Origin of the sequence: Paenibacillus durus (assembly GCF_000756615.1) — a bacterium.
GTDB lineage: Bacteria > Bacillota > Bacilli > Paenibacillales > Paenibacillaceae > Paenibacillus_AQ > Paenibacillus_AQ durus.
This window is the reverse complement of record NZ_CP009288.1, coordinates 346,029-461,371: the sequence shown is the minus strand read 5'-3', so window position 1 is coordinate 461,371 and position 115,343 is coordinate 346,029. Positions and strand designations below refer to the sequence as shown.

The 115,343-nt window shown below is 53.0% G+C and carries 104 protein-coding genes, 1 tRNA gene, 4 pseudogenes and 4 riboswitches (1 of these 113 only partly in view); of the genes and pseudogenes, 41 read left to right on the top strand and 68 right to left on the bottom strand.

From position 1 onward, the window contains the following. The 18 genes from PDUR_RS02160 to PDUR_RS02085 form a co-directional block, all read right to left on the bottom strand. Positions 1-697: the 5' end (the start) of a radical SAM protein gene (locus tag PDUR_RS02160; protein WP_042204890.1), read on the bottom strand. Its footprint begins 806 nt before the window's first position; the window shows 697 of its 1,503 coding nt (coding positions 1-697); it begins with the start codon at positions 695-697; the stop codon falls past the left edge of the window. Positions 698-806: 109 nt separating this feature from the next. Continuing rightward, positions 807-938: a hypothetical protein gene (locus PDUR_RS30030; RefSeq protein ID WP_269079199.1), complete on the bottom strand. Its 132-nt coding sequence runs from the start codon at positions 936-938 to the stop codon at positions 807-809. Positions 939-1,867: 929 nt separating this feature from the next. Beyond that, a complete protein-coding gene (locus PDUR_RS02155) occupies positions 1,868-2,749 on the bottom strand; it encodes a UbiA-like polyprenyltransferase (protein ID WP_042204888.1) in 882 nt (293 codons plus the stop codon). Between the two features lie 41 nt (positions 2,750-2,790). Continuing rightward, on the bottom strand, positions 2,791-4,056 hold the full coding sequence (locus PDUR_RS02150) for an aspartate aminotransferase family protein (RefSeq protein WP_042208977.1): 1,266 nt from the start codon (positions 4,054-4,056) through the stop codon (positions 2,791-2,793). A 50-nt stretch (positions 4,057-4,106) separates the two neighbouring features. Then, entirely contained in the window at positions 4,107-6,038 is a 1,932-nt protein-coding gene (locus tag PDUR_RS02145; RefSeq protein ID WP_042204887.1) for a peptidase U32 family protein, read from the bottom strand. A 42-nt stretch (positions 6,039-6,080) separates the two neighbouring features. Further along, a complete protein-coding gene (locus PDUR_RS02140) occupies positions 6,081-6,872 on the bottom strand; it encodes an energy-coupling factor transporter transmembrane component T family protein (RefSeq protein ID WP_042204886.1) in 792 nt (263 codons plus the stop codon). Further along, the gene (locus PDUR_RS02135) at positions 6,865-7,761 is read right to left on the bottom strand and encodes an ATP-binding cassette domain-containing protein (protein WP_042204885.1); all 897 of its coding nucleotides are present in this window, start codon (positions 7,759-7,761) and stop codon (positions 6,865-6,867) included. Before PDUR_RS02135 ends, PDUR_RS02140 begins: the two co-directional genes overlap by 8 nt. Further along, the gene (locus tag PDUR_RS02130; RefSeq protein ID WP_042204884.1) at positions 7,737-8,603 is read right to left on the bottom strand and encodes an ATP-binding cassette domain-containing protein; all 867 of its coding nucleotides are present in this window, start codon (positions 8,601-8,603) and stop codon (positions 7,737-7,739) included. The genes PDUR_RS02135 and PDUR_RS02130 overlap by 25 nt, the downstream gene beginning before the upstream one ends. 33 nt (positions 8,604-8,636) lie before the next feature. Then, positions 8,637-9,188 (bottom strand): Gx transporter family protein, encoded by a 552-nt coding sequence (locus PDUR_RS02125; RefSeq protein ID WP_042204883.1) that lies wholly within the window; start codon positions 9,186-9,188, stop codon positions 8,637-8,639. Next, positions 9,172-9,561: a NusG domain II-containing protein gene (locus PDUR_RS02120; protein WP_042204882.1), complete on the bottom strand. Its 390-nt coding sequence runs from the start codon at positions 9,559-9,561 to the stop codon at positions 9,172-9,174. The genes PDUR_RS02125 and PDUR_RS02120 overlap by 17 nt, the downstream gene beginning before the upstream one ends. Positions 9,562-10,840: 1,279 nt before the next feature. After that, positions 10,841-11,977: a GGDEF domain-containing protein gene (locus tag PDUR_RS02115; protein ID WP_042204881.1), complete on the bottom strand. Its 1,137-nt coding sequence runs from the start codon at positions 11,975-11,977 to the stop codon at positions 10,841-10,843. Between the two features lie 236 nt (positions 11,978-12,213). Continuing rightward, a complete protein-coding gene (locus tag PDUR_RS02110; protein ID WP_042204880.1) occupies positions 12,214-12,717 on the bottom strand; it encodes a PTS sugar transporter subunit IIA in 504 nt (167 codons plus the stop codon). A gap of 205 nt (positions 12,718-12,922) precedes the next feature. Beyond that, on the bottom strand, positions 12,923-13,807 hold the full coding sequence (locus tag PDUR_RS02105; RefSeq protein WP_042204879.1) for a hypothetical protein: 885 nt from the start codon (positions 13,805-13,807) through the stop codon (positions 12,923-12,925). Positions 13,808-14,019: 212 nt separating this feature from the next. After that, entirely contained in the window at positions 14,020-14,214 is a 195-nt protein-coding gene (locus PDUR_RS02100) for a hypothetical protein (RefSeq protein WP_042208976.1), read from the bottom strand. Positions 14,215-14,346: 132 nt separating this feature from the next. Then, on the bottom strand, positions 14,347-15,123 hold the full coding sequence (locus PDUR_RS02095) for an Ig-like domain-containing protein (RefSeq protein WP_156130245.1): 777 nt from the start codon (positions 15,121-15,123) through the stop codon (positions 14,347-14,349). 174 nt (positions 15,124-15,297) lie between these two features. Then, positions 15,298-15,369: transfer RNA gene (locus tag PDUR_RS02090), tRNA-Thr, on the bottom strand. A gap of 157 nt (positions 15,370-15,526) precedes the next feature. Further along, the gene (locus tag PDUR_RS28490) at positions 15,527-15,730 is read right to left on the bottom strand and encodes a hypothetical protein (protein ID WP_156130244.1); all 204 of its coding nucleotides are present in this window, start codon (positions 15,728-15,730) and stop codon (positions 15,527-15,529) included. Between the two features lie 26 nt (positions 15,731-15,756). Continuing rightward, complete coding sequence (locus tag PDUR_RS02085) at positions 15,757-16,065, bottom strand: MTH1187 family thiamine-binding protein (RefSeq protein WP_042204877.1); 309 nt, start codon at positions 16,063-16,065, stop codon at positions 15,757-15,759. A 328-nt stretch (positions 16,066-16,393) separates the two neighbouring features. After that, positions 16,394-16,624: riboswitch (cobalamin riboswitch) on the top strand. 201 nt (positions 16,625-16,825) lie between these two features. On the opposite strand from PDUR_RS02085, the gene PDUR_RS02075 reads away from it, so the two are divergent. From PDUR_RS02075 to PDUR_RS02060, 4 genes are all read left to right on the top strand, one after another. Beyond that, on the top strand, positions 16,826-18,811 hold the full coding sequence (locus PDUR_RS02075) for an anaerobic ribonucleoside triphosphate reductase (RefSeq protein WP_042204875.1): 1,986 nt from the start codon (positions 16,826-16,828) through the stop codon (positions 18,809-18,811). After that, on the top strand, positions 18,808-19,326 hold the full coding sequence (gene nrdG, locus PDUR_RS02070; RefSeq protein WP_042204874.1) for an anaerobic ribonucleoside-triphosphate reductase activating protein: 519 nt from the start codon (positions 18,808-18,810) through the stop codon (positions 19,324-19,326). The genes PDUR_RS02075 and nrdG overlap by 4 nt, the downstream gene beginning before the upstream one ends. 704 nt (positions 19,327-20,030) lie before the next feature. After that, positions 20,031-22,364, top strand: coding sequence for a ribonucleoside-diphosphate reductase subunit alpha (locus PDUR_RS02065; protein ID WP_042204873.1), 2,334 nt, complete (start codon positions 20,031-20,033; stop codon positions 22,362-22,364). A gap of 267 nt (positions 22,365-22,631) precedes the next feature. Continuing rightward, complete coding sequence (locus tag PDUR_RS02060; protein WP_042204872.1) at positions 22,632-23,663, top strand: ribonucleotide-diphosphate reductase subunit beta; 1,032 nt, start codon at positions 22,632-22,634, stop codon at positions 23,661-23,663. Between the two features lie 136 nt (positions 23,664-23,799). Here the strand turns inward: PDUR_RS02060 and PDUR_RS28485 are convergent, their stop codons facing one another. Continuing rightward, positions 23,800-23,940 (bottom strand): winged helix-turn-helix transcriptional regulator, encoded by a 141-nt coding sequence (locus PDUR_RS28485; protein ID WP_156130243.1) that lies wholly within the window; start codon positions 23,938-23,940, stop codon positions 23,800-23,802. Between the two features lie 202 nt (positions 23,941-24,142). Between PDUR_RS28485 and PDUR_RS02055 the strand changes: the two genes are divergently transcribed. Beyond that, on the top strand, positions 24,143-25,261 hold the full coding sequence (locus PDUR_RS02055; protein WP_042204871.1) for a Gfo/Idh/MocA family protein: 1,119 nt from the start codon (positions 24,143-24,145) through the stop codon (positions 25,259-25,261). Between the two features lie 125 nt (positions 25,262-25,386). Here the strand turns inward: PDUR_RS02055 and PDUR_RS27000 are convergent, their stop codons facing one another. Continuing rightward, positions 25,387-27,534, bottom strand: a complete 2,148-nt coding sequence (locus PDUR_RS27000) for a methyl-accepting chemotaxis protein (RefSeq protein ID WP_081949344.1) — start codon at positions 27,532-27,534, stop codon at positions 25,387-25,389. Positions 27,535-27,754: 220 nt separating this feature from the next. Beyond that, positions 27,755-28,309: an NADPH-dependent FMN reductase gene (gene ssuE, locus PDUR_RS02045; protein WP_042204870.1), complete on the bottom strand. Its 555-nt coding sequence runs from the start codon at positions 28,307-28,309 to the stop codon at positions 27,755-27,757. Positions 28,310-29,311: 1,002 nt separating this feature from the next. Between ssuE and serS the strand changes: the two genes are divergently transcribed. Together serS and PDUR_RS26995 are read left to right on the top strand one after the other, a co-directional pair. Beyond that, entirely contained in the window at positions 29,312-30,613 is a 1,302-nt protein-coding gene (gene serS, locus PDUR_RS02040; RefSeq protein WP_042204869.1) for a serine--tRNA ligase, read from the top strand. Between the two features lie 192 nt (positions 30,614-30,805). Then, positions 30,806-33,853 carry an S-layer homology domain-containing protein gene (locus PDUR_RS26995; protein WP_052409932.1) on the top strand — a complete coding sequence of 1,016 codons (3,048 nt, stop codon included), beginning with the start codon at positions 30,806-30,808 and terminating at the stop codon, positions 33,851-33,853. A 105-nt stretch (positions 33,854-33,958) separates the two neighbouring features. Here PDUR_RS26995 and PDUR_RS02030 read toward each other — a convergent pair whose 3' ends face one another. Then, positions 33,959-34,759 (bottom strand): AAC(3) family N-acetyltransferase, encoded by an 801-nt coding sequence (locus tag PDUR_RS02030; RefSeq protein ID WP_042204868.1) that lies wholly within the window; start codon positions 34,757-34,759, stop codon positions 33,959-33,961. Positions 34,760-34,811: 52 nt separating this feature from the next. Then, positions 34,812-35,408 (bottom strand): hypothetical protein, encoded by a 597-nt coding sequence (locus PDUR_RS02025; protein WP_179945177.1) that lies wholly within the window; start codon positions 35,406-35,408, stop codon positions 34,812-34,814. A 300-nt stretch (positions 35,409-35,708) separates the two neighbouring features. On the opposite strand from PDUR_RS02025, the gene PDUR_RS29615 reads away from it, so the two are divergent. Then, positions 35,709-36,710: an HNH endonuclease gene (locus PDUR_RS29615; RefSeq protein WP_042208972.1), complete on the top strand. Its 1,002-nt coding sequence runs from the start codon at positions 35,709-35,711 to the stop codon at positions 36,708-36,710. A gap of 12 nt (positions 36,711-36,722) precedes the next feature. Here PDUR_RS29615 and PDUR_RS28480 read toward each other — a convergent pair whose 3' ends face one another. Further along, positions 36,723-36,947 (bottom strand): hypothetical protein, encoded by a 225-nt coding sequence (locus PDUR_RS28480; protein ID WP_156130242.1) that lies wholly within the window; start codon positions 36,945-36,947, stop codon positions 36,723-36,725. Position 36,948: 1 nt separating this feature from the next. Next, entirely contained in the window at positions 36,949-37,146 is a 198-nt protein-coding gene (locus PDUR_RS02015) for a YwbE family protein (RefSeq protein WP_042204867.1), read from the bottom strand. Positions 37,147-37,198: 52 nt separating this feature from the next. Here PDUR_RS02015 and PDUR_RS02010 point away from each other — a divergent pair, with 52 nt between their 5' ends. Then, positions 37,199-37,501 (top strand): hypothetical protein, encoded by a 303-nt coding sequence (locus tag PDUR_RS02010; RefSeq protein WP_042204866.1) that lies wholly within the window; start codon positions 37,199-37,201, stop codon positions 37,499-37,501. Positions 37,502-37,508: 7 nt separating this feature from the next. On the opposite strand, the gene sdaAA is transcribed toward PDUR_RS02010, so the two are convergent. The 6 genes from sdaAA to PDUR_RS01985 all read right to left on the bottom strand — a co-directional run bounded on the left by sdaAA (position 37,509) and on the right by PDUR_RS01985 (position 40,925). Continuing rightward, complete coding sequence (sdaAA, locus tag PDUR_RS02005; RefSeq protein WP_042204865.1) at positions 37,509-38,384, bottom strand: L-serine ammonia-lyase, iron-sulfur-dependent, subunit alpha; 876 nt, start codon at positions 38,382-38,384, stop codon at positions 37,509-37,511. Then, positions 38,381-38,557, bottom strand: coding sequence for an ACT domain-containing protein (locus PDUR_RS30170; protein WP_330217237.1), 177 nt, complete (start codon positions 38,555-38,557; stop codon positions 38,381-38,383). Before PDUR_RS30170 ends, sdaAA begins: the two co-directional genes overlap by 4 nt. After that, entirely contained in the window at positions 38,518-39,084 is a 567-nt protein-coding gene (sdaAB, locus tag PDUR_RS02000) for an L-serine ammonia-lyase, iron-sulfur-dependent subunit beta (RefSeq protein ID WP_330217236.1), read from the bottom strand. The genes PDUR_RS30170 and sdaAB overlap by 40 nt, the downstream gene beginning before the upstream one ends. 219 nt (positions 39,085-39,303) lie before the next feature. Further along, the gene (locus PDUR_RS01995; protein ID WP_042204864.1) at positions 39,304-39,720 is read right to left on the bottom strand and encodes a GNAT family N-acetyltransferase; all 417 of its coding nucleotides are present in this window, start codon (positions 39,718-39,720) and stop codon (positions 39,304-39,306) included. Between the two features lie 31 nt (positions 39,721-39,751). Continuing rightward, entirely contained in the window at positions 39,752-40,270 is a 519-nt protein-coding gene (locus tag PDUR_RS01990) for a GNAT family N-acetyltransferase (RefSeq protein WP_156130241.1), read from the bottom strand. Then, complete coding sequence (locus tag PDUR_RS01985) at positions 40,200-40,925, bottom strand: DUF4269 domain-containing protein (protein ID WP_081949343.1); 726 nt, start codon at positions 40,923-40,925, stop codon at positions 40,200-40,202. The genes PDUR_RS01990 and PDUR_RS01985 overlap by 71 nt, the downstream gene beginning before the upstream one ends. Before the next feature lie 227 nt (positions 40,926-41,152). Here PDUR_RS01985 and PDUR_RS01980 point away from each other — a divergent pair, with 227 nt between their 5' ends. After that, positions 41,153-41,596 carry a hypothetical protein gene (locus tag PDUR_RS01980; protein WP_042204861.1) on the top strand — a complete coding sequence of 148 codons (444 nt, stop codon included), beginning with the start codon at positions 41,153-41,155 and terminating at the stop codon, positions 41,594-41,596. 2 nt (positions 41,597-41,598) lie between these two features. On the opposite strand, the gene PDUR_RS01975 is transcribed toward PDUR_RS01980, so the two are convergent. The 3 genes and pseudogenes from PDUR_RS01975 to PDUR_RS28475 all read right to left on the bottom strand — a co-directional run. Beyond that, positions 41,599-43,362: a bifunctional ADP-dependent NAD(P)H-hydrate dehydratase/NAD(P)H-hydrate epimerase gene (locus tag PDUR_RS01975; RefSeq protein ID WP_042204860.1), complete on the bottom strand. Its 1,764-nt coding sequence runs from the start codon at positions 43,360-43,362 to the stop codon at positions 41,599-41,601. 34 nt (positions 43,363-43,396) lie between these two features. Further along, complete coding sequence (locus PDUR_RS01970) at positions 43,397-44,029, bottom strand: NAD(P)-dependent oxidoreductase (RefSeq protein WP_042204858.1); 633 nt, start codon at positions 44,027-44,029, stop codon at positions 43,397-43,399. A 19-nt stretch (positions 44,030-44,048) separates the two neighbouring features. Next, positions 44,049-44,251: pseudogene (locus tag PDUR_RS28475) on the bottom strand (transposase); the annotation flags it as partial. 874 nt (positions 44,252-45,125) lie between these two features. Between PDUR_RS28475 and PDUR_RS26985 the strand changes: the two are divergent. After that, positions 45,126-46,844 carry a lysyl oxidase family protein gene (locus PDUR_RS26985; RefSeq protein WP_052409931.1) on the top strand — a complete coding sequence of 573 codons (1,719 nt, stop codon included), beginning with the start codon at positions 45,126-45,128 and terminating at the stop codon, positions 46,842-46,844. 248 nt (positions 46,845-47,092) lie between these two features. Here the strand turns inward: PDUR_RS26985 and PDUR_RS29610 are convergent, their stop codons facing one another. Further along, a complete protein-coding gene (locus PDUR_RS29610) occupies positions 47,093-47,350 on the bottom strand; it encodes a DUF421 domain-containing protein (RefSeq protein WP_233277462.1) in 258 nt (85 codons plus the stop codon). A gap of 153 nt (positions 47,351-47,503) precedes the next feature. Between PDUR_RS29610 and PDUR_RS01950 the strand changes: the two genes are divergently transcribed. After that, positions 47,504-47,812 (top strand): hypothetical protein, encoded by a 309-nt coding sequence (locus PDUR_RS01950; RefSeq protein WP_042208968.1) that lies wholly within the window; start codon positions 47,504-47,506, stop codon positions 47,810-47,812. Between the two features lie 127 nt (positions 47,813-47,939). On the opposite strand, the gene PDUR_RS01945 is transcribed toward PDUR_RS01950, so the two are convergent. The 4 genes from PDUR_RS01945 to PDUR_RS01930 all read right to left on the bottom strand — a co-directional run bounded on the left by PDUR_RS01945 (position 47,940) and on the right by PDUR_RS01930 (position 51,185). Beyond that, on the bottom strand, positions 47,940-48,149 hold the full coding sequence (locus PDUR_RS01945) for a YezD family protein (protein WP_042204855.1): 210 nt from the start codon (positions 48,147-48,149) through the stop codon (positions 47,940-47,942). A gap of 106 nt (positions 48,150-48,255) precedes the next feature. After that, positions 48,256-49,119, bottom strand: a complete 864-nt coding sequence (cysW, locus tag PDUR_RS01940; protein WP_042204854.1) for a sulfate ABC transporter permease subunit CysW — start codon at positions 49,117-49,119, stop codon at positions 48,256-48,258. Between the two features lie 34 nt (positions 49,120-49,153). Continuing rightward, on the bottom strand, positions 49,154-49,990 hold the full coding sequence (cysT, locus tag PDUR_RS01935; protein WP_042204853.1) for a sulfate ABC transporter permease subunit CysT: 837 nt from the start codon (positions 49,988-49,990) through the stop codon (positions 49,154-49,156). An 82-nt stretch (positions 49,991-50,072) separates the two neighbouring features. Further along, positions 50,073-51,185 carry a sulfate ABC transporter substrate-binding protein gene (locus PDUR_RS01930; protein ID WP_042204851.1) on the bottom strand — a complete coding sequence of 371 codons (1,113 nt, stop codon included), beginning with the start codon at positions 51,183-51,185 and terminating at the stop codon, positions 50,073-50,075. 402 nt (positions 51,186-51,587) lie between these two features. Between PDUR_RS01930 and PDUR_RS01925 the strand changes: the two genes are divergently transcribed. Beyond that, complete coding sequence (locus PDUR_RS01925; protein WP_042204850.1) at positions 51,588-53,891, top strand: alpha/beta hydrolase; 2,304 nt, start codon at positions 51,588-51,590, stop codon at positions 53,889-53,891. 31 nt (positions 53,892-53,922) lie between these two features. On the opposite strand, the gene comX is transcribed toward PDUR_RS01925, so the two are convergent. The 3 genes from comX to PDUR_RS01910 form a co-directional block, all read right to left on the bottom strand. Then, entirely contained in the window at positions 53,923-54,120 is a 198-nt protein-coding gene (gene comX / locus PDUR_RS01920) for a competence pheromone ComX (RefSeq protein WP_042204849.1), read from the bottom strand. 34 nt (positions 54,121-54,154) lie between these two features. Beyond that, positions 54,155-55,069 (bottom strand): polyprenyl synthetase family protein, encoded by a 915-nt coding sequence (locus PDUR_RS01915; protein WP_042204848.1) that lies wholly within the window; start codon positions 55,067-55,069, stop codon positions 54,155-54,157. A 126-nt stretch (positions 55,070-55,195) separates the two neighbouring features. Then, a complete protein-coding gene (locus PDUR_RS01910; RefSeq protein ID WP_042204847.1) occupies positions 55,196-56,248 on the bottom strand; it encodes a lactonase family protein in 1,053 nt (350 codons plus the stop codon). 131 nt (positions 56,249-56,379) lie between these two features. On the opposite strand from PDUR_RS01910, the gene PDUR_RS01905 reads away from it, so the two are divergent. From PDUR_RS01905 to PDUR_RS01895, 3 genes are all read left to right on the top strand, one after another. After that, entirely contained in the window at positions 56,380-56,640 is a 261-nt protein-coding gene (locus tag PDUR_RS01905; protein WP_042204846.1) for a GlsB/YeaQ/YmgE family stress response membrane protein, read from the top strand. Positions 56,641-56,835: 195 nt separating this feature from the next. Beyond that, positions 56,836-57,333, top strand: a complete 498-nt coding sequence (locus PDUR_RS01900) for a CcdC family protein (RefSeq protein WP_042204845.1) — start codon at positions 56,836-56,838, stop codon at positions 57,331-57,333. 305 nt (positions 57,334-57,638) lie between these two features. Continuing rightward, on the top strand, positions 57,639-58,592 hold the full coding sequence (locus PDUR_RS01895; protein ID WP_042204844.1) for an L-lactate dehydrogenase: 954 nt from the start codon (positions 57,639-57,641) through the stop codon (positions 58,590-58,592). Between the two features lie 123 nt (positions 58,593-58,715). On the opposite strand, the gene PDUR_RS01890 is transcribed toward PDUR_RS01895, so the two are convergent. From PDUR_RS01890 to PDUR_RS28470, 9 genes are all read right to left on the bottom strand, one after another. Further along, positions 58,716-61,013, bottom strand: coding sequence for a heavy metal translocating P-type ATPase (locus tag PDUR_RS01890; RefSeq protein WP_042204843.1), 2,298 nt, complete (start codon positions 61,011-61,013; stop codon positions 58,716-58,718). Positions 61,014-61,309: 296 nt separating this feature from the next. After that, a complete protein-coding gene (locus tag PDUR_RS01885; RefSeq protein WP_036594420.1) occupies positions 61,310-61,675 on the bottom strand; it encodes an ArsR/SmtB family transcription factor in 366 nt (121 codons plus the stop codon). A 195-nt stretch (positions 61,676-61,870) separates the two neighbouring features. Beyond that, complete coding sequence (locus tag PDUR_RS01880) at positions 61,871-62,608, bottom strand: ABC transporter permease (RefSeq protein WP_042204842.1); 738 nt, start codon at positions 62,606-62,608, stop codon at positions 61,871-61,873. 4 nt (positions 62,609-62,612) lie between these two features. Then, a complete protein-coding gene (locus PDUR_RS01875) occupies positions 62,613-63,326 on the bottom strand; it encodes an ABC transporter permease (protein WP_330217235.1) in 714 nt (237 codons plus the stop codon). Further along, positions 63,326-64,234, bottom strand: coding sequence for an ABC transporter ATP-binding protein (locus PDUR_RS01870; RefSeq protein ID WP_042204840.1), 909 nt, complete (start codon positions 64,232-64,234; stop codon positions 63,326-63,328). The genes PDUR_RS01875 and PDUR_RS01870 overlap by 1 nt, the downstream gene beginning before the upstream one ends. 63 nt (positions 64,235-64,297) lie before the next feature. Continuing rightward, a complete protein-coding gene (locus tag PDUR_RS01865; RefSeq protein WP_233277461.1) occupies positions 64,298-65,707 on the bottom strand; it encodes a HAMP domain-containing sensor histidine kinase in 1,410 nt (469 codons plus the stop codon). A gap of 50 nt (positions 65,708-65,757) precedes the next feature. Then, positions 65,758-66,432, bottom strand: coding sequence for a response regulator transcription factor (locus PDUR_RS01860; RefSeq protein WP_042204838.1), 675 nt, complete (start codon positions 66,430-66,432; stop codon positions 65,758-65,760). Positions 66,433-66,512: 80 nt separating this feature from the next. After that, positions 66,513-67,556 carry an EAL domain-containing protein gene (locus PDUR_RS01855; RefSeq protein ID WP_042204837.1) on the bottom strand — a complete coding sequence of 348 codons (1,044 nt, stop codon included), beginning with the start codon at positions 67,554-67,556 and terminating at the stop codon, positions 66,513-66,515. Between the two features lie 45 nt (positions 67,557-67,601). Beyond that, on the bottom strand, positions 67,602-67,757 hold the full coding sequence (locus tag PDUR_RS28470; RefSeq protein ID WP_156130240.1) for a hypothetical protein: 156 nt from the start codon (positions 67,755-67,757) through the stop codon (positions 67,602-67,604). A 126-nt stretch (positions 67,758-67,883) separates the two neighbouring features. Beyond that, positions 67,884-67,996, top strand: a riboswitch (TPP riboswitch). A 199-nt stretch (positions 67,997-68,195) separates the two neighbouring features. Here PDUR_RS28470 and PDUR_RS01850 point away from each other — a divergent pair. The 6 genes from PDUR_RS01850 (at position 68,196) to PDUR_RS26980 (ending at position 73,419) form a co-directional block, all read left to right on the top strand. Continuing rightward, complete coding sequence (locus PDUR_RS01850; protein WP_042204836.1) at positions 68,196-69,263, top strand: ABC transporter substrate-binding protein; 1,068 nt, start codon at positions 68,196-68,198, stop codon at positions 69,261-69,263. A gap of 65 nt (positions 69,264-69,328) precedes the next feature. Next, positions 69,329-69,622 carry a thiamine-binding protein gene (locus tag PDUR_RS01845; protein ID WP_025332850.1) on the top strand — a complete coding sequence of 98 codons (294 nt, stop codon included), beginning with the start codon at positions 69,329-69,331 and terminating at the stop codon, positions 69,620-69,622. Then, positions 69,619-70,380, top strand: a complete 762-nt coding sequence (locus tag PDUR_RS01840) for an ABC transporter permease (protein ID WP_042204835.1) — start codon at positions 69,619-69,621, stop codon at positions 70,378-70,380. The genes PDUR_RS01845 and PDUR_RS01840 overlap by 4 nt, the downstream gene beginning before the upstream one ends. A gap of 187 nt (positions 70,381-70,567) precedes the next feature. Then, a complete protein-coding gene (locus PDUR_RS01835; protein WP_042208966.1) occupies positions 70,568-71,338 on the top strand; it encodes an ABC transporter ATP-binding protein in 771 nt (256 codons plus the stop codon). A 397-nt stretch (positions 71,339-71,735) separates the two neighbouring features. Further along, a complete protein-coding gene (locus PDUR_RS01830) occupies positions 71,736-72,551 on the top strand; it encodes a HipA family kinase (RefSeq protein WP_042204834.1) in 816 nt (271 codons plus the stop codon). A 1-nt stretch (position 72,552) separates the two neighbouring features. Continuing rightward, positions 72,553-73,419, top strand: a complete 867-nt coding sequence (locus tag PDUR_RS26980) for a DUF3037 domain-containing protein (protein WP_052409928.1) — start codon at positions 72,553-72,555, stop codon at positions 73,417-73,419. 86 nt (positions 73,420-73,505) lie between these two features. Here the strand turns inward: PDUR_RS26980 and PDUR_RS01820 are convergent, their stop codons facing one another. The 3 genes from PDUR_RS01820 to PDUR_RS01810 all read right to left on the bottom strand — a co-directional run bounded on the left by PDUR_RS01820 (position 73,506) and on the right by PDUR_RS01810 (position 76,658). Then, entirely contained in the window at positions 73,506-75,962 is a 2,457-nt protein-coding gene (locus tag PDUR_RS01820; protein ID WP_042204832.1) for a heavy metal translocating P-type ATPase, read from the bottom strand. A 124-nt stretch (positions 75,963-76,086) separates the two neighbouring features. Beyond that, positions 76,087-76,290, bottom strand: a complete 204-nt coding sequence (locus PDUR_RS01815; RefSeq protein ID WP_042204831.1) for a copper ion binding protein — start codon at positions 76,288-76,290, stop codon at positions 76,087-76,089. A 14-nt stretch (positions 76,291-76,304) separates the two neighbouring features. Continuing rightward, a complete protein-coding gene (locus PDUR_RS01810) occupies positions 76,305-76,658 on the bottom strand; it encodes a metal-sensitive transcriptional regulator (protein WP_042204830.1) in 354 nt (117 codons plus the stop codon). Between the two features lie 213 nt (positions 76,659-76,871). Here PDUR_RS01810 and PDUR_RS01805 point away from each other — a divergent pair, with 213 nt between their 5' ends. The 6 genes and pseudogenes from PDUR_RS01805 to PDUR_RS01780 all read left to right on the top strand — a co-directional run bounded on the left by PDUR_RS01805 (position 76,872) and on the right by PDUR_RS01780 (position 83,297). After that, entirely contained in the window at positions 76,872-77,465 is a 594-nt protein-coding gene (locus tag PDUR_RS01805) for a DUF5317 domain-containing protein (protein ID WP_042204829.1), read from the top strand. Positions 77,466-77,838: 373 nt separating this feature from the next. Next, positions 77,839-79,677: a bifunctional diguanylate cyclase/phosphohydrolase gene (locus tag PDUR_RS01800; protein ID WP_042204828.1), complete on the top strand. Its 1,839-nt coding sequence runs from the start codon at positions 77,839-77,841 to the stop codon at positions 79,675-79,677. Between the two features lie 22 nt (positions 79,678-79,699). After that, positions 79,700-81,127: pseudogene (locus tag PDUR_RS01795) on the top strand (MDR family MFS transporter); the annotation flags it as partial. A 7-nt stretch (positions 81,128-81,134) separates the two neighbouring features. Beyond that, positions 81,135-81,701, top strand: a complete 567-nt coding sequence (locus PDUR_RS01790) for a PadR family transcriptional regulator (protein ID WP_042204827.1) — start codon at positions 81,135-81,137, stop codon at positions 81,699-81,701. Between the two features lie 112 nt (positions 81,702-81,813). Further along, entirely contained in the window at positions 81,814-82,788 is a 975-nt protein-coding gene (locus tag PDUR_RS01785; RefSeq protein ID WP_042204826.1) for an aldo/keto reductase, read from the top strand. 164 nt (positions 82,789-82,952) lie between these two features. Then, positions 82,953-83,297, top strand: a complete 345-nt coding sequence (locus PDUR_RS01780; RefSeq protein WP_042204825.1) for a helix-turn-helix domain-containing protein — start codon at positions 82,953-82,955, stop codon at positions 83,295-83,297. A 95-nt stretch (positions 83,298-83,392) separates the two neighbouring features. Here PDUR_RS01780 and PDUR_RS29605 read toward each other — a convergent pair whose 3' ends face one another. After that, the gene (locus PDUR_RS29605) at positions 83,393-83,545 is read right to left on the bottom strand and encodes an anti-repressor SinI family protein (protein WP_081949338.1); all 153 of its coding nucleotides are present in this window, start codon (positions 83,543-83,545) and stop codon (positions 83,393-83,395) included. Positions 83,546-83,571: 26 nt separating this feature from the next. Then, a riboswitch (cyclic di-GMP riboswitch) is annotated at positions 83,572-83,661 on the bottom strand. 482 nt (positions 83,662-84,143) lie between these two features. Between PDUR_RS29605 and PDUR_RS01775 the strand changes: the two genes are divergently transcribed. After that, a complete protein-coding gene (locus PDUR_RS01775) occupies positions 84,144-87,029 on the top strand; it encodes a 2-oxoglutarate dehydrogenase E1 component (protein ID WP_042204824.1) in 2,886 nt (961 codons plus the stop codon). Positions 87,030-87,060: 31 nt separating this feature from the next. Further along, on the top strand, positions 87,061-88,368 hold the full coding sequence (gene odhB, locus PDUR_RS01770; protein WP_042204823.1) for a 2-oxoglutarate dehydrogenase complex dihydrolipoyllysine-residue succinyltransferase: 1,308 nt from the start codon (positions 87,061-87,063) through the stop codon (positions 88,366-88,368). A 738-nt stretch (positions 88,369-89,106) separates the two neighbouring features. Here the strand turns inward: odhB and PDUR_RS01765 are convergent. Next, positions 89,107-90,477: an aldehyde dehydrogenase gene (locus tag PDUR_RS01765; protein WP_042204822.1), complete on the bottom strand. Its 1,371-nt coding sequence runs from the start codon at positions 90,475-90,477 to the stop codon at positions 89,107-89,109. A gap of 179 nt (positions 90,478-90,656) precedes the next feature. After that, positions 90,657-91,766: a Gfo/Idh/MocA family protein gene (locus PDUR_RS01760; protein WP_042204821.1), complete on the bottom strand. Its 1,110-nt coding sequence runs from the start codon at positions 91,764-91,766 to the stop codon at positions 90,657-90,659. A gap of 129 nt (positions 91,767-91,895) precedes the next feature. Between PDUR_RS01760 and PDUR_RS01755 the strand changes: the two genes are divergently transcribed. Then, positions 91,896-92,741: a LysR family transcriptional regulator gene (locus tag PDUR_RS01755; protein ID WP_042204820.1), complete on the top strand. Its 846-nt coding sequence runs from the start codon at positions 91,896-91,898 to the stop codon at positions 92,739-92,741. 76 nt (positions 92,742-92,817) lie between these two features. On the opposite strand, the gene PDUR_RS01750 is transcribed toward PDUR_RS01755, so the two are convergent. Both PDUR_RS01750 and PDUR_RS30245 read right to left on the bottom strand, forming a co-directional pair. Then, complete coding sequence (locus tag PDUR_RS01750; protein WP_042204819.1) at positions 92,818-93,639, bottom strand: alpha/beta fold hydrolase; 822 nt, start codon at positions 93,637-93,639, stop codon at positions 92,818-92,820. Between the two features lie 164 nt (positions 93,640-93,803). After that, positions 93,804-94,815: pseudogene (locus PDUR_RS30245) on the bottom strand (IS4 family transposase); the annotation flags it as partial. Between the two features lie 250 nt (positions 94,816-95,065). On the opposite strand from PDUR_RS30245, the gene PDUR_RS01740 reads away from it, so the two are divergent. The 5 genes from PDUR_RS01740 to PDUR_RS30020 all read left to right on the top strand — a co-directional run bounded on the left by PDUR_RS01740 (position 95,066) and on the right by PDUR_RS30020 (position 97,096). Then, positions 95,066-95,560 (top strand): hypothetical protein, encoded by a 495-nt coding sequence (locus tag PDUR_RS01740; RefSeq protein WP_052409924.1) that lies wholly within the window; start codon positions 95,066-95,068, stop codon positions 95,558-95,560. Positions 95,561-95,636: 76 nt separating this feature from the next. Beyond that, on the top strand, positions 95,637-96,080 hold the full coding sequence (locus PDUR_RS01735) for a hypothetical protein (protein ID WP_052409922.1): 444 nt from the start codon (positions 95,637-95,639) through the stop codon (positions 96,078-96,080). 29 nt (positions 96,081-96,109) lie between these two features. Further along, complete coding sequence (locus tag PDUR_RS01730; RefSeq protein ID WP_156130238.1) at positions 96,110-96,667, top strand: hypothetical protein; 558 nt, start codon at positions 96,110-96,112, stop codon at positions 96,665-96,667. Then, positions 96,642-96,887: a S8 family serine peptidase gene (locus PDUR_RS30025; protein WP_052409921.1), complete on the top strand. Its 246-nt coding sequence runs from the start codon at positions 96,642-96,644 to the stop codon at positions 96,885-96,887. The genes PDUR_RS01730 and PDUR_RS30025 overlap by 26 nt, the downstream gene beginning before the upstream one ends. Positions 96,888-96,919: 32 nt before the next feature. Beyond that, positions 96,920-97,096, top strand: coding sequence for a S8 family serine peptidase (locus PDUR_RS30020; RefSeq protein WP_169744881.1), 177 nt, complete (start codon positions 96,920-96,922; stop codon positions 97,094-97,096). A 40-nt stretch (positions 97,097-97,136) separates the two neighbouring features. On the opposite strand, the pseudogene PDUR_RS01720 reads toward PDUR_RS30020, so the two are convergent. Then, positions 97,137-97,769: pseudogene (locus PDUR_RS01720) on the bottom strand (AAA family ATPase); the annotation flags it as partial. Between the two features lie 398 nt (positions 97,770-98,167). Between PDUR_RS01720 and PDUR_RS01710 the strand changes: the two are divergent. Continuing rightward, a complete protein-coding gene (locus PDUR_RS01710) occupies positions 98,168-98,863 on the top strand; it encodes a hypothetical protein (RefSeq protein WP_042204815.1) in 696 nt (231 codons plus the stop codon). Between the two features lie 450 nt (positions 98,864-99,313). On the opposite strand, the gene PDUR_RS01705 is transcribed toward PDUR_RS01710, so the two are convergent. From PDUR_RS01705 to PDUR_RS01690, 4 genes are all read right to left on the bottom strand, one after another. Continuing rightward, positions 99,314-100,570: an L-lactate MFS transporter gene (locus tag PDUR_RS01705; RefSeq protein WP_042204813.1), complete on the bottom strand. Its 1,257-nt coding sequence runs from the start codon at positions 100,568-100,570 to the stop codon at positions 99,314-99,316. 127 nt (positions 100,571-100,697) lie between these two features. Continuing rightward, on the bottom strand, positions 100,698-101,423 hold the full coding sequence (locus PDUR_RS01700) for a LytR/AlgR family response regulator transcription factor (RefSeq protein ID WP_042204812.1): 726 nt from the start codon (positions 101,421-101,423) through the stop codon (positions 100,698-100,700). Further along, a complete protein-coding gene (locus PDUR_RS01695) occupies positions 101,420-103,084 on the bottom strand; it encodes a sensor histidine kinase (RefSeq protein WP_052409916.1) in 1,665 nt (554 codons plus the stop codon). Before PDUR_RS01695 ends, PDUR_RS01700 begins: the two co-directional genes overlap by 4 nt. A gap of 170 nt (positions 103,085-103,254) precedes the next feature. Then, a complete protein-coding gene (locus PDUR_RS01690) occupies positions 103,255-104,685 on the bottom strand; it encodes an NAD(P)/FAD-dependent oxidoreductase (RefSeq protein WP_042204811.1) in 1,431 nt (476 codons plus the stop codon). A gap of 74 nt (positions 104,686-104,759) precedes the next feature. Next, positions 104,760-104,859, bottom strand: a riboswitch (purine riboswitch). Between the two features lie 209 nt (positions 104,860-105,068). On the opposite strand from PDUR_RS01690, the gene PDUR_RS01685 reads away from it, so the two are divergent. Next, a complete protein-coding gene (locus tag PDUR_RS01685) occupies positions 105,069-106,106 on the top strand; it encodes a GGDEF domain-containing protein (RefSeq protein WP_169744879.1) in 1,038 nt (345 codons plus the stop codon). Between the two features lie 126 nt (positions 106,107-106,232). Here the strand turns inward: PDUR_RS01685 and PDUR_RS26965 are convergent, their stop codons facing one another. Further along, positions 106,233-109,349: an EAL domain-containing protein gene (locus PDUR_RS26965; RefSeq protein ID WP_052409914.1), complete on the bottom strand. Its 3,117-nt coding sequence runs from the start codon at positions 109,347-109,349 to the stop codon at positions 106,233-106,235. A 302-nt stretch (positions 109,350-109,651) separates the two neighbouring features. On the opposite strand from PDUR_RS26965, the gene PDUR_RS29075 reads away from it, so the two are divergent. Then, complete coding sequence (locus tag PDUR_RS29075) at positions 109,652-109,789, top strand: hypothetical protein (RefSeq protein WP_169733336.1); 138 nt, start codon at positions 109,652-109,654, stop codon at positions 109,787-109,789. A 125-nt stretch (positions 109,790-109,914) separates the two neighbouring features. Here PDUR_RS29075 and PDUR_RS01670 read toward each other — a convergent pair whose 3' ends face one another. After that, entirely contained in the window at positions 109,915-110,793 is an 879-nt protein-coding gene (locus PDUR_RS01670) for a LysR family transcriptional regulator (RefSeq protein ID WP_042204807.1), read from the bottom strand. A gap of 129 nt (positions 110,794-110,922) precedes the next feature. Here PDUR_RS01670 and PDUR_RS01665 point away from each other — a divergent pair, with 129 nt between their 5' ends. Next, positions 110,923-111,384 carry a rhodanese-like domain-containing protein gene (locus PDUR_RS01665; protein ID WP_042204806.1) on the top strand — a complete coding sequence of 154 codons (462 nt, stop codon included), beginning with the start codon at positions 110,923-110,925 and terminating at the stop codon, positions 111,382-111,384. 140 nt (positions 111,385-111,524) lie between these two features. Here the strand turns inward: PDUR_RS01665 and PDUR_RS01660 are convergent, their stop codons facing one another. Continuing rightward, positions 111,525-112,778: a chymotrypsin family serine protease gene (locus PDUR_RS01660; protein WP_042204805.1), complete on the bottom strand. Its 1,254-nt coding sequence runs from the start codon at positions 112,776-112,778 to the stop codon at positions 111,525-111,527. 454 nt (positions 112,779-113,232) lie between these two features. On the opposite strand from PDUR_RS01660, the gene PDUR_RS30240 reads away from it, so the two are divergent. Next, positions 113,233-113,658 carry an RNA polymerase sigma factor gene (locus PDUR_RS30240; protein WP_407944306.1) on the top strand — a complete coding sequence of 142 codons (426 nt, stop codon included), beginning with the start codon at positions 113,233-113,235 and terminating at the stop codon, positions 113,656-113,658. Between the two features lie 689 nt (positions 113,659-114,347). Here PDUR_RS30240 and PDUR_RS01650 read toward each other — a convergent pair. Next, entirely contained in the window at positions 114,348-115,136 is a 789-nt protein-coding gene (locus PDUR_RS01650) for a formate/nitrite transporter family protein (protein ID WP_042204803.1), read from the bottom strand. Between the last annotated feature and the right edge of the window lie 207 nt (positions 115,137-115,343).

Genomic DNA, 115,343 nt, shown 5'->3' with positions numbered 1-115,343 from the left:
TGCTTCCATCAAGACTGATAGCTATATTAATATTATAACGTACAATAAAATCCATAATCTCTTCATCCAATAATGATCCATTGGATGTCATATTGTAAATTAAAGGAACGGGAGAATGCTCCTCTGCATATTCAACCAATTTCTTAATCAAATCAAAATTCAGCAAAGGCTCCCCGCCATAAAAGGTTATTCCAGCCTTTTTATTAGGCACTTTTTTTAATATTTCTTTTAAATTTTGAAAATAAAAATCAATAGACTTTTTTCCAGTTGCGAAATCCATTGATCTTCCTGTTCTATTTCTAGTGAAATCATATGTTTCCGTGACATAACAGTACTTACATCGAAAATTACAGTTCTCGGTCAAATTTAACACCATGAGATAGGTATCATTAGCAAGCGCGTTTTTAATCTCATCTATATTAGCAGACGTATCTCTAACTTTACCGTTACCGCTTTCTCTATAAAAACCTTTGAAAACATTAGTCCATCTGCTTACAAATTTCACTGCACTAATTACTTCATGCAAATCGAATTCCTGAGACAACTGTTTTATTGTTTCTTGTTCATTTTCTTTTTTCAGAAGCTCTATTGCCTTTTCCATGACCTCATTTGTTGGAATTACAATACTTGTGATTCCATCATAGATATAGTTGTTTCCACTCTCTGTTGTAAATTTTTCCGCCAGCAAGATTTTCATTCTTCCACTCTCCCTTGAATACAATCGGGTATGACATATACATCTTTAATAATAAAAATGTAATGTCATACCCTTTCTTTAAAAGAAAATGATTATTAAGATCCCAACGCTATGCCTGTACCACCGCCACCGAAAGTACCGCCCAAAGCTCCAATTGCGGTTCCGGCACCGGCAGTGATAATACATCCGACCGCACAACCTCCAGCACATGAAACCGTGCATCCAACTCCACTACAATCAATTGCCATTCTCAATCTCTCCTTTAAATGGTTATTTGATAAGCTCTTATCTATTTCAGGATATATATTCCAACAAAACATGTCAATATCTTTAATTTTCAGTTATTTTTTTACATTTTTTAATTGCTTCAAAGCCCCAACCACCGGCTTAGCCAGTGGCTTCTGTTAAAATCAATTCCAGCACAGAAGTTGATTTGAAAGAGACGACCTTTTGAAAAAGTCTACCACGTTCGCTATCTCTTAGTTTAAACCTTATTGACTGAAGCGATGACCAAGTTTACACAAAGCCAACTTCTGCTCTTTTTGGCATGCGGCTTTAGGTTAGTGGACAGTTACCTTTCGGGCATTGGACAAGTGGTAACAAGCGGCTTAATCCCTGTTTGTTATTCTACTTTTTCTACCAAAGCCAGCAAGGTCCCTAAGAATCGTTCAAGTATTTGTTTCATCGACTTCCATCAAACTATAACCGGGCAAGGAAACGTCATTTGGGCATCTCTAAAATTTCAGATAAGAATGTCTATTTGTCGCGCCTACAAATTCCAGAAACTTATAATCAACAGGCGTGCTATTACTGGATTTTTGACACGCTGAAATAAGCAGTAACTCTACACGTTTGTCGATATCCACATCTAAAAAACTTTCCTTCCAACCTTTCAAAATAATTACGGAAGTATTAACGCCCTGAATGTGGCAAATGCCTTTTTACGCTGGCTTCTATTACGATCTGGCGCTTAAGTTTGCATACACTCCCTATCTAGAAACAAGTCTTGTTTCATAGCATTAAATTTGAGAGACAACTAACGTCAAAGAAAACAAACTACTGGAAGCTGTATTGTCTCCGGTAAATTCCCCTTAGATTGGAACAAAAAAGAACCACCCCTAGGTCTAAAGATTGACCTTAAGGACAGTCCTTGTCTAACTTCGAAGCAGACTAAAGCAGGAAATAATCAACCAGCGTACAAGCCAAAATAACTGTGCTAATCACCTGATTCAAATTATAAGAAGCAACCTTCATCAGCTGCCGGTTCGAAGGCTTGATGATTTTATGCTCCGTCATCAGAAGCAGCATCGCTATGCCGATGCCGGCAAGATACATCCAGCCGAGACCGCGCCACTGGTATAGAAAAAGCAGTAGCATAATCATGATGAAATGCAGCGCCGCCGCAATACGCAGCGCGTTCTGAAGCCCGAAATAGCTGGGAATGGACCACAGCCCGATGCGGCGGTCGAATTCGATATCCTGGGTGCCGTATATAATGTCGAAGCCGGCGATCCACAGCATAACGACCGTCCCGATGACAAAAGGCGTAAACGCGATTTGTCCGGTTACCGCAAACCACGCGCCGATCGGAGCCGAAGCGATGACGAATCCAAGGTACAGATGGCTGAGATAGGTGAATCGTTTCGTATACGAGTAAGATGAGATCAGCACAATCGCCACCGGCGAAAGGATCAGGCACAACAGATTCAGCATGCCCGACGCGACGATGAAAATCATATAGTTGACGACGATAAATACGGCGACTTCCTTCTCGGCCAGCAGCCGCTGCGGAAGATGCCGGTGCGCCGTGCGCGGATTCTGGCCGTCAAAGGTCCGGTCAACGAGCCGGTTGAAAGCATTGGCGCCGTTACGTGCGCCGATAAGGGCGATCAGCCCCCACAGCATAATACGGCCCGAAGGCCAGCCGCCAGCCGCCCACACCATAGATATTATGGCAAAGGGCAGCGAGAACAGCGTATGCGAGAACATGACCAGCTCGCTGAACAGTTTAAATTTATGCGCCGCGATTTTGCAGGCGTTAATAATGACCATATTTTGACTTCCCCATTCTTCTCTTGTCGCCTCACCTTATGCTACGCACCTACGAGAATATGGGCCAGCGCCCCCAGCATACCGTCGATATCTTGCTCCACAATAACAAGCGGGGGTTGAAAGGCCAGGACATTGCGGCCTACTCCGTTTTTCCCGATCAAATATCCCCGGTCTTTCATTTCCTCCAGTACATCATCCGTAAAGGCTGCGGCGTCCGCCGCATTTCCGCCGCGCAGCTCCATGCCCAGCATAAGTCCCGTTCCTCTCACATCGGCGATTCGCTCCGGATAGCGTCTCTGAAGGTCCCAAAGCCCTTCCTTCAGTCTTGCGCCCAACTGTTGTGCCCTCTCGGGAAGCCGCTCCGACTCGATGTAATCCAGCACGGCAAGCGCTGTGGCCGCCGACACCGGGTTCCCACCGAAGGTGGAAGCGGACGGCGTATTGAGCGAACTTGCAATTTCGTCCCCTGCTGCAAAAGCGGCCACCGGCACGCCGTTGCCGAGCGCCTTGGCCATCGTGATCATGTCCGGTACGACGCCGAAATGCTCCATCGCGAACATCGCGCCCGTGCGCCCGAAGCCAGTCTGGATTTCATCCGCAATCAGCAGGACGCCGAAATGCTCCAGCAGCGGCTTCACCGAGCGGAAGTACGAGAGCTCCGGCATAATCATTCCGCCATTGCCCTGAATCGGCTCAGCGATCATGGTGGCAATCGATTCGCCCTTCTCCTCCAGCACCTTTTTCAGATCCTCCAATGAACGCTCCGCCGCCTGTTCCGGCGTCAAATCCGGATCGTAGGGACGCCGGATAAAGGTTACATCCTCGTCCAGATATTTATCGGTCCGCCACATAGGCAGCCCCGTTACGCTCATCGTCAGATTGGTCCGCCCATGCAGCCCGCTCTCCAGCGCAATAAATCCTTTGCGTCCGGTATGGAGCCTTGCCAGCAGCATCGCTCCCTCGTTCGCCTCCGAGCCGCTGTTCACGAAGAAGGTGCGTCTTAAATTCCCGGGAAGCACTTTCGCCAGCCGCTCCGCCAGATCAGCGTTTGGCTGAGTCAGATACACGGTCGTCGTATGCTGCAGCTGCTGCAGCTGATGAATCGTCCGTTCTGTAATCGCCGGGTTGCAGTGGCCGCAAGCTACTACCGACACCCCGGCGAAGAAATCAGTGTATTCCTTGCCGTTCTCATCGTAGACATACTGCATCGACCCGCGAACAAGCTGCGGCGAATTCCGGTAAAAATGCTGCGTACATGGGTAGAAATACTGCTTACGCTTGGCCGTGACGGCCTCTCTTCCAATCATGTTGTTCTCGTTCACAGCCGGTCCCTCTTTTCTGAGCCGATATTTAAAATTCAATCAAATTGCAGCGACCCTAGTGTATATCCCGCATAAACGGGCTGCATGCCGGAGGTCAGATCTTGCTGCGACGTCCCTTTCATTGCCTGCTGATACGCGGTAATGATTTCACGGAGCTGGTCCGGCGTATAAGTCGATCCCTCAATCCGGAAAGCGGAGATGCCCGCCGCATTCAGCTCATCCAGCATCGGCAGATAGCACAGCTCTTTGGAGAACACCAGATGACAACGCCCATGCTGATCCCGGTACACCGGATTCTCCCCTTTGTCGGTCATCAGAACAAGCACATCGTTTCCAACATAGCGGTTATCTTCCTCCCCGATCGGCTCCATCACTTCGGCATTCTCATATAAATCATGCTCCATATACATCAGCGCAGGCGTGCCGTGCACCACCATTTCCAGCGGCAGCGAGTTGCGGGAGGCAAAGGCTGCAAAATGCTCCAGCGTCATCTCCGGCGATACGGTAATCCGCTTAAGCCCAAGCCCTGCATAGACTCCGGCGGCCAGACTGTTGTAGATATTGAGGCTGGCGTCCCCGATCATAGGGTATCCGGATGTGTTATAGCGGCGGATCGCGCCGAGATTCGTTACGAGCAGGCCGTCAATCGGCAGGCGTTCACCATGAATCAGCAGCTGGTCGTATTGGTCAAAATGCAGCTCCGTCATCATACGCGGCAATCCCAGATAGAGTTTCGTCTCTCCTTTAACCGCGCCCAGCTCCATAATGTCGCGCTTCGTGAACGGACGGTCGGGCTCATAGACGTCGCCGGACAGGTATAGATGCCCCACCTTGGCATCCAGCGCGGCCTTGGCCTGCGCCATGTTGTTGACGCGAACCGCAAGCTCCGGTCTTACCCGAGCCTCTTCGGGCCGTGCCTCCTGGGCCAGCCGTCCCTTCAGCTGCATTACACGGTCTTCGGACAGCTCACGCTCCGCCGTCGGCGTGCTGAACACCTTGCCCGTACTGTAGAACTTGCCTGTACCTTCATACCGGCGGTTAATGTTCCGCAGACCCGGCTTGCCGAACGCGTAGGCAGTCGAGAAATCGCGCTTGCGGTTATTGTACAGCAGCTTCGAATCAACCGTCCGGTCGAACCCTATCGGGTCTTCGATGTACCGGTCGATCGCCTCGCCGTAGCTGTTGACGAGCATGACCATAAAATCCTTGTCGCGCATGCGGCCTTCGATTTTGAAAGAGGTAATTCCCGATTCGATCAGCTCCGGCAAATTCTCGTACATGAACATATCCTTGACCGCGAGCGGGTAATCCGCCGGGAAGACATAGCCGTCCTTTTTAATCCGGTAATTCCACCGGCAGGGCTTCATGCATTTGCCCCGGTTGCTGCTCATTCCGAATACATGGGAGCTGTAGTAGCAGTTCGCCCCGTGAACCGAGCACATGTCGCCGTGGACAAAATACTCCAGTTCCATTCCGCTCCTTGCGCCCAGCAGCTTCGCCGTCTGCAGGTCCATCTCCCGCGAAGTGACGACGCGGCTTACGCCAAGATCGCGCAGCGCGTAGATCATCTCCAAATTATGCACATTCATCATGACCGAGGCATGGATAGGCAGGGTAAGCCCCATCTCCCGAATCAGCTCCAGCACCGCCATGTCCTGCACGATCAGCGCATCCGGACGGACGCTCTCCAGAAAATTGAGATATTCGCGGGCTTCCTCGGTCTCCTGTTCGCTGAACAGGTTGTTGACGGTAATGTACACTTTTTTGCCAAGATCATGGGCGATAGACAGCGCCTCCGCTATCTCTTCATGGGATAAATTGTAACCCTTGCGCATCATTCTCATATTGAGCACGGGTCCGCCGAAATAGACCGCATCGCAGCGGGACTCAACAATCTCTTTGAAAATCTCGAAGGTGCCGGCGGGCGCCAGCAATTCAATTTCTTTTCCATTAAAATAACGCGTCATGCGTGTTTCCTCCTTAAGTGACTCCCCTGATGACCTGACCATTTACAGGATAGCTGCGGCAACGCCCAGCAGAATGAACATAGCGATAAAAAAAGTATCGGCCCAGCCCCACCTTAGGCGGTGATACCGCGAGCGGAGGGCATCCATTTGGAAGCCGCGCGCTTCCATGGAGTAGACCAGATCCTGGGCGCGCCGAAACGCTCCGGCAATGACGGGCACAAGCAGCGTTACCAGCATCCGGCCCTTCTCTTTAAGCGGCAGCTCACTGAGATCGGCGCCCCGCGAGGCCTGAGCCTTCAGAATAATCTGCGCCTCGTCCAGAATGGTCGGTATGAACCGCAGGGCGAGGCTGACCATCAGCGTAAAACGGCCCGGAGAAAGTCCGGTGAACCTGAGCGGCGACAAGATCCCCTCCATCCCCTGGTTCAGACGGGCCGGAGTGGTCGTGAACGTCAGCAGAGCGGTAAAGGCGACCAGCAAGAACGTGCGGATGACCGCGAACGCGCCGAGCCTGAGCCCCTCCTCGTGCAGGGAGTAAGAACCTAGCGTCAGCCATACCTCCCCTTCCTTGACCGATATCAGTTGAACGATAAAAATAAACAGCATTAAATATCGCAGCGGCTTAGCCGCCTTCAAATAATACTTCAGTGGAATCCGCGTTGAAGCCGCCACCGTTACCGAGAACAGGGCCAGCAGCGCCATGGCCGGCCAGGACCGGGACAGCAAAATGGCGGCGGCGTACAGCAGCATCCCGATGAGCTTAGAACGGGGGTCCAGCTTATGTACCCAGGAGCCGGTCGCAATGGTTCTGCCGAGCAGCAAACGCTCATTCATGGCCGGCCCCCTCTTCACCAGCGCGGGCGGCACTTTTCCCGCTTCTGGAGGCAATCAGCTCCGCCAGCCCCTCTGCCGTCAGCCTTGGAGCTTCGTCATCAAGGCCAAGCCGGTACGCAACCGCCCGCCAGTAGCGCAGCGAGTCCGGCACCGCCAGACCGCAGCGCGTAAGCACGGAAGGGTCCGCAGCCAGTTCCTTCACTCCGCCCTGGAAGACGGCGCGGCCCTGGCTAAGAATCACCCACCGGTCGGCATAAGGCAGAAGCTCATCCATCCGGTGAGTGACGACAATGATGGTGCGCCCGCGCTCCCTGCACAGACGCGTAAGCAGTCCGATCAGTTCCTTGCGGCTGACCGGGTCCAGCGACGCTGTCGGTTCGTCCAGCACGACAATCTCCGGGTCTGCGGCCAGCACCGAAGCGATGGCCGCCTTGCGCATCTGTCCGCCGCTGAGGCGGAACGGATTGCGTCCAAGCAGCGCAAGGTCCAGCCCCATATCCAGCATCGCCTGGCGCGCTCGCTCCCGCGCCTCATCCGGGCTCATGCCGAAATTGAGCGGGCCGAAGCACAGATCCTTCTCCACCGTCTCCGCGAACATCTGCTGCTCCGGGAATTGGAAGACGAGCCCGACCCGCCGCCGCAGCGGCAGCAGCTTTGGCGTCTTCTCTCCGGCGCGGAGCGTAATATCCAGAACCGACACCTTCCCCTCCGTCGGCCTCAAGATTCCATTGAATAATTGAAGCAGCGTCGATTTGCCTGACCCCGTCGATCCGGCGACGCCGACTATGGACCCTTGGGGAAGGTCGAGATCGATGCCGTGCAGCGCAGCTTGCCGCCACAAGCTCTGCTGCTCATAGGTATAGCTTACTTGCTGCAGTTGTATGGCCATAGCGTATCTACAAGCTCCTTTTCACTGGCGGGAACGCCGATTGTCAGGCCCCGCGCCTCAAGCTCGCGGCTCAGCTCCCAGGCATACGGCGCGCGCAAGCGGCACTCCTCCATCAGCTCGCGGCTGCGGAACAGCTCGGCCGGCGTCATATCCCCCGCCAGTCCGCCTCCGCTCAGCGCGAGCACACGCTCTGAAGCCATAATCTCATCAGCATCATGCGTAATCATGAGAATGGTGTACCCTTCGGCATGCATGTCCCGCAAAATACTCAGCAGCCCGTTCCGGCTCTCTTCATCCAACATGGAAGAGGCCTCGTCAAAAATGACGACGCCCGGCTCCATGGCAAGAATGGATGCAATCGCGACCCGCTGCTTCTGCCCTCCGGACAGCTCTCCGGGGTGCTTGGCCAGCAGTCCGGAAACCCCGAGCTTGCCTGCGTACAGATGCAGACGCCGTTCCATCTCCTCCCGGGACAAACACAGCCCTTCCAGGCCGAACAGGATATCCTCCTCCACCGTCTCTCCGACGAACTGGTTGTCCGGATTCTGAAACACCATGCCGATCTTCCGGCGGATGCTTAGGACGCTTTCTTCACTCAGCACCTCGCCGCACACGGCAATTTCGCCGGCGCTTGCGGGAAGCAGCGCATTCAGCAGCTTCACCAGCGTCGATTTGCCCGATCCGCTCGCGCCCACCAGGCCAACCCATTGCCCCTGCGGGATGCGAAGCGAGACTCCGTGCAGGATCGGATTCTCCGGGTCATAGCCAAAAGATACATCCTTCAGCACAATGGCGTCCGGGCTGTGCTCTACGGAATTCCACTTTCCGTTCACTTCATTCATGCTGTATTCATCCTCCCCGCGGCTCGCTCAAGCTTAGCGTAAAAATTCCTCGAACAGCGATATTTGGGACAACGAGGACACCAGATAGCGGACCGCATAACCGACGGCAATCCCGGTGACAATCCCGGTCACAAGCAGGATCGGCAAATAATACATAATGCTCGTGGTCCCCATCACCATGGACGCCGCCGCCAGTTGCCCGATGTTATGAGCAATGCTTCCCGCAATACTTACCCCGATCAGGCTCAGCTGCATACGTCCTCCCTTCATCAGCAGGAACATGACGATGAAGCTGAGCAGCGAGCCAAACAGGCTGAACAGCAGACTGGAGAAGGTACCCAGGATGAATGCGGTAAGAAGCGTTTTCAGAATAACAAGCATTAAGGCGTCGCGCCCGCGCAAAAAATAGATGCAGGTCAAAATCATAATGTTGGCAAAGCCCAGCTTCGCCCCCGGCATAAGTCCCATCGCGGACAGCGGAATCTGCGCCTCTACAATGCCGAGCACCACAGCCACCGCTGAAAAAATAGCGATAATCACCGTTCTCTTCAGCGCCTGGCTTGATTCGCTATTGGACAAACCCATCAATTTCATCCTCCCCCGCCCCACTTGCGATTTCCACCAGGACCCGATGCGGCAGACAGACGATCGTCTGTTTAGGCAGGGTAATAAAACCGAAGCCGAGGCATACTTGGTCCGGGCAGTCCGCTTCGTACATCTCTACTCCGTAATCATGCACTTTAAGAATGTTATAGCCGCGTTCCGTACGGATATCGATGGTCTGTTCCTCTTTAGTGAGCTTAATGGTACGGTAATGCTTGCCATCCACCGTGACATTGGCTACCAGTTCTTTCCCTTGTCCCCCTTTGGCCTCATTGCCGGAGAAATAACGGGGCACGAGAAAAGCCAGCGCTGCAATCAATATGACGGCAATCAGCAGCATATCTGCGCGTTTCATAAAATTCTCCCTTATTTTTTAATCAAATGCCAACCAGACTTAATAATTATAACGGCCTCCTGGAAATCCTTCAATGAAAGCAAAAGTTTATTCACCGTATTTAATCGGACTTCACAAAATGTATATTAATCGCTAGAAAAAAAAGGATGGTCCGGTTTTTTTGGGATATTCCGTCCCAGGCAAGCCATAAACTGCGCCGCCGGAAGAAAACGCTGAAACCTTGTTGCATCCCGGATAATAATATGTTAAAATTTGATAATATTTGATTTTTCCGAGTTTATGGAATTCGCCAAAGAAGTTTCCACATTTTCTAGCGCGACTCTTCCTTATTTATATGAGATGATATTCAAACTGGTTTTCCGACTCACACTGGAGCGGTCATTGGAGCCGCAAGGATAAAAGAGAGGCAGGGCTTTTGTCGTTTTGGATGCAGAGCTATTATCCCCATACGGCTGCTGGAATAAAGAGGAGCATACGCCCGTTGCTCACGAACGGCGGGAAGATTAAATATACATGAACGGAAACGGCCGGCTTGTCGTACGGACACAGGCGTTTCCGCATAGCATAACTAAGCGCTCGGTAACCGCTGCATGCGGATATCGGGCGCTGTCCATTTTATAGAACATGCAGCCAGCCTGCCAGGGACATCCACAAAGGAACACTCAACATTACGCCAAAAGCCAATCCGCGACGGAAACTGCCTTCTACTTTCATCCTTCATTCCTCTTTCCCGATCTATATAACATGAACTTAGATTTTCCCATCAGATGTCAGTCGTAACTACGAGAAATGTTTGGACTTCCGGCCGCTGCCCATCCCCAGATTTCTTGATTAAACCGCTCTTCGCGGATGAAATCCGGAGACAGCTTATGCTTTCGAAGCGAGCTTTCCTTCGGAAAGCTTTCGGGCGGTCGCTATCGCTCCTCCAGTTCCAAACTTCCCCTTCGTTACTCCTATCTTGATGTCATTTTTTAAGTTCATATTATACAATAATTTTTATTACTTAAATTTAATATAAATTATTTTGTTGCATTATGTTGTGAAATAGATCACATTCTCTCTTCCTAAATCATCCTTCTCTAAAAAAAGCGGCCCTGCCTTGGGAGTCGACAGGACCGTAAAAGAATATATTACAAAACACTGGGGGGTGTTTGGTAAGTTCAATATACACCCCAAACCTGAAAAGAACCTGACCAGAACCTGAAAATAACCTTAAATTATCGTCAGAGCCCAAAAATTCCCATGCTTCACTCACGGGAAGCCGCCGATCTCATCTCATCTATAACACTGCGCTGCCTTCGTCCACAGTTTGAAGGGGCGTAACGACTTTATTTTTACCGGAGCGTTTCGCGGTATACAGCAGGGCGTCCGTATCTTCAAACAATCGTTCCTTTGTCGTTCCCCTCTCATAGCTTTTGAGGCCAATGCTTACGGTTACGGCAAGTCCGCCCAGTTCCGCATGCCGCGTCTCGGAGAACGCCGTCCGAACCTGCTCCATCAGGCAGAGCGCCTCTTCAAACGTCTGCTCAAACAGCAGTATGGCAAATTCCTCACCGCCGTAGCGGGTAGCAATATCGGTGGATGGAATATTCTCCTGAATGGTGCACGCCACTCTGGATAAGACGAGATCACCTGTCCGGTGCCCGAATTTATCGTTAATTCCCTTGAAATTGTCAATGTCGATCAGAGCCAGATGAAAGGGAACTCCCAATTCCCCGTATTCCAGCGCTTTTTCATAATATTCATGAAACGACATATGGTTGAACAATCCGGTCAGGGCATCCGTTTTGGATATCTTCAGCATCGTGGCGTTCTCGGCCATGAGACTCTGCTTGGCGGTCATTGTCGTCTCCAGATCGTACAGAAGCTCGCGTCCGTTGACGATAATAATGCCAGCCACCAGCGTGCCGACAAGAATAAAGATGGGAATGGCTATCAGATCGAACGGACCCAGAAAGGCCTTGAACCGGGAATCCCAATTGTACATAATACAGAAGGCGACAATCTGCAAGACTGCCGTATACAATGTTAAATCAAGCCGGAAGAAAATAGCCGAAGCCATAATGGGCAGCAGCATAACGGCCCCTATAATGCGAATATCCATATTCAGATGGATAATCACCATCGAAACAAATGTGCCCGCCGCAAACAAGGAGATGAAAGAGTATTTGGCCGCAAACCGGTCGACCAGTTGGGCCGCCGCGACACTTCCGCCCATCAGCAGCGTCGGCCCCAAAAGAACCTTATAATAGAAAATCCCGGCTTCGATCTCATACGGAAGATATAAGTATGCATACAACTGAGCGGCAAAATGCAGCGCAATGACGACCCAATAAGTCTCCAAAAAACGTTTGATCCATTTGGTCTGCCTATGTATGGAAGCATCGGACGAATTTACAAAGTCCTTTATTCTCATTCCTTCACCACGCCAGAATATTATTTTAGGATAAGCTGCCGCAAAGATTTCACAATAATCTTGAAAATTGTACAGAAAAATGAGGAATTAATCAATCAAAAGCCTTGCAATCCGCCAAGAGCCTTGCAATCCGCTAAGCGCGCCGGTGAATGCTGGAAAAATAAAAAACACAGTCCCCACCAGGAAAACCGCGTTGCAATGTGGATAGGCCAGGATGTTCATCCTGCCTTTTGTTTTTACAGATTCTTCAGCAAAATCCGGATAAAAGGTTTATCCTCATGGGAGGCCGTGCCACCCTTAAACTCCACGCTCTCGATCAAGTCCTGACCACCAGGTATGATAATTGGCGTGACCGGGGACAACCCCGCTTTTGCAATTGCCTCCAGGTCGAACTCCAGCAGCGTCTGGCCGGTGCTTACCTTATCGCCTGCACTCACACAGGGGTAGAAGCCTTCTCCCTTTAACGATACCGTTTCAATGCCGACATGAATCAATATCAGAATGCCGGTTTCATGTTCGAGCAGCAGCGCGTGCTTGCTCTTCTCCATGATATGAACGACCGTGCCCGGACAAGGCGCCGTTACTTTACCTTCCGAGGGCAGGATCGCTCTCCCTTTCCCTATGGTGCCGCTCGAGAATGCCGGGTCCGGCACTTCTTCCAGGGTCAGCGTCTTTCCTTTTAACGGAGCCTCAAGCTCGATAAGCCTGGCGGATTTTTTCTTTTTGGCGAATTCAAACATGTCCGGTACCTCCCGTTACGCTTAATAAAGCTATCCGGCCTAATTTCCGAAACTGCTGATATACAAATTTTAGGGATATTCCTACAATACAAGGAATTTCCGCCATGGCCGTCGGACCTGACCAAAGAACAAAAAACGCGGCCCCAAACTTCGGGAATCCGCGCATATTTGGCCTAACAAGAATACTCAGGAAGAGACGGTTTGATTAACCGCCATATTTGGTGGTGTATTCATTTATTTCTGTCTTAGCCTTGTCAAATAACGCGCGGCCCGCAGCCAACTTCTTATTGGCATTTGTAAGCTTTTTATAGTCAATTTTCGTACTGTACAACGAAGTCTTCATTATGGTAAATCCTTCGAGCTGTAGCTTGGAGCCAGAGAGAAGGTGGCTATGAATTACATTCAATTCTTCATTCAACGGCTCAATCTTTTTCAAGCCTACGACAAGCTTGGTGTAATTGGGGACGATCACGTTGTTGAACGCCAAATAAGCTTTCTTACGGTTGGACGGAGTCACTACCCGATACTTGTTGTACGCCGATAATGCTGAATTCTCATATTTCTCCAACGGTGCCATTTGGTCAACATATTCAATCAAGGCATCAAGCATCACATCATTAGCGTCATCATCCGTATAATCTTCATCTGTCCCATAGTAATCGTCCGAGGCGGTATAGTCCACGGGATCATTATTGGTACTGTCCTCGGCAGAGTTATTTACGCTATCCTGGGAATCCACCACTTTGATCGTTACCGTGTACGGTGTATACCCATGCCCTATATCAACCGTTAAAGTCGCTGTACCGGTTCCAACCGCATGAATATGTGAATAATACGTTGATACCGACTCCACCTGAAGCACCGAAGTATCGGAAGACACCGGAACAAAGTCATAATCTCCAATCTCCGACATACTTGAAACATGAATAAGCGCGCTAAAACCAGCGGTCTCACCGACAGTCAAAGTAGTATTAAAGCCGGTAAAATCCACAACCGACTCCAGCTTCTCATCAGCCGCAAACGCACTTGCAGGGAATAACAGTACTACCATCACAACCAAACACATAACAGACTTGAATAACTTATTCACTACAACCCCACCTTAACATAATTTTGAACTTATGTAACTCAACTTTCACAGCATAATTGCAGATAAAAAGCAACTATCCTATTTTTCCCTTTCTATTAATTAATCGGATATCTGTCGGAAATAGTTAATAAGAATCAGATACTTCACCATATTTTCGGGTATTGGGAATATTGTCTTGGGTATAAAATCATGGATTTATCGTTTTACGTACACTATCCTACAGCATGCCGCGTCCCCGCCGGCTGCCAGGCAAGGATGCTGCTCGCCAAAAATACGCGCGGCGCGCCGGTGGTAAGGCAGGTCGCCCGAATCCGGCCGTCGTGGATACCCTTGACCTCGATTTTCCGCTGCGTAATCTTTCCGGACCGGTCCATATATACAATTTCGATGGTTTGACCAACACTCATCTTCACATTGTTCGCCTCCAAAATAGGAACGTTTGTTTGTATTATATGCGAACATTCGTTCTTTATGCAATGTAAAAAAATCCCGCCGGGCACTAACGCCAGACAGGATTGATCCCCATTATTTAGGGCTAACTAATCTTCTATTTCATACTTTTTCTTATATAGATCGAGCATTTCACCGAACTGTGTATCATATTTCACTCCCTCACTCATTTTTTTATTAGCGACTTTAAATCCAGCGTCTGTCAGCGTTCCTCTGGATAGATGCTGCTTCATTAACATAAATGCTTCCAACTGCAACTTAACACTTTTCAAAAAGATATTATGCGCAGCTTGCAGTTCTGCATTGGGCGCTTTGATTTTTTTCGCTCCTATTACTAACTTTGTATAGGTTGGCACAATAACATTGTTAAAAACGATAAAACGCTCTTTTCTGCTCGCAGCACTAATGTCCATTCTATTCTTATTGTAAGCCTCATGAACTATCGAATCGTACTCAAATAGAGCGCTCATCTGATCTTTATAAGTCAAATAATCCTTTTCTTCCTGACTCGGATTTTTTACAGTGATCGAATATCTTTCTTCAGCCCATCCCGGCGCACTGAATATTATATCGGCTGTGCCCTCCTTTACTCCCGTGATAACATAATTAAAATAACCGTCGCTCTCCACCGTTAGCACGGATTCGTCCGATGATTTAGGCACCAGTTGCCCATATGTAAGAGTAGTGAGTTCTGCCACGATATTAACCTTCAAAGTTGCAGTTTCTCCAACACCTAACTTTTTACTAGAGAATGTGAAAGTAGCTACATCTAACATGCTTTTATCTGCGGCAAAAACATTTGTCGGTAACATTAGTCCAAAGATAACTATCCATAGTATCAAGCATGTCCCTAACCTTTTCATCATGAAACCACCCTTTCGCTCTGTAACAACCATTATATATCGGAATTGGGAAAACTCACTAAAGTCAATACAATGAACTCTTAGGTCGGAACCAGAATCCAATGATTTCGGAAGAAGAAATCAAAAAGCGCAGCTCCCGATAATCCGGGAAACCGCGCTATATCAAGTCTTATAGGATGCTGGTGAAGGGAATTGAACCCCCGGCCTACGCATTACGAGTGCGTTGCTCTACCCCTGAGCTACACCAGCATGATGTGAATTTTCCGTCACAACAGAAACTATTATACCTCGTTTGACGAAAAAAGCAACTTTTATTTCGCCCCCGCTTTGCTAAGCATCCGCATTTTACGAGCGCAAGAGATGCCTTCCCGCCGTAACCGGGAAGGCATCTCGGCGTTCGCTCCCGTCACCTGGCAGCGGTGCTTGCAGCAGCCGTCGCCCGTAACCACTGCCCTTCTGCACGCCGCAGCCCGGCTGCTTGGCCTGCCGGACCGCTGCTCCTCTCGGCTGGCAGCCCGCCATGACGAATTGCCATCGCTCGGGAGCGGCAATTATCCGCGCAGCAGCGGCACCCTGCCGTTCCGGCAGAACCGCGCCGGGCAGCAGCCATGCGTCCCAGCGCCGACTGGCCTTCCCCTACTCCTCTTTCAGCTTACGCTCCACCGACTCCAGCTTCTGCCGGCTGCTGGCCGCCTTGTCGCGGCGGTCGTCGATTTTGAGCGAGGTGGACACGCGCTGGGCGCCATTGGCGAATGGCGCTTCATGCAGGACCTGGGCAGCGGCCAGAATGCGCGGCAGCGGCCCTTCGATAATCGTACCCATGGATGTAAGCTCAAAGGTTATGCCCTCCACACCCTCCAGCGCGCGATGCATGCCTGCGACATAACTGCTGAGACTGGTGCTGCCGGTTCCGATCGGTATAACGGTAATTTCGGCAATAGCCATTTGAATACCCTCCCTTTCCATGCTGCACTTTTTGAAAATGTCAATATACAGCTTTCCTATATTGTAGCAACTGGGACGCCGGGCTACAAATAGCTTTCTTCCTTTTCATCCGGACGGCAGGCCCGGGACAGAGTTCTTGTTATCAGACTTACGGTAAATCGGAGAATCAACTGCCCCTTAGCCCCCCTCTCACCCCCACTCTAGCAGGGCATTTGTGGATGAATTTGTGGATTACCTGTGGACCGTTTGTGGATGTTCTGTGGATATCAGAATCTCAAAAAATATGTTTACAGATACAATATATTGGGTTATCTTAAATAAACGACAACAAAATATAGTGGAATCAGGTGCTTGACTCTCAGACGGAGAATCCAAGCTTAATAGGGAAGCGCGGTGCGAATCCGCTGCGGTCCCGCCACTGTAACCGGATGCCCCTCCTCAGCAGGATACGGGCGGCATCTTCCGGCATAAGGCCACTTGGAGCGCGGGAAGCGGCTCTTGGGAAGGCGCCGGAAGAACAGACGGAAGCCAGGAGACCTGCCTGTTTCCAGCGACACCATTAACTCAAAGCCCCTGCGAGGAACGGGAGCGGTGACCGCATGCAGCTTGCAACTAATGGCGGGCATTTTTGGAATGCCCCACTCGCACTCGCATACGGGCATTTCCTGCGTTCTTCATGCGGGAGATGCTTTTTTAAATTATAAAGATGCAAGATTGTTCAAATTCAGGCCTGGGATGTAATAGAGAGGAGAACTGCGCAATGACGCTGCTGGACAAACGGCATGCCGACGGGCAAAGCACGAACGAAATTCTGTTGGAGGAAGTCATCGGTCTAGGACGCGATATTATCGACAGCCGAGATATGGATCTGCTGAGGGAGAACGCCAATCTGAACGGGGAAAGCTTCTCCGGCAAGATGAGCAAATTCGGCAGCGAGTATTCCAAATGGTATGCCCGCAGCTTCACCATGCCGCCTCAGCTTGTGAAAGCCATCAAGGATAATGTCGTATATGTGCATGATCTGGACCAATATGCCATCGGAACGACGAACTGCATTTTCATCCCGTTCGACAAGCTGCTCCGGCAGGGCTTCAACACCGGCAACGGCAGCGTCCGCCCTCCGAACTCCATTATGACGGCCATGGCGCTTACGGCGATTATTTTTCAATCCCAGCAAAATGCGCAGTACGGCGGCGTATCGGGAAGCAAGCTCGATCATGATCTCGCCCCCTATGTGGCCAAGTCTTTTGCCAAGCTGTTCCGCAAGGGCCTGGATTATTTCGAAGAAAGACAAGCCGGGGAAGATCTCGGGGAAATTACAATGAGCCGAACCGATCTGAAGGAACAGTATCCAAGGACTTACCGCTACGCGATGAAGGAAACGGAGAGCGAGACGCTCCAGGCGGCCGAGAGCCTCATACATAATCTCAACACGATGTCCTCCAGAGCGGGCGGGCAAATTCCGTTCACGAGCATCAATTACGGTACCTGCACTTCACCCGAAGGACAGCTTGTGATCAACTGCCTGCTGACGGCGACGATGAAAGGACTGGGAAGCGGCGAGACGCCGGTGTTCCCGATTCAGATTTTTAAATGTAAAAAAGATGTGAACCAACAGCCGGGCGATCCCAACTACGAGCTGTTCCTGAAAGCAGCGGAATGCTCGGCGCGGCGGCTGTATCCGAACTTTGCGAATCTGGATGCTCCGCTGAACCTGATGTATTACGATCCGGCGGACCCGGATACCGAATTCGCGACGATGGGCTGCCGCACCCGGGTGCTGGGAGACCGCTTCGGACGCAATCACTGCTCCGGCAAAGGCAATCTGTCGTTCAATACGCTGAATCTCGTCCGGCTCGGCATCCAGAACGGAACGGTAACGGGCCTGCGCCAAGCAGCGGATGAGGGAGGCTTCTATGATGATCTTGATCATTATATGGAGATTGCCCTGGACGGCCTGCTCCACCGTTTCCGTATCCAGGGAACGCAAAAAGCGAAAGCATCCGACTTCATGATGCGCGAGGGCGTATGGGAAGGCGGAGAGACCCTTGGACCGGAAGAACCGGTGAGGGAACTGCTGAAGCACGGCAGCCTGTCGCTCGGCTTCATCGGAATGGCAGAATGCATGAAAGCGATGTACGGCAAGCATCACGCTGAAGACACGGAAGTGTATGGCAAGGCGCTTGCCATCGTGCGGCATATGCGCGAGTTCTGCGACCGCAAGAGCGAAGAGCTTGATCTGAACATTACCTTGTTCGCCACTCCAGCAGAAGGCCTGTCCGGCAAGTTCACCAAGATCGACCGCAAGGAATTCGGCGCAATAGAAGGCGTTACCGACCGCGAGTATTATACGAACTCGTTCCACGTTCCGGTCTATTACCAAACGGGGGCGGCGAACAAGATCAAGGTGGAAGCGCCGTTTCACGATTACTGCAACGCCGGTGCGATCTCCTATGTTGAGCTGGACGGCAATGCACGCAGCAATCCGGCGGCTTTTGTCAAAATCATCCGTTACGCCCTGGAGCAAAATATCAGCTATTTCAGCATCAACCACCCTGTCGACCGCTGCTCCGACTGCGGATACGAAGGCGTGATCGGCACGAACTGCCCTTCCTGCGGCGCTCATGAGCAGGAGGTTCACATCCGCCGCCTGCGCCGGGTTACCGGCTACTTGACCGGAGATTATCAGACCCGCTTCAATGCGGCCAAGCAAGCCGAGGTTAGGGACCGGGTCAAGCATCTATGAATATTTGCGGCTACTACCCGGAGTCGATTAACGAAGGCGAAGGCCTGCGCGCCGTCGTCTTCATCAGCGGGTGCCGCCACCGCTGCCCGGGTTGCTTCAACCCCGAAACCTGGAATTTCGGTTACGGCGAATCCTTCACGCCGGAGCGCAAGCGGCAGATCATCAGCGAAATGGCGGCCAATCCGCTGCTGGAAGGTCTGACGCTGGCGGGCGGCGATCCTTTTTTCTCCGCCGAGGAAGCGGCGGAATTCATCCGCGAGGTGCGCGCGGCGCTGCCGGAGTTCCCGGTGTGGATCTACACCGGCTACACTTATGAAGAGCTCACGGCTATGCCGGGATCGCCGGAATGGACACTGCTGTCGCTCTGCCAGGTGCTGATTGACGGACGCTTCGTGGAAGCCTTGAAGGATACCACCCTTCGGTTCCGGGGCAGCTCCAATCAACGGATTATCGACGTTCAGGCCAGCCTTGTCAGCGCGGAGACCGTGCTGTGGCAGCCAGCGGTTATGCTGTAATCCGGGGCTTCTTGAGCGGAGCGCCGAAACTTCCGGCGGGTCTGTGACGGAAGCTGAACCGACGGGACAAGCGTATAGGCCGGGGCACGAATTGAACCGGAGCTATGGATAGACCGGAAGCTCTTGATGAGCCAGAGCCTGGATTGACCAATGCCCTCTGAATAGGCCGGGCTCTGCATTGGGCCAGTCCTTCATATGAAGCAGCCCTCCGATCTCTTTGGCTGGAATTACTGTGTCATCAATTAAACCGGATTTTCGCCTTAAATCGGATTATCGGCCCTTGGACCCTTCTTGGACCCTTCCTAGACCCTTCTTGGGCAATTCTATAGCGAATATGCGGGAATTTCTCCCGTCTATTTTTAGCATATAACTGTATTCAAGTAATTAAGACGGAAATTCTCCAGCTTATTTGTCCGTTTTCCCGCCTTTTGGACGCAAACGGCAAATTATGAGGGAGGATTTCCAGTTCAACTAAATATCATGCTCGTTTCAGGCCTTTTAAGCGGGAGAAATTCCCGTTGAGCAGCCTGGATCCGGGCCCCATTATGCGCTTAAATATATCAATTTTTGATATTGAAAATTAAATATATATACTTCGGCTATCCATAGAGAGGCCGTATTCATACTTATTATGTCCCTTATTCATTCACACCCTTTACCCTTTATCCCATAAAAATTTTATGCAGTGAAAGGAAGCGATCCGAATGCCACAACTCGTAGTGAAACCCGACAACCGCCAGCTTGCCTTTGATCATATGCGCCTCTCCGTTTATGCCGACCGAGTCTTAAGCGGACTGGACAATCTGAATAAGGAAACGCTGCTGCGCGGCGTGAATGCCAAGCTGCGGCGCGATGAGGTCAGCGGCGAGGAGATCAGCAGTGCTTTTACGATGAGCGCGCTGGAACTGGTTACCAAGGAAGAGCCGGACTGGAAATTCGCTGCCGCCCGCTCCCTGCTGACCTCCCTCTACAAAAAAGCGGCGGTCAACCGCCGCTACAAAGCGTACCCGGACGAGCCATACGGCGCGCTGTATCCGCTGATTGCAGGCCTCGTCAAAAAAGGCGTCTACCGCGAGGAACTGCTGACCGCCTACACGAAAGAGCAGATCGAGGAGCTGGGAGCCTGCATCGATCCTTCTCGCGACCTGCTGTTCGATTACATCGGGCTGCTCACGTTGTCCGACCGCTATCTGGCCCGTGACTTCGACGGTCGGGTCATGGAGCTTCCGCAGGAGCGCTACATGGTCATCGCCATGTACCTGATGCATCAGGAGCCCACGGAGAAGCGCCTGGAGCTAGCGAAGGAAGCCTACTGGGCGATGAGCAACATCTATATGACCGCCGCCACCCCGACGATGTCCAATGCGGGCAAAAAAGTCGCGGGCCAGTTGTCCAGCTGCTTCATCGACACCGTCGACGACTCGCTGGAAGGCATCTTCGATTCCAATACGGACGTGGCCCGTCTCAGCAAAATGGGCGGCGGTATCGGCGTCTACCTTGGCAAGGTGCGCGCCCGCGGCTCTGACATCCGCGGCCACAAGAACACAAGCTCCGGCGTCATCCCCTGGATTCGCCAGCTGAACAACACCGCCGTCAGCGTCGACCAGCTCGGCACCCGCAAGGGAGCGATCGCCGTCTATCTCGACGTGTTCCACAAGGACATCCTCGCCTTCCTGGACCTTAAGCTCAACAACGGCGACGAGCGCATGCGCGCCCATGACGTCTTCCACGGCGTCTGCCTGCCCGACCTGTTCATGGAAGCCGTGGAAGCGCGGGGGCAGTGGAATCTGTTCTGCCCGCATGAAGTGAAGAAGGTCATGGGCTGGAAGGACGGGAAAGGCCGCGCCCTCGGCCTGGAAGACTTCTATGACGAGAAGTTCGGGCAAGGAGCCTTCCGCGAGAAATATGCCGAAGCGTCCGCTCATCCGGAGCTGACCCGCATCACCGTTCCGGCTATCGACATTATGAAGCGGATCATGAAATCACAGCTGGAGACCGGAACGCCGTACATGTTCTACCGCGACACGGTCAACCGGGCCAATCCGAACCGTCACAAGGGCATGGTGTTCTCCTCCAACCTCTGTACGGAAATTATGCAAAATCAATCCGCTACTGTGGTCGAGCAGGAGGAGCTTGTGACGAAGGACGGCCAGACCCGGATCGTCATCTCCAAAATCCCCGGTGACTTCGTTGTCTGCAACCTGAACTCGATCCATCTCGCCCGTGCAGTTCCGGCAGGGGTGCTGGAACGCCTCATTCCGATTCAGGTTCGCATGCTGGACAACGTCATCGACATTAACAATATTGAAGTACTCCAGGCGCAGTATACGAACAGCCAGTACCGCGCCGTCGGCCTCGGCACCTTCGGCCTGCATCACCTGCTCGCGCTGGAAGGCATCCGCTGGGAGTCCGAGGAAGCGGTGGAGTACAACGACCATCTGTACGAGCATATCAACTACCTGCTTGTCCGCTCCAGCATGGAGCTGGCCCGCGAGAAGGGCCGCTATCCGAAGTTCGCCGGTTCCGACTGGGAGACGGGCGCGTACTTCGAACTGCGCGGCTACACCAGCGGCGAGCGCGAAGGCAAATTCGTGACGGCCGAGCATTGGCGCGCTCTGAAGGAAGAGGTCGCCACTGACGGCGTCCGCAACGCCTGGATGTTCGCGATCGCGCCGAACGGCTCGACATCGATTATCGCCGGCTCAACGGCCAGCATCGACCCGCTCTATGATCTGCTCTCCTATGAGGAGAAGACGACATACAAAATCGCCAACCCGGCGCCCGACCTGTCCGAGAAGACGATCTGGTATTACAAGACGGCGTTCCTGATCGACCAGAACTGGTCGATCCGCATGGCTTCGGCCCGCCAGCGCCATGTCGACCAGGGCCAAAGCTTCAACCTGTACGTGCGCCCGGACATCAAGGCGACCGAGTTCCTGGATCTGCACCTGAACGCCTGGAAGGGCGGACTCAAATCGACCTATTATGTGCGCAGCCGCGCGCTGACTATCGAGGAATGCGAGTCCTGTGCAAGCTGAAAATTCAGTAAACCGTTGCAGCAAACCGTTCAAGCAAAACTCGGCACAGCTTCGCACCTACAGGGAATGCTTGAGCTTCCGATCGCTGTTATCCTCGGATTTCCTGATTTAACCGCTTAGCGGTTGAAATCCGAGGATAAAGGCGACCGCTGACGCTTCTCCAGCTTCAAGCTTCCCCTCCGGTGCCGGGTGCCGAGCATCTAATCCACTCTGCGAGCGGCCATTTTAGCTTCGCAGAAGATAAACGCATTAAAGGAGTGACCAGCCATGCAGCTGCAAAAAATATTCAACACCGAAGCCCCCAACCAATCCACCCGCATTATCGAAGGCGAATGCTCCGGCATTCTGAACTGGAACGATATCCGCATGCCGCACATGTACAAGCTGTACAAGGTGCTGCTGCTGAACCACTGGATCGCCGACGAAATTCCGATGTCCAAAGACGCTCAGCAGTTCCCGCTCTTGGATGCGGAAGAGCAGCGCGTATTCAAGATCAACATCTCCCTGCTCGCCGTGCTCGATTCGATGCAGACGATGTTCATCGGCGACGTGAAGCGGTATTTTACCGACTCTTCATTGGAGGCTATTTCAGCGATCATCGGGCAGCAGGAGGTCGTTCACAACCAGTCGTATTCCTACGTCCTCTCCTCGATCGTTTCCGAGCGGGAGCAGAAGGAGATATTCGAATACTGGAAGCATGACCCCGTCCTGCTGGAACGCAACCAGTTCATTTCGGAGATTTACCAGGAGTTCCGCGATAATCCGTCGAGACAGAGCTTTTTCCAGGCGCTGGTCGCCGACCTGATTCTCGAGGGTATTTTCTTCTACAGCACGTTCGCCTTCTTCTACAACCTGGCCCGCGACCAGAAAATGATGGCGACCAGCCAGATGATCTCCTACATCCAGCGTGACGAGAACCAGCACTGCTACTTCTTCGCTGAAGTGTTCAAACAGCTGCTTGAAGACTTCCCGGAGCTGAACACCAAGGAAAATATGGACTATGTGTACCGGACAATCGACCGGGCCGTTGCCCTTGAGACGAACTGGGCGCATTATACGCTGCAAGAGGTGCGCGGTATCGACCTTCACGAGCTGAGCGACTACATCAAATATATTGCTAACAAACGCCTCACCCTGATGGGGCTGGACAAAGCGTACCCGGGTGTGGATGTGAACTGCATGCCGTGGATCAAGCCTTTCTCCGACGAAGCGCTGAATGCGACGAAGACCGACTTCTTCGAAGCCAAGTCCCGCAACTACGGCAAGGTGGGCGACGACAACGGGTTTGACGATCTGTAAGCCGAAACCCGCTCGGCATGTATAGACTTCGATTTTGAAAAAAATGGACCCTGACAACCGCCGTCAGGGTCCTAATTTTTCATGAAACGCTCCTCGCCCCATCTTACTGCCTGGGCAGCTCCCCCACACCTGTGCCCTATACCCGATTATGTTTCCCGACATACTCCCGCCTGGATTCTTCAATCCGCGAATAATACTCATTAACCCACTGCCTCATCTGGATCATATGCGGAAGCACCGACTCCCCGATCTCGGTCAGTTCATATCGGGTAATCAAGGGCGCGGACTCGCTGACCTACCGGTTGACAAGGCCGTCCCGTTCGACAAAGCAACGATGACAAGAACCGCCCACTTGACTCGGCATTCCCGCCCGGGGAACAAAAAAGTGCCCACTTACATTAACTCAGTCCTTGTATTATCGTAACGTTATAGCCGCATTTTAAACCAACAAACATTCTATGCATAAGGAGTTGGGTGTTATGAAAGTAAACAAGCGGGGCGTCGGGGTCATTGGTGCGAATATGAACGGTTCCTGGGGAGGGCTTGCCCACCTTCCGGCATTGCTCGCGCTTCCTGAATTTCAGGCGGCCGCCGTCTGCACAACCCGTCAAGACAGCGCTGATGAAACGGCGAAGCGTTTTGGCATACCCTACGCTTTTACCGATCCCTATGAGCTTGCCATCCATCCGGATGTCGATCTGGTTACGATCGCGGTTAAAGTCCCGGAACATGAAAAGCTGGTACAAACCGCTCTGGACGCCGGAAAATCCGTCTTTTGCGAGTTTCCGCTCGGGCGAACGTCCGCTGAGGCGGCTCACTTGCTCCATGCATCCGAAGAAAAGAGCGTCCGTCATTTTACCGGATTACAGTCCCGGGCCAACCCGGCTGTCCGCTACCTGAAAGACTTGATTGCCGAGGGATATATCGGGGAAGTCCGGGCCGTACACTGCAACTACGCACTGCCGCTGTTCCCTTCGCGGTCAAAGCAGATCCCTCAATCCCGAGTCTATTTGCTGGACAAGACAAACGGAGCGAACCATCTGACCATTGCCGCCGGGCATTTGCTTGATGGAATAACATATCTGCTGGGCCCCTTCTCAGAACTGTCGGCCATTCTCGAGACGCAAGCGGACCGGATACCCATTATGGAAACAGGCGAGATTGTTAAATCCACATCGCCCGACCATGTGGTCATCACCGGAAAATTGGCGGGCGGAGCGATTATGAATACCCACATCCGCAACACCCACATTGGACATTTTTCGATTGAAATAAACGGGAAGGAAGGCGACTTGGTCCTGCAATCGAACGAGAACTTCATGTTTCAAATCGACTCTTTCACGCTGAAGGGAGCGCAGCCGGGCAAAGCCATCGGCGAACTCCCCATTCCGCCGCAGTATATTTTGCAGCCTTCGGGCCTGACAGCCGGACCCGCGTTCAATCTGGCCGGGCTGTACAGGCAGATTTACAGCGATCTGGAGGGGAACACCCGCCTGGCCCCCGATTTCCATACGGCACTGGCCGCCCATACATTGATCGACACGGTACAAAAAGCCGCCGATACCGGAACAAGGCAAACAACGGAACCCTCGGACTAAAACATGCAGCCGCAAAACGTCTCAAACCTAAAAACGAATCCATTCCCGCTAAAAGCGAAAGAATGGATTCGTTTGCTGATACTGCACGCATTTCTTTTCAGGGCGCGGCCGGAAAATAGCGGATTCTACACCCGGAAGCGGCTTACAAGCTCCTGCATCCCTTCCGCCATATGGGTTACAGCATGGAAGGAGGAAGACATCTCTTCCATCGAAGCCAGCTGCTCCTCGGCTGCGGCGGAGACCTCCTGGGTTCCGGATGCCGTGGTATGCGCTACGGCGGAAATGCCTTTAAACGCCTGCACGACATGGCCTGTACCGGCTGAAATATGCTGAGTGGCCGCCGATACTTCCTGAACCTGGCTCTTCACCTCATCGACATAATGTTCAATCTCGGTGAATAAGCTGCCCGCCGTATGGACAAGCTCCATCCCAAGCTCCACTTCCTTCGTGGCCCCCTGCATGGAATACGCTGCATTGCCGATATCGGAGCGAATGGTCTGAATGAGGCCGGCGATCTGCTCGGCTGATTGGGAGGACTGCTCGGCAAGATTTTTCACCTCCTCGGCGACTACCGAGAAGCCCCGTCCGTGCTCTCCCGCCCTGGCCGCTTCGATGGCGGCGTTAAGCGACAATAAGTGGGTCTGCTGCGACAATTGCGTAATGACCTCATTCATTTGTCCGACTTCCTGAGAAATGGATGACAGCCGGACAATTACTTTTCCTACTCTGTCAACAGAGCCGCTGATGGATTTCATCTGTTCTGATACAGTCCGGACCGCCTCTCCCCCTTTGGACGATTTGTCGGAGGCTGTGGTAGTCGTCTCCGCAACCGATAATGCGCGTTCGGAGATTTGCTGAATTTGCGCTGCGACCTCATGAATGGTATGTACGCTTTCTTCCACCTTAAGCACCTGGAGACCGGCGCCGTCGGCGATTTTCTCCGTAATTCCCGCGATATGCCCGGACGCTTTGGAGGTTTGCTGGGCGCTAAGGGACAACTGCCCGGCAGAATCCGCCAATTGACTGGAGGAGTAACCGATTTCCGTTAGAACGGATTTGAACGATTCGGCAATATGATTAAAGCTGTCGGCTACAACCCTTAGCTCGTCTTTGGTGTCGACGTGAAACCGGGCGGATAGATCCCCGCCGGCCATCTGGGAGGCCGTCTGCTTGATCTCGGTCACTACGCGGGTAATCGAGCGGTAAAGCGCCGTGAACAAATACAGCGAGAGCAGAATCGCCCCTCCTCCGATCAATTGAGTCCAGAAGACCTGCCGGCTGCCGTCCTGGACCTCCCGTACCAATCTATCGTTGACCCAGCCTATTCGTTCATTCCACTGCGCAAAAGAACTGTCCAGCGCATCCTCCGACAGCTGCAGCCATTCCTCCTGATTCATCGCCACTTTCAGCGGCATCAGCACCCCGGATTCCACTTTTTCAAGTGCAAGCCCGACACTCTCCTGCGTTTTCGCATCCGCCGCTCTCACCTTCTTGAGCGCAGGGTCTTCCTGATCGGCAGAGCCCGCAGACGGCGTATAAATACTCCCCCACCCGCTCTTCACAGAATCCCAATCCGCGGCTATCGTGTTCTTGATAACATCGTCGATCGTGGTCTGCGTTACCGCAGTCAGCGTGTCGGTTTGGAACAGTCCAAGCTGAAGCAGGAACGAAGGGAATTTACGGAGAGTTTCCTCTTTAATTAGGAACAGCCCCGGATCATTCTCCAGCAAAAGCTCCGATTTTACCCCCAGAAGGTCGATCAGATCCACGGTCTGAGTTAACAGTTTCATATGTACGTCAAGGCTTTCCAAGCGTCTTAAGTCCGGCCCTTGTGTTTTAACATTATTCCACTGGTCTTTGTAGGCGTTCCATTTCTCATGCAGTGAAGCATCGTTTGGCAATGCAGCCAGATTGGCCTCAAGGGACTTTATCGTTTGGTCGATCTCGGCTTCAACCGTCTTTAGCTCTCCGGTATCCGGTAGCCCCGCATAGGTCCCTGCCTGCAAAATGGAATGCCGCTCCAACAGCCGCAAAAGTCCGCCCGATATCTGAACAGCCTTCAACCCGTCAATCTGGCCTCTAACGACCGCGACCGAGCTTCGTGATTCAACTGCGGATTGCCCGGCCAATACAAGCACCGGAACCAGCACCGCTATCCCGATTAGAGTAAACTTTCCGAGAAAAGATAACCTGTTCAACAAAGCGATTCCCGGCTGCAGTCCCAAAAATCTCCATCTACTTCTCGCTTTAAGCGCTCTAACCAATGAACCCATGACCTTTACCCCTTTTCAATCTTCAAAAGTATACTATTCCTACTAAATTACTATGAAATTTAGCATGATTATTTTCTTATGTCAATGAAGATTCACGGTATGGCTTAGGCTGAAAGTGCAAAAGCAGTCCGTCCTCGGTGAGGATAGACTGCTTTTTTCGCCGCATAATCTTTTTTTCAGTTGTAGTTCTTTCATCCCGGAGTTCGGTTATCCTAATCGGCTAGTCCCGCGCCTTGCGGCCTGCTTTCAGCTCCGTCTCTTCCGCGAACTCACCCAGTGCGCTGTCCAGCCGCAGCCGCAGTTCTTCGGCAATCTCCACCGCTCCGGCATCATTACGCACGACCTGGGAGTCCACCGCGTACACGCCGCCAAGGATATGGCGCGCGCCCAGCACGGACAATACCGGCTTCAGCGCATAATCAATCGTAAGCAGATGCGCAAGGCTGCCGCCCATAAAGAGCGGAAGCACGATTTTTCCGGCAAGTCCTTTTTGGGGAACCAGATCCAGGAACGTCTTAAGAACCCCCGTATAGGAAGCCTTGTATACCGGACTTACAACGATCAGAGCGTCCGCTTCCGCCACGAGGCCGTTCGCTTTGACAATCGCTTCGCTCTCGAACTTCGTATGAATCAGATCTTCCGGCGGCAGCTCCGCCACATTGATCCGCTCAACCTCAAATCCTTTGCTGCCAAGCGCTTTCTCTGCATACTCAATCACCGCATTGATGCGCGATACAAGCGACGGCGTTCCATTAATCACTACAATCTTAGCCACTTTCCACCTCTTCTGTCAGTCAGGGAGCAAAGGGCCCCGAGAACCCGACAAATAACTTAAATTTAAATTATCGTAACAAAGGGAGCCTGCCCATGTCAACGCGGACGGGCCTGCGAAGGGCATAGGGAAGGCGCCTGCAAATAATGAGATCTTGGTTAGAGGCTCCCTTAAGCATCAATCACCGCACAGCTGTTCGAATTCGGCAACCCCTCTTCTGGAATCGTACTCCGCAAGAAGGAAAGAATGAATGAATGAAAGGTTTACGGCTTCAATCGGAGCGGCGGGCAAACCTACCCATGTGATACGAACTTCAATGAGACGCGGGTGAGCAGGATAGGGCAGAAAACCTGAAATAGCGCATCTTTTTTTCCATTTGAAGCAGCCACGGGGTAACACGCCTGTAAATGTGCATTTTTTGGGGCTTGGTGAACCTCAAACTCATCCCGCACAGTTGAAATTCCTGCACAATTTCAGGAACTTCCTGATAACCGACGCTTTCGATGAAAAAAACTGCACTTGAGCTGTTTTGCCAGCCAAACGGACGCTCCCAAACGGACGGTCCCAAACAAATATGCCCTAACGCGCCAGATTGAACATGGGAATCTATATTGGTCATGCGCTCATTTTAGTGTTAAACCCAAGCCATCTGTACGGACAATCCTGACGGATGAGAAAGAATTAGGACCCGCCAATACTTCGCTCTGCCAATTTCCGCTCTGTTACCTTGCCATTAGCACCTTCCTGCGCTATACTAGCGGCAACATCACATCCTGATCAGGCCCATGACCGGCATCCAACCGTGAGGCGTTTGCGACCGGGGCGGCATCAAGACCGCTCTCTAAGTTTACCGGGTTTCGCCCGTTACCGCGAAGACCAAAGAGGATCGAATACCGCCGTTTCAGGCCGGGCTTCGGTCAACCTGGGTGGCACCGCGAGCTGACGCTCCTCGTCCCATGGATGAGGGCGTTTTTTGTATTTTTTTACAAAAAGGAGCGAACGGTTATGCTGGACATGGTTTGGATCAGGGAAAATGCGGAGCTTGTCAGACAGACGGCCAAGTGGAAAAAGGTGGACTTCCCGCTAGATGAGCTGCTGGAATGGGACGACCGCCGGCGCGGCCTGCGCCAAGAGACTGAAGAGCTGCGGGCGCGGCGCAATGCGCTTACCAAGGAAATTGAGGCGCTGCTGCGGCAGGGAAATCCTGCGGAGAGCGAAGCGGTTAAGGAACAGGTCAGGGAACTGGGCGGCCGTCTGACTGAGGTGGAAGCGCGGCTCGGAGAATCCGAGACCAAATGCCGGGAGCTGATGCTGCGGGCGCCGAATCCCGTATCGGAGGATACGCCTATCGGTGAGAGCGACAAGGACAACGTGGAGGTCCGGCGCTGCGGGGAGCCGCCCGCGTTCGGCTTCGCGCTCCGGGATCATGTGGAGCTCGGCGAGCTGCATGACATTATCGACATTCCGCGCGGCGTGAAGGCGGGCGGACCGCGCAGCTACACGCTGAAGGGAACCGGACTGTATCTGCATCTCGCCGTGCAGCGGCTCGCGCTTGATGTGCTGACCGCCAGAGGGTTTACGGTCATGGACGTGCCGGCAATCGTCCGCCCGGAGACGCTGGTGCGGACCGGATTCTTCCCCAGCGGAGAGGATCAGACTTATGAACTAAGCGGCGAGAACCGCTGGCTTGCCGGAACTTCGGAAGTTCCGCTCGTCTCGCTGTACAGCGACGAGACCCTCGACTTGAAGGAGCCGATAAGGCTTGCCGGAATGTCGGCCTGCTTCCGCCGCGAGGTCGGTTCGGCGGGACGGGATGTGCGTGGGCTGTACCGGGTGCATCAGTTCTCGAAGATCGAGCAGGTCGTCCTGTGCGAGAACGACCCGGAGGTATCGGAGCGCATGCTGCAGGAGATTCTGGCGAACGCCGAGCATATTTTGCAGCTGCTGGAGCTGCCTTACCGCGTCGTGGCCGTCTGCACCGGCGACATGTCGCTGAAGACGCACAAGCAGTACGACATCGAGACCTGGATGCCGGGGCGGAACGCTTACGGGGAGACGCATTCGGCGTCGAATCTGCTCGATTTCCAGGCGCGCCGCTCGAATATCCGCTATCGCGGCGCGGACGGCAAGCTGCGGTACTGCCATACGCTGAACAATACGGCAGCCGCCACGCCGCGCATCCTTATTCCGCTGCTGGAGAACCATCAGCGGGAGGACGGCTCGATTTATATTCCGCAGGCATTGCGCAAATACATGGATGGACGGGAGGTTATTCCCGCTCCCCGTTCGGATGCCGCTCATGAGTGACGGCGGATAAGCACAGCGGCCCCGCTCTTTGCTTGTACAGCGAAGAGCGGGGCCGCTGTGCTACTTTTTTTGGCAAATCTCTCTATCAATTTGTGCTCGGCTAACAATTTTTTGCGAAAAATTGCCAACCATCCGAATTGTCCCTATTATAATTTAATATATTCTTACTATTCTACAGGAGGTTGAGATTACATGAACTTATCTTCCCAGTGTAAGAGATCACACAGTCTCCTGCTGACAGCCGCCCTGCTGCTGACCGCTCTGTTCCCAGCCGTCAATTACGGCAGCGGACAAGCCTATGCGGCTGAAGCGGCGCAGGCGGATCATTCCGCCGCTGTTCCGGATGCGGCAACCGTGCAGCTGGCCACCTACACAGACCAGGATTTCAAACTGCGCGTGCTGCACACGAATGACACGCACAGCCATCTTGAAAACGTCGCCAAACGAATTTCGGCGATTAAGAGCGAACGGACCGGCAATTCGATCCTGCTGGACGCGGGCGACGTTTTCTCAGGAACGCTCTATTTTACAAAATTCGAGGGTCTGGCTGACCTGGAGTTCATGAACTACATCGGCTACGACGCCATGACGTTCGGCAACCATGAATTCGACAAAGGACTGCCCACGTTAAAAACCTTCATGGATGGGGCCTCATTCCCGTTCGTCAGCGCCAACATCGATTTTACAACGCATAACAGCGAGCTTGCCGGGCTGTATCACAATGAAACCGGCCTGATTGATGGCCCCGGCACCCCTGCCAAGAACGGCAATATTTACCCCACTGTCATCAAGGATGTCTACGGCGAGAAAGTCGGCATTATCGGCCTGACCACGGAAGAAACCGTCGGACTCTCGTCTCCGGGCGACAAAATCACTTTCGAGAATTACAAGACAAGCGCAGAAAAGGCAGTAAGCATGCTGCAAGCGAAAGGCATTAACAAGATTATCGCCCTTTCCCACCTCGGGTATAACATTGACCAACAGCTTGCGGTGGAAGTGCCTGCAATCGACATTATCGTTGGAGGCCATACCCATACGAAGCTGGATGTTCCAGTAGAGGTTCCGCATGGAAGCACCGGAGACACCACACTCATTGTGCAGACGGGCGAATACGGACAAAATCTCGGGGAGCTCGATGTCTCTTTTAACACGGGCGGCCAGCTCACAAGCTTCTCCGGCAGGCTGCTGGACGTCGCCAAATACGCGGAAGACACCGAAGCCAAAACGATGCTTGCCCCGTATGACGCGCAGCTTGAAACCGTCCGTCAGACCGTTGTCGGCTATACCTACACGGATCTGTACACTCATCGTATGATCGACGGTAAAATGGTGCGCGTGGCGCGGCAGGAAGAAATACCGCTCGGCAACCTGATCGCCGACAGCATCAACAGCAAATCGGCGGAACTGGTCAGCAAACTGCTCACCCCGTCCGAATTGTCTTCCATTAAGGGCTTTGTAGCCATTCAAAACGGCGGCGGCATCCGGGCTCCGATTAACCAGGGCGACATTACTCTCGGCGAAGTGCTGACCACCCTTCCGTTCAACAACAGCCTTGTAGCCCTCAAGGTTACCGGCAAGGAAATCATTTCGTCTCTGGAAAACGGCGTCAGCGGCCTGGAAGCCGATCAGGGACGGTTCCCGCATGTATCCGGAATGCGGTACACTTTCGATTCAGCGAAACAACCGGAAATCGTCGATCCCGCTACCAATCAGGTTAAACAGGAAGGCAAGCGGATCGTATCGGTGGAGATCAAGCAGCCGGACGGCAGCTACGCTCCGGTCGACCCGGAAGGCTATTATATTTTGTCCACGAATTCCTTCATGGCCGGAGGCGGCGACTTCTACCGGGCGCTGGCGGGGGCCAAGGCGGATGGACGCTATTATGAACTGTACGTGCCTGACTATGAAGTGTTCGATGAATATTTGGGCAAAATCGGCCAGGTGAACATCGGCCTTGAAGGCCGGATCACCAATTTGAAAGGCGCTGAGGCTTCGCCTGCGCCCGGAAGCGGCGGCGGAACCGTAACCGCGCCAACCCCGACGCCTTCGGTTTCGCCGGCACCGGCTCAGGCTCAGGTAACGACCCTGACAGCCGAAGATTTGACGAAGCGTCTGGCAGCTCTGCTTGCAGGCATCAGCGAGCTGGTCATCCCGGTTGCCGCCTCCGCAGGCGGCGCGGAAGTCGTGCTTCCGGGCAGCGCCCTGCTCCAGCAGGCTGCCGCAACACCTGAGCTCGTACTGACCTTTGACACAGGACAGGCCTCCTACTCGCTGCCGCTGAGCGTACTTAACGGTACGGCGATAACGACTCAGCTTGGAACGGGCGACTTTACAGTTACCATCGCCATCAAGCCCGCAGATGCGGCCACAACCGCCGGAGTTAACCAGGCCGCCGCGAAGCAAGGCTCGCTCACACTGGCCGCGCCGGTCATCCAGTTCTCCATCACGGCCAAAGCCGGAAACCGCAGCGTCCCGATTAACCGTTTCGACAGCAAGTATGTGGAAAGAACGATCCAAGCTGGCCGTTCGCTGGATAGCAAGACGGCTACGGGCGTCGTGTACGATCCGGACACGGGCGTGCTTTCCTTCGTCCCTTCCGTCTTTACGGCAAATGCGGACGGCACGGCAAAAGTTACCATTAAACGAGCCAGCAACAGCTATTACACCGTCGTTGAATCTTCCAAGACCTTCGGTGACATTACGGGCCACTGGGCCAAATCGTCCATTGACCTGCTGGCCTCCAAGCTGATTGTCAACGGAAATGACACGGGAGCGTTCTCGCCGTCGAAATCTGTGACCCGCGCAGAATTCGCGGCGCTGATCACACGGGCGCTGGGTCTCGAAGCGGTAGACGGCACGGCGGACTTTAAAGATGTCAACCCGTCCAAATGGTATGCGGGAGCGATTCGGACAGCCTCGGCGGCAGGTTTGATCTCCGGTTATCCAGACGGTACCTTCCATCCGGACAGCCCAATTACCCGCCAGGAAATAGCGGCCATCCTGTCCATGGCGACGAGATTTACCGGAACGTGGTTGCCTGACGATAGGGAAGCGCTGGGAAGGTTCAAAGATCAGACAGCAATCGCGGTATGGTCCAGAAGGGCTGCAGCCGAGCTGGCCGCGGCCGGCATCATCCAGGGCACTCCGAACGGCTTCTTCGCTCCGTGGCAGACGGCAACCCGCGCGGAAGCGGCGGTCATGCTGGAGAAGACGCTCAAGGTGCTGAAATTCATTAATTAAGCTCCGCCTGGTGTAACCGTATTGGATAAACAAAGAACCTTCAGTTCCACTTGTATAGTGGTTCTGAAGGTTCTTTTGCGTGTTGATGGGATTCGCTTTACCCGCTTAGCGCCGGCGTTCCATCCAATGTACAGCATAATCGACGATGGCCCGCTGGGACATGAGCTGCGCGGGAGCCGCCGCGACAAGACCGTGCCGGATCAGCCCCTTCTCCCCTTCAAAGTCCTCGCCGATTTCACCAAAATCATCCGAATTCCATTCCAAATCCGCAAACCGCGCCCACCTTCTGACTCCGTCCTCGGAGACCGGAGCGCCGGCGGTCACTTCTTTTCTGCCGGGATAGCTTGCACGGTATTCCGCGAGGTGCATAGAGGTATTGTTCAAATGCCCCACACCCAGCAGCAGCACCATGCCGTCCAGATCATACAGGCGCCCAAGCGGCGATCCCTCGCCAAGACCGTACGACAGCTCATGTCCGGCAGTGACCGTATCGGCATGCTTGCCCCAAGCGGCGAAGGAATACAGCGGATGCTCACTGCGCCTTACTCCCTGCTGCTTGCGAAAAGCTTCCGGGATAATGCCCATCCCGCGCGTAAGCGTCAAGTCCGGGGCGTAGGGCGGCATCTGCTCCCGTATCGTGTCCCACCACTCTTTCGGAACCGGGGGATTGCACCAGCCCGAAGGGTCGGTCAGATCTGTCGTATGCGTCGGCATGATGAGCGTGCCCGCTTCGCCCAGCACTTGTTCAAGCGCCAGAATAACAGCGGCCGGCCCGCCAGCCACCCATTCGCCAAGCGATTTGAAGGAGGAGTGCAGCAGCACCGTCATGCCTTCCAGCAGGCCAAGCCGCCGAAGGTCCTCCGCCAGCGTCTCTACCGTAATCAAATTCCCCTGTATTTCTCTCATATGATGATCTCCGATCTTGTAACATACTTCAGGCAGCCAAAACCGTATCTTCTTACAGCCGCCCTGGGCTGTTTATCTTTACCTTGAGACGGCGCCCACCCTTTTCATCATCTCCCCCATGGCTCTCCGGCCCGTGAGGCAGCAGAAAGAACCGCTGGACCGAAGGCAGCAGAGTCACGATCTGAATGAGCAGCCCAAGACTCATGTAAAATACGTGAACGAAGCTGACCGCATTCATGATATAAGTTTCCACCATAATCCAGATAATTTGTCCGAATCCCACATATAATGATAATGTCCACGCGGAATGCAGCTCTTTAAAAGGATTAAGCGCGTCGGCCCATGCCCAGCGCGGTCTTTTGACCATACCATACAGCACAAAGAGCGGAAACACTCCGAATACCGCCAGCAGCAAAATACCCGGGAACAAAAAGCTGGAAAAAGGAGAACGCAGCAGCACCGTATCTGCCGACATTCCCATCATGTCTCCACTTGGATCGATAATGAGAGCTAGCCCGCCGAAGGTCGCCCACACACTCAAAAAAACCTGCAAAACGTAAAGAAACAGTACGGCGGACGGCCGTTTTCCGGCCTTTGCCGTTCCTGCTCCCGCGCTAGGCTCAATCGTTTCCTTTACTTTTTGATTCATCCATGCTTCCCCGCTTCCATTCTTGAATTAGGCGGCTCAGGAACGAGCGGTCATCGGCTGTTCTCATTATACCAAAGCCTCCCTCACCGGTATGAGACACGGATTACACCCTGTGCAAAAAGCGCCGGGAGCAGCAGACAGTGTGATTATCCGCACTTTGCGTTATACTTAAACGAAGGGTGTAAATGATTCTTGAACCCCCACATTTAATAACTTTAGCTCCGTAGACGGAATATGAATTCATATATTTCAAAAAACGAGGTGACAGAGAGCGGCGGCTTTCAGCCGTCGCTTTTGAGTATGTCCATACTATTAGTTGATCCGCATACAACCAAACAGTGCGCTTATTGTCATCAGTATAAACCGCTCTCGGAATTCCGCAGACGCACCGGCAAGCGCTCCAAGTTGGAGTCACGCCGCGGCGCCTGCCGGGAATGCCGTAAACGCCGCGAAGCCGAAGCGGCCGGTAAAGCCGTGCTTTCCGAGGCAGCGCCGCCAGGTTCCCGGGCGATGCCGCCAGAATCCAGCGCGGCGGCGCCAGCGGCGGCCCGCTCGGCAGCAGCAGTCCGGGCCGCCGAAGTGCCCGGCCGCCAAGCAGCGCCGGTTCCGGCGAGCGGCTTCGCCCCGGTGCCTGCCGGAACCGGCAGGGCCAGCCTGCGCCGCCAGGCGGAAGCGCCTGCGCGGAAGGCGCCCGCGCCGGGCGGTGCGCTCGCGCAGGCGCCTGTACCGGGCGCTGCCGCGCCAAGCGCCCCCGGAGAGGCGCGCCCGGCCGGCGAACGCAAGCGTAAGCGTTCCCGGCGCCCGGACTCTGCCGAGCGGAAGCTGTATGGCTCCAGCGCGGATGGCTCCGCCAAGCCCAAGCCACGCCCGCGCGCGGCGGAGCAGACAGCGTCACTGAATCGCCAGCGCGGGCCGAGGCCCGCTCCGGATGATGTCTCTGCGCTCATTCCCTCCAAGCGGGGAATGATTCTGATGCGGGGACACAGCGACAAAGGACGGCGCTGGCATCAGGAGATTGATCTTGATCTCGCCGTTACGCTGGTCCGGGAACAGGCCGCCGTGGTGGTCAACAAGCGGACGATCCGCCGGCTGTACAGCAACAAGGACTTTCGCCGATATATATTGACCCGGGACAACTATACATGTTATTTCTGCGGTTTGTACGGGGATACGATCGACCACCTGCTGCCCCGCGCCAAAGGCGGACATACCACGCCGATGAACTGCGTCTGCGCCTGCAATCTGTGCAACCAGGCTAAAGCGGACCAGTACGCGGATGAATTTATGGGTAATAATCCGTAAACATCTGTAAATTTACGAAACGCCCCGTCCGACGGGCAGGGTCTGGCACCCTGACGCCGTAGAACGGGGCGTTTTGCGGCAGTGACAGCGGAAGCCTCCCTGGCCCTCGCCGCGCTTGCCGATTAATTCACCCGAGCGTCCTGAGCGCCGCATCGCCCGGAATCGAAGCTGCTCTGACAGGCTAGCCGGACGCTGCCCAATTCGCAAGGAGGTCGCTTGTCCGGCAGCTTCGGACATGCTATGGCCCCAAGATATGCTTGACCCGGCCCACCTGGCCGCTCGTCAGCCTTACCTTGATGCCGTGCGGATGACGGGGCGAATTCGTCAAAATATCCTTGACCGTACCCCGGGTCAGCTTGCCCGTGGCCTGATCCTGTTTCAGCACGATATCCACTTCAAGCCCCGGGCGGATATCCGATCTGCTTTGTCCATTCATCATTTGTCCTCCTTTCATTATGACTCTACACATAGATAAGGATGAACCCGCTATGGCTTTTGGCATTAAACGCGAAGAATTAAACCGATGGAAAAAAGCGGTCTCCGAAGGGGAGATCGCCTTCCTGACCCATTTTTGGCTCGATCCGAGGTTCCCCGGCATGACGACCGTGACCAAAGTCGGCTGCAGCGACCTGCATCGCCTTGCCGACTGGTGCAGGGTTCACGGACTGCCGCCGGAGCGTATTCACAACCGGCCTCCGTTCCCCCATTTCGATCTCATCGGCCCAAGACAGCCGGAAATCCTAAGGCTGGAGGGGCAATGGGAGCAGCTCCGCCGCTTCAATTTGCTGTAATTCCGCTCTACTTGCGCCGCAAATCGTCCATGATTTTGCGGCCGGTCGGCGTCTGGGCGAGCCCTCCGCCGGCCGTCTCGCGGTGAATCTCCGGCATGGCCGAGCCCACCTCAAGCATAACCTTGATGACCTCATCGGACGGAATGACGCTGCGCACTCCCGCCAGCGCCATATCCGCCGCGGCCAGCGCTGTCACGGCGCCGAATCCGTTGCGGACGATGCAGGGAATTTCAACCAGTCCCCCGACCGGGTCACAGATCAGCCCGAGCGTATTCTTCAGCGCCAGACCCACGGCATGCACCGCCTGAGCCGGAGTACCGCCGCGCAGTTCGGTCAGCGCTCCCGCCGCCATCCCGATCGCCGAGCCGACCTCGGCCTGGCAGCCTCCTTCCGCGCCGGAGACGAAGGAGTTATTGGCGATGACATAGCCAATAGCTCCGGCGGCAAACAGACCGTACGTCATGTAATCGTCATCCCAGCCGAATCGCTCCTGGCAGCTTAGGAACACGCCGGGAATAATGCCGCAGGACCCGGCCGTCGGCGTGGCGATGATGCGCCCCATCGAGGCGTTCACCTCCGAGACGGCTAGTGCATAGGCCATCGCCTGCCCAGCGGGGCCGCCAAGGCAGGATTCACTCGCGGCGTTATAGGCGCCGACGCGCTGGGCATCGAGTCCCGTAAGTCCGCTGCGCGAGGTCGTATCCTCCTGCATTCCCCGCCGAACAGCCTCTTTCATTACCCCGTAATATTCCTTCATTTTGGCAAATTCATGTTCCATTGGCCGTCCGGATTCGGCGCTTTGCTCTTCCACCATAAGGCCGCCAATGCTTAGAGCCCGTTGTTCCGCCAGAACGGTGAGCTGGCTTAACGTCTGAAAATTCATAAGCTCCGCCCCTCCCCATTCTCATCCTTCAGGCTTTCGTCCAGGTGGATCAGCTTTACCGATTTTACCGCAGGCAGTTCTTCAAGCTCCCGCAGCAGCTCCGGAGACAGAGCTTCATCCAGCTCCAGCACGGTCAGCGCCGCTCCGCTGCGGTTCTTGCGGTCCAAAGACATATGCCCGATTTCACCTGTCCCCGGCGCATCGTATCGGTTACGCTTGCCAGCACGCCGAGATAATCCATATGATGAATCAGAACGGTCGGATACATTCCGGACAGTCTGACGCTGAATCCGTCGATATCGATAATTTCGATATTCCCGCCGCCGATGGATATGCCTGTAAGCGTCAGCCCCCCGGCGCTTCCGGTCAACTGCAGCCGCACCGTATTGGGATGAGGGAATAATCCGGTTCCCTGTCTGAACGAAATTTCCATGCCGCTGCTTTCAGCGATTTCGATGGAGTCCGGCAGCCGCAGATCGTCGGTTAAGTAACCCAGCAGCCCTCCGGCAATCGCCCGGTCCGTACCATGTCCCTGATACGTAGCCGCAAACGACCCGAAGAAGACAACCTCAGCCTTTCGCGGCATTTCTCCCAGCAGCTGTCTGGCCGCCCGACCAATGCGGGCCGCGCCCGCCGTATGGGAACTCGATGGCCCGACCATCGCCGGCCCTATAATAGAAAATACATCCTTAAACCGCATGCTTAAGCCTCCGCTTTCTTCCAAATCTCACAATGCCGCATTCGGTTTCCCGCCGCTTCGTTCATTTAAGAGCAAAGAGAATCATTGCCTAATTATTATACTTCAACATTGGAAAAACTGTGAAATTTGTCGAACAACGGATTGCAGACTATTCATCGGACCCCGGACACCACGCAATACCAAATAAGCAGTCCCATTCCTTAAAAAAGAACCGGCACATCAGGTGCTGTGCGAGTACAGCAGAATGCTGTCCCTGAGCTCCCAGCCGATTCCGCTCCAGAACCGCTGCCCGTCCGCATTGCTCTCAATGACCATCAGGTGGCATTTGGCAATTCCTTCCGCGCGCAGCCGCTCAAGGCATCGGGCGACCAGCTTGCGCCCGATGCCTTTTCCCCGGTACTGGCCGCCTACGGCCACATGGTACAAAAAGCCGCGCCGTCCATCATGCCCGCACAGCGCCGTACCGGCAATCCCGCCGTCCGGAGCGATGCATACATGGCTGAGACCGCCGTTTCTCTCCAGAAATCGGACAATCTCCTCCCGCGAATCCGCCGCACTGAGTCCCATGCCTGCGGTATTCTCCCACAGCCTATAGGCCGCGTCGTAATCTTCCTTCGTCATCTCTCTGTAAATCATTATTCTCCCCCAATTTCCCCATGCAAAATAATCAGTTCTCCGTTCCCCTTCCCCGCTTTACGAAACGGTAGCCTGTTATCTCATAGCCCAGCTCCCGGTAGAAACGATGTGCCTCTTCCCGGGCGGTTCCGCTGACAAGCCAGGTGCCCTTGCAGCCTCGTTCCGCCGCCATTTGTTCCGCAAACGCCATCAGCCTGCTGCCGACGCCCTGCCTCCGGGCAGCCTTGTCCGTCACCAGCAGTGAAATTTCCCCATAACGGGTCAGGTCCTCTATATTTTCCCTCAGCCGAAATCCCAGACAGCCAAGGAGGAGCGGCGCCCCCTTTCTTGCAGTGGCATTCGTTTCTCGTTCGGGCAAAACCGATCCCTCGCCCTCCTCCGATGACGCTGGGCTTTCGCATACAAAAAGCTCTTCAATCGGACTCATCCGAATAAAATCCAGCCGAAGCTCGAGATCCCGCACAGAATGTGATTTGCCGTCAAGCTGCTCCATCAGCCCGGCCAGGGCCGGAGCATCCTCTTGCACCGCCTTGCGGATCATCATTCCCACGTATGCCGTCACCTCCTACACTTTTATCATCATTGTCATGAATTTTCATTTCCGTTTTCATTTCTATGCACTGCCGTTTTGACCAGGACTTCCGGCACAGCGCATCAAGCGCCGGTTCATCCAGCCGTTCAAGCTGAAGCAGCGCTTCATAAGGATCGCCTTCCAGTGCCAGAAGCTGCGCGAAGGCAGGCTCCGTCTTGATCCCATCCGCTTTCAGCAGCCGCACCCGTTCCCGAAAGCCCTCGCCCAATATGTCTAGAATCCGGGCTTCGACAACCATATGAATATAGCCGTTCTGCCTGCTTACCGGTACCGGCTGTCCAAAGATCTCCACAGGCCACTTCCCTGCCGTAAAACGCGCAACGACGCGCGGCTTTCCGTTAACCTCCCGGCTGGAGCAGCGATAGTCCGCCGTCCCGCCGTAGCAGCGTTCAACGGCGCCACGAAATGTGCCAATATCATGCACTTCGCATAAAATATCGAGATCGCTGCCCTGCACCTGCAGCCCCAGCGGGACCGTCCCGGCCAGAACGGGGTCCCAATCCGCGAGGGTAGCCATCAGCTTTAAATCTTCGAGCAGGGCATGTACCTCCCGCTGGACCGCCGAGCCATTTTTTAAATATGAAAGGTCTTTCCAATAATCGAATGCCGTCATGCGGCTCCCCCTCTGTTACCGCTGGTTGCCAGGCGATCCGACGTTCAGGCGGTCACCCTTCCCTGGGCCTACGCATAGAAATATACCACCCAAGAAGAAACGGCTTCGCTGTCCTGTTAGGGACGGTACCGTTTCTCTATAAATTCTTATATTTCCAGAAGAAACCGCTGCGCCGTCTTTATATAGACGCAGACCTACAGCCTATTTCGCCAAAGGAGAGTCGGTATATGAAACCTAACCACTCCGAGAATTTCCCGTCCGTCCGCCTGACGGCGGGCATGTATGCGCTGAGCAAGCTGTCCGCTGCCGGATTGACCTTCACGCTGCTGGGCCTGATCTCACTGGCCGCGCCTGATGCTGCCGCAGGCTGGCTGGCTTCGCCGGCATACAATGTATACTCCTATGCTCTTACCGTCTCGCTGCTGGCTGACGGACTGCTTAGACTGACGGGAACCAGGTCAAGAGCCTTCCTCTTGATCATATATGTCCTTGCCGGGTTCGGCGCAGGCCTGTGGCTCGCTCACGACCAGGGAAGCGGATGGGCAGCCAACGCGTCCACCGGAATAGCGGTACTGCTCCTGTTCCGCTTGAACCAGTTAGCCGGTGAACACATTCCAGAGCTGCTTCCCATGTTCGCCCTGTTCGTTCCGCTGCTCTGCCTGCTGCTCTAAAGTCAGAGCGCCTCGATAATGTCCGAAGCGATAACCGACGCCGGATCGTCCCGGAGAAGAGCCGCCTTTTCGCCGGCCAGTCCATGCAAATAGACCCCGAACGCCGCAGCCTGGACACCCTCCAGCCCCTGCGCCAGCAGACCGGCGATGATACCGGTCAGGCAGTCGCCTGCGCCGCCGGTGGCCATCCCCGGATGTCCGGTCGTGTTGACAAAAATCCGGCCATCCGGCGAGGCAATTACCGTATGCGCTCCTTTAAGCACAAGGATCACACCGCGCTCCCGGGCATAGCTTAGCGCCAGTCCGATCCGGTCACGCTGAATTTCCATCGTGCTCACACCAGCCAGCCGGGCCATTTCGCCGGGATGCGGCGTCAGAATTACAGGCTCCCGGCGGCTCTTCCATGACCTGTAGTCACACTCCGCCAGAATGTTCAGCGCGTCGGCATCCACGACAAGCGGACATTCCGCGCCTTCCCAAATTCTTTTGAGCCATTCCTTGTCCTCTTGGAACCGCCCGATTCCCGGGCCGACGGCCAGCACATCCTTCTTCTCGGCAAGATTCAGCACCTCTTCCGCCGCCTCGGCATTCCAGGTTCCGTCCGCTTGACCGCCGGCGTCCGCCAGCATCAGTTCGGGAGCCGCGCCTACGAGAAGAGGCAGCAGCTTGCCCGGCACCGCCCAGGTCGCAAGCCCGCAGCCCGCCCGCAGCGAGGCGCGGGCTGCGATCAGACCGGCGCCGCTCATGCGCAAGGACCCGGCGGCCACCAGCACATGGCCGTAGGTGCCTTTATGCCCGTCAGGCACGCGCCGGCGCGAGACATCGACGCCCAGCACGCCTTCCAGCACAGCTGGCGTAAGCCAGTAGGCGGACAAGCCCTCTTCCCGGGCGAGTCCGGCCGGGATGCCGATCGACCGGACAACGATGCGGCCCGCTGCGCCCGAACCGGGATACTGGAGCAGGCCGCGCTTGAGAAAGGCGAGACAGACCGTAAGCGACGCCTGAATGCACGGCTCATGCGTCTCGCCTGTGTCCGCGTTCAGTCCGCTTGGAATGTCAGCGGACACGACCGGCTTGCCGCTGCCGTTCACTGCGGCAATCAGCTCCGCGTAGGCGCCGCGCGGCGCGCCCGCTGCGCCCGTTCCCAGCAGCGCATCCAGGACGCCGCTGTACCCGGCAAAGCCGGGACTGCCGCCGCCATGTACGGCGGCAGGCAGACCCATTGCTGCAGCGGCATCGCGCTGCAGGGCGGCCTCGCCGGTCAGCGACTCCGGCGGGACCGCGTACAGCAGCGAGACGGCGATGCCCGCCTCGCGCAAGTACCGGGCGGCAACCAGTCCGTCGCCGCCGTTGTTGCCCTTGCCGACGAGCACGAGCCAGTGCTCGTCTTCGGCATGCTCCGCCATCAGCGCGGCGTCCCCGCTGATGTGAAGCTTCGGCGCGCCCGCTAGCGCGCCGCCGCTGGGGTTGCCGCCGCGCAGCGCACGCCCCGCGGCGGTATTCCATGCCGCGCCTGCTCCCGGCGCGGCCGCTTCTTCGTGGGCTGCGCCCGCCGCCCACGCTCCGGCACTATGCGGCGCGCCGCCATCCCGCGCCGCCCGGGCTGGCAGCGGCGCGCGGCCCACTCCGCGCCGCCGGCACAGAGCAATAATCTCCTCCGCGATGGCGCGCCCGGCATTTTCCATCAGGGCAACCGCAGGAATGCCCAGCCGTTCAATTGTGATGCGGTCCAGCCGCCGCATTTCCTCCGCCGTAACTATATGCATCCCTTGTTCCCCTTTCTTTATTTCACGGGCCGCGTCAATATCCCACCGTGAACCGCGCCTTGATGAAGTTGCCTTCCTCCAGTTCATCAATCACCGCAGCAGCGTAATCCTCCACGCTGATCTCGCTTCTTCCGTTCTCGTCTACAACCAGCCGGTCCAATCCGATACGGAACTGTCCCGTACGCCGCCCCGGCGAGATAATCGCGGCAGGACTGGCATATGTATAATCCAGGCCGGAGTGCGCATAGATTTCATAGGCATCGGCATGAGCCGCCGCAAGCGGCTTTACCTCCTCCGGGAACTCCGGCGTATCCATCAGCCGGTCGCCCGAATCCGTCTTCAGGCTTCCCGCTCCGCCGACTATAATCAGCCGGTTAACCCCGGCAGTCTTCAGTCCTTCCACGAGCGAACGGGCAACTTCCAGCAGCTCGCCCTCCGCGCCGAACTCAGGCTCGTAAGCGCTAATAACAGCCTCGCAGCCTTTAGTTGCCTGGGCCACCTCTTCCGGTCTAAGCAGGTCGATGGGCAGCGTAAGCAGACCTCCATGCTGAATCTCTATTGCCTCCGGGTGCTGAAACTGGGCCGTCACTTCATGCCCCCGCTTCAGCGCTTCCTCCAGAATTGCGCGCCCGATCGTTCCCGATGTGCCGAACAGCACCGTTTTCATATCCTTTTCCCCTACTTTCTAGAATACCGATTTTGTAACATCGACGATTGCGTGTAAAATAGTGTCGACTTGATACGCTTTGATGCAATTATGTCGTCCTTCCACAGTTGCATTGGTCCATCGGCAGTGATGGTAGTTCACGATTTCATCTTCCCAATTGTACATCGTTTTCAACGTGCACCGCACCGCTTCATGGTTAATGCTCTCACTTTGCAGACACCAGAAGAAGTAACCATATTAAAATATACCCAAACGGAAAGTTTATAAAGAAAATATAAGCTCAAAGGTTACTCATTTATACTATTTTAACAAAAAAATAGATGAATTAAACAAAAATGGCAGCATCATCACATTTGCCAAATTAAACAATGTTGATTGTGTTATTTTTATGATGCGAAAGTGAGACGATATCCAGAATGCACTGCTCTGCCGATTGTTACAAACTCCACTAGCGTTCACCTCGGTTAGGCATTGTAAGTCTTTGCAAGATCATTAATCCACTTTATAACAGTTTTGGTTGGTTTAATAGATCCGCACAATTCGATATGCCATGTGTTGCAGCTAAAAAAGACTTCGAATTATATTTTGAAGTCTTTTTTACATGTAACCTCTTGAATTACATCTCTGTCATTCAACATATCTGCCCGTCCCGATTCGGTCTACAGCTTTATTTTCTTCGGACATTCGCATACCGCAGCTATTGGGTCGAATGGAAGAGTTGCGCGAGCTCGCGTTAGTCTAGATTACGTGCTGCTTCGTTTTGAAAAGCATACCTTTATAAACAGAAAAGACCTTCAGAATTAGCACAGTACTTTAGAACAAACACCGTGATTAGAAATTTGAGGGAATTAGTGTTACATAAATCGGTTTTTGGTCGGTGAAAATACTTGCGGAAGGAATTTTCGTTTCCAGCTCAATGAAAGTGTTAGGGTAATTACCATTTGAACCACGGTCCGAAAGACGTCTGATCAGCTACACGGCCGTTAGGCTATTACCGTGACCGATCCTTCCCTGGCTGGATTGAGACGGTTATGGGCTGCACACCAGTAGAATCAATGTTAGACAATCATTTTATTAGGCAAAAGGAGGATACAGTATGGGCGCCAATCTTGTTCCAATTGTAAGGAATTTCTCGATTCATACGGAGACATTTGCCGTGAATGATCACAGTATTCAGGACGGTTGTGTAACACCCGGAACCCACAGGGTCATGCGCTTCGACTTTCTGTCACACAACATTGGTGATGCAGACCTTGTGGTTGGAGCACCTGCGGACCACCCCGAATGGTTCGTATACTCCGGCGCTCACGGTCACTATCACCTGAAAGATTTCAACGAATTCATCCTGCTGGATCGATGGGGCAACCAGGTGACAAGCGGCTACAAACAGGCCTTCTGTTTGATCGACGTTGAGCACAGGAGTGCTTGGGGGCCAGCTCAGGCCAGGTTCAGAGACTGTAACACCAATCAGGGAATCTCAGCCGGGTGGGCGGATCTTTACAATAAATCGCTCGCCTGCCAATTCATCGTACTGGATGGAGTGCCGGATGGCGACTACACCCTGGTTAGTACGACCAATGCCCGGCGAATCATTCCGGAAGATACCTACGCAGACAACACCATCTACACCGGCTTGCGCATCAGTGGGAACTCGGTTACCGAAATCAGTCTCTCTCAGGCTGTTTGGCAACCGGCATGGAGTCCAACCGCTATTGCTCGGTCGACAGGGCACTTAGATCTTTTCGTAATGGGTAATGATGGTCGGGTCTATACCAGTTGGTGGCACGAGGGTAGTGACTGGTCCGGGATCAACGATAACTGGCGCTCGATCGGTGGGTTCTTCCCGGTGGGCGCTCCTGTAAGCACAGTGGCGCGGAGGCCAGGCATCCTCGACCTCTTCGTCGTGGGCAACGACGGTCGGGTCTACACCAGTTGGTGGGTTGAAGGCACGGACTGGTCCGGGATCAACGATAACTGGCGCTCGATCGGTGGGTTCTTCCCGGTGGGCGCTCCTGTGAGCGCGGTGGCGCGGAGGCCAGGCATCCTCGACCTCTTCGTCACGGGCAACGACGGTCGGGTCTACACCAGTTGGTGGGTTGAAGGCACGGACTGGTCCGGGATCAACGATAACTGGCGCCCGATCGGTGGGTTCTTCCCGGTGGGCGCTCCTGTGAGCGCGGTGGCGCGGAGGCCAAACATCCTCGACCTCTTCGTCACGGGCAACGACGGTCGGGTCTACACCAGTTGGTGGGTTGAGGGTGCAGACTGGTCCGGGATCAACGATAACTGGCGCTCGATCGGTGGGTTCTTCCCGGTAGGCGCTCCTGTGAGCGCGGTGGCGCGGAGGTCAGGCATCCTCGACCTCTTCGTCGTGGGCAACGACGGTCGGGTCTACACCAGTTGGTGGGTTGAAGGCACGGACTGGTCCGGGATCAACGATAACTGGCGCTCGATCGGTGGGTTCTTCCCAGTGGGCGCTCCTGTGAGCGCGGTGGCGCGGAGGTCAGGCATCCTCGACCTCTTCGTCGTGGGCAACGACGGTCGGGTCTACACCAGTTGGTGGGTTGAAGGCATGGACTGGTCCGGGATCAACGATAACTGGCGCTCGATCGGTGGGTTCTTCCCGGTGGGCGCTCCTGTGAGGGCAGTGTCGCGGAGGCCAGACATCCTCGATCTCTTCGTCGTGGGCAACGACGGTCGGGTCTACACCAGTTGGTGGGTTGAGGGCACGGACTGGTCCGGGATCAACGATAACTGGCGCCCGATCGGCGGGTTCTTCCCGGTGGGTTCTTCCCGTCGGTTGATCTCCGTGTAGAATGGGTTTGGGAACAGATAGGTGACACTCCGGTTCTATCCATCTTCATTGATGTTCAAAGAAAATAAAGTTATAGACTGTTCCAATAAACGAAACAGCGGCAGACTAAGACATAAAAATATAGTCTTATACTGCCGCTGCCTTTAATTAAACTTACGTTCCCACGAGAGTTTAACAATATCTCTGTAGCCTAGCCTGTTAACAAGGAATCATTAATCTTTGAACCGCAATTGCTGGGCCTCACGGATTTAATATTCCAGTTTCTCGTTACGCCATCGATCTACACTGTAGCTTTCAATCTGGCGCAGCATCATCCGCAGTTGGCCGAAATCAAGGCCCCGCTTCATTTCCTTCATATTGCCCACAATTTCACTCAGCATCATCGCAGAGACAAAATCGAAGGGAGTCAGCTGGGAAATCCTCTTTTTCCCGAGCAGCCGCGCCATGATCCATAAACCGACGAAACCGGTGACCCGCTTGATCGTAATTAATTTATAGTCCATCATACGTTCCTCCTGCAATCGTTAATGAGCCACAACGAATATTACCCAATCCGCAAAGCAGTTAAAAAATAGTCAGGGGACCGTTAAGGGCTTGCATACCTTGTATCACCGCACGTTCTATGGAATATTAATATTAAGGAAAGGTTGGTGAAGGAGATGTCTCCTTGGGGAAAACTGTTTAAATGGGGCACTTTTGCTTACGAGGCTTTTCTGGCGCTTCCGTTCATCGGCGGCGCATTCGTTGTGGCCAACGCTTGGCTGCCGCTCGGGGTCGCTTTTCTGCTGCATGCCATCGCTATTGCCGTGCTGTATAATGAGCGGGGGCCCGTCACCGGCAACATTATCGGAGTCGTTACTTCTATTATCGCCATCATTCCAATCGTAGGCTGGATCATGCATGCCATAACCGCCCTGGTTCTGCTGATTGAGGGTATTTCGTCCGCACGGCGGACACCCCGGTACTAAGCCGTAAGATCCGGGAAACACAGACAGCGGCCCGCCTCCGGGTTATCCCGGGAGCGGGCCGCTGTCTGCTGATCCATAAATTAATAAATGATTCCATATCCGATTCTTAGCGATAGCTTGCGGGTCATTACCGTCCCGCAGCACGAGAATCAGGACGCCGGGTTACGGCTTCTCCGCTGTGCCGTGTGGCGTTCTCGAACCGCTTGCGTTCCGTCCGCTCCATCTGCACGATCTGGCCTTCATGCACAACAATATGCAATGAGCCGAATTCCATACTGTCCAGAAGTCCCGCAATCCTCTCCAGCCAAATTTCATCCACTTTCAGCGGTTTAGCCAATTCACTAGCCCTCCTTCTCATTCCGCAGCGGGTTAACCGCCCCACTAAATACCGTAATTTCCAACCTGTATACTATGGTTTAAATTAGCATGCTGCCTATCTTCTGTCAATGACTACTTTTACGCTGCAGCCAACTTTTGATCAGCATGGTCACGAGCGCCAGCAGAAGAAGCAGGGATGCAACCGCGAAGGAAGCCGAGAACTGATACTCGTTGTAGAGAATCTCCACATGCAGCGGGAGCGTGTTGGTCTCCCCGCGAATGTGGCCCGAGACAACAGATACTGCGCCGAATTCACCCATCGCCCGCGCGTTGCATAGAATAATGCCGTACAGCAGGCCCCATTTAATATTGGGAAGCGTTACGCGGAAAAAGATCTGCCAGCCCTTTGCGCCAAGCGTTAGCGCCGCTTCCTCCTCCTGCGTTCCTTGATCTTCCATCAGCGGGATCAATTCACGAGCTACAAATGGAAAGGTTACGAACATCGTGGCGAGTACGATTCCCGGAACGGCGAACACGATTTTGATATCATGCGCGTCAAGCCACGGGCCAAACCAACCGTGCGCACCGAAGACCAGGACATACACGAGACCGCCGATAACCGGCGAGACGGCAAAGGGAAGATCAATAAGCGTAATGAGCATTCCTTTGCCGCGAAATTTGAACTTCGCTATGGCCCAGGCGGCCGCTACGCCGAATATCGTATTCAGCGGCACGCTAATGCCCGCCACCAAAAGAGTCATCCGCAGTGCGGAAGCGGCGTCGGGATCTTTCAGCGCGGCCCAGTATACATTCCAGCCCTGCTTAAGCGCCTCGGTCAGCACAATGCTCAGCGGGAGCACAATCAGCCAGAGCAGCACCAGCCCGGCAGCTCCGATAAGCAGCCATTTGACCGCGGACGATTCGTTCACAGCCGCTGCGGGTACGGCCGCCTTCGGCCGTCTGCCGCGAAGCGGGACAGTTCCAGCCATCCTTATTCCTCCTTTAGTTTAAATAGTGGGGGCCTTAGCGTGATGCCTTGCGGGTCCATCGCTGAAGCATATTGATCACAAGAAGCATCAGGAAGGAAATAAGGAGAAGCAGCAGCGCCACTGCCGTTGCTCCAGCGTAATCGTACTGCTCCAGCTTCGACATGATGAGGAGCGGAGCGATCTCTGTCCGCATGGGCATGTTGCCCGAGATGAACACAACCGAGCCGTATTCGCCGATTCCCCGGGCAAAGGCCAAGGCAAAGCCGGTGATCAGGGGCGGAATCAGCTCCGGCAGCAGCACCTTGCGGAAGATACGCCAGCGTCCTGCCCCCAGCGTGGCTGCCGCTTCCTCCGTATCCCGCTCCAAATCCTCCAGCACCGGCTGAACGGTGCGTACGACAAAAGGAATACCGATGAACATTAGCGCCAAGGAAATGCCCAGCGGCGTAAACGCCACTTTGATGCCGAGCGGCTCAAGCAGCGAGCCGATCCAGCCATTGCCGGAATACAGCGCCGTCAGCGACACGCCTGCCACCGCCGTCGGCAGCGCGAACGGCAGGTCGATCAGGGCATCGAAGATTCTTTTTCCCGGGAATCGGTAGCGTACCAGCACCCATGCCAGCAGCAGTCCCAGCAGACCGTCCACCAATGCGGCCGCCGCCGACGTGGTCAGACTGACCCGGTATGAGGCCAGAACCCGAGGGTCCGTAGCCACCGACCAGAACTTCGCAAAGGTCAGTCCCGTTGAATTGAACAGCAGCGCAGCCAGTGGAATAAGCACGACAAGACTCAAGTATAAAATGCTGTACCCCATGGTCAGACCGAATCCCGGCAGCACCCCCCGCCGCGTCGCCTTAGCAGTGACATTCATCGATTGTTCATCCTTTCTCCGCCTTCGGCACCGTTCAGCCGATCAGCCCCACCGTATTTCCTGCTTCTATCCCAAGATTTCCTTATTTGCCAGGCACATAGATCTGGTCAAAGACACCGCCGTCGTTAAAATGCTTCTGCTGCGTTTCTTGCCACGTTCCAAATTTATCAGCGAGCGTGAAGAGCTTGATATCCGGGAACTTGGACTTGTACTCTTCCTTAACGCTGTCAAGCGTCGGACGGTAGTAGTTCTCTGCAGCGATCTTTTGGCCCTCTTCGCTATACAGATATTTCAGGTAAGCATCCGCAACCTCGCGGGTTCCTTTCTTATCGACCACTTTATCGACTATAGCTACCGGAGGCTCAGCCAGAATACTTTCCGAAGGATACACAATATCGAATTTATCCTTGCCCAGCTCATTCACGGACAGGTAGGCCTCGTTCTCCCAAGCAAGCAACACATCGCCGATTCCGCGTTCCACAAAGGTTGTGGTCGCGCCGCGCGCCCCGGTATCAAGCACAGGCACATGCGTAAACAGGTTCTTGAGGAATTCCTGAGCCTTGGCCTCGTCATTATTGTTATGATCCAGCGCGTAACCCCAAGCCGCCAGGTAATTCCAGCGGGCGCCGCCCGATGTCTTCGGATTCGGGGTGATAACCTCTACGCCGTCCTTCAGCAGATCCGGCCAATCCTTGATGCCTTTCGGATTACCCTTGCGAACCAGGAACACGATGGTCGAGGTGTAAGGGGAGCTGTTATGTTCATATTTGCTCTGCCAGCCTTCATTAATCAGGCCAGCCTTTTGCAAGGCGTCAATATCGTAGCCGAGCGCCAGGGTTACGACGTCCGCTTCCAGACCATCCTGCACGGCGCGGCTTTGCTTGCCGGAACCGCCATGCGACTGTTTAATTGTCACTTTCTGTCCGGCCTCTTTCTCCCAATAAGCGGAGAAGGCTTTGTTATAGTTCTCATACAATTCACGAGTAGGATCATAGGAGACGTTCAGCAGTTCCACCGGCTCTTTCGATTGTGCGGGCGACGCCGCCGCCGTTGGCGATGCGCTGCCTGCAGCCGCAGACTCCGGCGAAGCAGAAGATCCGCTCTCTGCGCCGCTGTTACTTCCGCAAGCCGTAAGACCCGCCGTCAGCAGCAGCGCAAATCCTGTCAATAGTCCCTTTTTCAGCCTTTTTTTCATTTCAATCTCTCCCCCATTTGATGTACCTGTATTTTTTGCAAAAACAGACAGTGGAACCCCGCTGGCACTCAGACCGGCAAAGCGGCCAATGCGTTCCTAGACATGGGTTTCGCCGTCTGTACGGTAAGAAAATATTTATTATTCCTACCAAATTAGTAGGTTATGAAAATATAATAATAGGCTCCCCCACTCTTGTCAATCATTTATTTTCGAGTGGAATACAAGGATTTATCCAACAACCGGAATTCTTTCTAACGCGGACGTGATAGATTTGCAGCTCTTTAAGGAAAGCCGCTATTTTTTTCGCTCCTGCAAGTACCACTTGTCAGACATGCGGCAAAAGACTATTATTGCTACATCTTGCTGAGGAATCCGCTTAGCAGCGAAGCCGGAGGATTAAAAATGGACCTGGAACTGGGACAGCCGCCCGTGCCGGAAAGACCCGGGCGGTACAGGCGCATTGCGGAAATTTTGGTCAACCGAATCCGCGAAACATACCGCTATGATACCCGTATATGGCGCTTGGGGATTGCCGGGCCGTGGTTAGTAAGCTTTGCGGCTTGTTCAGCCCTCATGCTGGGGATTCCCACCGGCCTCGGAAGGCCGGCGGATCTGATGCTGGCCGCGGGATTTGGAACGGCCATGCTGGCTGCGGCGGGCCATCTGACAGCTGTGCTGCTCGCACTGGCATCTTTACGTCTCCCGCGGCTGTTCACGGGATGTCTAGCCGGCAGCGCCGGAATTGTCATGGTTATTCTCTATAGCGCTGATCTTACCGCTGAAGCTTCCGCCGCTGTCGCCGCAGCAGCCGCCGCGCTCGGAGCGCTTGCAGGCATTGCCATCGGACTCCTGGGGAGAGGCAAAATCGTTCCCGGTCTGCTGATCATGGCAGCGCTGCTGTCCCTTCCGTTCATTCCGGCAGGCGGATTGCAGCTTCAACAGGGAGGCGCTCCTGACAAGGCAGCGGATTCACCCCCGGCAAATAGCGCCGCTGCCGCTGGCTCTCTGACCGCGGCCAATCCGGGAATGCCGGGCGGATATGCATACCGGAGCTTCACCTATGGCAGCGGAAGCGACCGGCGCCGGGCCGAATACGGGAGCGGGGCGGCTGTCCGCTCCTCTTCCGTGAACGCTTCTTCCTATATGAAGAAATGGTCTGCGCTCCGCACACTGTTCTGGGGCTTCGACCCGGAATCGCTGCCGCTGAACGGACGGGTATGGATGCCGGAGGGAGACGGTCCTTTTCCGCTTGTGCTTATCGTACACGGCAACCATATGATGGAGGATTTTTCGGACGGAGGTTACGCTTATCTCGGTGAACTGCTTGCGAGCCGCGGGTTCATCGCCATCTCCCTGGATGAGAATTTCCTGAATTATTCGGCCTGGTCAGGCATTCCGGAGGGCGACTACAAGCTGCGCGCCTGGATCATTCTGAAGCATTTGGAGCAGCTCGCTTCCTTTTCGTATGCACCGGATAATCCTTTTTACGGCAAGATCGATTTTGCAAAAACAGCCCTGATCGGGCACAGCCGCGGCGGGCAGGCGGCCGCCATGGCGGCGGACGCGCAGCGCTGGTTTAAGGACGATCCCGTCCTTAAGCCTGCCAGCAGATTCCATATTTCGGCGGTGGCCGCGATGGCTCCCACCGACCAGACGGTCGACGGCCGGTTGGCCCAGCTTCATGATGTAAGCTATATGGCCCTCCATGGCGCGCGGGACGGTGATGTGCATGATTTCTACGGAGACCGGCAGTATATTCGCTCATTCTATTCTGCTTACACGGACGCCTTCAAGACCTCGCTGTATATCGGCGGCGCGAATCACAGCCAGTTCAACAGCGACTGGGGCCTCCTTGATCTTCCGCCGCCGGCCGGGCTGTTCCTAAACCGCAGCGGCATAATGAAAGAGGAGGAGCAGCGGCAAATTGCCAAAGTGTACATTTCGGCCTTTCTGGAACAGGCGCTGCATGGCAGCAGCGAGTATACCGGCCTGTTCCGGGATTACCGGAGCGGCCTGCAGTGGCTGCCCGCTTCGACGGCTTATTTCAACCGCTATCAGGACGGCGGATTCAGGATCATAGCGGGCTACGAAGAGGATCGGAACAGGGCGACGCCAGAAACCGGCGGCTTAATTACAGCTTCAGGAGTAAGCTGGACCGAGGAAATGGCCAAAGACCGGGAGGGAGGAGGCAAAGGGACATACGGAGCGTTGCTGGAACGCAGAGCCGGCGAAGCGGGGGAAGCATTCTACCGCATTGCGCTGGGGAACGGACCGGCTGCCGATGCCGCGCTCTACGGAGCGGACGGCCTGTCCTTCTCCATGGCCAACCTTGGTGCCGGTTCAGTCTCCGGCCTGCCGCCGCAAATAGAGGTTGAGCTGGCCGATCGCCTCGGCGTCAAGGCGCGTCTGCCGCTCTCGGCGGTCATGACGCCCCTGCCGCTGCCGCAGACGCGCTTCGCCCGGATACCCTGGCTGGAGCAGCGCATCAGCGGAGGCAAGTACGGCGATCTTACCGAAGCGGTCTTTCAGACCTATGAGCTTTCATTCGATCTGTTCCATAAGCAGAATCCTTCCTTCGATCCGGCGCATGCGGCGCAGATTACCTTCTATCTTCTCGGCGATGGAGACGCCGTCATGCTTGATGATATCGGCTTTTATTCCGGCGGGTCGCATCCTTCTCCTATACAAACAGCCTTAATCCGTTGATTCAGATTAAGGCTGTTTTTGCATCTTCAGGTTATAGTGCTGCTGCCGCTTTGACGGTGTCCCAGGCTCCCAGTTCCCCGGCTTTGGCAACCCGGTTCTTGTCATCCAGCGCTTCCAGCAGCGCTCTTCGCTCAACTTCGCTGATTCCAACAAGTTCATACTGGCCGTTCTTTAAACGATGGGCTGCTGCGGGATCTTTCATCAAGCTTTGAATGATTTCCTTTAACATGGACAATTCCCCCAATCGATTATTGTGCCAAGGTCTATTCGGCCAAGGCGGTGATACGGTTCTTCCAGTGAGCGTCGATATCCAGCTTGTCTACGATCTGCAAGTAATTATAGCAATGCATTCTCATCCGTACAGAGGTATAGAGAAAGGTTCCCGTCCGTTCGACGGCTCGTTCGAATTCCTCCCTGCGGTGGCTGATCTCCTCCATCCGGAGGCGTCCTTCAAAGTAATCGGCGATCCATTTATCCTCCTCGGCGATAAACTGAAGTAGATACAGCGTGGACAGCGTTTTTTTACGGTTCTTGAAATCCCCCCTTTCCCAATCCAGCAGATCGCGGATGTCGTTCTTGATCTGATCGGCGATTCCGAGTTCTTCGGCATAGTCTCTTACTTGACTGTTCCACTCGCCGGTAGCCAGGAACGTGCCGATCATGCAGGCGGCGACCACGAATGCAGCCGACTTTTGCTTGATCATGCGGAGGTAATCCTCCTCGGTCCTAATATCGTTCAGCAGATCCGCCGTTTGCCCGTTAATAGCCGCGAGGGTCTGGGTGTTCATAAATTGTACAGCCCCGTGAATCCGTTCCAAGGGGAATTCGCAGGTAAGCAGCATCTGCCCGGAAATGAACGTGAGCCCAAAGGCAATGTTAAGCGCAATTTCGGGGCTCATCCGGCTCCATGCCGTCAAGCTGTTGTCCTTATCCTGAAGGTCGTCGACAATATCCGCGCTTAGAATCATGAGCTCAACCGCTCCGGCAGCCCGAAATATGGAAGGACCCGCTCCTCCAAAAGCCCGGTAGTGAAGCACCGTAAGATTAGCGAACGGCAGATTCCCTCTCAGCTTCTCATCTATACAGGCAACCGCTTGCTCGTACAAGTGCGGCAAAGCGAAATAAGTCCGCACGCCTTCCTTGATTTCCTTACCCACTGATTCCGCAATATCCTCCATCCTATCCCCCATTTCGGTTAAGGAATGTGACAAAAATGCGTATCAACGATATCTATTCGAGTTTCCATTACCAATTCCTTCTATATTTTTGGAGAACTATAAATTTTATGAAAATACTGAGCTCATTCAACTCAGAATGGCAATACAGACCGGCTTCGGCACTTCCAGTTCATTGCCCGTTGGAATCAGCCTGCCGTTCTCGCTGTCGATCGTAAACGACGTAATATTGCCGCTGTTCTGATTGGCGGCAAGCAGCATTCCTCCGGCAATGGCGAAGTTGCGCGGCGTATGGCCGCCGGTGCTCTGCCAATCCATCGCCTTCAGCAAGCCGGTTCCTTTATCAACGTGGAACAGGGCGATGCTGTCATGCCCGCGGTTGGATACATACAGGAACCGGCCGCAAGGGGAGGTGTGAATATCGGCCGCCGTATCGTCGCTTCCCGCGCCGTACTGCTCCGGCAGTGTGGACAGATGCTGCCGGACTTCAAGATTCCCGGATGGCTCTCCCGCCCCAAGGACCGATACCGTACAATTCAGTTCGTTGACGCAGTACAGCCACTTTCCGCTCGGATGGAATGCCAAATGGCGCGGTCCCGAGCCGTCAGGCAGCACCACTTCGCCATACCGGGTGAGCTTGCCGTCTTCGTGACGGTAGAGCATAATCCGGTCGAGGCCGAGATCGCATACCAGTACCCGCTTCCCGCTTGCGTCTGAGATTACGGAATGCGGATGCGGCGCTTCCTGCCGGTCTTCGCGAAAGCCCTTGCCGGCATGAAGGACCTGGGAGGACATCTCCCCGAGCGAGCCGTCTTCATTAACCGGGAAAGCATTGACATTGCCTCCCGAATAGTTGGAGACAAATACATAGTCCCCCTCCGGAGAGATAGAAACGTAGCAGGGGGCTCCTCCCTCTGTCCGCCGCGCGCCCAGCATGGACAGCTTATTTGTCCCGGGATCGACGGAATAAGCGCTGACCTCCCCGGCTTCCTTCTCGCTGACGGCATACAGCACATTCCCTGCACGGTTCAGCGTTATGTAGGATGGATTCTCGATTCCCGAGGTTTGTTGAATGATTCTCATCTCTCCATTTCCTGTATTCAATCCGCAAAAATAAATGGACGGCTGCTCTTCGGGACTGTACGTTCCGATATAAAACAATACTTCATCTGAGCGTTTCATACTAAGCGTCTCCTTTAACAAAAGGTAGTAGGATTCTGATATTTCGGCAAAATATGACACCTGATTGAAACCTTCCATTTTAGGTTAATAGTTAGCATCCAATACTAATACCCTAAAGGAGCTGAAGCATGATGAGTCTCATATGGATGCTGATTGTTGGCGGTATTATTGGTTGGTTGGCAGGCCTGATCATGGGAAGAGATATTCCGGGAGGCATTATCGGCAACATTATCGCCGGTATTCTGGGCTCCTGGCTGGGCAGTTTTCTGGGTGACTGGGGTCCGCGTGTCAGTGAATTCTACGTCCTGCCGTCTTTGATCGGCGCGATCGTTCTTATTGCAATCGTCAGCTTGGTCATGCATTCGATGGGTGGACGGCGAACCCGTTCCTAATTACTTTACCCTGCAGCAGCCTATTTACAAACAATATGCTGAGCAATATAATCGCCTGGCTGGCCGCTTGGCGGTTTTTTTCGTTTACATTTGGCAGCGGTGCGAGGATCGGCTGGGCGCAGACGTTTAGGTGCCGAAGGCATTTTTTGCTATAATGTACATACTCCACTTTTAATTCAGAGAGGAACGTGAATCATGGGCAGCATCAATCCGTCGTTACTGCATATCGGCTCCACCTTGGGCGCGCTGCTGATGGCGCTGATGGTTATTTTTATCCGATTAAAAGCAAGCGACCGCCCCGTTACCCTCCGCAAAATCCTTATCCCGCCGCTGGGCATGTCGACCGGCTTCATCATGTTTGCCGTTCCCGAGGTCAGGGTTCCTCTATGGTGGGCGCTTGCCGCTTTTCTTGCGGGATGGTTTGTTTTTGCTTATCCGCTTATTAAAACGACCACCTTCCACGAAAAGGAGGGGCTGATTTACGCCAAACGCTCCAAGAGCTTCATTCTTGTTCTGCTCGGATTGCTTCTGGTCCGCACGCTGCTGCATGAATTCATCGACCGCTACATATCCATTCCGCAGTCAGGCGGTCTATTCTTTATTCTGGCATTCGGCATGATTCTGCATTGGAGGGTCTTTATGTTTCGAACCTACCGCAAGCTCGTTCCGCAAGATACGCTTGTTTCGCGGTAGCAGACCCAGGTTGTCTCCATGAGGCATTCCCGGCAACGTAGGCCAGAAAGTTCCCTTTGTCCGCAATGAGCTGTGACTGGCATCCGCCATTTACCTTCCGCATGGCTTCCATGCGGTTAATTGCGCATGTAAGCATAGTTCCTATAGAGGTCCGGTTTGCGCGCTAATGCGGCAAGAGGAGCATGTACCTTTTTTCACTCATGTCAGGTAACTTACGGGTATTTAGGGTAAAATGAAGTCATAGACCGAGTTTTTCGGATTAACGAATCTTTAGCCATCTTTTATAAGAGAGCGAGGATAGGCAGATGAAAAGAAAATCAAGAAAAGTAGCGATCGTCGGTTCCGGATTGGTCGGCTCCAGCTGCGCCTATTCCATGGTCAATCAGGCGATTTGTGATGAAATTATGATGGTCGACCGCACATATGACCGCGCAATGGCGCAGGCGCTTGATCTTTCGCATTGTACGGATTTTATGGGTACGCGGACCAAAGTATACGCCGGAACTACAAGCGATTGCGCCGGCATGGATATTGTAATCTTAACGGCAGGAGCTAATCCGAAGCCCGGGCAGACCCGGCTTGATGTGCTCGACGACGCGAAGACCATTACCCGAAGCATCGTTACGCCGATTGTGGAGAGCGGGTTCGACGGTATTTTTGTCATCGCCGCCAATCCCGTAGATATTGTGACTTATCTCGTCTGGCAAATCTCCGGCCTGCCGCGCCACAGGGTAATCGGAACAGGGACATCCATCGATTCGTCCAGACTGAAGACGCTGCTGTCCGAGGTATTCTCCATCGATCCCCGCAGTGTGAACGGCTATGCGCTCGGCGAGCATGGCGAATCACAGTTTGTGGCCTGGTCGCATGTGACCATCGGCGGCAAGCCGATCCTGCATATTCTGGATCAGCATCGCGAACGGTTCAAGCATCTGGACCTCGGTGATCTCGCCCGCAAGACCAGGGATGCCGGCTGGGAGATTTACACCCGCAAGGGCTCAACGCATTTTGGAATCGGCAGCGCGCTGGCGTATATCGCCCGCTCCATCCTGAACGACGAGCATAAAATCATCGCCGTGTCCGCCATCCTGGACGGAGAATACGGACAGAAGGGCATCTGTACCGGCGTGCCCGCCATCATTGGGGGAGAAGGCATACAAGAGTTGATCGAGCTGAATCTAAACGAGGAAGAGTCCGCCAAGTTTACCGCTTCGTGCGATATTATCCGCCGCGGCATCGACAGTCTCAGCCCTAGCTGATGACCTCGCGAAAGATAGGGCGATTCTTGGGGCATTAAGTAAAAGAACCACCGGAAATGGCATCCATATTGATAGCCATTCCGGTGGTTCTTTTAATGATTTTGATCAGTCTTAGTCTGGAACTTAACCCTGCACAGAGGGTGCGCGAAGCGCCCGCATGCTGTTGAGCACCGCAAGCACCGTCACGCCGACATCGGAGAAGACCGCTTCCCACATCGTCGCGATGCCGAACGCTCCAAGCTGCAGAAAGACCACCTTAACCCCAAGCGCGAATATAATATTCTGCCACACAATCGTCCGGGTGCGGCGGGCGATACCGATCGCCGATGCAATCTTGGACGGCTCATCGGTCATAATGACGATGTCCGCCGCCTCGATGGCGGCATCCGATCCCAGTCCCCCCATCGCGATCCCAACATCCGCTCGCGCCAGAACAGGCGTATCGTTGATGCCGTCGCCGACAAAGGCGATTTTTTCCCGGCCCGCCTTTTGGGATTCCAGGCGTTCGATCTGCTCCACCTTATGCTGGGGCAGAAGCTCGGCATGGATTTCGCCGATGCCCAGCCGCTTCCCTACATCCTCGGCCACCGCTGATGCATCGCCGGTCAACATCACTGTCTTGGCTACGCCGATTTTGCGGAGAGCGGAAATCGCCCGGGCCGCATCCTCCTTCACTTCGTCGGCGATGACAAGACTGCCGGCATATTGGCCGTCCACGGCCAAATGCACGATTGTTCCGGTTCCGGCAGGCTGCCAGAATGCGATGCCTTCCCGCTCCATAAGACGCGCGTTCCCCGCGAGGACTATGCGGCCTTCAACAGATGCCCGGATACCGTGGCCGGAAATTTCATTGTAGTCGGTAATAGTGCTTGCTTCGATGCGCTGACCGTAAGCCGCGACAATGGACTCCGCAATCGGATGGCCCGAATGGCTCTCCGCGTACGCGGCCAGCCGCAGCAGCTCGCTCTCCGTCACGCCTTCTGCCGGATGAATACCCGTCACCTTGAACTGTCCCTTGGTCAGCGTGCCCGTTTTGTCAAAGACTACGGTCTTGACATCGTTCAGCGCCTCCAGGTAGTTGCTGCCTTTAATCAGGATACCGCTGCGCGATGCCGCCCCGATGCCGCCGAAGAAGCCGAGCGGAATCGATACGACGAGGGCGCATGGGCAGGAGATTACGAGGAAGACCAGCGCCCGGTAAATCCAGTCGGAGAACGTCGCTCCGCTGAACAGAGGAGGTACCACGGCCAGCAGCGCGGCCGTAATGACGACAACAGGCGTGTAGCCCCGGGCGAACCGGGTAATGAAGTTCTCGGTCTTGGCCTTGTTATTCGACGCATTCTGTACCAGCTCCAGAATTTTGGAAACCGCCGATTCCGCAAACGTCTGAGTTACCTCCACGGTGATAACGCCGTTCTTGTTAATGAATCCGCTCAGCACCGCGCTTCCCGGTTCTGCCGACCGCGGAACCGATTCGCCGGTCAGCGCCGAGGTATCCATCATCGCGCGGCCTTCGATGACCGTTCCGTCAAGCGGAACCTTCTCGCCCGGCTGCACGACGATGATATCCCCGATATTTACCCGCTCCGGAGAGACGATTTTCGTCTCTTCCCCGGTCCGCAGGCGCGCCGTTTCGGGCCGGATATCCATCAGCGCCGTGATGGAGCGCCGGGAACGGTTGACCGCAAGGCCCTGGAACAGCTCGCCAACCTGATAGAACAGCATGACGGCGACGCCTTCCGGGTACTGGCCAATCGCGAATGCGCCGATGGTCGCCAGCGCCATCAGAAAGTTCTCGTCAAACACTTGTCCCCGTGCGATATTTCTCACGGCCTGCCATACGACATTTCCGCCTGCCGCAAGGTAAGCCAGCAGGAAGAGAGCAAGCTCCCAGTAACCTCCGAATGGAATGAGGTAACCGGCTGCGGCCAGTGCCGCCCCGACCCCGAGGCGCAGCAATGTCCGCCGCGTCTCTCCCTCGCCATGGCTGTGCGAATGTCCGTGCGTGTGGCCTTCTTCTCCGGCATGTGCGTGTTCATGTTCGTCCTCGTGTTCATGCCCATCCTCGTGTTCATGTTCATCTCCGTGTTCATGCCCATGCGCTTCGCGGTGGCTCCGAACTTGAACGTTTCCGCGAACCGTTCCGGTATAAGCGGCAGACCGGGAGACCGCTGCGGCTCTCTTCTCCAGCAGCCGCACATGCGGTTCAATCGAGACCACCGTCTGCTCAACCTGAGAAACCCCTGTCTCCGGAAAGCTGCTGTCCGTTTCCATCGTCAGCGTCTTGGTTGCAAAATTGACCGAACAGGAAGCGACCCCGTCCATCTTGCTCACCCGGTTCTCAATTTTCATCGCGCAGTTGGCGCAGTGCAGACCTTCCAATATCCATTGGCGTTTGACCGTTGGCTCTACCGTATTCACTCTCCCCAGCCCCTTCCGTAACGCTTACGATTAATATATGAGCAACTGTTCATATGTTGTTAACCTCATTATATTCCTATCCCATTTCCGGTGTCAATCGGTAACGAGCTTGACGGGGATGAAAATTTCGTGCATCCTGCTTGCGCTGAACTTGAAAAAAACGGCCATCTCACAATCGGCGGAACACAGCTTCAACTAGCTGGCACACCAGCAAAAAACGGCAGCAGACCGAAAGGGTCTCCTGCCGTTTTGCTTGCTTATTTTAGAAGGTACAATCCGCACCCTTATTCCTGTTCCTATTCGTGTCTGATATGCTCATGCGTCTGCAAAAAGATCTGCTCGACATGCGCGTCATTCAGCGAATAAAATACGGTCTTGCCTTCTTTACGCCGCTTCACGATCCGCAAGTTCCGCAAATAGCGAAGCTGGTGGGACACCGCCGACTGGCCCATGTCCAAAATAGCTGACAGATCATGCACACAAAGCTCCTGGCGGGATAATGCGTAAATCAGCCTAACCCTTGTCGGATCGCCGAGCGCCTTGAACAGTTCCGCCATCTTGTCGGTCGTCGCCCTTTCCGGCAGGGTTAACCGGATATTCTCGGGAGAAACCTCCGAGCCGTTACAGGTATTGTCGCATTCTTCGATAGCCGCCGGTTTCATCTGCTTAACCTCCTTGCAGCGAGGTCCGGTCTGGCCAGCCGCCGCTCTTAGACCATTATAAGAAAAAAAGAGGGCGAATGTCCATTAATGAGACCTGACCGGCCATAACTCCGCCCATTCTTAAAGCCTGGGAGAACGGCGGCGAATGGCAAAAGCTCCGGATTTGCCGTCATCCGGCAGACTGTTCTAACCGGTTCATACCGCCTTGCGGCGGAAAGACAGCAGACCTGCTGCGAAAAAGATGACAAAGCTGCCCAGCACGACGATTAGCAGGCTCTCAAGCGGCAGATTGAACGCTCCACGGTCCGCCTGCCCATGGGGAAGCATGGCTAGCAGCGGCTGTACCCATGGATAATAAGGGCCGTAGGTGGCCGAGTTCGCAATTAAAATATTGGGCAGCGTAAAGCTGACGTTCAGCGCAAGCGGAGCGGCGAAGCTGCTCCACGCCTGGGAAACGGTCATTTGGAGCGCCGCAAGCGGCAGGCAGGCTACAAAGCTGGCAGTAATGCTTCTGACGAGCAGTTCCCAAGGAATGGGAGCCCCGATTCCTCGGAATAATCCCGTTCCGATGACCGCGGCCATGAAGACGGCCTGGGTCGCTGCGAGCAGCAGAGCAGCCATCGTAAACTTGGCGATGTATACAGCCGTCCGCGAGACCGGCAGCGCCAGCAGCGCCTTCCAGCCGCCGTCCAGATGCTCGTGACGGCACAGCATGGCGGCGTACAGCCCGGACAGGATCGGCAGAAACAATGCAGCGTGAAGCATCGACATAACCGTAAGCAGTATCGTCCAATCCAGCTTTCCGCCCTTCGGAGAGGCGGCGAACAGCCCCATCAGCACCGCAGCGGCTGGACTGGCCAGTACAAGCAGCCATATATAGGAGCCGGACAGCTTCAGTCTTTCGGCTGACAGAATTCTTAGAAACATCTTCATACTGTCAGCTCACATCCTTCCTTGCGAAATGCGCCGCTCCCGGCAGCAGTACCAGCAGGCCCAGCGCAAGTCCCGCCCCCGCAAAATAAAGACGGTTCGGACCGCTCCACGCGAGGTACGGCCAGTTAATCGGCAGCCACTCCGATAGGGTGGTCGTAAAAGGCGACACAATAGCGCAAATCACGCCGATTGAAACCGGCAGCGCCTGGTTCCGGAAGGCCAGCGACAGCCACAGCTGAAGCGCGATAAAGGGCATAACGGCGGCGCAGGACAGAAAGCCGATGCGCAGAATGTCATAGACCGGAATTGCGGAAGCCCCAAAGCCGAAAATGAGACCGAGCGCCGTGACGAAGCCGGAGAGCAGCAGACAGGACACGGCCAGCAGCAGCAGGCATAGCAGAAGCTTGGATACGAACACCGCTATGCGCGAGACCGGCAGGGCGAGAAGCTGCTTCCACGCGCTGGTCTGGTGCTCAATATTGGACATTAGGGAACAGACCAGCGTACCGCCAAGAAAAAGCGCCACAGGTACAAACTGCACGGTGTTATCCAGCAGTCCGCCCCACAAGTCCCCGGCATATGTCTTCTTCATATAATCGAAGCGGAGTCCGAAATTGAGCGCCTGCAGCGCTGTAACGCCGAGGGGTCCCACAAGCACCAGAAGCCAGAGGCCCTTGCCCCGGATTTTCAGCCAATCGGCTGCGAGCAGCCTGCTCATCACAGCCCCTCCCTTTCCACAACCTGCAGAAAGAATTCCTCAAGAGACTGCCGCTGCTCCTCTACCCGGTATATGGCGTGCCCTTGCTCTACCAGAGCCTTGACCAGCAAGGCGACCTGCGCATCGTTCATTCCGGAGAAGCGGAGCTCGCCTGTCCGCAGCATGCCGTCATATCCTCTGCGGCAGGCTTCCTCCAAAGCGGCCTCCGGCTCCGACACGACCAGCCGCATCTCTCCCGCCGAGCGCTGGCGGAGATGGGCAATCGTGTCCTGGTAGATCATCCGGCCTTGGCGGATGATGCCGACCGTTCCAGCCATGTGCTCGATTTCGCTCAGCAGATGGCTGGACACGAGCACGGTAATGCCGTGCTCCTGTGGCAGCGACATGATCAGGCTGCGGATCTCCTGAATGCCGGACGGGTCGAGCCCGTTCGTCGGCTCATCCAGAATGAGCAGCTCGGGGCTGCCGAGCAGCGCGGCGGCGATGCCGAGCCGCTGCTTCATCCCGAGCGAGAACCCCTTGACCGGACGCTTCTCCTCTCCGGTCAGGGAGACGATATCCAGCACCTCGGCGATGCGGCGTTTCGGCGCGCCGAGAATGCGGCGGATCGCCTCCAGGTTCTCCACCGCCGACAAATGGCCGTAGTAGGAAGGTGATTCGACAAGCGAGCCAACTCTCCGCAGAATGTCCAGTCTCTCCTTGCGGAGATCCTTGCCGAAGATTTCGACGCGCCCCTCCGTCGGCGCGATCAAACCGAGCAGCATACGGATCGTCGTCGTCTTGCCCGCGCCGTTCGGCCCGAGAAATCCGTAAATTTCTCCTCTCCCGATGCTCAGATCCAGGTGATCCACCGCCGTCCGGCCGCGATATTTTTTCACCAGTTCCGTCGTTTGTATAATCGTTTCCATGTCAATTCTTCACCTCGGTAACCAGCATACCGCCCCAAGGTTAAAGAAGACTGCCCGCGAAGTTTAAGTTTCGTTTAAATTATTCCGCTCTTTCGGAAAAATGAAGACCGAGGTGCCGTCCGGAGTGCTGTCCGCCGTCCACGCAAGCCCCATGCGGGACAGCAGCATATCGACTATGGCGAGTCCGAGACCCGCTCCTTTCACCGGAGAATCTTCGCCCATGCCCCGTCCGCGGTCGCGGATGACGACAGTGCGTGTGCCGCTGCGGTCCTCGGCGGCAATCCCGACGTAACCACCGTCCTTGGCATGGCGCATGATGTTCTGATGCAGATTGTCCAGCACACGCTTGAACCAGATCTCATCGACCTCCCAGTATAAGGGTTCGTCCTCCAGTTCAATGTCTACCTCCATGCCTTCCTTGGTCCATATCGGGTACCACGCTGCGGCGTTTTCCCGCAGCAGCCTGAGAATATCCTTGCGCTCCGGCGACAGCTTCACCCTGCCGCTTGCCAGCAGATTATAACTCAGCAGGTTGTCGATCAGAACGCCAAGGTCGGCGATGCGCTCATCCATCAGATTGAGCGATTCTCTTCCCTGCAAGGACAGCGGTTCCTTGCCGACCTCGAACAAATGACTGCGCACAACCGTAAGCGGTGTGCGCAGATCATGGGACAGATCGGCGATCAGCCGCTTGCGCAGCTCCTCTTCCTCCCACTCTCTGCGCCGGCTGTCCTTAAGCTCCGCAACCATCGTATTGAACGCCTCTTCCAGCAGACCCACCTCATCGGGCTTGCCCTTGGGAATTGCTGCCGGGAGGCCGTCCCTACCGTCAAGGGTCATCGCGGTCTGCAGCCGCAGCAGCCGCCTGCGGATTCTGGCGAAGAACAGCCAGGATACCGCCGCGAACCCGATGAACAGGACGAGCAGCACCGCAACATACCCCAAAGTCGGAAAACTGCTTATGTCTCTCCGCAGCACGGACCTCGGAACCGTCATGACCATGAAGCCTTCACCGGCATCGGAACGGTCGCCGATAAAAGCGACAATAGTCAGCGGATCACGGTTGATGCTTTCTTTCATAAAAGTGATCGACGAAGAAACCGTCCATGTCTCCGGGACGGAGGTCTCCTTGTCGGAGGCGCTCCCTCGCGCCTTCTTCTGCGCAGGGAGCGACAGCCGGGTAACCCCGCTTCCGTCCACCCAGAACATAGAAGCGTACTTGTAACTCCCGCTTAGTTCCCTTATGCGCGTGTCAATCTCCCGGGGAGACTTGCCCGCCAGCAGACGAGCCGCTTCATGCCAGCTGTTCTCCAAATTGGAAGTGCTGGAGTAGAGCGCCAGCTCGGACTTTGTTCTGTCATCCATCCGTAGCTCAATCCAGTTGCTGGAAAGGGAAACAAAGATGATATTAAGAGAAATGATAACGGGCAAGAACATTACGGCGGCCGCGATAATCAGCAGATACCGTGACATTAGTGACCTGCGGAATCCAGGAAGACGCCCTCGGGTTCTGTTCTTTTTTATCATGCCTTGACCCTGTATCCGATGCCCCGGACGGTCTCAATAATTTCCGGCGCTCCCGGGTCCTTCTCCAGCTTTTCGCGCAAATAACGGATATGTACCATCAGGGTCTTGTCCCCTTCCATATAGGGCTCACCCCAGACCGCTTCATAAATTTGCTCCTTGGTCATAATCTGGCCGAGATGGCGCAAGAGGTAAAAGAAAATCTGAAACTGCTTGCCCGTCAGCGGTATTTCCTCCCCGCTCTCCGCCTGAACAATCCGGTTCTCCTCTTCATAGACGGTCAGATGCCCAAGAGTTAGCGGCGAAGATGACACACTGCCCGCACGGCGCAGCAAAACCCCGATTCTCGCGGCCAGCTCATCCGGATGAAACGGTTTGGTTAAATAGTCGTCGGCGAACCCCAGACCCTGGAGCTTGTCGTCAATGGACGTTCTCGCTGAGAGCATCAGGATGGGAATGTCAGGAAAAACCTTCTTTAGCCGCTGGCCCACGGTGAATCCGTCCAATCCCGGCAGCATGACATCCAGAATAACCAGTTGGCATCCTTCCGCCTCTTCCACGGCCCGCTCTCCCGTCTGCAGCCAACGGACGGCATAGCCGCGGTCCTTCAGGTCTCGGGCAACGGGGCCGGCAATTTGCCGATCATCCTCGATATACAGCAAAGTGCCGCTCATGGCAGCACCCCCTCCTTATGCCTCGTACCGGCCGGACTTAATCAAACGGCTCCGGCGCGGGAAGGCGTTATTATTCTATATTAACTTATCCTGGCTGCATGCAGAAAATGGATCGGCGGAGTCGGAGCTGGCTTGCCAAACAGATAGCCCTGAGCCAAATGAATACCGAGCTCCCGGCAGAACTGAAATTCCTCCCGCCGCTCGATTCCTTCGGCCAGCACTTTACCGCCAAACTCTCCGGCCCGCTCCATAATCTCCTTAACGGCCTTCTGCTTGCTTGCATCCTGATCGCAAAAGCTGATCAGCCCCCGGTCAATCTTCACATAATCCGGCTGCAGGCTGGACATCACCTCTACCGTAGAGTAGCCCGCGCCGACATCGTCAAGCGCAACAAGAATGCCATGGCTGCGGCACTCGGCAAAAATATGGGTGAGATGCGAAATATCGCCGATTTCCTCCGTTTCCACCACCTCAAGCACAAAATCCTCCGGTCTCAGGCCCTGCTGCTGAATCGCCTCAAACGTATGGGTCAGACAGTACTCGGGATCGTAAATGGAAGAGGGCAGAAAATTGATGAACCGTTTAATTCCGTGAGGCAGCAGCCTGGCGCTGGCTTCAATGGCGGAAATGCGCGCGGCCCGGTCCAGAAAGGAATGAAATCCGCTTTCTCTTGCCACCTCAAAAAGGATATGCGGCTGAAACGGAGTACCTTGCGGCAGCGGCCGCAGCAAAAACTCAAAGCCGACAATCCGCTCGGAAGAATCGACAATCGGCTGCAAATAACTGCAAAATTCTTTATTGGCGATAATATCGATGAGTGAATGATTGCTAAAGCGGACCTGAAGCTGGGAGAGCGACATCCACCGTTCCAACTCGCTTGGAGGTTCTGTTCCGATTATGGATATGGTCAGAAGCGCCGCTTCCTTCGCGGATTCGATCAGTTTCATCACATTCAGCAGCTGTTCCCGGGTGCTGTAAGAAATCTCGCATACTTCTTCCTGATAAGATTTAATTTTAAAACCGGACGCTTGAACAGCGGATGCAAGTGAGGGAGATGCGCGCCGAATTTTTAGGATTCCCTTGTCTTCAATGGGTTCAATAGGGGAACAATGAATACAGTTCATGAACACCCTCCTTTGGGCCTACAAAAATGCAGCAACCTGAGGTCATTATAGCATGTTTTTCTGGAAAAGACGGAAATTCACCCCAAATAACCGCCACATTTCGCGTAATTTTTTTCCAAATCCCGATTTTTTAATTTCCCAGATTATTTCCCGGCAAAAGCTGCGCTTTTCTCTAATCCTTCGCACCGATGCTTCTGCCATTCACTGTTCCCTGCTGCATGGACAACGGTATTATAAATGACGGCTTCAGGATGGGCCGGGGCACTGGACAACTTCAGAGCCTTGCGTCTATAATTACAGCGTAAACAGCAAAGAATACCCGAAACTTCATAAACCTTGGGGTGCTGGAATTACGGCCGGCTGAGAGTGTATCCCGCAAGATACTGACCCTTATACCTGATCTGGATAATGCCAGCGTAGGAAAGCCTTAAGCGCGTGGTCCTGAAGGACTGCCGCCGTCATGCACTCCGCCGCGTCCCGAATGTTCAGGGGCGCTTTTTTGGCTTTTTCAGATTTGCGCAAACTCCCGTGGTCCGCCAAGCGGCTTCGTGATTTGCGGGTAAGCTTTAATGAAGACGGGAACACCTGCCGTTTCCGGCATCGGGCTTCGGGGCGGCAAGACAAAGGAGAGACGATATAATGGGAGTAAAAAAATGGTTAACACTGTCCCTGACCTGCCTGTTCATACTGACGGCGGCGGGATGCGGCGGCAATAATTCGGGAGGAAATGCCGGCGGCGCTCAGGGAACCCCTGCTTCCGCATCGCCGGGGGCTTCCGCTTCCGCCGAAAGCTCGCCCAAAGCGGCGACGCCGGTAAAGGTCGCGCTCGACTGGACGCCGAACACGAATCACACCGGACTGTATGTCGCCAAAGAGCTCGGCTACTATTCGGAGGAGGGCCTTGACGTCGATATTGTGCAGCCGGGAGCGGCGGGCGCGGATACGATGGTCACTTCGGGAGAAGCCGCCTTTGGCGTCGGTGCACAGGACTCTCTGACGATGGCGCGCATTCAGGGTGTTCCGCTCGTATCCATCGCGGCGATTATCCAGCATAACACGTCCGGCTTCGCGGCTCCGGTTGACCGGGGCATCAAGTCGCCGAAGGATTTTGAAGGCAAAACATACGGCGGCTGGGGATCACCGGTCGAAGAAGCTTCCATGAAGGCCATTATGGACCCGGTCGGCGGCGACGTGAAGAAGGTCAAGCAGGTGACGATCGGGGAAGCCGATTATTTTACGGCCGTTAAGCGTGACATTGACTTTGCCTGGATTTTCTACGCCTGGACCGGTATTGAAGCGAAGCTGCGCGGCGAGCCACTGGATATGCTCTATTTGAAGGATTACGCGCCGCAGCTCGATTACTATACGCCGGTGCTGACGACGAGCGAGAAGGAAATCGCCGAGAATCCAGAGGTGGTCAAAGCCTTTTTGAAGGCGACGTCCAAGGGTTATCAATATGCGATCGACCATCCGAAAGAGGCTGCGGATATTCTGATCAAGGCGGTTCCCGATCTTGACGCGAAGCTCGTTCAGGCCAGCCAGGAATGGCTCAGCCCGAAATACAAGGACGACGCCGCACGGTGGGGCGAGCAGAAGACCGAAGTATGGAAAAATTACGCCGACTGGATGTACGGACTGAAGCTGCTGGACAAGCCGCTTGCGGCCGATAAGGCGTTCACGAATGAGTTTTTGCCGGACGGGCAGTAAGTTTAATAGAATTAAAATCTTGATTCACGGGGTTCACAATTAATGACATGAAAGGATGATAGGGAATGGCAAGTACGCTGCTGAGCATTCAGGTGATTCCGAAAACGCCGGGAGGCGAAGATGTAATTCCTTATGTGGACAAGGCGATTGAGGTCATTCAGCGCTCCGGCGTGAAGCATCAGGTCAATGCGCTGGAGACGACGATGGAGGGCGAACTCGCCGACCTGCTCGAAATTGTCCGGGAGATGCAGGAGGCGCTGATCGAAGCGGGCTGCCCGAGCGTCATCTCGCAAGTCAAGATCGCCCATAACCCGGGCGGAATCAGCATGGACAAGCTGACGGAGAAATACCGCCCGTGAGTTCCAGGTGGAGACAAATCTGGCCGCCCCTTGTGGCGGTCATCTTGTTTTTGGCGCTGTGGCAGGTGTCGGTCTCCTGGTTCCATGTGGAAAAATGGATGCTGCCCGCTCCCACGGACATTTGGCGGGAAGGCATTGCCAGCGCCTCATCCCTTAAAGGGCATACGCTGGCGACGCTGCGGCTGACGATGATCGGCTTTCCGCTCGGCGTGGCTGCGGGCCTGATCTGCGCCGTACTTCTGCATATTGTGCCCTGGACGGCGCGCGCGCTCTACCCGCTGCTGATCTTAAGCCAGAACGTGCCGGTTATCGCGCTGGGTCCGCTGCTGGTGATCTGGTTCGGCTTCGGCCAGCTGCCGAAGATTATTCTCATTGTTCTCGTGTGCTTCTTCCCCGTGGCCGTCGCGGGCATGGGCGGGCTGGCCCAGACCGACCGCATGATGCTTCAATTCATGAAGATGGCGGGCGCCACGAGGCGGCAAATCTTCACCAAGCTGGAGCTGCCCCATGCGCTGCCCTCCCTGTTCTCCGGCATTAAAATATCCGCCGCCTACGCTGTAACGGGCGCCGTGGTGGCGGAGCTGATCGGCGGAAACAACGGGCTTGGCTACTATATGCAGATACAGAAATCGGCGTACCGTACAGACCGGATGTTCGTCGCCATTATTCTAAGCGTGCTGCTGAGCCTCTTGCTATTCGCCGCCGTTGTCCTGCTGGAGAAATGGCTGGTCCGCTGGAAGCCGCGGCGGGACGCATAGAAACGGTCGCACAGAACGTGTATAGACAAGCTGTATGAAAAAGAGTTATAGAAGGAGGCTGCTGAAGTTGACGCGTAAGATCTTTTCGTCTTCAGAGGGAGACTTGGAGGAAGGGCCGTCCCCTGGAGGCGGACACCCCCCTGTTTCCGGCGCGCCATCACCGGAGCCGGACCGCGATGCACCCGCACTGGAGGTCTCCGGCATCTTCAAATCATTCTCCCGGCGCGGGCTGAGCATTCCGGTGCTGGAGCAGGTGTCGCTGACGGTGAAGCGGCAGGAGTTCGTATCCATCATTGGCCCGTCGGGCTGCGGCAAGAGCACGCTCTTCCACATCATCGGCGGACTGGTTAAGCCGGATGCGGGCGCCGTGCGCATGAACGGCGCTCCGGTTACCGGGCAGCGGGGCAGCGTGAGCTACATGCCGCAGCAGCCGGCACTGTTTCCTTGGCGCAGCATCGAGGATAACGTGATTCTTGCCCGCGAGCTGAAGGGCGCGGCGCGAAGCGAAGCTCGCGAGGAAGCGCGGCGCTGGCTCGCGAAGGCCGGACTTGGCGGATTCGAGAAGGCGTATCCGCATATGCTGTCCGGCGGCATGCAGCAGCGCGCCGCCTTCCTGCGCGCGCTGCTCGCTCCCCAGGAGCTGATGCTCCTGGACGAGCCGTTCAGCGCGCTCGACGCCCTTACCCGCAGCGAGATGCAGCGCTGGCTGCTGGAGCTGTGGGAGGAGAACCGCCGCTCCGTGCTGTTCATCACGCACAGCATTGAAGAAGCGCTGCTGCTCTCCAGCCGCATCTATGTGTTCTCGGGGCGGCCGGGCACGCTGCTGCATACGGTCGAAGTGCCTTTCCCCCGGCCGCGCCGGGAGGAAATGACGGAGCATCCCGAGTTCTTACGGCTGAAACGGCAGCTGTCCGGGTGGATGCGGGAAGAACAGGCCAAGGGCGGTAATCCGGGTTGACGCCCAATAATACTCAAGTGTAAGAAGACTCAATTCTAAAATACAAAAAACTCCCCCGCAAAGAATCTTGCTGTTCTAAAAACCATTATCTCTTTGCGGATGATTTTACCCAACCTGTGTCTCAACCAACTCCTGCTTCACTTGTGCTCTTCATTACCCCTAGAGCTTTCTCCGAACTCTCGAAATATGACCATCATCTTTTTCTGATTTCGTTGTAATCTACCAGAATGGCACCGTACTTTCTGGTATGCGAAAGCTGCTACTTTTCAATTTAAATGATTTAATTTTCCGCTTAACGTAAAGCTATTGCTGCAAAAAATTGTCTTGTAATATATTCATATATTACTAGAATAAAGAATAACGAGCTCTAAGCATACGTTAAAAGTAGGTGCCAAAATTGCAAATTGTAAATGCGGTAAGACCGATAAAACCAGTTACTAATGGGGTAACTAAGCCGTTCATCATTCTTTGTGATGATGGAAATACATATTACACAAAGTTCCAACAAAATCCTGAGGGTCCAAGGGTTTTGGCCAATGAGTATGTTTGCGCCAAAATTGCTCATCAGCTTAAACTTCCTCTGGCCTCTCCTACTTTAATAAATGTTGATAAAGACTTTCTAAATCTTTATGAGCAAATAATTGCAGATCATATTGAGTGCGAAAGGGAAATTCATCCAGGGGTTCATTTTGGAACGAAACGGATTAACAAAACCTTTCCAATAGCTAACGCTAAAATGCTTGAACGCGCCTTGAACGTGACCATAGTTCCTGAAATCATACTATTTGACCAACTTATCCGTAATAATGACAGAGACTGCAACGGCGGGAATCTCCTGTTCGATCAATCGCAAATGAAAATAGTTGTTATTGATCATTCTCATGTTTTTGAAATAGGAGCGCTTTGGGATGCACAACAACTTGACATTAGAATCGGCGCTGACTTTCAACCATTTACTCAAAACGGATACATATTCAGAAAATTAGTACCGCATGTCAGAGGGTATAACCCGTTTGATAACATAATCGGGAAAATGTCGGGAATGACAGATCGTGATTTGTGGCATATTATTAAAACTATACCAGAAGAATGGTTAATAACTGATGCTGACAAAATCGCGCTACATGCATATTTGTGTGACCGTCTGCATAGAATAAAAGATGCTTTACCAATTCTTAAACCGATCTTGCCACAATGGAAAGGAGGGGGTTAACGTGGAGAAAATTTGTAAATTTGCAGTCCTTCGCTATGTTCCGGACGAGAACAGGGAAGAATTCATAAATATTGGGGTAGTTATGCATTCTCCAGGGGACAAATACATTGACTGTTTAATTACAAGCAATCTTTCCAGAGTTTCTACTTTTGACGACGAAATTGATATACCTTTTCTAAAAATAATTTTAAGCGGTGTTAAGGAGGATTTCTCAAAAAACTCTACAGTAACCGGCCCCTCCTATGAAGATATCGCCAACTTAAATTATTTGGAAAAAGCTACTTCAATCTATGTAAATCAACTTCAGTTTTCCAAAATACAATTATTCAGATCAGCAGACTTTGAAACCGACCTGAATAATCTCTTTAAAACTTATGTGCATTTTGAAGTTCAGAAAAAATCAAGGCTCACGGAACAAGAAGTGAAGTCAATTATGAATAAAGTTATTAAGAACAAACCCACTAACGCGATCCTAGAGAAAAACTTAAAAGTAGATTTGGGAGATGAACTGATTGAATTGGATTACGCCTATGTTACAAGAAAAGAACGAGTAAAAATAGTTAAAACCTTTTCTTTTGACTACACTCAAAGAGGAAGTAAACAAGCTTCTCAAGTAGCGAAAGAATGGGCATACAATTTTAGTAAGATAAAAGAAGCATCTAAATTAGAGAAACAATTCGATACGCATAATATAGATCTTACAACTTTAATTTACGTTAAAGATTTAACTAAAAACATAAAAATTGCCCTGGACATATTAAACGAGGAAACAATAACTTTTCAAGCCAGATCGCTAACGCAAATTGAAGACTTTGCGGATCGAATGGTCAAAGAAATGAAAGTAATAGATACAAAAATAAATATGTAATAAAAGTCAAAGACTGCCTCAAATCAAAAATGATAAGGGCAGTCTTTTTGAATTCAATATACTTTATATAAAAGGATGATTATTTTCTATAACTTTACCCGCTGCAGCCGCAGCGCATTCAGCACGACCGAAACCGAACTGAACGCCATCGCCGCGCCCGCCAGCCAGGGCGCGAGGAATCCCAGCGCGGCTACCGGAATGCCGATCGTATTGTAGCCGAGCGCCCAGAACAGATTCTGCTTGATGTTGCCCATCGTCTTGCGGCTCATCTTGATGGCGTCGGCGATGGCCTTGAGATCGCCGCGCATCAGCGTAATATCCGCCGCTTCCATCGCCACGTCGGTCCCGGTGCCGACCGCCATGCCGATATCGGCGGTCGCCAGCGCCGGCGCATCGTTGATGCCGTCGCCGACCATCGCCACCTTCACGCCGTCCGCCTGAAGCTTCCGCACCACCTCGGCTTTGCCTTCGGGCAGCACTTCGGCCATCACCCGGTCAATACCGGCCTCGGCCGCGATGGCCCGTGCCGTCCGCTCATTGTCGCCGGTGATCATCACGACATCGATCCCCATGCCCCGCAGAGCCGCCACGGCTTCGCGCGAGGTCGGCTTAATCGTATCCGCGACGGCTACGACTCCTGCGCACTCGCCGTCCACCGCAACCAGCATCGCCGTCTTGCCCTGCTGCTCCAGATCATTCATGGCGTCAAGCCAGCGGGCGGCGTCGACGCCGTTCTCCTCCATCATCCGGCGCGTGCCGACGATGATCTCCCTGCCCTGGATGGCCGCCTTGATACCCCGTCCGGGTACATTGACGAAGCTTCCGGCGTCGCCTAACGCGAGCCCCTTCTCCGCCGCGCCTGCGGCTACCGCCTCGGCCAGCGGATGCTCCGACAGCTTCTCGGCGGCGGCGGCAAGCGACAGCAGAGCGTCTTCCGGAGCCAGTTCCGGCGTACCCTTAAAGTCCGGCGATACCAGCACGTCTGTAAGCACCGGCTTGCCGCTCGTCACAGTGCCCGTCTTGTCGAGCACGACGAGCTGAATGCCCTGCGCGGCTTCCAGATGCTCGCCGCCCTTGAACAGGATGCCAAGCTCCGCAGCCCTTCCGGAGCCGGCCATAATCGAGGTCGGCGTAGCCAAGCCCAGCGCGCAGGGACAGGCGATAACGAGCACGGCAATCCCTTTCTCCAAGGCTTCGGCGAACTGTCCCGGAGCCGCCCACAGATACCAGATCAGGAATGTCAGCACGGCGATGGCCACCACAATCGGCACGAAGATGCCGGAAATGACATCCGCCACCCGCTGAATCGGCGCCTTGGAACCCTGCGCTTCCTCGACCACGCGGATAATCTGGGCAAGCGCCGTATCACGTCCAACCTTGCGGGCTTTGATCTTCAGCATACCGTTCTTGTTCAACGTCGCTCCGATTACAGGGTCGCCCGGCTTCTTCTCCACCGGAATACTCTCGCCCGTAAGCATGGATTCATCTACGGATGACAAGCCTTCAGTCACTTCGCCGTCGACGGGAATCTTGGTGCCCGGCTTCACGAGTACGATATCCCCGATAACGACTTCCTCAACGGGAACGCTAATCTCCGTTCCTTCACGGATCACAAGCGCCGTCTTGGCCTGCAGGCCCATCAGGCTGCGGATGGCGTTAGAGGAGCGGCCCTTCGCCAGCGCCTCGAACCATTTGCCGACCAGAATGAGCGTGATCAGCACAGCTCCGGTCTCATAGTACATTTCAACCGTATGATTCATGCCATTCATACGCAGGGAATCGAGCGTTAGGTACAAGCTGTAAAAATAAGCGGCCGACGTGCCCAGCGCCACCAGAACATCCATATTGGCGCTTCCGTTGCGGAGCGCCTTGTAGGCGCCGACATAGAACTGCCAGCCGATTATGAACTGCACCGGGGTAGCCAGAGCAAGCTGGAACCACGGATTCATGAACATCTCCGGCACGGGAATCCAGGAAGTGAACGAGAAATGCCCGACCATCGCCCACAGAAGCGGCAGAGACAATAGCGCCGAAATCATCCATTTGGTCCGCTTGCGGCTGATTTCAAGCTCCCGCCGGTCAGCGGTTTCCTTCCGGTCTTCCTTGAGCGAGGCTTTATAACCGATCGAGTCGACCTTGGCAATGATGTCCTGGAGAGTAATCATCCCCGGGGTATATTCCACATGCGCCGTTTCAAGCGCAAGGTTAACATTGACTCCGGCAATGCCCGGCATCTTGCCGAGCACCTTCTCAATCCGGGCCGAGCAGGCGGCGCAGGTCATACCGGAAATATCGAAGTCCGCCGCTTCCTTCACCGTGTCGTAGCCGAGCGAGCGGATCTTCTCCTCAATCTTAGGCATGCTGACAACCTTCGGATCGAAGCCCACGGACGCCTGCTCCAGCGCTAGATTGACATTCGCCCGGGAGACGCCTTCCATGCGGGCAATCCCTTTCTCGATCCGCGCCGCGCAGGCGGAGCAGGTCATGCCCGTAATCTGCAAGGTCGCCTGTTCCTCTACGGGTGCCACTGCTGTTTCCTCCATAAGATCACATCCTTTTAGATACCCACAGGGGGTATGCGAATTATAAAAAAGAGAAGGCGCGGAGCGTTGTAACAGGACTTCTTGTCCCTAATACTCCATGCCTTGGTTTACTGCCTCATTCAGCTTATTGAACTACGTCATAGCCCTGCTCTTCAATCGCTTCCTTGATGGCTCCGACGCTGAGCTTGTTGTCGTCATAATCGACCGCTACCGTCTTGGATGCCAGATCCACGATTGCGGATGCTCCCAGATTGCTTACCGCTTTCTCTACCGAGCTTACGCAATGTCCGCAGGACATTCCCTCTACATTCAATACAACGTTCGCCATTATTAATCCTCTCCTTATTTCATTAATCTGCCGATTGTAACCAGCAGTTCGTCGACAACCTCATGTTCTCCGGCTTCAATTCTGTCAATGATACAGCTCTTCATATGGCCCTCAAGCAGCAGCTTCCCGACGCTTCCAAGCGCCGACTGAACCGCCGCAAGCTGGGTCAGGACATCATCGCAGTAGGTGTCGCGCTCAATCATGCCTTTAATCCCCCGGATCTGCCCTTCTATGCGGTTAAGCCGGGTATTCAGCCCGTTCTTGAATTCCTGGGTATGATGGCTTTTGCGCTCTTCGGAAGAATGGCAATCGCTGCCGCAGCAGTCATGCGGAACAACACCTTCATCATGCTTTTCATGTGCCGCCATGCATCAACCTCCTCAACATCACTATAATATACCCCACTGGGGTATGTCAACCAACAAAAATCTATTAGCGAACTTTTTAGTTTTTTCGACACATATTCTCGAAGAAATTTGAGGAATATTGTCATGGTCAGAAGGATTTCCATAATTAGGGTCGAATATTCCTGATATAAATAGCATCCCTTTTTTAATTCATAGGTATAGGAGCATTCAACCATGGTATACGACGGTATTGTGCTCGGCTTGGTTGTCGGCCTGCTCCGGGGCGGATTTCGTTACGGCTTGAGGCAGTTCGGCAGCCTGCGCATCAGAGGCGGGTTATGGTTTCCCCTGCTTTTACTGCTGCAGTTTGCCGTATTTGAACTGAATGACCGGTCGTCTGCCTTTGCGGCGTACAGCGGTATCGTTTTTGCCGGTGTGTACGCGGCAGGGCTTTACATCCTGTGGTTGAACCGGAACACTCCGGGCTTCTTGTTCATTTTTGCCGGAGTCTTTCTGAACTTTCTCGTCATGTCCGTCAATGGCGGCAAGATGCCAGTCTCTCTGGAGGCGGCGAAGGTTCTGGACCCTTATTACGTACATCTTCTGCAGTCGGGAGCCGTTGTTACGAAGCATTTTCTGATGGACTCCGCGACCAGGCTGTCGTTCCTTGGGGATATTATTCCGCTGTCCAAGCCTTATCCGCGCACTCAGGTCATCAGCATCGGCGATATTGTGATGAATGTAGGGATTTTCCTCTATCTTCAGCACATCCTTGTTCCAGACAGAAGACAGATTCAGACACAGGAGATGGAAGCCAAGCAGTCTTGACGATCCATTGCCGAAAGGGGGGAACAATTGTGAAAAAAAAATGGGACGGCATGCTGTATTCGCGCATTATCATCAATACGGTTATCGTTGCTTCCGTAGTTATGGCTTTGACCTCCGGATTCAGACTCATCGGCGGCGGCCGTTAATTGAATGAAACAGAGGGCAGGCTGACGTTCAGCCTGCTTTTTAGCATACCAAGAAGCTCCAACCCCAAAGCCTAAGCAGCCTTTTTTCTAATACTAAGCTTCACGCTTATCCTTTCTTGTATTTCTCCTTGTATTCGCGTATTTTGCCAGTCGGCATCTATGAAATTCCTTGTAATTCCCTTAAAATAAATGGGACAATCACGATACTTGCGAGAGGAGGGTGACTTTTGCCAAAGTGGAAAACGGCCGTGGCCAAGCTGAACCTGGGTCACCTTTACGCATTTGCGATTTGTCTGACGGGACTCGGTCTGTTCACGATATATAATCAGGGCGCTTTAATTCACTATACAACTTCAACTTGGGTGTGGGTGTATGCGCTATCCGGAGCGGCTGCCGTATTAACGATCTTTACATTCCAGCTTCCTCCGCAGGGCAACGGGTTATCCCTCGACTCTTCCGTTTATCTGGCCTGTATTTTCGTATTTGGCCCCTCATTCAGCTTAACCGTGCTTCTGGTCTCGTCCGCGGTTATTTTTCTGATTGAACGCAAGACTGTCTGGTGGAAGCACCTGATCAACTTTGCCATATACTCGATCATTATCGCCTCGGCTTCCTTCTCCTTTACTGCCCTGGGAGGGGTACGGGGACCGCTAATGGACGACCATCTCCTGGCGTATGCCGGAGGCATGGCCATATACTTTGTGCTGAATACGATGCTGATCGTCTTTTACTACTATGTCTTCTATAATGAGAACCTGTACGAAACGCTAAAAGGAATGCTGAAGGATACGATTATTGCCTACCTCAGCACCCTGGTGCTGGCGCTTGTGCTGGTCATCCTTTTATACCATAATCACATTTTCGGGCTGGCTCTGTTTCTCTGCCTCAGCGTTCTGCTGTCTTATGCGTTCAAGCAGATGTTCGCGATGTACCGGGACATTGAGGAACGTGCCAACCGGGACCCGCGGACAGGTCTGTTCAACCACAGCTATTTCGAGCTGACGCTGGAAGTGGAAATGCGCAAATCCCGGAGCACGGGCTCCTCCTTGTCGCTGGCCATGATCGATATCGACGATTTCAAGAAATATAATGACCACTTCGGCCATCTTAAGGGTGACGGGCTGATCGTTTTTTTGGCGGAATTGCTGAAAAAGGAATGCGGCGGCGCGGAAATGGTCGTCTCCCGCTACGGCGGGGAAGAATTCACGATCCTGATGCCCTCACATGACACCGAACAGGCTAAAAGCTTTCTCGACCGCCTGCGCAAAACGCTGAACAACTCTTATTTTGAAGGGGCTGAAATTTTCCCTCAAGGCTGCTTGTCCTTTTCTTCTGGAATTGCGGGCTATCGCAGCGACATTCACGACAAATCGGAGCTTGTCGATCAGGCCGACCAGGCATTGTACTACGCCAAGAAGCAGGGCAAGAATATGGTCCATGTCTACGGCCACCAATCGCCGCAAGAGCGGGATATCGATTTCAGCCAGGACGTACGGGATATCGAGCAGCAGCTCAACCTGTTCATGTACAAGGACCTGGAAACGTTTAAACATTCCAAACGGGTATTCCGGTACGCTATGGACGTCAGCGAGCTGCTCATGCTGGACAGCCTGTCGAAGCGCCAGTTCACGCTGGGTTCGCTAATCCATGACATCGGCAAGCTCGAAATTCCCTGGGGCATACTGAACAAGAAGGAGAAGCTCACGCCCGAGGAGTGGGAAATGGTAAAATGGCATGTAACCTGGGGGAAGCAAATGGCGCTGATGGGCGACAAGTTCAAGGATTTGGCCCCTTACATCGAGCTGCACCACGAAAGGTACGACGGCAAAGGCTACCCGCACGGCTTCAAGGGCGAGGAGATTCCGAGGCTGTGCCGGATGCTGACCATTATCGATTCCTTTGATGCCATGACGACGGAACGTCCTTATCAGCAGACCAAATCCGTGGAAGAGGCGATTGTCGAGCTCAGAGCGTGTTCGGGCAGCCAATTCGATCCGGTGCTTACGGAGTTCTTCATCAGTTATATCGAATCCAGACAGCTGCGCACCAAGGAAGCGGCGGTATAGACCTGTTGTTTTCCGCAGGGACGCTCTGGGAACCATTGTCTCCGACCTCGGAGGGATGGACAAGCTCGTATGGGTAACCTCGGCGTATATGGTTATGGTGATGGCCGGTACTCCCGTCTTCGGCAAGCTGTCCGATATGTACGGACGCAAACGCTTCTTCATGCTCGGACTGCTGCTGTTCCTGATCGGCTCGGCCCTCTGCGGCACCGCGGGCAGCATTACCCAGCTCAGCATCTACCGGGCAATCCAGGGTGTGGGCGGCGGCGCGCTGATGCCGATCGCGTTCACGATTATATTCGATATCTTTCCACCGGAGAAGCGCGGCAAGATGACAGGACTGTTCGGCGCGGTCTTCGGCATCTCAAGCGTGCTCGGTCCGCTGCTCGGCGCTTATATCACCGATTATGTCGGCTGGCGCTGGATATTCTACATCAATCTCCCTCTCGGGGTGATCGCCTTCATCATGATCGCTCTGGCCTACAAAGAATCGGTGACTCACTCCAAGCAGCGGATCGACTGGGGCGGCGCCTTTACGCTGGTCGGCGCGATTATCTGCCTCATGTTCGCTCTGGAGCTGGGCGGACAGGAATATGCCTGGGGCTCCTCAGCCATTCTAGGCTTGTTCGCGGGCTTCGCGGTGCTTCTGATCGCCTTTCTGTTCATTGAACGGCGCGTGGCTGAACCCGTGATCACCTTCAGCATGTTCCGGAACAGGCTGTTCGCGACAAGCGCTCTGGCCGCTCTCTTCTACGGCTCAGCTTTCATTGTGGCAACCGTCTACATCCCGATCTTCGTGCAGGGCGTATTCGGCGGCTCCGCTACGAATTCCGGCCTGATTCTGATGCCGATGATGATCGGTTCGGTCGCCGGCGCCCAGCTTGGCGGACAGCTGACAGCCCGGGCCAGCTTCCGGAACATCATGCTGCTGTCCACTGTCTTCTTCGTCGCAGGCGTTGCTCTGCTTGGGACCCTGTCGCCGGATACTACCCGCCTGCAGGTCAACGCCTTTATGGCTGTAACCGGATTTGGCGTCGGATTCTCCTTCTCGGTGCTCAACATGTCCTCTGTCCATCATTTTGATGTCCGCCAGCGCGGTTCGGCCACGTCGACATGCACCTTTATGCGTTCGCTTGGCATGACGCTCGGGATCACCATCTTCGGCATCATCCAGCGCAATTTGTTCACGGACCAACTAAGCGCCGCGTTCGGCGGCAGCGCCCAGTCCTCCGCCTTCGGCGATCCGCGAGCCGCGCTGACCCCGGAAGCAAGAGCTCAGATTCCGGCTCCCGTGCTTGAGAAAATCTCAGCCGCGCTGTCTTCCTCCATTGCGCATACGTTCCTGTGGGCGCTTATTCCGGCGGTGCTAGGGCTCGCGGCCGTGCTGCTCATGCCGAAGGACCGCCTCTTCACCCGCAGTAATGCTCCGCAGCCGGCGACAAGCAAGGATTAGAGCTGCCATGTCAATGAAGCTGGCTATTCTCGGACTGCTGCTGGAACGGGACATGCATCCCTATGAAATGATGCTGGTGATGAAAGACCGCGCGATCGATCAGATTACGAAGCTGCAAATGGGCTCCCTGTACTACGCCGTCGACCAGTTGGCCAAGAACGGACAGATTACGCAGGTTGAGATTATCCGCAGCAGCGACCGGCCGGACAAAACCATATACCGAATTACAGATTCGGGAAAGGCCCTGTTCGAGCAGCTCCTGCTGCAGCTGTTCAAGCAGAACGACACCCTCTATCATCCGATGTACCTCGCGCTCGCCTTCTCCCGGCATGTTGATCCGGACAAGATTGCGAAACTGCTGGAGGAGCGCATCCGAGAGACCGAGCATCAGGTCAATCTCGCTTATCAGGTCTATGAAGAGCATGTTTCCACCGTTCCCCGCGCCGCGTTGCATCTCATGTACGGCAAATATGAGCACAGCCTGACGGAACTGAAATGGCTGAAGCGCCTGTACGCTGACGTACGGGCGCACAAGCTCGGCGATATCGGGAAGCCCTTGGATCTGAAGGAGTAACCCCCTTGTATGCCGCCTGGCACCGCTTCTTAAGCGATTAAAAGTATCATACCGGCTTCCAAAGTTGTACAATATCTCTGAAATCATCTACCACTATGACGGAGGGATTGAATTGAAAACGTTACCGCTTAACAAGCGCGGAATTCCCGCAAGCCGGCTTGTCCTGGGCTGTATGGGCCTTGGCGGAGGCTGGGACCGCGAGGCGATTACTAAAGAGCAAATCAAGGAAGGACATGAGGCTGTCGAAGCGGCGCTCTCCATCGGCATCAATATGTTCGATCACGCTGATATTTATACCCGCGGCAAAGCGGAGCAAGTATTCGGCACCGTCCTTAAAGAACGGCCGGAGCTGCGTGAACGGATCATTCTTCAATCGAAGTGCGGCATTAAGCTGGCCGAACCCGGCGAAAGCTCCAACGTGTTCGATTTCTCCAAGAGCCATATCCTAAGCAGTGTGGACGGCATCCTGTCTCGTCTGGGAGTAGAATACCTGGATATTCTGCTGCTTCACCGGCCCGATCCGCTGATGGACCCTGAAGAGGTGGGCGAAGCGCTTCACCTGCTTAAGCAATCCGGCAAGGTGCGGCATTTCGGCGTCTCCAATATGAGCCAGGGGCAAATCAAGCTGCTTCAGGCATACAGCGAAGAGCCGTTTATCGTCAATCAGTTGGAGATGAGCCTTGAGAAGATCTACTGGCTCGATTCGGTCGTAAGCGTCAATCAGCAAGCCTGGAGAGAGCAAGGCATGCCCGAAGGAACGATCGAGCACTGCAGGCTGGAGAATATCCAGCTTCAGGCGTGGGGGCCGCTGGCCCAGGGCAAATACAGCGGACGCCCGCTGGACGGAGAATCCGAAACGGTCCGCAGCACCGCGCGCCTTGTCCGTACGCTGGCCGATGAGAAAGGGACGACCCCGGAAGCGATAGTCCTCTCCTGGCTGATGACGCATCCGGCCGCGATTCAGCCCGTTATCGGAACGGTAAGTCCGAAGCGCATCGCAGCCTGCGAAGGCGCGGACAAGCTTACGCTTACCCGTAAGGAATGGTATGACCTGTACGTCAGCTCCCGGGGCGTGCGGTTACCTTGACGATTCATCGGCGCGCCGCCGCAGAAATCGAAGGGATAGAATAGCGTCCAGCCGGATTATAGCTTTCGGATTCGTTAGAAATTCTGGAAAATGCCTGCTTTGCCTTGTATGCAGACCTTTGCTATACTAGTACCAAAAAAACAAGGAGGGGGGCGTAACTCATCGTGCCAGATAATATAGGACAACACATTCAGCATCTTCGTCTGGAGAAGGGCTTGTCTTTATCCGAGCTGGCCAGCAAGGCTGATGTGGCCAAATCATACTTGAGCAATGTTGAACGCAACATTCAATCCAACCCCTCTATCCAATTCATTGAAAAAATTGCCGAGGCTCTGGACGTTCCCGTTCACGTTCTTCTCTATGGAGAGAACTCCGATACGCAGGAGGAAATGCTGGATTCCGAATGGTTCAAGCTAGTGCAGGAGGCTATGGCTTCAGGCGTCAGCAAGCGCGAGTTTAAGGAGTTTCTGGATTACCAGAAATGGCGTCTTGAACAGAAGGACCAGTAATCCAGTAAAGCCCACAAACATAAAGAGGACATGACGCCGCGCCGCCATGTCCTCTTTCAAATATCAATTGATAATGCCCTTTCAGACCCCTCTTGCTACATTGCCTTAAGTGTCCTGTCATTGAAGAACCGACGAATCTCATCCACTTGAAGCCCTTGCTTCTTGGCTTTCAGAAGCAAATACACCCATTCCATATCAAGCTCTAACGTCTGCAGCTCTCCGATGTTCCCCTGGTTGGACTTGTCCAAAAAATCTCCTCCTAAGATTTTTGTCCCCAGGCAGTCCGGCCGTCGTAGTATATAAAAATAACCTTAGACCCGTGACTTTGTGCCCCTGCCTTTCAGCAGGTTTACCTTTTACTGGACCCTTGCATTCAAGGATCTGATATTGATTCTCATCACAATGAGTCTTGCAAGAATATTATACAAGAAGTTCGTCCTAAAGTGTGTCGAATTTTGGAAATAAGTAAGTATGCGCGGAGAAAAAATAGAGTTGATCAAACGGCACCCGGCAGTAGAAATAATTTGAACATATGTATGATCTTAGTAGTATGAATGAACTATATACGACAAATACCCATTTTTCAAGTCTGTTAACCAAAATTTTTTGGAAATAGCGAATCATTTGTTTGGTTATTTGGTCCTGTACATAATTATGCCTTTTTTCGAACGGATTGGACGAAAGCTTGAATTGATTACAAATGTTGAAAGGAGCACAATAGGATGAGGCATTAGCTTTATAATGGTTTGTCTTTGTTATAGAATGTAAACGTAACCACCGCAGCTCCAACAGAGGGCCTCCTTAATCAGCGCCACCTTTGGAGCTTAACCGTTAGGAGGATGTTTCATGTCAGCCAAAGAGTCCTACAACGAATCCGTCTGGAGCAAGTATTACGGTCCCAATCTGGGCTACATTCAGGAAAAGTACGAACATTTCGCCGAAGATCCTTTTTCAGTGGAAGCCCACTACCGCGAACTATTCACCATCTACGGTTCTCCTCCGCTGACATCCGAGGCTGCAAGGACTCCCGGACCGGCCTTGCCCGCCGATACCGATTGGCTTCGCAAAGCGGTTAGAGCTTCCAAGCTGATCGCAAGCATCCGCATTTTTGGCCATCTGGCAGCCGACATCGACCCGCTGGGACAGGGTCATACCTCCATGGCCAAATGGCTGGACCCCGAGACTTATGAGCTTACGCGCGAAGATTTGCTTGCCCTGCCGGCTTCGCTCATCTGGGAGAACGCTCCGCAGGATGTGCTGACCGGCTGGGACGCTTATCACCGGATGCGCCAAACCTATACCAAGACGATTGCCTACGAATTCAGCCATGTCCACGACGAACAGGAGCTTCGCTGGCTGAACAGTCAGGCCGAATCGGCCACCTCGCCCGCTCCGCTCACGCCGGCGGAACGCAAAGGGCTGCTGGGCCGGCTCATCCAGGTGGAGCAGTTCGAGACATTCCTGCATAAGACATTTGTCGGCCAGAAGCGGTTCAGTCTGGAAGGCAATGATGCGCTTGTTCCTATGCTGGACGAAATTGTCCGGGCGGCCGCGCATGACGGCGCGGAGCATATCCTGATGGGCATGGCCCACCGGGGCCGTTTGAATGTGCTCGCGCATATTTTGGGCAAACCGTACGATATTATTTTTTCCGAATTCCACCATTCTCCGAACAAGGAGCTGTTCCCGTCCGAAGGGTCCATGGGCATCAACTACGGCTGGACCGGAGATGTAAAATACCATTTGGGCGCCGACCGTGCGTTCCATGAAGGCGAGACAGTGCGCGCCCGTCTGACGCTTGCCAACAACCCGAGCCATCTTGAATTCGTCAACCCTGTAGTGGAGGGCTTTGCACGCGCGGCCCAGGAAGTCCGAAGCGCTCCGGGGCTGCCTGTGCTTGATACGAACAAAGCCATGGCCGTACTGATGCACGGAGACGCCGCTTTCCCGGGCGAAGGCATCGTGGCGGAGACGCTGAATATCGGCCAGCTTCAGGGGTACCAGAATGGCGGAACGATCCACATCATCGTCAATAACCGGATTGGCTTCACGACGGAGAGCGAGGATTCCCGTTCCACGCACTATGCGAGCGATCTTGCCAAAGGGTATGAAATTCCGATTGTCCATGTCAATGCCGACGATCCGGAGGCCTGCATTGCTGCCGTCCGCCTGGCCAGCGCTTACCGCAACCTGTTTAAAAAGGATTTCCTGATCGATCTTATCGGTTACCGCAGACACGGACACAATGAAATGGATGATCCCGAAATGACCCAGCCGATTGTCTACGGCAAGGTAAAAAATCATCCTACCGTCTTCCGGATATATGCCGAAAGGCTGGAGCGCGAGAAGGTGATTACCAAGGATGAACTGGCGAAGATGAGCGCCGAAGCGGACAATGTGCTTCAGCAGGCCTACGAGCGGATGAAAGAGGGCAAGCAAAAAAGCGGCGAAACGAAGACGGCCGTCGCCTTGCAGACGGATGAAGAAAGCTCTGCGCCTACGGCCGTGCCGCTCGGCAGGCTGCAGAGCATTAACCGCCAGCTGCTGTCCTTCCCCGAAGGCTTCAAGGTGTATCCGAAGCTGCAGCGGATTCTGCAGCGGCGCAAGGATCTGCTGAATGACGGGGAAAAGGTGGATTGGGCGCTGGCCGAAACACTGGCTTTCGCGACCATTCTACAGGACGGAACGCCCATCCGTCTGAGCGGCCAGGACGCGCAGCGCGGCACTTTCTCCCAGCGGCATCTCGTGCTTCACGACAGTGAATCGGGAGAGCTCTACTACCCGCTTCACCAGCTTGAGGATGCCAAGGCTTCCTTCGGCGTCTACAACAGCCCGCTATCGGAGGCCTCGGTGATCGGCTACGAGTACGGCTACAATGTATTTGCGCCGGAGACATTCGTGCTGTGGGAAGCGCAGTACGGCGATTTCGCCAATGCCGCGCAGGTGATTATCGACCAGTTCATTTCTGCCGGACGCGCCAAATGGACGCAGCGCAGCAACCTGGCCATCCTGCTGCCCCATGGCTACGAAGGCCAAGGGCCGGAACACTCCAGCGGCCGATTGGAACGGTATTTGCAGCTATCCGCTGAGGAAAACTGGACGGTTGCGAATCTTACCAGCGCCGCGCAGTACTTCCATCTGCTGCGCCGCCAGGCTTCTCTGGGCGGACAGGCGGACGCAAGGCCGCTCGTGATCATGACGCCGAAGAGTCTGCTCCGCAACCCGCGCAGCGCTTCTTCCGGCTTAGAGCTGGCATCCGGCCAATTTCAGCCCGTGCTCCCGGAACCGCTGCTCGGGCAGACTCCCGGCACAGTGACACGTCTGGTCGTATGCAGCGGAAAGATCGCCATTGACCTGCAAGCCGAACTGGAAGCGGCCCCGGGCCAGGACTTGTCCTGGCTGCATATCCTGCGCCTCGAACAGCTCTACCCGTTCCCGGCGCGCGAATTGGCCGTCTACCTGAACGCTTTCACTTCTCTGCAGGAGATCGTCTGGGTGCAGGAAGAACCGAAGAACATGGGCGCCTGGAGCTATATCGAACCAAGGCTTCGCGCCATTGCGCCAGGCAACACCGCTGTACGGTATATCGGCCGTCCGGAACGCTCAAGCCCGGCCAGCGGGTATGCGGACATCCACACCTTTGAACAACGCAGAATCGTCACGGAAGCACTGAACTTGAACTCGCAAACGAAAGCGGCTGTACCGTCTCCTTCCGGGACGGTGTCACGATAGCATTAATCACAATTTGGGGAGGTAGCGGCCAGTGTCCGAAATTAAAGTGCCCGATCTGGGCGAATCCATTACAGAAGGAACGATCTACAAGTGGATTGTAAAAGAAGGCGACCATGTCGGCCAGGGGGATGTGCTGGCAGAGCTTGAGACGGATAAGGTGAACCTGGAAATCAGCGCGGAGGAGAGCGGCGTCATTTCCGCCATCTTGCGCAAAGACGGAGACAACGTCGCGGTCGGCGAAGTGATCGGCTTGATCGGCGGCGGCGGTAGCGGAGTAGCCGGAGAGGCTTCGGCGGCGGACAGCGTCAAGCCTGCCGCGCCGGAAGCGCCGGAAGCGCCTGCGGCGCAGCAGCCGGCGGCGCCTCCCGCCGGTGCAGGGACCCTGGCGGCCGCCCCGGAAGGCCCGGCCGCCGAGAACGGCGCCGCGTACCTGGCTTCGCCGGGTGCGCGCAAGCTCGCGCGCGAGCGCGGCATCGACCTCGGCGAGGTCGGCGCGCGCGATCCCATCGGCCGGATTGGCCAGGCCGATGTGAAGACCTTCGGCGCAGCAGCGGTACCCGCTGCGCCGAAGCCGGCCGCGCCAACGCAGGGCGCGCCGGCCGGCAGCCCGCCGCCTGGGGCCAAGGCGGCGGACGGCAAGGAGACCGAGCGCAAGCGCATGTCGCGCAGACGGCTCACGATTGCCAGCCGCCTCGTGGAGGCGCAGCATACGGCGGCCATGCTGACCACCTTCAACGAGGTGGACATGACCGCGATCCTGGATATCCGCAAGCGGCGCAAGGATACCTTCAAGGAGAAGCATGACATCGGCCTCGGCTTCATGTCCTTCTTCACCAAAGCGGTGGTCGGCGCGCTCAAGGCGTATCCGCTGCTCAATGCCGAGATTGACGGCGAGGACCTTATTATCAAGAAATATTACGATATCGGCATCGCCGTGTCCGCCAAGGAAGGACTGGTCGTGCCGGTGGTCCGGGAGGCCGACCGGCTCAGCTTCCCGCAGATCGAGCGGCAGATCTCCGAGCTTGCCGCCAAAGCCCGCGCCAACACGCTCGCCCTCTCCGATCTTCAGGGCGGCACCTTCACGATTACTAACGGCGGCGTATTCGGTTCCCTGCTGTCGACGCCGATCCTGAATGCTCCGCAGGTCGGCATTCTGGGCATGCATAAAATCCAGCTCCGCCCGATCGCCATCGATGAAGTGACAACCGTCAACAAGCCGATGATGTACATCGCCCTGTCCTACGATCACCGGATCGTCGACGGAGCCGAAGCGGTAAGCTTTCTCGTCAAGGTCAAAGAGCTGCTGGAGGATCCTGAGGCGCTGCTGCTGGAAGGCTAAAGAAGTCCGACAAGGATGCCTTAACTCTCTTTAAGGCTATCCCAAAAGTTATTTCGGGATGCCGGGTCCCCCACTTTAAATGGAATGTCGTTACCCTAAATGACCTCATCTTCCACGTGCCCGTGGAGTTTGAGGTCATTTTTGAATCGTCCCTATCTAATTCGAATACTTTGGCACAGTCCCGCATGCTTCCGCTCTATAACCGCAGCTCAGGTCCCGGATTCACTCACCGCCGGACGGATGGCGTGAAAGCCGCACAGCACGAAGCTCCTCGCGCGTGGTGTTTGGCGTCACATGACGGTGGTCAACCACCTCGCCCGCGCTAATCGTGAGCTGAAACGGAATTCCTCCCTCTTATTTTTCAACTAGAGGGCTTATGCCTAACCTGAGAGGGAATACCTCCCTCTTATTTAGGCGTTTTTGCAGAAATACTTGAAACCCCAGCCAATAAGCCGGCGCTTTTCCCTTATATCGCCGCATAACGTCCCTTTCTCCTTAAATAAAAGGGAGGTTTTCCATTTCATACACGCGCCTGCCCGAACTCCGACTCCTCCCCCCTGTCCAGACTTTAAAGTGAACCCGTCCATGGCGGCTCATAGGTAACCCATCCTGTTCATTTTCCGGTCATCCCGTTCTTCATGCAGCCTTTACGGAGACATCCATTTTGCGGTCAACCGGATATTCACACCACTTTTGCGGAGACACCCCCGATCAGCCGGTACAACCCGGCCGCTGCCGTCATCTCAGAAACCGCTTGATCTGCTTCAGCCCATTCCTGCGGTTCGGGTACCGGAACGGGAGATCGAACCGTGTCGTCTGCTTCAGAACGCTCTTGCTGTGCGAGAACGTATCGAAGCTCGCTTGTCCGTGATACGCCCCCATCCCGCTGCTGCCTACTCCGCCAAACGGCAGGTATGGAGAAGTAATATGATACACCGTATCATTGATGCAGCCTCCGCCGAAAGAAACTTTCTTCCTCACATCCTCCTGCACACTTTTGCTTTCCGTGAACAAATACAGTGCAAGCGGCTTCGGCTGGCTGCCAATCTCTCTGATCGCCTCCGGCAGATCACCGTATTCCAGCACCGGCAGAAGCGGCCCGAATATCTCTTCCTGCATCACAGGATCTTCCCAGCCAATATCCGTTAGAACGGTCGGTTCGATCGTTAATTTCTCTTGGTCCGTTCCTCCGCCGAATACCCGTGTTCCATTGTCCAGAAACGCCTCAATCCGGTCAAAATGCTTCCTGCCGACAATCCGCGTATAGTCCGGATTCAGCAGAGGCCGTTCCCCGTACAATTCCTTTACCGCGCTCTCCAGCTCCCTAAGGAAACGCTCCTTGATGCTCTGATGGACATAGATATAATCCGGCGCTACGCAGGTTTGTCCGGCGTTCATGAACTTCCCCCAGGCGATACGCCTCGCGGCCAGCTTGAGATTGGCGTCTTCATGAACGATGCAGGGGCTTTTTCCTCCAAGCTCCAGAGTCACCGGTGTCAGATGCTTGGCGGCAGCAATCATAACAATCTTCCCGACCGGAACACTCCCGGTAAAAAAGATATAGTCGAACTTCTCCCTCAGCAGCGCCTCGCTCGTTTCAATCCCGCCCTGAATGACAGAAATATAATCTTCCTGAAAGCTCGTGCGGATGATCTCTGCGATAGTCTCCGAAGTTCTTGGGGTCAATTCCGACGGCTTCAGGACCGCGCAGTTTCCTGCCGCGATTGCGCCGATCAATGGAGCGGCGGCCAGTTGGAACGGATAATTCCAGGGAGCGAGGATCAAGGCCAAGCCGTACGGCTCGGAATAAATGTACCCTCTGGCGCCAAAATGAGTGATCGGCGTTCTTACCTTACGAGGCTTGGCCCATGTCCGCAAATGCTTCAGCGTAAAGCTGATTTCCTCAAGAACAATTCCGATTTCCGCCATGTAAGCTTCGAATTCAGATTTGTTCAGATCCGCTTTTAAGGCGTTGATCAGCTGTCTTTCGCGCTCCTGTATACCTGCTTTAAGACGGCGAAGCGCGTCGATCCGATAGCTTAATTCTTTTGTTGCCCCGCTTGCAAAAAAAGACCGTTGTCTATCCGTTAGCCATCCATAGCTCACCATTCTTCGACATCCTCCGTTGGATAATGCTCTACGAACTATCATATTACACTTGTCTGCTAAAATATCAAAAGTCCGCTAATATATTAAAAGCTTACTCCGGCTGAACAAGCCCAAAGCAAGCTTTTTTAAAATCCCATCATTCTGCATCCCGTCATTCTGCCATTCTGCGAAAACTTGGATCAGCTCAGCTTCTGCCGTTGTCCCGTTGTTGCTGCTTGCCTGATGGTATCCAACAGGCGATGGAGGCGAAGCGCATCATGAAAATTGGCTGACTGGTAGGTATGATCAAGAATGTCCCGGGCAAGTAGGATGTGAGCCTCTAGAACATTTTGCACGGGGGATCTGGTCTCCTTCTTCTCAGGGAGAACGGTCTTAAAGTCATCCATGCTGCTTGCCGCCGAGCTGCCCGGTGCATATACCGCCTGCTGGAGCTGCAAATTTCCAAACTGCACATGTCCCAAGGAATGCCGCTGACTGAGCCGGATGATCCCTTTCTCTCCCTGAATATCCATAGTGAACCCCGGATAGGCGCCTCCTTGAATATGAACGGAAACGGATGCTGCGCTGTTCAATGTGCCGTGAATCATAATCTGATCTGCTGTATTCTTGGCTGCTGGTTCTCCTGTATCCGTAAAAATGGCTTGTGAGTAGTTACTGTTCATTACTGCGGACAATTCCTTGAAATCCCCCAGCAAGTAGCACAGAACGTCCAGAGAATGGCCCCCGTTAATCGTGAGCAGCGTAGCGCCATTTTCCTCCATCAGGAGGTATGCACCCTTTCGATCCGTCACGCCGCCTTTGCCTTGAGTGGATACTTGCATGGTGCAGGATAGAATCCTGCCTATTTCGCCGCTGTCCATTCTCCGCTTTGCTTCAAGTACGGCATTGTCAAGCCGTGCCTGAAAACCGATCGCATGATGAATCCCGGCCTGATCGGCAAGCTCGGCCAATTCTTCAGCCTGACTGGCGGTAACGGCCAAAGGCCACTCACAATACACATGCTTTCCGGCCAGAATAGCGGTCTTGACCGCTTCATAATGGAAAGGAACCCGGATGCTCACTACAACCAATTCCACCTCAGAGGATTGGCTTAGCTCTTGATGTCCTGCAAAAGCAAGAGGGACATCCAAGACGTCAGCGCTCTGTAAGGCGCTCTCCATTTTGGAGGTGGCTATAGCGGTAATTTGATGCAAGGAGCTGCTGCTAAGCGCAGGAATATGTGTCTGGCTTGCCCATTGATGATTGAGCGAGCCGCCGATGATGCCCGTTCGAATACTTTCATTGCTCATGATAATTCCTCCATTTACGGGGGTGAAATGATTGTACAGAGCAAGTATACTGAACCTAAACCATTTAGAATAATGCTGATTTAGCATAGTAGTATCATTTTTTTTGATGAAAAAAGGAGAGAGAGAAGGTTGGACATTGACATTATCCGGGCTTTCGTTGCGGTAGCCGAATTAAAAAGCGTCTCTGCCGCCGCCGCCAGAATGAATCATCTTCAATCCAATATGACGGCCAAAATCAAAAAGCTGGAAGCACACTATCGGCAGCAATTATTTATACGCAGCGTAAGAGGGATGGAACTAACAGAGGAAGGAACGAAGCTGTACCGCCAGTACAAGAAGATGCTTATCCTTTGGGAAGAAACGGAGCAAGCGATGAATCGGCGAGAGGCCAAGCTTCGGCTCGGCACCATGCAATCCGTCATCAGCGGAGAGATCACTTCGGCGCTCACGAATCTATATGATAAATACCCCGATCTTTCAGTAACGCTAAAGACCGGAACAACGGAAAAAATGGAACAGGAACTGATTCAAGGCAATATCGATCTGGCTTATACCATTGGAAAGACTGCTGCCGCGCAGCTTGCTTACCGCAAAATTGGAACAGAAGAATTGGTCCTGATCGGCCGAAAGGCAGCGGAAGGCGTTAGTCTGGAGTACTGTCTGCACAAAGAAAACCGGATCATTCTGTCCGAAGACTGCTTGTACACTTCGATTCTGGAGCAAATGTATTCGGTTTATGGCTATCAGAAGGGCAATGCAATCGAGGTTGGCATGTTCGAGACACTGCTTCAATTTGCCGGATTGGGCATGGGAATTTCCGTGATTTCCAAGCGCATTGCGCAGCAGTATAAAGTTAAACATTATATGCAGCTTCCACCCGAGTACCGGTACATCGACAAATATATCGTTACCCGTCTAAACTATGAGCTGTCGCCACTGGAGAGGCAGTTTATCGAAACCAGTCATTTCTTGTAAAATGACCGGTTTCGACTTCCGCCATGCAGACTTCGAATTCGGATTTGTTGAGATCCGCACGAAAGCTCTCCGCCGGTTACTTTATCCCGTCTTCTTCCACCCTGTCCAGCCATTCCTGCATCAAGGCGTTGAACAGTTCCGGCTGCTCGATTTGCAGGTTATGGCCCGCCCGGTCCAGCACCGCAAATGAAGTCCTTGTATATTTATCCAGGATGGAAAAAGCATCGATGTAGCCCGTCATAGAATCCTGCCTTCCCGTGACAAAGAGTCCCGGTTTATGAAATTCGTCCTGATCCACCGGGAAAGAGAAGCCATACCGGGCTTTGATGGCAGCCAGAAAATCTTCGTCGGCCAACCGGATGCCGGATAATATCTCTTCGTTGTAGCGATTCCAGGTATATTCGTCAAGGACGACTCCGATTGAACGGAAATCGTCCCGCTGTTCCTTTGTAAGCTTCTCCACAAAATTGACGTCCGTATAAACAGCGGAATGTGCGGGAAGCTTCCTGTCCTCTTTTTCCGGTATAATCATCGGACAAATCAAAGCTGCGCCATCCACTTGCTCCGGTCGACCCGCAATGATTCCCCTGACGATATAACCGCCATAAGATTCCCCCGCGAGACAATAGGTCTCATCCGGAAGCACGGTATCCAGAAATGACAGCACCGTTTCGAGCATCTCGTCCGAGCTGCCGATATCCTGATAATGGCGTGACTTCCCCATTCCCGGCAGATCGATGTACAACCGTCTCCAGCCTTTTCTCTCCCTAAATACAGGCTCCATACAACCGCTCATCAGCCGATGGTCGGGACTGAAACCGTGGATCATCACTATAGGTCTGCCTTCGCCCCAATCTTCATAATATAACTCCGCTTTCCCGGTTTGACAGTATGGCATATTTCGCTCCCTCCCCTTTCCAGACCCTATTATCTTACCACTATATCCCTGATATCGAAAGTATGTTCGCATATAAAAAGAAACGGCTGCGTCATCCTCGCAGGAGTAGGGCATCCGTTTCTCGTAGAAATATAATGCCAATTATAGGCGTGAAACTTATAGACTCAACTTTCGCAGTCTAAAAGCGGCAGATAAGCCTTGATATAACTGGGCAAACCGGAGATCCAGTGCTGGAGTTGACTTCGGATCAGGGTAGAGAGCGTCTTCCCTGCCTGAGTCGCGATTTCGTTCAGCAGTTCCACGAGTTGAGTCAAGGAAACGACCCAGTCCAGGGTGCTGACTTCATCGCAAAGTAAACAATCCGCCGAGCGTGCGTTGGTTCGTACTTTGCCAATGCCGCCATACTAGCAGAATATAGCGGGAAAAGACAATCGTCGTATGGCTAATGAGCAAATCGTAGGAGCGGCTCTGGAACTCTTTTTGCAGGCGCAGCAAGGATTTGACGCATTTAAAGAAGACCTCAATGTCCCAGCGAAGGCCATAGGTTCCAATGATTTCGGCAGCGGTGAGGGTCCGGTCGGTCGAAGGATCGCGAGCCACTCCTTCTTTTTAGAGCGATTGCGGATGAACACCACCGCAATCGGAATTCCAGGAGCAAGTTCCGTGCGGATCTGGCGCAAAACATGGCGGTTTGGGCTTTCGAGTAGGCAAGCAGCGGCGTACAGTTCCTTCAGGTTTAACCGTTTGTCTTGCACGAGATACCGCTTATTGTCGTTCTTCACTATGCCAATAACTTGCAAGCCGCGCCCGAGCAAATCCTGAATGAGTGGGGCATGGGTGAACCAACTGTCCATTAAGACATATTCGGCCACGGTCCCGGAGGAAAGCGCCCGGTCCAGCTGCTCTGGGATGACGCGCGGAGCTGGAAGCAGCGCTTCCTTGCGGCGCTTATAACCGCAGGAACGTTTGTCTACGCCAATCATCCACAATGAACACGGCCCGGCGCTGATTCGAGGTCAACTTGGCCACACGCCGCACTGTATCGCTGCTGAGCGAGGACAGAAATCTCCGCCAGGCATAGCCGCTGTGATTCAGAAAACGGTAAACGGCGTCTTTTCCGGGGAACGATTCACGTTTTGCGCTTTCCAGCAAATGAGTTATTGATATTATGTGGAAATGATTTTTAATAGGAGAAAACTTGGGGGGCTATCTTTAAAAAGTCATCGCAGATGGCTTTCGTGATAGCTTTTTTTGTCTCCGTCTTTATTCGACAATCAAACGTATTTGACCTACATCAATCAACTATCAAAGTATGCAAAAAAAACAGTAAATTATTACCTTAAAATCAATTTTAAGGGGTGATATAGTGGTAGATGTTATGGGAATTTATTCCATTATACATTACTCATTTTTAGGAGGGTTCTAATTGTTCAAGAAATCACTAATGCTCGCTGCACTGACCGCTGTACTATCTTTTAGTACGGTACTACCCGCTACACAAGCTTTTGCTGCAAAACCTACCACTGCTACTGCTACCGAAACAAAAGATACTACTGAAAAGGTGGAGGCCACTGAAACAATAGTAACTGATGGACAGGTGGAGGCCTCTGGAAAATGGGGATGGTTGGTTAGAGGTGCCCTTGCTGTAATTAAGGGTGCTATTAAATATGGTGGTGAAGCACTCGAGTATGTTGTAAAATGGCTTGATGCAGATACTGCTAAGTATCTTTCTAACAACACCACCAAAATTGCTAGTGGTATCGACAATGCGATAGCCAAATTCGACGAGTTGGGGGAATATGCTACAGGAACGATCAGAACCATCGTGCTTGATGGCCTTCGCCTTGCAGGTGTTCCTGATACTTACGGCGTAGGTATTGCTGACGCAATTGCTATGACAGTTGACTGGCTTCTACTGTAATTTAAATCTAAAATTTGGGGGAAGCTATATGTTCCTCCCTCTTTATTTAAATCCTAAACTTGAAAGAGTGAATTGAATGATGGAACAACGAATTGCGGAGTTAATTGAACTAGTTAGAAAGCAAAGTAATCAAATTCTCGAGATGCAACAGAAAATAATTTCATTGGAAGACAGGGTATTACGTCTGTCTATCTGTAAAAGCTCCAATGGAAACTATCCTTACTACGACTTTATTTTGTCATACGGCATCACACCTGACCAACAAACTCGGATCAACAGATTGTTTATGGCATTATCCGAAAGGCTCGCTGGCAATACACTACCCTTTGGTCTCAAGGAAGAGAGCTATTCCACTGACTTTTTGTTTAGTGACAAACCAATCCAATTGGATGATGTAAAAAATGCTATCACAAACATCTGGCCTGTCACAGATGATGATCTGCCATTGTCTTTGGTAAAAGCAATGAAAGAGCAAGGAATACAGATTCAGATTTGTGATTACCTACTTTCCCAAGCGTAAATAGCTATTCATTTCGATATGGATTGGTTGTGACGGTTTATGAGAAAAATCGGTCTTCTCGTTTTTATATGTTTCGTGGTTACATCTTTTACTTTGACAGAGAATCTACATCAGCACAAGGGGCTAAAACAAGATACTTAATTTCATTTCAAACTTCAATTGATCACAATCTAATTAATACTTTGGAAGGTAAGATAGTAAGAGAGTATCAGTATATGCCTGTTGTAGTGGTGGAGATTTCTGAGAGCAAGGCTTTAAAATTAAACGAATATTCCCAAATAGAATTTTACGAACCCGACCTCAAAATCAAAGCTGCACCTGAAATCGAAGCTCTTGCTGAACCTAGCCTAAGCTCTGAAGGGATAGACCTCTCCCTGTTGCAATCAGAACAGGAAATTCCTTGGGGAATTGAAAAAGTAAATGCGTTGAAAGTACAGGAGAAAGGTTCTACCGGCAAAGGGATTAAGATTGGAATAGTTGATTCTGGAATTGATTATACACATGACGATCTACTGGTGTTCGGTGGTATAAGTTTCGTACAAGGAAGCCCTGATTATATTGATGACTACGGACAGCAAAACACTTAAGAAAGCTGTGAAAGAAGCTTACAAAAAAGGCCTATTACTGGTATCAGCTGCAGGAAATAGTGGATTCAACGAAGGCGATACCATTGCTTACCCAGCCGCCTATAAAGAGGTTATTGCCGTAGGAGCAATAAACAGTAGAAATGAACGAACATTTTATTCAAGCTCAGGAAAAGACCTAGAATTGATGGCCCCTGGAGCAAGTATTTATAGCAATCACTGAATAACCAATACTCGATGAGCCTAGGCACCTCAATGGCCTCATCGCATGTGGCAGGCGTAGCCGCTCTGATTTGGCAGGCTAAACCTTATCTTGAAAACAAAGACATACGTGAGATTTTGGATAAGACCGCTACTGAAATGGGTGAAGAAAAACTGTATGGACATGGGCTTGTTGATGCATTGAAGGCCTTAAATTTCATTGGGAAATAGAAAATGCAGAAATACAAAGGGACCGATAACCGTCGGTCCTTTAATCATCAAATAAATGCCTAAGTACAATCTGCTGATTCTCTAAAAACCTTCGGGTAATCTGATAATGATCTGTGTCTTCATAAGCAATCTGTGATATAGGGTTACTATCAAAATTTATGATCTGGGCGTTTGGGTAACCCATTAAAATAGGTGAATGAGTTGCTATAATAAATTGTGACGAATCGGATAGATCCTTAATTATCCGAAGCAGTGACAATTGTCTTGCCGGTGAAAGTGCTGCTTCTGGCTCATCTAACAAATATATCCCCTTGTCTTTGAATCTGTGTTTGAACAAACTTAGAAATGACTCGCCGGGAGACTGGCTGTGAAGTGAACGACCACCATACGAATTATGTCCCCCTATGTGGTCATTGTGTGTAGCGAATTCATAAAAAGACTCTGCTCTCAAAAAAAAGCCCGTAGTTATTTTAGGGAACCAGGATAATCTCACGAAATTCCCAAGCGCAGCTTCAGACGACTCTACACAATAGGTAATGTTTCTTCCCCCACCTGCTGTGTTAAACCCGCATTGATAAGCAATCGCTTCTAGTAGTGTAGATTTACCTGAACCATTTTCACCTACAAAAAAAGTAACATTAATTGAGAAATCTATGGGTTCCATCCTCTTTATTAAGCTATCGATCATCTTAGCGCTTTAATTGTTCTAATAAGGTTTCATGCGTGTACCAGTAAAAAGCAGCCTGGCAGGAAACAGGCTGCTTTTCGAGTTTAATCCTTTCGGGATTTAAATATCAAATTCGTGATTGTACCTACCACTATGCTGAAAATCAATGCATAGATCAAAAGCTTAACAATTACAGGGAAATAATCGTCAGTCTTGACTATGTTGACGGCACCTATAAGCGAAATCAAGATAAATACAATAATATAATCCATAATTCTAAATTTAAACATTCTAGTCCTCACCCCCTTTAAAAAATTTCCATTTATTTCATGGATATGGATCGTCTTCAATGATAAGATTATATATATTTTAAAAATATTTCAATTATTGGGAGGAAGATGTTTTTGAAGAAGTATCTGGTTAGTAGTATAGTCGCTGCTGCACTTATGTTTTCTCTTGGTACTTCTGCTTTTGCTGCAAATGGCAATGAGAGCGCTACAAAGAATCCAAATTTAGAACTGGGCAAAAAAGTTCAAAACGTTCAAGAACTTGAAAAGATTAAAAACCTTGACGCCAACAACTTGGAAAAGATCGCAGAAGTCTTAGATAATATTGAAGTAAGTAAAGATAACCCTGTTGTAAGGCATGAATTTGAAGATGGTAGTGCAATTGTGGTTAGTATAAATGTTACCCCGACGTTGACTTCTAAAGACCAATCTTTGGTAACTACCAGTTCGGTCCCAACTAATACACCATATACAGCCAGTGTAACGATGAGTGGTGAAAGTGTTATTACCGGAGGAAATATGTGGGTTTATACTCTTAACCAGACATATAAAACAGATGGTTCCAAAATTACATGGCATGAAGCTTCTCCTTATGGCACATTCGATAAAGTATGGTATAGTCTCTGGGGGGTCGATAGTGAAACCCTCAGTGTAACAGATAATCCCGGTTACCCCGGTGGAATTTGGGCAACCGGAACTGTCAAGCTTAGCTGGGACATTTGGGAAGGAAGCAATATTCAACCTATCAATATCAAGTTGACCCTTAGCATTAAAGGGGATGGAACATACACGGGATACACCGCAAGGCTATAACATGTTATGATCCCAAAAGCCATTTTTTGATTTTTAGTCCCTCACATTATATTTGTAATTGTATCCAAAAAATGACCTCATCTTCCACTTTACCGTGGATTTTGAGGTCATTTTTTGGTTATTCCCCCTATGATACGAGCACTTTTGGGTTGGCCCCTTTGAGCTATTAATATTCTCTGCCTGTTTCTTTACCTTTCAGAGTTTCTTTTCTTGTTCCCCATTGATTCATTCTCCAAACCTCCCGTTAACAGCCGCAGATTATACAATGTATCTGATTACAATAACATGTTCCCGCACGAAAAAAGACCGTTCCCGTCAGGTCTGATAGACCCTCAAGGAACAGTCTCTTTACATGTTTGCCGCCCTTTTTCTATTCTTTTAGGAGATTATTGAAATCTAGTTTGGGCGGTCTTGCCGAGTTCCGACATCACTTGAAACTTACTGCTGCCTTTAGGAGATCCGTCCGTACGCGGTGCGGCGGGATATCTCCGTACTCCGTTTGCGTTCCTTGCGTGCTCCAATCGGCGGTTTCAGGGATACGGCGATCACGCAGGCAATCGCGCACAGCACCCCAATGGTGACGAAGGTCGGTTTGAATCCGCCAAGGAAGGCGGCGATGATCGAGCCGGACAATGCCCCAAGGCCAAAGCCTTGATAGATGATGCCATAATTCTTGCTGTGGTTCTTCAGGCCGAAGAAGTCGCTGGCAATAGCCGGGAAGACGGTAATATTGCCGCCGAAGCAGAAAGCGATAGCGGCCACACAGGCGAAGAACAGTCCGAAGTTCAGATGCGCGAAGCTCAGAGTCAGCGCGGCGACGGCGGTAATGGCCATTGTTACGCCAACCAGCTTCAGGCGGCTCACTTTGTCAGACAGCGCCCCGAGGATAAGGCGTCCCGCCGTGTTGAAGATAGCGATCATCGCCACCGCGTTGGCCGCGGTCTGCACATCAAGTCCTGCCAGCTTCACGCCGATATCCTTAACGATACCAATCAAATAAAGGCCGCTCATGCAGGCGGTAAAGAAAATGACAAACAGCAGATAGGCTTGCTTGGTACGCAGCATTTCACCGACCGTATAATCCTTGACTCCGTTTCCGGCATCGGCCGCCGAGGGAGACGGGGAAGCTTTGACAACCGAAGCCTCACGCACAAGCAGAGAGCCAATGACAACCATTGCCATGACGATCATGCCCCAGTACAGAAACGTACGGGAGACTCCGACCGAGCCGATCAGGTGGGCGTTCACATATTTGAAGACCAGGCTTCCTGTTCCGTAAGCGCCGACTGAGACTCCCGAAATAAGTCCTTTGCGGTTAGGGAACCATTTAATCAGGTTCGACAGCGAAGTGATGTAAGCCGTTCCGTCCGCATACCCGGCAATGACCCCTGCCAGTAGGTAAAGCATAGGCAGCGAGCTTGCCTGCGAGCTGAACATTAGACCGAGACCGAGCATAACTCCAGCCACCGCTGTCAGGCGGCGAAGCCCGATTTTATCCTGAAGCTTACCCGCGAAGAGTGTCGCGAATGCTAGCGCAAAGCTCGTTATAGAAAAGGTAGTGGATACCGAGCTTAGCTGCCAGCCAAATTTGGTCACGAGAGGCTGGTTGAACAAGCTCCATGTATAAATGGTACCCAGTCCCATCTGCATAATGATTGTTCCCAGTACAATGAGGAAGCGGTTGTTTGCTTTAGTTCCTACCGACATGGTCATTTCCTTCTTTCATCCGTTATTGCCGCGTTCATGAGCGCCTTTTGCCTCTTTATTGTAACTCGCTTGCAACAATGCGGATCAAATACGGAACGAAATGACGGAAAGAAGGAATGAACTGCCTCTACAGCCGCATAATCTGCCTGAATTCTTTAACCTTGCTCCGGCTGACAGGTACCTCGAAGTCGAGATCGCGCAGCCTCAGCAGATACGTGTTATTGAACCAGGGAATGATTTCCTTGATTTTGGACAGGTTGACGACAAAAGACCGGTGGCAGCGGAAAAAACGTTCCTGCGGCAGCCGGCCGTGAAACTCGCTGATGCTGACTCCCATGGAGTATTCTTCGCTTCGCGTAAAGACGCTCGTCGTCTTCTCTTGGGCTGAGGCATAGTAAATGTCATCGGCGTCGACCACGATAATTTTTTCATTTTTCCACAAATTGATCTTGTTGCTGACCGGACTTCGCTCCTCTTCCCCGCCGGGTCGCTGCGCAAAGGCCGCTTCCAGCTTGCCCAGCATTCCCTTAATCCTTGTTTCGCTGTACGGCTTCAGGATGTAATCGAATGCCTCGATCTCGAACGCTTCGGCTGCATGCTCCTTATAGGCGGTGATGAACACAATATAGGGCTTCACGGAAAATCTGCTGATATTCTGGGCCAGCAACACGCCGTCCACAGAAGGAATATTGATATCAAGAAACAGCACATCGACTTCCTGGGTCTGCAAAAATTTCAGCGCGTCCAGACCATCCTCGAACTGAGCGACGATCTCGATGCCGCTGTTCGCCTGGATCAGATAGGCAAGCTCCTGTCTGGCCAGCTCTTCATCTTCTACGATTATCGCTTTCATCGGCTCTCCTTTTTGACATCAAAAGTAATATCCGTCCCTTTATCCAGCCTCGTAATCTTCAGTCCCTCGCCGTAGATCAGCTTCACCCGCTGATGCACGTTGAACAGTCCGATCTTGTTCTCCGGCATGCTGCCATCATACACCTTCTGTATCGTCTCTTCGCCGATGCCAACCCCAGTGTCACGGATGCCGATCCTCACGCAATCCCCCCGGTCCTTGACCGAAATCACCACCGTTCCCGCGCCCCGGCCTTTTAGTATGCCATGTACAATCGCATTTTCCACCAAGGGCTGGATAATCAGGCTCGGGATGCGCACTTCCGTCTCGTCGTCGATATCGTAGAGTACCTTAAGGCGTCTTCCGAAGCGCGCTTTCTCGATCTCCACATAATGCCGGACCTGCTGAAGCTCCTTGCGGATATCGATGAAATCGTCCGTCAGCTCCAGATTGTACCGCATATAACCCGACAGATTAATGATAAGCTCCCTGGCCTTGTCCGGATCAATTCGGATAGAAGAAACGATGGCGTTCAGCGCGTTGAACAGAAAATGAGGATTAATGCGGGTCTGCAGCGCCTTCAGCTCCGCCTTGTTCGCCATCTCCTTGATGTCTTCCACCCGCGAGACCTCCATCAGCGTAGAGATCATCTGCGACAGGCCGATGGCCATCGCCTGCAGGGAATACGTAATTTTGTGGGCTTTCGTATAATAAATTTTGAGCGCGCCGGTAACGATGCCCTTTTCCTTGAGCGGAATGATGATGAGCGATTTGATGTGCTGATTATTGTAGTCGGTATCATTATCACGGATCGTAATCTCCCCGCTGGACAACGTGATCTTCGTTTCCTCGCTGATAATCTCGTTCTTCTCGGCGTAATACTCTTCACCGATGCCGACGTAGGCGCGAATCCACCGGGTATCCGTAATCGCGACCGCATCCGCGCCGATGTCTTCCTTGATAATCGTGCATATTTTGCGTAGAGACTGCGGATTGATGCTCCGAAAATAGGGAAGCGTCTTGTTCGCAATATCCAGCGCTAACTTGGACTGCCTTGCGGCGATCCGCTCCTTCTCTCCTTCCACGCTCTGAACGAGCATGACGATGAGTCCAACGCTGACCTGGCTCACAATCATCGGAAAGGCAATCTTCGATACGATCTCTACGCCAAGCGACGCCGGTTGCGCCATGACGAGAATCAGCAGCATCGTCAGCGCTTCGCAGCCCATGCCTGCCAGAATTCCGGCCTGCCAGCGGCGCTCGACGGATGTGCGCCGGTAGATGATCCCCGAGACGATACCGGTTATGATGCTAGTAATCAGACAGGGCACCGAGGTGACGCCGCCGATATCGATCAGAAACCGGTGAACGCCGGAGATCAGGCCGGTAATCAGCCCTACCCAGGGTCCGAACAGAATGCCGCCGGCCATGATCGCCACGATCCGCACATTGACGAGAGAGCCTTCCACCTTAATTCCGCTGTACGTGCTGAATATGGCGAACAGGCTGAAAATGACGGTTGCAATAAACAGCTCCTGCCGAGTGTAGGCCCTTTTTTGAAAAATCTCCTTGAAGCGCGGCACCCGGGTCAATACAAACAGAGTCATAAGCAGCAGCGCCGCGCGTTCCAGCAGCTGCAGCAGGATGACGAACGTATACTGCATCGCTTTCTTGCCCCCATAATTAAAATATATCGGTCATTATAGACAGATGAACCATGAAATGTCCACGAAAAAAAGGAAAGCCACCAGCTCCTTACTAATTGAGGAGAACAAGCAGCTTCCCTTGATTGTTAATTGAGAGACCTGTTGATCCGCGCGTGCGGCTCAAACGGCTAGGCCCGGTCAAGCATGCCCCGTGCCACCCAAATCCCCGCCGCGCCCGCCTGGGCCAGCCCGCGCGTGATGCCCGCGCCATCTCCGCCGCAGTAGAGGCCGGAAATTTCCGTCTCGAACGTCTCCGTAAGCTTCGGACGGGCCGAATAGAATTTGGCTTCCACTCCGTAGAAGAGTGTATGCTCGGAAGCGATGCCTGGCGTTACCTTTTCCAGCGCCTCGACCATTTCGATGAGACTCTTCATCGTATTGTAAGGCAGCACAAGTCCAAGGTCGCCCGGAACCGCCTCTTTAAGCGTAGGCTCGACGAAACCTTCGGCGATTCTCGTCCCGGTGGAACGGCGTCCCCGCAAAATATCCCCGTATTTCTGCACGATCACTCCGCCGCTCGACAGGTCATTCGCCCGTTTGCAAATTTCGCGCGCATATTCATTGGGCTTATCGAATGGCTCGGTGAATTTATGGGAAACGAGCAGCGCAAAGTTGGTATTGACGGAACCGAGCGCAGGGTCCTTGTACGAGTGTCCGTTCGCAGCCATAACCCCGCTGTGGTTCTCCACGACAACATGTCCGGAAGGATTGCTGCAGAATGTGCGGACCCGGGTTCCGACCGAGGTATTAAAAATGAATTTGCCTTCATAGAGATGCTCGTTGATCTCCTGCATCACGACATCCGAGGTCTCCACCCGAACGCCGACATCCACTTGGTTATTGTACATCTTCAGCCGATGCTTCTTCAGCACATCCGTAAGCCAGGCGGAACCGTCGCGTCCCGGAGCGACCATGGCTAGTTCCGTCTCGTAAGTCTCCCCGTTCTTCAGAGTAACGCCCGTAACCCGGTGTGTGCCGTTATCATTAACCGTCTCAATGTCCTGCACTTCCGTCTTGAACATCATATCAATCCGGGTGCGTAAATATTCGTAAATCGACTTCAGGATTTCCAGGTTCTGCTCTGTTCCAAGATGCCGCACCTGCGCCCGCAGCAGCTTGAGTCCGGCTGCATACCCGCGCTGCTCAATGCGGCGGATCGGGTCGGTTGTAGGATCGGTGATCGTCTCCGTCGCTCCATGCTCCAAATTAATGGCATCGACATAGCGGATCAGCTCCAACACTTTGGAGGGAGGCAGATAATCCGTCATCCATCCCCCGAATTCCGTCGTAATATTGAACTTTCCGTCGCTGTACGCCCCCGCCCCTCCAAAGCCTGCGGTAATGGAACAGGCCGGCAGACATCCGGCAAATTCCTTGCGTCCCGCAGCGGGCGGACAGAACTGAATCTTCTCCTCCATAATCGGGCAGCTTCGCTTATAGATGTCATGTCCCTTGTCTATCAACAGCACTTTCCAATGCGGGGCCTTCCGGGTCAGCTCATAACAGGTAAAAATACCGGCAGGGCCGGCGCCAACGACGATTACATCATATTTACTCATCTGTTCCTCCAGAAATCGAATTTATCCATGCAAAGTAAGGTCGGCAAAACAAAAATCCCGGCCGGTGTCAGGGTAGGCCAAAGGCACCCATCCGTAGCCAGGAATTTACGGTTCCCTGTAGAAACCCCCAAACCTTATCTTTGAGGATATACGAACAGCAGGAAATATTTTTGAAGCCAATAGAATTTTATCGAAAATAAACGAATATGTCAATTCAAATATTAAATATTATTCGTGTTTTAAAGAGTGATTCGCATTAATTTTAAGATTTTTGTAATAAATATAGATAAAATCCGAACATTTCAGCCACTCCATCGGAAGGGAGGAAAATGGGGATTTCTGTCGAATATATAGGCATCGCGACTGGAAATGAGGATCACCTTATGTTTAATTCTTTGTATACTCCTCGTCAATTAAATTGGAACCGTGTACTGCTGAATGCCTTCTGGATTATGCTCCTGGTCCATTTATTAAATCAAATGCTTAACTCCCATAGCTTGCTGCCCGATTTAATGATTTTGGGTGTCATTCTTCTGCTTGAGTGCATTTATAAATGGAAGACTGTGCTTAGCGAAATCTCTATCACCATTGGAAGCTACTTTATTTCCAGCCTGATCATTGCGTTTCTTTCGGAGAATATTCATGTAAAACCGTTCTTCCTGCTCCTCCCGCTTCTGGTATCTATGATCTATCTGGAGACCCTGTACCTGATTCTGTCATCGACAGCTGCCCTGCTGTATACCGCAGTGGTGTTCGGGAGAAGAGTTGGCAACGAAGACATGCGGATTGAAATGATTCTGACAATAAGCATTATTGTGGCAACCTTGCTGACAGGGCTTGCCGTAATCCGCCGGGGACGGGACTTGATCCGCTCGCTGGAAAGCTCGGAGAAATCGGAGCAGGATCTGCGTATCCAGAATATTATTATGGACCGTCTGTCCAAGATCGACCCGCTGACGGATCTGTACAATCACAAGACCTTTCACGAATATTTTGGCTGGCTGATCGAACACCAGGAGTCGAATCCTTTTCCGATGCAGCTGGCCATACTCGATATCGATAATTTTAAAAAGGTCAACGATACCTACGGGCATTCGGTAGGGGATATTGCGCTTAAGCAGGTGGCCGCTACAATACTTAAGCATATCGGTGCCGATGACTTTGCCGCCCGCTACGGGGGCGAAGAGTTCGTCGTCATTCTGACCGCCAAGCCGCTTGAGGCCGCCCATGAAATCATGGAACGGGTCAGGACAAGCATCGCCGGTCTGCCTATTGCCGAAATGGAAGGGAAATCGGTAACGGTAAGCATCGGCATGCATGATTTTCAGGGTTCCGGCTCCAAAAGCCTCGTCTTCCAGAAGGCGGACGACGCTCTGTACGAGGCCAAGAAGACGGGAAAGAACCGAATTGTCATTTTATAATGGCAGGCAAACAGCGAAAGGGATGTCCGCACCAGCTTGAGGCTGGACTGGACATCCCTAATTTTTTACAGAATATGAATGACTAAAGGCTTGCTCCCGCTTGCAACATTCCGCATTAAGCCCGGCCTAATCAAGCTTATGGCGCCGCAGCAGTTCCTCCGTGTTCCGCTGCGAGAGCGGTCTGCTGAACAGGTAGCCCTGCACCTTGTCGCATCCGGCCTCCTCAAGAATGACCAGCTGGCTGCTGTCTTCCACGCCTTCCGCCACGACCTCCAGCCCCATTTCATGACCCAGCGACACCATCGTCCGGATAAACGACTGGCTGTATGAATCATCCGACAGCTGATCAATAAAGACCTTATCCATCTTGAGTGTAGTAATCGGCAGCTGCTGGAGGTAGCTAAGCGATGAATAACCCGTTCCGAAGTCGTCAAGCGCGATGCGGATGCCCTGCATTTTTAAATACTCCAGCTTGCCGACGATCCGCTCGAACGATTCGATGAAGACCGTCTCCGTAATCTCCAGTTCAAGGCACCCGGGGGAGATTCCGCTTTCGGACAGGACATTCAGCACAGTTTGGATAAAATCGTCCTGCAGCAGTTGAATAACCGAGATATTGACCGCAATTTTACAGCAATTATTGTTCTGCCGGCACAACCCCGACATGAACTGGCAGGCCTTCCGGAGCACCCATTCCCCGATAGGGATAATCAGCCGGGAATCTTCAGCAATCTTGATGAACGACAGAGGCGAGACGAAGCCGAGATCGGGGCTGTTCCAGCGGATCAGTGCTTCGAAGCCGGAGATAGCGCCTGTACGGAGATCGACCTGCGGCTGGTAGAACAGTTCAAACTCTTCATTGTCCAGCGCGCTGCGCAGATGCTTCTCGATCATCATCCGCTCGTTAAACTCGGTGTGCATCCCCCTGTCGTATACGGCATAAACGCCTTTACCCGCTTCTTTGGCACGGTACATCGCTACATCCGCATTTTTGAGAATTTCCTCTGTCGTATTTCCGTCTTTCGGGTAGAAGGATATCCCGATGCTGGCGGAGACATAAACGCTGCTCTCACCGATCTCGAACGGCCTCCTGAACTCGGAGAGCAGCTGTTCCGCCAACGCCAGCACTTCCTTATGCTCTTCAATATCTTTTAAGAAGATGACAAATTCATCGCCGCCCAATCTTGAGAGCATGCTGCCGCCACGGACAATGATCGACTGCAGTCTTTCGCTGACCTGGCAGATGAGAATATCGCCGAACTTATGTCCCATCGTATCATTGATGTATTTGAAATTATCCGTATCCACGAACAGCAGTGCAGCACTGCGGCCGGGGAGCTGGAAGTACTTCTCCATCGTCTCCAGCAGACATAGACGGTTGGGCAAATGGCTCAAAGAATCGAAATAGGCGAGATGATGCATCTTTCTCTGATTCTCCAGCAGAGTATCATACTGGTCTACAAGCTCCTGCTGCGTTGCCGCAAGCTGCTCATAGGTCGCTTCAAGCTCCTGATAGCTGCCGCTAAGCTTCAGCTCCATTTGTTTCCGGTTGCTTATGTCAATCAGGGAACCAAGGAACAGCTGGATTCCTTTCCGCTTGTCGTAAGTCGCCTTGCCTCTGACTTCAAACCAGAAGTAATGCCCGTCCTTGGTCCGCATCCGGTATTCACTTTCGTACACCGGCGTCAGACCCGCCAAATGCTCCTCCCGGGCCTTTCTTGCCCGCTCCCGGTCATCGGGATGGATCAAATTAAGCACCGCTTCCACAGAAAGATCCATATCCTCTTGTTTATAGCCCATGACCTCATACCAGCGTTCTGATACCCAATGCCACTGCTTCTCGGAATCGTATTCCCACAAAAAGGCGCCGGAGGCTTCCACAGCCAGGCGGAATCTTTGCTCGCTGTAGCTTAACTTGCCGTTCTGATCCTGCAGTTTCTCCTTTGCGGCCGCCAGCTCCAAATGAGTGGCTTCCAGCTTCCTATAACTGGACTGAAGCTCCAGTTCATTCCGCTTGGACTCGTCGATATCTATGCCGATCAGTACAAAAGCTTTTGAATTGCTGCCCTCAAGTCCCTTAATCAGCGTCGTCCGAAACGTAAAGTATCGTCCCTTGGAAACTCCGTCCGGGATCTGAAATTCCACATGACTGACAAAATCCTGCGAGGCCGCCCGGCACAGCAGCTCCTTCATCCTGTTTCCGCCGGGCACTTTCACCTCAACATCCTCCAGGCTTTTTCCGATGATTTCCTTTTCCTTAAGGCCGATGACTTTTTCACCGTACTTGTTCAGACGCAGAACCGTCCTGTCCTCATAAACCGCCCAGACCAAAACGCCCGTATGCTCGATCATATCCTCGAAAAACTGCTGCTCGGCCTGAATAATCCGGCGCAAATGATTAATATACATTCTGAGAAGGAAAGCGCCTACGGCCAGCAGACAGCACCCGATGACGATCCAGGCGATGGTCTTTAGTTGCAGCCTGTTGCGGTAATCTTCGGAATGCTTGAAAAAATACTGCTGGTACAGCTCCTCAAACGCCCCGCTCCGCTTTAACTGCTTCAGACGGTCATTAATATAAGGCACAAGCTCCGGTGAAGTTTTACTGATTCCGTAAGCCACGTCAGCCGGATAAAGATTTCTCATTTTATGTATGATGCTGCCGGTCAATCCTTCTTCCACAATCAGATAATCTACGACCGCCTGGTTCTCGAACAGGAGATCAATATCGCCCCTGCGCAGAGCGTCTAATGCTTCCGCAACCGTCGGATAAACCGTATAGCCGGAAACCCCCAGCCTCTGCTGGAGGATGCCTTCGGTATACTGCCCCTCGCCTACGCCGACTTTATAATTGCCCAAGTGTTCCGGACCGATATCATCCTTTAAATCCTGCCGGGCGTACACGGAAATACGGATCTTCATGACAGGACTTGAAAAGAGAACATCCTCTTTCCGCTCCTCGGTTACAGCCATCATTCCCGCTGTGTCAATCTCTCCGTCACGAAGCTGCCGGTATACCCTGCTCCATGAGTCGCTGCCGTACTGAACCAGGTAGTCCTGCTTCCCGAAAATCATATTGGTGAGATCAATGTCAAAGCCGGTCAAATATTCATTCTGTATGTATTTGTAGGGAGGATAGTCCAGTTCCGCCTTGTAGACGACATGTTTTTTTGCAGCGTAAGCGGCATCCGGCAAAAGGATAAACAGAATAAAAAACAGGAGAATGACTTTGAACCGCCTCATACAATTTCTCCTTTTCGAATACTTATTAACTATATAAGATCTTTCGACAAATATTGGGATATATCCTGCTTACATCAATATAAAACACCCGTTCCCAGCGTATCTATCAGCCCTCATACCCATTTTAAATATTCCTTCTCTTGTCACATTGCTTAAAATTGTAACATTTAAAAGTGAGATATCTCACTTTTCATATTGATTTTTCGACGTAGTATGTGGATAATAACAATAATGGTTTTGGTGATAATGATTATCATTATTAAAGACTATTGTTAAATTTATTTTAAGGAGACTGAATGCTTATGAACGCAGCCGCTGCCCGGACGTCACTGAAGGTTGATGATTACCTGGATCTGTTTAATCTTGCCGTCAAGGTAGGAGATTTGAAATGGCAAAAAGAAATCAAATCCCGCCTGCAGTTCATAACGTGCAAGAACTGATGACATACACTTGAACAGCCGCATACCGAATTGCCGGAATGCGGCTTTTTTGATCTTTCTGCTTGCGCTGCCGTATCCCTGCATCACCCGCATGCTCGTATCTCCAAGGGCTTAGCTTTGTTACTCTACCCGCCTGCCTGCATCATTTCGATAAATCGCTTGAAGGAAGCGGACAGCCAGCGGTCTTTGCGGTATATCAGCTGGATGAAGAAGCCTTTGCCGCCGTCTTCCGACACTGGAATCGCCCTTAGCTCCCCCCGCCGCAATTCTTCCAAGACCGTATAGCCCGGAAGAAAAGCAACGCCCCATTCATGCTTGACGGCCTGCTTGATCCCCTCCAGGTTGCCGAACTCCAGCTCCACTCTCGGCGTCATTCCCAAACCTCTCATTTTTTGCAGCAAAAAATTCCGGTACGTACACGTATCCTCGGTCAGAACGAGCGGCTCGGCGGCAAGCATGGACAACTCTGCCGAACCATGGCCCGCGAGCGGGTGTCCGGGATGGACGATGATGAACAGTTCCTCCGGCTGCAAAGCCAAGACTTGAAGCTCATCCGATGCATAGGGCATGTCAAAAATCAGGCCGAAATCGGCGGATTTATTCCGTACGGCGGCAATAATGTCAGTTTCAGAGCCTGGCAGGACACGGATGCGGATATCCGGATACTGCTTACGGTACTGATGCAGCCGCTGCGGCAAAAAATAGGCGGCAAGCGTCTCAATCGAACCGATCGCCAGCTCTCCCGTCTGCCCTTCGGCGATGACCTCCTTCGCTTCCTCGCTCAGCGCCAGCATTTGGCGGGCATAACGGAGCAGCGTTCTGCCGGCAAAGGTCGGGGCCATCCCCCTCCCCGAACGCTCCAGCAGCTTCGCCCCATACATTTCCTCCAGCTTGGCGATCTGAGCCGTGACGCTGGACTGCGCGTACCCCAGGTTTTCCGCCGCCCGTGTATGGCTGCCGCTGGCGGCAACCTCGCAAAAGGTACGCAAATAGGTAAGCTCCATCCCGCATCTCTCCTATTTAAATATCATTTATTTCGATAGTTGTTATCCAATACTATAGATAACTGCAATGACCAAATCAAGCTAAAATAAAGAAAACAGCCATATCACCATTTCAAGGAGGATGACAGCATGAATTTCAAGCCCAAATCGCAGGTGCTGGCCGCCCCGGCTGCCTCCCCTGACGAAGCCACGGCCTATTTTGCCGCAAAAGGAAGGTTTGAGACCGATGTGGCCGACGTTGCTTACGATATCCGCGAAGGAATCCAAAGCTTTATTCTGGTTGATGTCCGCGATGCCCGCTCCTATGAAGAAGCGCATCTGCCCGGCGCCGTTTCTCTCCCCTCGGGACATCTTGGCAGCGGTGGACTTGCGGCGCTTCCGCAGGACAAAGTACTGGTCCTGTACTGCTGGGGTCCGGCCTGCAACGGAGCTACCAAAGCGGCCGCCCGGCTGGCCGCGCAGGGCTACCGGGTCAAAGAGATGCTCGGCGGCATCGAGTATTGGCGGCGGGAAGGCGGCCCGCTGGAAGGCACACTTCGGGAGGAAGCGCCGCTCTGCTGGCATATGCCGCCAATGCCGCCGCAGGTTTAAATCCGGTCTTCTCGACCTAATATAAAGGTTAGATAGCGCCCATGCCGGGCGTACCAAAAAAGCAGCCGCATGAGTCGCATGAGGGCTGCTTTATTGGTGGCAATTATTTTAAAACAGAACCATAAATGATTGATTTGGGTCTAATAAGTATTATCAGTATAAACTCCAGACAGACCTAAGCCATCAAAGACATAACTATATTTGGAAAAAACTTCACCTACCGGGGTCCCGCCAGAAGTATAACTTCCTTTATAGATGCCTTCTACGCGAGCATAATTCTTTACCCCATTATTTGCGATCGAATAGACCAAACCTCCACTATCACCAGGAGTAAGTCCGCCATATTCTGTTCTCACTAAATGCATAGTGACTCCAGGAAGACTTAAATCACTATCTAATATTTTTAAAAGAGGAGTGCCAGTACCGCCTAAAGATGTTGCATGAATTTTCACGTAATTACCCACTTGGCGATACTGTCCGGAATAATCAGTAGTACCAATGGTCATTGTACTTCCATTAAGATATACACTTGGATTAAGTCCAGAATTATATGTAACATACCCTGCATCATAACTCGAAGCCGAACTACTATTCGCGTTTGACATTGAGCCAATGGAAATAACTCCATCGGACAAATCATAGTACGTTCCGTTTAAGCAATGTCCTGCTGTAACACCCACATCATTGCCGTTGGCTCTTCCATTGAAACCAAGACTGCAATTTCCCCATATAGATCCATCAATGTATCTTTCAATCTGTTCACCTGGGTATAAATTATAGGCATTATTTTTAATTTCTATATCGCCAACAATCCAGTTAATTAGGTCTTCGTCTAAATATTTCAAAATCTCCTTCTTTTTGCTATCCAAATTCTCCTGCGTAATATAAACATTGACTTTATTCTGTTCGTTATCAATTCCGACGCCTTCAAGGTTTAAAGACTCTGCAGCTTTTAAAATTTTTTCCTTTCCCTTGTAAAGTTCATCCTCGGAGTATTTCACATATTTGAATTTCAGTTTATCTTTCCGTTTGCTTTTTTCCTTTAATAAAGTTTCAAGGTTATTAGAGTTGACTTTGCTAGTTAAGAGTATCACATTACTTCCATTTTTTTCAGTATATGCACCGGCATAAGAATCTTTAAAATGGGCAGTCATATATTCTTGCAATTGAACACGATCATCTTGTAATTGGGAAAACTCCTTGTCCTCGGATTCCTGAGATATCGCTACCGCGTTAACTGGAGCAGGGCCCGGGTCAATGGGTATGTCAAAATTTGAATTTGGAACAGGGTCCGGTATTCCCATACCCCCAAGATCTTTCGCAAAAGCAGAGACAGATAAAAGCATAATTGAAATGGTAAGAATTGTAGCCATTGAGAGCAACTTTCTTTTCATTCTTAGAAAACTCCTTGTGACATTTTTTTCAGGGTATTCCTGGGCGTAGCAAGATCACGACTTTGCATTTTAAAAAGAAACGAATGGACACCAACCGCTCTCCTCATCTGCGCTTCTAGAGGCCGGAGGCTGGTAGATAAGAGCAGACAGAAAGTGATTCCCGGTCTGGGCATATTAAAGTGATAGCAAATCTACAACACGAAAGCATTCCCTTCACACCCTAACCATAAAAATCAACCGTAATGTTTAAATCATAGGACATCAGTCTCCTTGTTTTAGGTTTAGCGAGGCCCTGTTCCCCATGTGGAGAGGAACAAATTTTCTCGTATGCAAATCTGGCTGTCTATCTCTCATAACCTATCGAACACATATAATCTGACGGTATGTTCTAAAATTTTTGTTCGAGAGAATACTTAAGTCATTCTGTATATTTCCAATTTTATTGTATAATTAAATAAAAATCAATAAATTCCATTATGTTCTGCTGCGCGGCCCATTTCACAGCCTGGATGCCGACACACAAAAGTGGGCTTACCACTCCTTTTATCGGTTCGTATATAACTGCGTATTCTTTATGACGAATGCCCGGATGCTTACCGAAGATATTATCCAGGAAGCGTTTCTCAAAGCTACGGCTAAAGGCCCTAGTCGGCGTTCGGATATCAATATTCCGAGTTGGACTAGAATAACCGCGCGAAACACCGCAATTGTCAGCATTTCCTGCGTTAATATAGTTGAAGCCATTCTAAACGAAACGAGTGTTGCAAGCGAAGTCGAAACCAGGGAAAAAGGCAAGCTGCTTCATCAGACGACTAACGAACTCCACTCTGATTATCAGACCGTGCTGCTGCTGTTTTACATAGACTGTAAATTCTATTGAGATATTTAAAAGGAACTGAATGATCAAGACCGTATTCAAATGGTCACAATAAACAGCGCTCCAAAAACCTATACCTATGTTTCCACGCTGTTAGGCGAAGTCAAACAGAATGTCGTCAAATATTCCTCTAGCCATTCCGAAAATCCGGTTATCACAGAAGCCAAGGCTAGCCCTCGCTGATAGCCCATCCGAAACAAACGACGCCGGAGGATGCAACCGTTAAACTGGTTTCTTTTTCCTGATTTCGCGTTTTTCCCTATTTCCATCTACTTCCATATGAATGGGTTGTGAAGATGAGTACTCCGGGCAAACTAAAGATGATTGCCATATTATTTCAGGATGTTCGTTTAACGACGCGAATAATAAGCCACTGTTTCTGAAGTAAAAGCACCTGTAGAGGTCATAATTAATCAGCCTTTTACTGTCACGGGTCTGCTTTGGAATAAAGACAAGCATACAGTGCAGTTGGAACATTGGACATGCAAAGTTTAGGGTGCAAACTAAACGGAAAGTGGCAGGGTATCGAATTAACATCAGACCCTGCTCTAATAAGTGCAAAATAAATGATGAGAACATCCCCGGAGTTTTTCCTCGCTGATAAATAGATGCCTCTATGCTGGATGCAACCGAAGCTCTTTCTTGTTATGGAAACCCGCAGCATGCAGACCGCGAGCTTCCCGTCCCTATTTTTAATGCGCTTCATCGTCCAGGAAAGGCTTGTTCACATAATAATACATGACGCCCATCAGCACGCCGCCGCCAATCAAATTGCCGAGGGTAACCGGAACCAGGTTGTGTACGACACCGGCCCACGAGATCGTTCCGGGGTGATCCAGCACAAGCGCAATCGCGAACGTACACATATTGGCAATACTGTGCTCATAGCCCGAAATAAAGAAGCAGAACACAAACAATACCATAGCAAACAATTTGGCGCCGTCAGCCTTCATCGACAGCGGCACGAAAAAGGCGAGACAGACGAGCCAGTTACATAGAATCGCCCGCCAGAACAGCTGGATTGCCGGGGCTTCCATTTTGTGAGCAACGACATTCAGGAGGAACCCGTTTACATTCGAGTCATAGAATAGACCGGTCAAATAAATGAGCAGCGCAAACGCCGTTGCTCCAAGAATATTTCCGATGTAGCTCCACACCCACATCCGTCCGACATCCGTCCACTGCATCTTCTTGCGAAGCGCCGCATAGGTGTAATAGAACGTATCGCCGGTAAACAGGTCGCCCCCTCCATAAGAAATAAGGATGATAGCAGCTCCGAATGTGACGGCGGCCATAGGATAGGTCATTGGAGAATGCTCCATGTAAAAAAAGTTTCCGGTCTTAAATGCCACGATAACCCCGAACCCGATAAACATACTGGCCAGCATCGCGCGGGCAATGTAGCGGAATATACTGTTGCGGTATACTTTTTGCTTCTTGAGCGCCAACTGCTCGACTTTTAAGAGTGCTTCATTCTCCATAGTTCCTCCGTGGGTTGTCGTATTTTCAGCAGCCTTTGGGATAACGCGAGCTTCGGACTTATTATACCCAATTAAACCGCAAAAAACCGCTTGAAACAACAATCCGCGAAGGTTGGCGAAAAATCTCTATTGCTAGGGATTCCTGTCATTATTGAGCTCGGCGATACCATCCGCTTTCTTACTGCTTGCTGCCACAAGAAGCAAGAG

What these genes read in the sequence shown, in the direction of transcription:
- PDUR_RS02155 (WP_042204888.1), bottom strand. Translation starts at nt 2,749, where the DNA reads ATGGTCATTATTAACGCCTGCAAAATCGCGGCGCATAAATTTAAACTG.
- PDUR_RS02150 (WP_042208977.1), bottom strand. Translation starts at nt 4,056, where the DNA reads ATGATTGGAAGAGAGGCCGTCACGGCCAAGCGTAAGCAGTATTTCTAC.
- PDUR_RS02145 (WP_042204887.1), bottom strand. Translation starts at nt 6,038, where the DNA reads ATGACGCGTTATTTTAATGGAAAAGAAATTGAATTGCTGGCGCCCGCC.
- PDUR_RS02140 (WP_042204886.1), bottom strand. Translation starts at nt 6,872, where the DNA reads ATGAATGAGCGTTTGCTGCTCGGCAGAACCATTGCGACCGGCTCCTGG.
- PDUR_RS02135 (WP_042204885.1), bottom strand. Translation starts at nt 7,761, where the DNA reads ATGGCCATACAACTGCAGCAAGTAAGCTATACCTATGAGCAGCAGAGC.
- PDUR_RS02130 (WP_042204884.1), bottom strand. Translation starts at nt 8,603, where the DNA reads ATGAATGAAGTGAACGGAAAGTGGAATTCCGTAGAGCACAGCCCGGAC.
- PDUR_RS02125 (WP_042204883.1), bottom strand. Translation starts at nt 9,188, where the DNA reads ATGGGTTTGTCCAATAGCGAATCAAGCCAGGCGCTGAAGAGAACGGTG.
- PDUR_RS02120 (WP_042204882.1), bottom strand. Translation starts at nt 9,561, where the DNA reads ATGAAACGCGCAGATATGCTGCTGATTGCCGTCATATTGATTGCAGCG.
- PDUR_RS02115 (WP_042204881.1), bottom strand. Translation starts at nt 11,977, where the DNA reads ATGAGAATAAAGGACTTTGTAAATTCGTCCGATGCTTCCATACATAGG.
- PDUR_RS02110 (WP_042204880.1), bottom strand. Translation starts at nt 12,717, where the DNA reads ATGTTTGAATTCGCCAAAAAGAAAAAATCCGCCAGGCTTATCGAGCTT.
- PDUR_RS02100 (WP_042208976.1), bottom strand. Translation starts at nt 14,214, where the DNA reads ATGAGTGTTGGTCAAACCATCGAAATTGTATATATGGACCGGTCCGGA.
- PDUR_RS02095 (WP_156130245.1), bottom strand. Translation starts at nt 15,123, where the DNA reads ATGATGAAAAGGTTAGGGACATGCTTGATACTATGGATAGTTATCTTT.
- PDUR_RS28490 (WP_156130244.1), bottom strand. Translation starts at nt 15,730, where the DNA reads ATGGCTGCTGCCCGGCGCGGTTCTGCCGGAACGGCAGGGTGCCGCTGC.
- PDUR_RS02085 (WP_042204877.1), bottom strand. Translation starts at nt 16,065, where the DNA reads ATGGCTATTGCCGAAATTACCGTTATACCGATCGGAACCGGCAGCACC.
- PDUR_RS02075 (WP_042204875.1), top strand. Translation starts at nt 16,826, where the DNA reads ATGACGCTGCTGGACAAACGGCATGCCGACGGGCAAAGCACGAACGAA.
- nrdG (WP_042204874.1), top strand. Translation starts at nt 18,808, where the DNA reads ATGAATATTTGCGGCTACTACCCGGAGTCGATTAACGAAGGCGAAGGC.
- PDUR_RS02065 (WP_042204873.1), top strand. Translation starts at nt 20,031, where the DNA reads ATGCCACAACTCGTAGTGAAACCCGACAACCGCCAGCTTGCCTTTGAT.
- PDUR_RS02060 (WP_042204872.1), top strand. Translation starts at nt 22,632, where the DNA reads ATGCAGCTGCAAAAAATATTCAACACCGAAGCCCCCAACCAATCCACC.
- PDUR_RS02055 (WP_042204871.1), top strand. Translation starts at nt 24,143, where the DNA reads ATGAAAGTAAACAAGCGGGGCGTCGGGGTCATTGGTGCGAATATGAAC.
- PDUR_RS27000 (WP_081949344.1), bottom strand. Translation starts at nt 27,534, where the DNA reads ATGGGTTCATTGGTTAGAGCGCTTAAAGCGAGAAGTAGATGGAGATTT.
- serS (WP_042204869.1), top strand. Translation starts at nt 29,312, where the DNA reads ATGCTGGACATGGTTTGGATCAGGGAAAATGCGGAGCTTGTCAGACAG.
- PDUR_RS26995 (WP_052409932.1), top strand. Translation starts at nt 30,806, where the DNA reads ATGAACTTATCTTCCCAGTGTAAGAGATCACACAGTCTCCTGCTGACA.
- PDUR_RS02030 (WP_042204868.1), bottom strand. Translation starts at nt 34,759, where the DNA reads ATGAGAGAAATACAGGGGAATTTGATTACGGTAGAGACGCTGGCGGAG.
- PDUR_RS02025 (WP_179945177.1), bottom strand. Translation starts at nt 35,408, where the DNA reads ATGAATCAAAAAGTAAAGGAAACGATTGAGCCTAGCGCGGGAGCAGGA.
- PDUR_RS29615 (WP_042208972.1), top strand. Translation starts at nt 35,709, where the DNA reads ATGTCCATACTATTAGTTGATCCGCATACAACCAAACAGTGCGCTTAT.
- PDUR_RS28480 (WP_156130242.1), bottom strand. Translation starts at nt 36,947, where the DNA reads ATGTCCGAAGCTGCCGGACAAGCGACCTCCTTGCGAATTGGGCAGCGT.
- PDUR_RS02015 (WP_042204867.1), bottom strand. Translation starts at nt 37,146, where the DNA reads ATGAATGGACAAAGCAGATCGGATATCCGCCCGGGGCTTGAAGTGGAT.
- PDUR_RS02010 (WP_042204866.1), top strand. Translation starts at nt 37,199, where the DNA reads ATGGCTTTTGGCATTAAACGCGAAGAATTAAACCGATGGAAAAAAGCG.
- sdaAA (WP_042204865.1), bottom strand. Translation starts at nt 38,384, where the DNA reads ATGAATTTTCAGACGTTAAGCCAGCTCACCGTTCTGGCGGAACAACGG.
- PDUR_RS30170 (WP_330217237.1), bottom strand. Translation starts at nt 38,557, where the DNA reads ATGTCTTTGGACCGCAAGAACCGCAGCGGAGCGGCGCTGACCGTGCTG.
- sdaAB (WP_330217236.1), bottom strand. Translation starts at nt 39,084, where the DNA reads ATGCGGTTTAAGGATGTATTTTCTATTATAGGGCCGGCGATGGTCGGG.
- PDUR_RS01995 (WP_042204864.1), bottom strand. Translation starts at nt 39,720, where the DNA reads ATGATTTACAGAGAGATGACGAAGGAAGATTACGACGCGGCCTATAGG.
- PDUR_RS01985 (WP_081949343.1), bottom strand. Translation starts at nt 40,925, where the DNA reads ATGACGGCATTCGATTATTGGAAAGACCTTTCATATTTAAAAAATGGC.
- PDUR_RS01980 (WP_042204861.1), top strand. Translation starts at nt 41,153, where the DNA reads ATGAAACCTAACCACTCCGAGAATTTCCCGTCCGTCCGCCTGACGGCG.
- PDUR_RS01975 (WP_042204860.1), bottom strand. Translation starts at nt 43,362, where the DNA reads ATGCATATAGTTACGGCGGAGGAAATGCGGCGGCTGGACCGCATCACA.
- PDUR_RS01970 (WP_042204858.1), bottom strand. Translation starts at nt 44,029, where the DNA reads ATGAAAACGGTGCTGTTCGGCACATCGGGAACGATCGGGCGCGCAATT.
- PDUR_RS26985 (WP_052409931.1), top strand. Translation starts at nt 45,126, where the DNA reads ATGGGCGCCAATCTTGTTCCAATTGTAAGGAATTTCTCGATTCATACG.
- PDUR_RS29610 (WP_233277462.1), bottom strand. Translation starts at nt 47,350, where the DNA reads ATGATGGACTATAAATTAATTACGATCAAGCGGGTCACCGGTTTCGTC.
- PDUR_RS01950 (WP_042208968.1), top strand. Translation starts at nt 47,504, where the DNA reads ATGTCTCCTTGGGGAAAACTGTTTAAATGGGGCACTTTTGCTTACGAG.
- cysW (WP_042204854.1), bottom strand. Translation starts at nt 49,119, where the DNA reads ATGGCTGGAACTGTCCCGCTTCGCGGCAGACGGCCGAAGGCGGCCGTA.
- cysT (WP_042204853.1), bottom strand. Translation starts at nt 49,990, where the DNA reads ATGAATGTCACTGCTAAGGCGACGCGGCGGGGGGTGCTGCCGGGATTC.
- PDUR_RS01930 (WP_042204851.1), bottom strand. Translation starts at nt 51,185, where the DNA reads ATGAAAAAAAGGCTGAAAAAGGGACTATTGACAGGATTTGCGCTGCTG.
- PDUR_RS01925 (WP_042204850.1), top strand. Translation starts at nt 51,588, where the DNA reads ATGGACCTGGAACTGGGACAGCCGCCCGTGCCGGAAAGACCCGGGCGG.
- comX (WP_042204849.1), bottom strand. Translation starts at nt 54,120, where the DNA reads ATGTTAAAGGAAATCATTCAAAGCTTGATGAAAGATCCCGCAGCAGCC.
- PDUR_RS01915 (WP_042204848.1), bottom strand. Translation starts at nt 55,069, where the DNA reads ATGGAGGATATTGCGGAATCAGTGGGTAAGGAAATCAAGGAAGGCGTG.
- PDUR_RS01910 (WP_042204847.1), bottom strand. Translation starts at nt 56,248, where the DNA reads ATGAAACGCTCAGATGAAGTATTGTTTTATATCGGAACGTACAGTCCC.
- PDUR_RS01905 (WP_042204846.1), top strand. Translation starts at nt 56,380, where the DNA reads ATGAGTCTCATATGGATGCTGATTGTTGGCGGTATTATTGGTTGGTTG.
- PDUR_RS01900 (WP_042204845.1), top strand. Translation starts at nt 56,836, where the DNA reads ATGGGCAGCATCAATCCGTCGTTACTGCATATCGGCTCCACCTTGGGC.
- PDUR_RS01895 (WP_042204844.1), top strand. Translation starts at nt 57,639, where the DNA reads ATGAAAAGAAAATCAAGAAAAGTAGCGATCGTCGGTTCCGGATTGGTC.
- PDUR_RS01885 (WP_036594420.1), bottom strand. Translation starts at nt 61,675, where the DNA reads ATGAAACCGGCGGCTATCGAAGAATGCGACAATACCTGTAACGGCTCG.
- PDUR_RS01880 (WP_042204842.1), bottom strand. Translation starts at nt 62,608, where the DNA reads ATGAAGATGTTTCTAAGAATTCTGTCAGCCGAAAGACTGAAGCTGTCC.
- PDUR_RS01875 (WP_330217235.1), bottom strand. Translation starts at nt 63,326, where the DNA reads ATGAGCAGGCTGCTCGCAGCCGATTGGCTGAAAATCCGGGGCAAGGGC.
- PDUR_RS01870 (WP_042204840.1), bottom strand. Translation starts at nt 64,234, where the DNA reads ATGGAAACGATTATACAAACGACGGAACTGGTGAAAAAATATCGCGGC.
- PDUR_RS01865 (WP_233277461.1), bottom strand. Translation starts at nt 65,707, where the DNA reads ATGTCACGGTATCTGCTGATTATCGCGGCCGCCGTAATGTTCTTGCCC.
- PDUR_RS01860 (WP_042204838.1), bottom strand. Translation starts at nt 66,432, where the DNA reads ATGAGCGGCACTTTGCTGTATATCGAGGATGATCGGCAAATTGCCGGC.
- PDUR_RS01855 (WP_042204837.1), bottom strand. Translation starts at nt 67,556, where the DNA reads ATGAACTGTATTCATTGTTCCCCTATTGAACCCATTGAAGACAAGGGA.
- PDUR_RS28470 (WP_156130240.1), bottom strand. Translation starts at nt 67,757, where the DNA reads ATGGCAGAAGCATCGGTGCGAAGGATTAGAGAAAAGCGCAGCTTTTGC.
- PDUR_RS01850 (WP_042204836.1), top strand. Translation starts at nt 68,196, where the DNA reads ATGGGAGTAAAAAAATGGTTAACACTGTCCCTGACCTGCCTGTTCATA.
- PDUR_RS01845 (WP_025332850.1), top strand. Translation starts at nt 69,329, where the DNA reads ATGGCAAGTACGCTGCTGAGCATTCAGGTGATTCCGAAAACGCCGGGA.
- PDUR_RS01820 (WP_042204832.1), bottom strand. Translation starts at nt 75,962, where the DNA reads ATGGAGGAAACAGCAGTGGCACCCGTAGAGGAACAGGCGACCTTGCAG.
- PDUR_RS01815 (WP_042204831.1), bottom strand. Translation starts at nt 76,290, where the DNA reads ATGGCGAACGTTGTATTGAATGTAGAGGGAATGTCCTGCGGACATTGC.
- PDUR_RS01810 (WP_042204830.1), bottom strand. Translation starts at nt 76,658, where the DNA reads ATGGCGGCACATGAAAAGCATGATGAAGGTGTTGTTCCGCATGACTGC.
- PDUR_RS01805 (WP_042204829.1), top strand. Translation starts at nt 76,872, where the DNA reads ATGGTATACGACGGTATTGTGCTCGGCTTGGTTGTCGGCCTGCTCCGG.
- PDUR_RS01790 (WP_042204827.1), top strand. Translation starts at nt 81,135, where the DNA reads ATGTCAATGAAGCTGGCTATTCTCGGACTGCTGCTGGAACGGGACATG.
- PDUR_RS01775 (WP_042204824.1), top strand. Translation starts at nt 84,144, where the DNA reads ATGTCAGCCAAAGAGTCCTACAACGAATCCGTCTGGAGCAAGTATTAC.
- PDUR_RS01765 (WP_042204822.1), bottom strand. Translation starts at nt 90,477, where the DNA reads ATGGTGAGCTATGGATGGCTAACGGATAGACAACGGTCTTTTTTTGCA.
- PDUR_RS01760 (WP_042204821.1), bottom strand. Translation starts at nt 91,766, where the DNA reads ATGAGCAATGAAAGTATTCGAACGGGCATCATCGGCGGCTCGCTCAAT.
- PDUR_RS01750 (WP_042204819.1), bottom strand. Translation starts at nt 93,639, where the DNA reads ATGCCATACTGTCAAACCGGGAAAGCGGAGTTATATTATGAAGATTGG.
- PDUR_RS01735 (WP_052409922.1), top strand. Translation starts at nt 95,637, where the DNA reads ATGATGGAACAACGAATTGCGGAGTTAATTGAACTAGTTAGAAAGCAA.
- PDUR_RS30025 (WP_052409921.1), top strand. Translation starts at nt 96,642, where the DNA reads ATGACTACGGACAGCAAAACACTTAAGAAAGCTGTGAAAGAAGCTTAC.
- PDUR_RS30020 (WP_169744881.1), top strand. Translation starts at nt 96,920, where the DNA reads ATGGCCTCATCGCATGTGGCAGGCGTAGCCGCTCTGATTTGGCAGGCT.
- PDUR_RS01705 (WP_042204813.1), bottom strand. Translation starts at nt 100,570, where the DNA reads ATGTCGGTAGGAACTAAAGCAAACAACCGCTTCCTCATTGTACTGGGA.
- PDUR_RS01700 (WP_042204812.1), bottom strand. Translation starts at nt 101,423, where the DNA reads ATGAAAGCGATAATCGTAGAAGATGAAGAGCTGGCCAGACAGGAGCTT.
- PDUR_RS01695 (WP_052409916.1), bottom strand. Translation starts at nt 103,084, where the DNA reads ATGCAGTATACGTTCGTCATCCTGCTGCAGCTGCTGGAACGCGCGGCG.
- PDUR_RS01690 (WP_042204811.1), bottom strand. Translation starts at nt 104,685, where the DNA reads ATGAGTAAATATGATGTAATCGTCGTTGGCGCCGGCCCTGCCGGTATT.
- PDUR_RS01685 (WP_169744879.1), top strand. Translation starts at nt 105,069, where the DNA reads ATGTTTAATTCTTTGTATACTCCTCGTCAATTAAATTGGAACCGTGTA.
- PDUR_RS26965 (WP_052409914.1), bottom strand. Translation starts at nt 109,349, where the DNA reads ATGAGGCGGTTCAAAGTCATTCTCCTGTTTTTTATTCTGTTTATCCTT.
- PDUR_RS29075 (WP_169733336.1), top strand. Translation starts at nt 109,652, where the DNA reads ATGAACGCAGCCGCTGCCCGGACGTCACTGAAGGTTGATGATTACCTG.
- PDUR_RS01670 (WP_042204807.1), bottom strand. Translation starts at nt 110,793, where the DNA reads ATGGAGCTTACCTATTTGCGTACCTTTTGCGAGGTTGCCGCCAGCGGC.
- PDUR_RS01665 (WP_042204806.1), top strand. Translation starts at nt 110,923, where the DNA reads ATGAATTTCAAGCCCAAATCGCAGGTGCTGGCCGCCCCGGCTGCCTCC.
- PDUR_RS01660 (WP_042204805.1), bottom strand. Translation starts at nt 112,778, where the DNA reads ATGAAAAGAAAGTTGCTCTCAATGGCTACAATTCTTACCATTTCAATT.
- PDUR_RS01650 (WP_042204803.1), bottom strand. Translation starts at nt 115,136, where the DNA reads ATGGAGAATGAAGCACTCTTAAAAGTCGAGCAGTTGGCGCTCAAGAAG.